Source organism: Mesorhizobium sp. (assembly GCF_004962245.1).
Taxonomy (GTDB): domain Bacteria; phylum Pseudomonadota; class Alphaproteobacteria; order Rhizobiales; family Rhizobiaceae; genus Mesorhizobium.
In genome coordinates, this window is record NZ_SUHQ01000025.1 from 1 (window position 1) to 115,343 (window position 115,343).

The following is a 115,343-nucleotide window of genomic DNA, read 5'->3' on the forward strand; positions in this document are numbered from 1 at the left end:
AGGTGCTGGAAGATCTTGCCCGCAGCGAAGGGATCTCGTTCGCGGACCTGAGAATATTCCTGGTGCTGCCGAGCAACGAGGCGGTCCGTCAGGCGGTCGAGGCCGGCGCTGGGGCCACCATCATTTCGGAGCTCGTTGTCGCGCGCGCGGTCGCCGAAGGCAGCTTGCGGTCCGTGCCGATCGATCTGCCGAAGCGCGATTTCGCCATGATCACGCATCGTGACCGGCAGGCAAATCTGGCCCAGATGGCGCTCAAGGCGCATCTCGGCGCGAAGGCCGGCGAGACCGTCCGGGGGTAAGCTGGATCAGCCGAATTTCCGCTGCGCGTCGAGCGCCAGTCCAAGCCCGACCGAGCCGAACATGTCGCCTTCGATGACGGACGCTTGCGGCACCAGTGCCAGGATCTGCTGCCTTGCCAGCGGGATGGCGGTCGATCCGCCGGTCAGGAACACCGCGGTGATGTCGGACGGTTTCACCTGCGCGTCGCGGATGGTCTCACCAACCGTGGCAGTAACCCGTTCGATGTCCCTGTCGATTGTGGCGTTGAGCCCGGCGCGCGTAATTTCGGCCGCGAATTGCGCCCCCGGCAGCGCGACCACGACATCGGCGGACAATTGCTCCGTCAGCGCGATTTTCGCCTTTTCGACCAAGGCAGCCAGAGCATGCCCGTAGCGATGCTCGACGATGTGGATGAAACGGTCGACCAGGTCGGCGCGTTCCGCCTCGTAGCGGATCTGGCGCAGATGCGTCATCGCCCGGGCGGTGTAGACCAGATTGATGCGCTGCCATGTCGCCAGATCGATGAAGTAGCTGGCCGGCAAGTTGCGCTTGCCGTCCTTGGTCGAACTGAGGTAGCCGAGTTCAGGCATCACATGGGCGATGCTCAGCAGTCGGTCGAAATCGGTGCCGCCGATATGGATGCCTCGGCTCGCCAGAATGTCGTCCTTGCGATCGAGGGAGCGGGCGCGTTGCGGTGACACCCGCACGATCGAGAAATCGGACGTGCCGCCGCCCATATCGACGATCAGCGCCAGTTCTTCCCGGGTTACCTTCTGTTCGTAATCGAGCGCTGCCGCGATCGGCTCGAACTGGAAGGCAATATGCTTGAAGCCCTGGATGCGGGCCGCGTTTTCGAGCTCACCTTCGGCCTTGGCATCGGCTCCGGTATCGTCGTCGACGAACTGCACCGGCCGGCCGAGCACCACGCTCTCGACCACATCGCCGGCATCCTCTTCCAGCCTTTTCCTGAGATGACCGACGAACAGGCCGATGATCTCTGTAAAGGCGATCGACCGTGCCTTGATGCGCGTCTTTTCATGGACAAGCGAACTGCCGAGCACGCTCTTCAGCGAGCGCATCAGGCGGCCCTCGATGCTGTCGGTATAGTTGGCGATGGCGCGGCGCCCGAAATAGGTGCGGTTGTCCTCGAAGTTGAAGAACACGGCGCTGGGCAGTGTGAACTGGCCATCTTCCAGCGCCACCAGCCGCGGCTGCCCGTTCCTGATCACGCCCACAGTGGAGTTCGAAGTGCCGAAGTCGATACCGCCGAATGCTGGTCGCATCGCAAATGTCCTGGTGATTTTGGGGGAGCAACAGCTCGTGTGCGGCCAAGCCGGGGGTCGCGATCTATCGCATACCCCTGAAAAGGGAAACCACTTTTATGAGAGCTTCAGTCTTTCCGGAAGACGAGCCTTCCGAGCCAACCTGTCAGCATGGCCAGCAACACGGCGAAGATACCGTAGAGGAAGGAATAGTCGTGGGCGACGCGGAAGATCGACTGTTCGAAACCGGACTTTCGGATTTCGAGCTGGGCGGAGCTTTCCTTGATGAACAGGCCGCTTTTGAACAGGAACGCGCGTGCCTTGTGGGTGCCGACCGGAACATTGGGGGCAAGCCTGACAGTGGCGCGAAACAGGTTCTGTGACAGGAACCGCACGCCGCCGACATTCTCACTGTAGAGGCCGGTCGCAGACTTGCGGTCACGCAGCGCTGCAGTGAATTCCTGGATCGTCGCCGGACTGTCGGTGTCATCGGCCGGCTGCATGTAGAGGTTGGCGGCGCCGAGCGACAATTGCTTGTAACTGTTGGGATCGGTGACGTCCTGCAGTGGGCGCGTCGTCGCCACCGAATAGGACACCGGCACATTCTCGAACGTCTCTGACTCCAGATTGATCCAGACGCCGAGCACCCGGCCCTTGCGGCGCACGACGACGGGCCGGGCTGGGCCTTCCAGCACGACGATGACGTCGTAGCGCCCCTGGCGCGCGACGAGCGGGTCGGCATTTTCCAGTGAGCCGAAGATGGTGAGGTCGGCACCGGAAAAGCCGGCGGTGATCGAGACATGGTCGGTGGACAGGCCGATCTGGATGTTTTCGGTCGGCGACGTCTGCGCTTTTCCTGGTGACGACGCAGCAAACAGCGACAGCGAGGCAACGGCCAAGAACGCCCTCAAGCCCGCCATCAGGTCAGATCCACGCCGGACAGGGAATAGAGGTTGGGCGGCGTTACGAACAGGTCGATGGCCAGCCGGATGGCGACCGCCAGCACCAGCAGTGCCAGCAGCGCCCTGAGTTGCTCGCCGCGCAGCCTTTGGCCGGCTTTGGCGCCGTATTGCGCGCCGGCGACACCGCCCGCCATCAACAGGAAGGCGAGCATGACGTCGACCGTCTGGTTGGTGGTGGCGTGGACCAGCGTGGTGTAGGCCGAGGTGAAGATGATCTGGAACAGCGAGGTGCCGATGACGACGTTGGTCGGCACCTTCAAGAGATAGATCAGCGCCGGCACCATGATGAAGCCGCCGCCGACGCCCATGATCGACGACAGGAAGCCGATGCCGGCGCCGAGGCCGAGCACCGGGATGACGCTGACGAAAAGCTTCGAGGCCCTGAACCGCATTTTCAGCGGCAAGCGGTGGATCCAGTTGTGCTGGCCGGACTTCTTCAGCACCGGTGCCGCTCCGCTGCGGGTGGCCCGCAGCGCATTGACGCTCTCGACCAGCATCAGCCCGCCGACGGTGCCAAGCAGCACGACATAGAGCAGCGAGATGAACAGGTCGAGCTGGCCGAGCCGGCGCAAAAAGCCAAAGACAAAGATGCCGCCGGTGGAGCCGACGATACCGCCCGCCAAAAGCACCCCACCGAGCTTGAAGTCGAGCGTGCCGCGCTTCACATGCGACAACGCGCCGGAGAAGGAGGAGGCGATGACTTGATTGGCGCCGGTGGCCACAGCGATCGCCGGCGGTATGTTGTAGAAAATCAGCAGCGGCGTGATGAGGAAGCCGCCGCCCACTCCGAACATGCCCGACAAGAAGCCCACCGCCGCGCCCATGGCCAGCAGCACGAAGATGTTGACGGAAATTTCCGCGATCGGGAGATAGATGCCCACCCGTCAGTCTCGATCAGTTTGCCTCTCGGCGAATGCAACCGTTGCGGGCATTTCGCGCCAAAAAGCCTATCTCGTTCTTGCGCCGGCCGGGTAGCGAAGTCAAACCACGCCACGCCGCCGAAACAAAAAACAACTCAATCAGTTAACAGGCAAATGTGTGGCAAGGGCGTCGCGGAAGCGACGCATCTGCCGTTATTTGCGCGCAAGCAGCGCCTTGACCAGTTTTTCGTCGACCGCCCCCGTCGCCTTCATGTCGTTGTCGGTCTGGAAAGCCACGATGGCGTTCTTGGTTTTCTGGCCCATCACACCGTCGGCATTGCCGGCCTCATAGCCGTTCTTGTTGAGAATGCGCTGGATGTTCTGAACCGCCTTCTTCATGTCGATGCCGGCGGTTGTCTGCGGCGTGCCGTCCTGCCACGATTCGGGAATGTCGGCCGAATTGGCCGCGGGATCGAGCGGCTTTGCCTTCCACAGTTCGGCGGCGGCGCGCGCGCGTTCGAGCTGCTCGGGCCTGAGCGCATTGGCGATCTCGTCACGCTTTGCCGCTGCGTCCTTGTCGCCGGTCTTGGCGACGAGGGCGAACCACTTGTAGGATTCCTCGAGATTCTGCTTCATGCCGACGCCCTTCGCCGCCAGGATGCCGAGATTGAACTGGCTGTCCTTGACGCCGAGATCGGCGGCCGCCTGGAACCAGTGCGCGGCCGATTCATTGTCGGTCACGCCGTCCGCCGCCATGGCAAAGAGCACGGCGAGATTGTGCATGGCGCTGGCGTTGCCCTGCTCCGCGGCGAGTTGGTACCAGGTCTTCGCCTTCTTGACGTCGCGCGCGACGCCGATGCCCTTCTCATAGAAATTGCCGATGCGGTATTCCGCCGGTGCGAAGCCGAGCTCGGCGGCCTTCTCATACCATTTGGCGGCCGCTGCCATGTCTTGCTTGACGCCGCGCGATTCGGCGTAGCGCGAGCCGATCTCGAACAACGCCTTGGCATCGCCGTCGGCCGCTGCGTCACGCAAGGCAGCCGGGCCGGCGTCAGCTGGAATGTCCATCTTGGCAGTTGCCGCCGTCGAAGCATCTGTGGGCATAACCGTGCCGGTCATGTCCGGGGCCGTATCTCGGGCCGCCGCAGTGTGGGCCGGCGCTGCGGCCACTGGGTCGGTGTCCGGTTCCCAAGGTGCCGAGGCTGTTGCGTCCGCCGCCGGATCGGGCGACGCTGTTGAAGCCATGGGCGCAGGAACAGGTTCGGCCTCAGGGCCCGTGTCCATCGGCGGTTCGGCGTCCATCGCAGTTTCGGGGGCCGACGGGGCGGCGAGGGCGGTCTGCGCCGGCATGTCGTCCTCGGCTACCGGTTCGGAGGGCTCGGCCTCCCGGACGACGCGGGCCGGTGCGCTGTCCCGGCCTGCAGTTTGCGCGTCCGTCTTCGGCCCGGTATTGGTATCGGCCGACGCGGTATCCGCCGGCTGCGCGGCCACGATCGGCGCCGCGTCGTTGCTGGCTATTTCGACGGGATCGGAGAAAAAGGCCTTGCCCAGCTGCAGGCCGGCGAGCGCCAGCATGATTGCGGCGGCCGCCATCAGGATCGGCTTGCGCCGCGCCTTGAGCAGGTCGCCAATCCTGAGCGCCTTCACCGGGCCGCTCATCGTCGATTGCCGCTTGAGAGCGTCGGCCTCGGCGGCCGCTGCTTGCGCCGCGCGTCTGGCTGCGGCGATGAAGTCGGATTTCGATGCATCGGCATCGCCGGTCCTGACGGGCGGTCCGCGTTCGTCGCGCACGCGTTTCATGATGGCGTTGAGGTCGGGTGGGCCGGAGCCGGGCTCCAGCGGCCGGTTGGCAAGCTTCGGATCCAGCGGCTCGTCGAGATCGGTACTCGGTATCTCGACATCAGGCGCCGAGCCGGCAGACGGCGGAACGTCCGCTTCCTTCTTGCCCTTGAAGGCGCGCGCCAGTTCGCCGAGCATCGACTTTCGGCCGCCGCTCTGCTCGCTTCTCTCTGGTGACGTGTCGGAGCCAAGCGCCGCCATCGCCGCGGCCGCAGCGGCTTCGGCCGGCGTGCGCGGGCTTGGCTCGTTGCGCATGATGGCTGCGGCATGGCTGTCGAGGTCGGCCATGTCCCCCGTCAGCGGCAGTGGCTGGTCGATATCCATGGACGGCGCGTTCCGAACGGCCATCTTTGACGGTCGCACGCCGCGCCAGCTGTCCGGCGCGGCAGGTTGCGCATTCAGAAGTTCGCTCACCACATCGGTCGGCTCGCTGGTTTCCAGCGACCCCAGTCGGTCGACGATCTTGAGCAACGTGTCGTGGATGGCCTCGAAAGTCCTCGAATTGCGCTCGTCGGAACGGCGCGTCAGTGCTTCCAGCGTCTTCAGATCCTGGGCGAGGCCGGAAACGGCCGCCGTATTGGCGCTGGAGTCGGCCAGCGAACGGACGGCGCTCTCGGCTGCCTCGCGCGCCGCGCTGAGGATGGAATCGCGGGTTCCAGCCAGGGATTTCTCGATCTCGTTGAGACGCGGGCTGATGTCCTCGAACTCCGGCAGTGGCGTGCCGGGTTTCGAAAGATGCGCCGACAGACCCGCGACCTGCGCTTCCAGGCTGCGGATCAGGGCCGGGTCGATTCCGGCGACTTGTGCCGCGGACGAATCCAGCCGGCTTGAAATGTCTTCGAGCCGGCTTTCCAGACCACGGATCGCCGCTTCGCCCGCGGGATCGGGAACGCGCGCTTCCATACGCTTGGCCAGCGCGCTGAAACGGGCGTCGATGGCGTCCATGATGCCGGCGCCGTCGACCTGCGGCATGCGCTGGTCCAGTCTGTCGGCGACTTCGTCCAGCCGGCGCTCGAGATCGCGAAACAGCATGTTGCCTTGTTCGATCGCGTCGCCCTGGCGTCGCTCCAGCATGCTGGACAGCACGTCGAAACGCTGTTCCAGCCCCTGGAAAATATAGTCGGCATCCGGCATGGCAGGTGCCCGGTCGATCTTGTCGGCAATAAGCGCGATCTGCTTGTCGAGCCGCTCCATTGCCTGCTCAGGCAGATTGGCCCGGCCGGCAAGATCGTCGACCCGGCTCGACAGCATGTTGAGGCGATCGATGACCTCGCCGCTCGGGGGAACCTGCGTGACTTCCTCGATCTGTTGGGCAAGCGAGGCGATCCGCTTCTCGATGCGCTCGAAGGGTTCCGGGTCGAACGAATTGGCCTGCGCGACAACCGTCGAGGCGACGATGGCGCGGGAAATCTCATCCAGCCGCTCGTCGATCATGCCGAATGTGCCGCTGCCGCGATTGTCCTGCTGACTGGCGAAATGATCGACGGCGCTGGCAAGCGTGCGGACCTTGTCTTCGAGTGAACGCAGCGACAGCGATTCCGGCAAATTGTTGACGGCATTGCTGATCTGTTCGAGCCGGTCGGTCAGCATCGAAAAGCCGGGCGCGTCCGACCGCTTGCGCTGATCGGCATCGACGCGGTCCTCGAAAGCGGTCCAGCGGCGGTCGAAATCGTCCCAGCGGCGGCCGACCGCCTGCACGCTCTCCTCGCGCGCCAGCGTATCGAGCGCTGTCTTGACCTGCTCCAGCTCGAGCCGAAGCATGTTGACGCTTCTGTCGTCGCTCTTTTCGGCCAGCGTCTGGATGGCGCCGGAAAGCCGCTCGAACTCGACGCTGAGTTCGGCGCTGCCTTTGCTGCCACCCGACTGGCCGCCCGGCTGAGCGCCTGCCTGGAAAGCCCGCTCGATGTCTTTGCGCAGCGCTTCGAATTCGCGCTGCAAGCCAGCGGTCATCTGGTGGCGCAATTCCTCGCGCAGGCCGCGCAATTCGCCGGCGATCTTGCCAACTACGGCGACGCTGTCTTCCTGGCCGCGCACACGGTCGATGTCGCGGGCGATCGCCTGGTAGTTCTGGTCGAAGGCAGCCGGCGCCGGGCTTTTCGGCGGCCGCGCGGGGCGTGGATCCTCATAGGGCCGGGCGCTTGCATAGCGTGGATCGGGACGCTCGCTCAGGTCCTCGCGCGTCCGCTCCAGCCGCTGCTCCAGTGTTTCCAGGGAACGGTTGAGCTGTTCAAGCGTGGTGTGCGACCTGCGCTGCCTGCCGGCGTTGAGTGTATCGAGATAGGACCGCTTGCTGTTCATCGATGCGCCCGTTTCAGAATTACTGGGTCCGTCTGTTGCTGGCTTGTGACCAGTTTCCCAAAGTCCTGCCGGAAACGAAGGCGGCCGCGCGGCTTTGCTGCGGTGGAAGACGAACTTCCCGGGTTTCACCCCGCGCTCCGAAAAACCGTGAAAAAATTCGCTACAGGATAAACACGGGTAACCGACATGCGCACATTTCGCCCAACGTGGTAAACAACGCGTTAACCAAACTTAAGAAGTTGCAACTTGTTGGCGGACCACCTAAACGCCGCCGGGTCATGTGCTGGCGGATGCGGCAAAAAGCTCCTCCCGCACAACGCCCTTGCTTCGTGAGGCGGCTATCGGTATAGAATTGACGTAAACGTAAAGGGTGCACAGACCGTGCCGTTTGCGATTTTGTTTGTTGAAACCACGACTGGAAGCACGCCCCTGCTTCCACTCAGGCGACGCAAAGGTCCGGGACCGCGACGCCACCAGACGGGGAAAGCCAGTGACCATGAAACTTGTTTCGCCCGGCGAAGCCGCGGCCAATACCAATATGTCTGATAAAGCCGGCGAGGATCTTGTCCGCATCGGCGAGATGGCCAAGAAATACGGAGTAACGCTGCGCACGCTGCGTTTCTACGAGGACAAGGGCCTTCTCAATCCGCAACGCGACGGCTCGACCCGTCTCTATACGCGCCGCGACAAGGCGAGGCTGAAGCTGATCCTGCTCGGCCGCAAGGTCGGCTTCTCGCTGCGCGACGTCAAGCAGATGATGGATCTATACGACCCGACCGGCTCCAACACCAAGCAGTTGCGGCTGGCGCTCGACAAGTCGGAGAAGCAGCTTGCCCGCCTGCAGAAGCAGCGGGCGCTGATCGAAGAAGCCATCAACGAGTTGAGCAACTCGATGGCGGCGGTGCGCCAGATGCTGGCCGAGCGTTCGGCGCCGCAGGCCAGCGCCGCCGGATAATTTGACCTCGCCGGCTTCCGGTCAACCGCCTTCTGACGAATAAGAGCCGCGTAGCCTTGGCCGCGCGGCTCTATTGCGTTGTCTTCCGACTGCGTCGGGAAGAAGCCATTTCAATCTGTTCCGCACTGGCTTCAAGGGCGTAGCGCCGCTACGCTCCGAGGCGAGGCATCAGGAAATTTGTCGCATCAAAAAATTGACGTTTACGCAAACGTCAATTTTTGTTATCCGACCTGAACATTGGTCCGCATGCTGCCCCGACGTCATTTTGGGGCTTGATTCCGGGCCAAGTCCGCATGGTGGAGGAAAAGCATGCCGATCTACAGGGCGCCGGTCCAGGACACGCTGTTCGTGCTGAACGAGGTGCTGGGCTACCAGCGCTATTCCAATCTTCCGGGCTTTTCCGATGCGACGCCGGACGTGGTCGAGGCCATCCTGGCCGAAGGCGCCAAGCTCGCTGAAAATGTCATGCAGCCGCTGAACCGCGCCGGCGACATGGAAGGCTGCGTGCGCCATGACGACGGTTCGGTGACGACGCCGAAAGGCTTCAAGGAGGCCTTCAACCAGTATCGCGAGGGCGGCTGGATGGGGTTGGCCGCACCCGTCGAATTTGGCGGCCAGGGTCTGCCTTACGCGGTGCACACCGCTGTTTCCGAATATATGGTTTCGGCCAACATGTCGCTGATGATGTATCCCGGCCTGACGCAGGGCGCGATCGCGGCAATAATTACCCACGGCACCGACGAGCAGAAGGCGAAATGGCTGCCGAAGCTGGTCGAAGGCGCCTGGACCGGCACCATGAACCTGACCGAGCCGCATTGCGGCACCGATCTCGGCCTGCTGCGTACCAAGGCGGTTGCCAACGGCGACGGCACCTACAGGATTTCAGGCCAGAAGATATTCATCTCGGCCGGCGAGCACGACATGTCGGACAATATCGTCCACCTCGTTCTGGCCCGCATCGAAGGCGCGCCGGAAGGCGTGAAGGGCATTTCGCTGTTCATCGTGCCGAAGCTCAAGCTCGATGCATCGGGCAATCCGGGCGAGAGAAACACCGTCTCTTGCGGCTCGATCGAGGAGAAGATGGGCATCCATGGCAATTCGACCTGCGTCATGAACTATGACGAGGCGCAAGGCGTGCTGCTCGGCGAGGCCAATGGCGGGCTGAAGGCCATGTTCACGATGATGAACGAGGCACGGCTTGGCGTTGGACTGCAAGGGCTTTCGCTGTCGGAGGTCGCCTACCAGAACGCTGTGTCCTATGCCAAGGATCGCTTGCAGGGCCGCTCGCTGTCCGGGCCCAAGGCGCCGGACAAGAAGGCCGACCCGATCATCGTCCATCCCGACATCCGCCGCAGCCTGATGACCATGAAAGCCTTCAACGAGGCCGGTCGCGCGCTGGCGTTGTGGACCGCGATCAAGTCTGATATCGCCCACCGCTCGGACGACGACAAGGACCGCCAGGTTGCCGACGACTACACCGGCCTGATGACGCCGGTCGTGAAGGGCGTGCTCACTGACAAGGGTTTCGACCATGCGGTGATGGCTCAGCAAGTGTTCGGCGGCCACGGCTATATCGAAGAGCACGGCATGAGCCAGTTCGTGCGCGATGCCCGCATCGCCATGATCTACGAGGGCGCCAACGGCATCCAGGCGCTCGACCTCGTCGGCCGCAAGCTGGCCTTGAATGGCGGCCGCGCCGTGCAGGCCTTCTTCAAGGAGGTCGGCGAGTTCTGCGAGGAGAACCGCACCGATGAGAAGATGGCGCCCTTCACCAAGGCGCTGAAGAAGGGCCTCAACGATCTGCAGGCGGCGACGATGTGGCTGATGCAGAACGGCATGGCCAAGCCGGACAACGCCGGTGCCGCCTCGACCGACTACATGCATCTCTTCGGCCTGGTGGCGCTGGGCTATATGTGGGCGCTAATGGCCAAGGCAGCCGGAGCGAAATTGACGAATGGCGCCAATGGTTCATCGGCCTTCTACGACAGCAAGCTGGTGACGGCGCGCTTCTTCATGGAGCGGATCATGCCGGAGACGTCGGCGCATCTTGCCCGCATTTCCAGCGGCGCCGATACATTGATGGCACTGCCGGCGGAAGCATTCTAAGCTCGACGGGGTCGGTACGGCCGGCCTTTAACATGTCGATACGCGGAGGAAATCGTGGCGACAAATCCTGCCGAAGTGCTTGCTTTGCCCAAACCCGCCTGGGCGGCGGACGAGGTCGGCATGCTCTACGACATGGCGCACCGCTTCATGTCGGAAGAGATCGCGCCACGCTATGACGAGTTCGAGAAGAACGAGATGGTCGACCGCGAAAGCTGGCTGAAGGCCGGTGCCGCCGGTCTGCTCTGTGCCTCGATGCCGGAGGAATATGGCGGTTCGGGCGGGACATTCGCGCATGAGAGCGCGATCATCGAGGCGATCGGCCATGTCGGCGTCGACGGTTTCGGCATAGGCCTGCACAATTCGATCGTCGCCCCATACATCCTCCACTACGGCTCCGAAGAGCAGAAGAAGAGATGGCTGCCGAAACTGGCGACCGGTGAGCTGATCGGCGCCATCGCCATGACCGAGCCAGGCGCCGGCTCCGACCTGCAGGGGGTTAAGACGCGAGCCGAGAAGGATGGCAACCAGTACAAGGTCAACGGCTCGAAGACCTTCATCACCAACGGCCAGCTCGCCAACTTCATCATCGTCGTCACCAAGACCGATCCGGAGAAGGGCGCCAAGGGCACTTCGCTGATCGTCGTCGAAACAGACGAGGTGGAAGGGTTCGAGCGCGGCCGCAACCTCGACAAGATCGGTTTGAAGGCCAACGACACGTCGGAACTGTTCTTCAACGATATGCGCGTGCCGACCTCCAATCTGCTCGGTCACGAGGAAGGCCAGGGCTTCGTCCAGTTGATGCAGCAATTGCCGCAGGAGCGGCTGCAGATCGGCACCGGCGCCATCGCCATGGTCGAGCGGGCGCTGGCGCTGACCATCGACTACGTCAAGGAGCGCAAGGCCTTCGGCAAGGCGATCATCGATTTCCAGAACACCCAGTTCAAGCTGGCCGAACTGAAGACCGAGGCGACCATCGGCCGCGTCTTCTACAATGACTGCGTCGCCCGCCATATCAATGGTGGCCTCGACCCGGTGACGGCCTCGATGGCCAAGTACTGGTTGTCCGACCTACAGGGAAAGGTCGTCGACGAATGCCTTCAATTGCATGGCGGCTATGGTTACATGAATGAGTATCCGATCGCCCGTATGTTCCGCGACGCCCGCGTCCAGCGCATCTACGGCGGCACCAACGAGATCATGAAATTGCTCATTGGACGGAGCCTTTAGGAGGTCGCATGTCGAAGCATTTGGCCGAGCTGCGCTGGAAATCAGGGTCAGGGGACGATTTCCTGTCGAGTCGCTACTCCCGGGTCCATGAACTTCATTTTGATGGCGGCGCGGTCATCTCCGCTTCTGCATCGCCGACGATCGTGCCGTCACCTTTCAGCGACGCAAAGAGCGTTGATCCGGAAGAGCTGTTCGTCGCTTCGCTTTCGTCCTGCCACATGCTGTGGTTCTTGGAATTTGCAAGACGCGCCAAGCTCAATGTTCAATCTTATCACGACGAAGCCGAAGGCCTGATGGCCAAGAATACTGAAGGGCGCACAGCCATCACATATGTCACTCTTCGTCCGCTCGTGGAATGTGACGCGGACGTAGCTACGATCGAGAGCATTCACCACAAGGCGCACGACGCCTGTTTCATCGCCAATTCGGTGCGGACCGAAGTGGTGGTCGAACCCCGATTCTAGATCACAGGAGATCACCAATGGCCGAAGCTTATGTCTACGACGCCGTGCGCACGCCGCGCGGCAGGGGCAAGAAGGATGGCTCGTTGCACGAGGTGCCGGCGGTGCGGCTTGGCGCCAAGGTGCTCGAGGCGATCCGCGACCGCAATGGGCTGGACACCGGCACCGTCGACGACATTATCTTCGGCTGCGTCGATCCGGTCGGCGAGGCGGGGTCTGTCATTCCGCGCGCCGCCGCCTTCGAAGCCGGCTATGCGACTTCGGCGCCCGGCATGCAGATCTCGCGTTTCTGCGCCTCGGGTCTGGACGCCATCAATTTCGGCGCTGCCAAGATCGCGCAAGGCGCCGACGAGATCGTCATCGCCGGCGGTGTCGAATCGATGTCGCGCGTCGGCATGGGCGCATCCGGCGGCGCCTGGTTCATGGACCCCTCGGTCGGCCTGCCGGGCTGGTTCGTGCCGCAAGGCATCTCGGCTGACCTGATCGCCACGAAATACGGCTTTTCGCGCGACGACGTCGACGCCTATGCGGTCGAAAGCCAGAAGCGCGCCGCCAAAGCCTGGGGCGAAGGCCGCTTCAAGAATTCGGTGGTCTCGATCAAGGACCAGAACGGTCTGACCATCCTCGATCATGACGAGCACATGCGGCCTTCGACCGACATGCAGTCGCTGGCGGCACTCAACCCGTCTTTCGTCATGCCCGGCGAAATGGGCGGCTTCGATGCCGTCGCGGTGCAGAAGCATCCCGAGGTGGAAGAGGTCAACCACGTCCACCACGCCGGCAATTCGTCCGGCATCGTCGACGGCGCGGCCGCCGTTCTGCTCGGCTCGAAGAAGGCTGGAAAGACTCTCGGCTTGAAGCCCCGGGCACGCATCCGTGCATTCGCCAATATCGGCTCCGAGCCGGTTCTGATGTTGACCGGTCCGGTCGACGTGACCGAGAAGCTGCTGAAGCGCGCCAGGATGAAATTGTCGGACATCGACTTGTTCGAGCTCAACGAGGCTTTCGCCTCGGTGGTGCTGCGCTACATGCAGGCCTTCGACATTCCGCACGACAGGATCAACGTCAATGGCGGCGCCATCGCCATGGGCCATCCGCTCGGCGCCACCGGCGCGATGATCTTCGGAACGGTGCTGGACGAACTGGAGCGCCGCGACCTGAACACCGCGCTGGTGACGCTCTGCATCGGTGCCGGCATGGGCACCGCAACGATCATCGAACGCGTCTGACGGGAGAGAGACCGATGAGCTACACCAATTTCACCCTCGACGTCGACGCCGACGGCATCGCGCTGGTCACCTGGGATATGCCCGACCGGTCGATGAACGTCTTCACCGAAGAGGCGATGCTTGAGCTGAATTCCATCGTCGACAAGGTGGCGAGCGATGCAGCGATCAAGGGCGCGGTGATCACCTCCGGCAAGGACACGTTTTCCGGCGGCGCAGACATCACCATGCTGCAGAAGATGCTGTCGAGGTTCGCAGCCGATAAAGTCAAGGACCTGGACAAGGCGACCAAGGCGCTGTTCGACAACGCCGGCTATATGACGGGCCTGTTCCGCAAGCTGGAAACCTCAGGCAAGCCGTGGGTATCGGCGATCAACGGCACCTGCATGGGCGGCGCGTTCGAGCTTTCGCTCGCTTGTCATGGCCGTGTCGCGGCCGATTCCGACAAGGTCAGGATGGCGCTTCCCGAAGTGAAGATCGGCATTTTCCCGGGCGCCGGCGGCACCCAGCGCGTACCGCGGCTGACCGACCAGCAGCAGGCGCTGCAGATGCTGACCTCCGGCCAGACATTGTCGCCGCAGAAGGCCAAGTCGATGGGTCTGATCCACGAGATCGCGGAGCCGCAGAAGCTGATCGAGACCGCCAAGGCCATGATCAAAAATGGCTTGAAGCCGGTGGCGCCATGGGACGAGAAGGGCTTCAAGCTGCCCGGCGGCCCGATCTATTCGGTGGCCGGCGCCAATCTGTGGCCGCCGGCAATCGCCATCCTGCGTCGCGAGACCTATGGCAACTATCCTGCTGCCGCCGCCATCCTGAAATGCGTCTATGAAGGCTTGCTGGTTCCGTTTGACACCGCCTTGCGCATCGAGCAGCGCTATTTCACCGAGATCATGCAGACCAGGGAGGCGGCGGCGATGATCCGCTCGCTGTTCGTGTCGCTGCAGGAACTGAACAAGGGCGCGCGCCGTCCGGCTGGCGTGCCGGAGACCAAATTCAAGAAGATCGGCGTGCTCGGCGCCGGTTTCATGGGCGCCGGTATCGCCTATGTCACGGCCAAGGCCGGCATTCCGGTGGTGCTGCTCGATCGCGACATGGAAGCTGCCGCCAAGGGCAAGGCGCATTCGGACAGCCTGATCTCGGATCAGGTCAGGAAAGGCCGCGCCAAGCCAGAGGACAAGGACAGGCTGCTGTCGTTGATCACGCCGACAGCGGACTATGCCGACCTCGCAGGCTGCGACCTGGTGGTCGAGGCGGTTTTCGAGGATTCAGGCGTCAAGAAGGACGCCACCGAAAAGGCGGAGGCAGTGCTGAAGCCGGCGGCGATCTTCGCGTCGAACACGTCCACCATCCCGATCACATCGTTGGCGAAGAACTCGGCGCGGCCGAAGAATTTCATCGGAATCCACTTCTTCTCGCCGGTTGACAAGATGATGCTGGTTGAGATCATCCTGGGCAAGAAGACCGGCGACAAGGCGCTGGCCACCGCGATCGACTTCGTCCGAGCCATCAAGAAGACGCCGATCGTCGTCAACGACACGCGCGGCTTCTACGTCAACCGCTGCGTGCTGCGTTACATGTCGGAAGCCTACAAGATGCTGATCGAGGGCGTTCCGGCGCCGATGATCGAGAACGCGGCGAAGGCCGCCGGCATGCCGGTCGGTCCTTTGGCGCTTACGGACGAAACGGCGATCGACCTCGCGCAGAAGATCATGAAGCAGACCATGCGCGATCTCGGCGAAAAGGCGGTCGACCCGAAGCAGATGGCGCTGATCAACACGCTGGTCGATACGCATGGCCGCTTCGGTCGCAAGAACGGCAAGGGCTTTTACGACTATCCGGCGAAGCCGGCCAAGAAGAAGCTGTGGCCGGGCCTGAGGGATATTTATCCGCAGCTTGCGCCGGAAAAGGTCGACTATGAGGAACTGAAGCAGCGGCTGCTGGTCACCATCGCGCTGGAAGCGGCGCGGGTGATGGAGGAAGGCATCGTCACCGATCCGCGCGAGGCCGATGTCGGCTCGATCCTCGCCTTCGGCTTCGCGCCTTTCACCGGTGGCGCGCTGTCCTACATCGACGGCATCGGTGCGAAGAAATTCGTCAAGATCGCCAAGGGTCTGCAGAAAAAATACGGCGCCGAGTTCAAGGCGCCCAAGCTGCTGCTGGACATGGCGGATAAGGGCGAGACCTTCTACCAGCGCTTCGATCCTTACGCGAAGGGCGAGGTGAAGAAGGCAGCCTGACGCAACTCGATCTATGTCTGGCGCGACCAATGGACAAATCAGTGATCGAAGACTAGAAAGAAGAAGGTATTTTTTCCTGTTTTGAAGGAGAGCAAAAAGTGCTCTCACATGACCGCGTATGGGCCGCCATCGATGCTCTCGCCGAGCGCTATTCGCTCTCGGCCTCCGGGCTGGCAAGGCGCGCGGGGCTCGATTCGACCGCCTTCAACAAGTCAAAGCGGCTGTCCTCGGACGGGCGGCCGCGTTGGCCGTCGACCGAATCGCTGGCCAAGATCATCGAGGCGACAGGCGCCTCGCTCGACGAATTCACGGGACTGGTCGAAGGCCGGGGCAACCCCGGTCCCGGATACCTGCCCACGCAGAGATCTTCGGTGCCGCTGCTCGGCTTCGCCCAGGCCGGCGCCGGCGGCTTCTTCGACGATGCCGGCTTTCCGGCAGGGCAAGGCTGGGACCTGGTCGAACTTCCGGCGCGGGCGACCGAGACCTCCTACGCGCTGCAGGTCCAGGGCGATTCCATGCTGCCGCTCTATCGCAATGGCGATGTGCTGATCGTTGAGCCGGGCGCTGCCACCCGCAAGGGCGACCGGGTCGTCGTCAAGACCAATGCCGGCGAGGTGATGGCCAAGGTTCTCGATCGTCAGACAGCGAACTCGATCGTGCTGGTCTCGCTCAATCCCGATCATCCGGACCGCGACATCCCCATGCGCGATGTCGAATGGGTGGCGCGGATTGTCTGGGCAAGCCAGTAGGGCCGCCAGTGCGTCCGCTTCATGCAGCCGCCGCGGTATTGACGATACTGGCGATTGCGGGGGCGATCGTCGCCGGTGGCCGCGCCGTGCTCCATGGCGAAAATGATGACGCCGCAGCGTGGGCGCAGGCCAGTGTGGCGGCGCAATCCGAAGCGCCAGCCACATCAGCGATCCCGCGCCCCGAGGCGGCAAGACCGGAGGCGCATTCCAGGGCCGTCGATCCCGAGATCGTCGCGCCGCCGCAGCTTCGGGCCGAAGAGCTTGAACGGGTCGAGCCGCGCGCGCCGCTGAGTGACCTGGCGCTGGCTGGACCGCCCAAGCCGCCCAAAACGAAAATGCCCGACGACTGGAACGGGACAAAACTGTTCCAGCCTGTTGCGCTGGCCGCAGGGGTGATCGAGGCCAACGGCTACTCGGTCGCGGTTTCGGGTATCGACATCGTCAGGCAGGACGAGACTTGCACCGATGGCGGCAAGTCCTGGACGTGCGGCACCCGGGCACGAACGGCGTTCCGTGCCTTCCTGCGCGGCCGGGCGGTGGTCTGCACGGTGCCGCCCGAGGGCGGCCGCGACCTGATCGCCGCCGAATGCCGCGTCGGCAACCAGGATGTCGGCCAGTGGTTGATCGAAAACGGCTGGGCGCGCGCCGCCGAAAGCGGCCCTTACGTCGAGGCCGGTGAGAAGGCGCGTGCGGCGAGAAAGGGCATTTTCGGGCCGGCGCCAAACCTCTCGGGCCTGCCTCCGGCACCGGCGCCCGTCGCGGCCTCATCGGAGCCGACGCAGCCGATTCTCGATCCGTCGGCGACGACGGCTACGCCACCAGCTGACCAGCCAGCGCCTTCTGAATGAGCGCGCGGGTTTCTGCGATGCCGTAGAGCGCGGCGAAGGAACCGAAGCGCGGGCCGCGCTCCTGTCCGATCAGAACCTGGTAGATCATCTGGAAGAAGGCGACCGAGACGCCCGGCCCGCCTTCCGGGCTCTGCTTCGAATGGTCCTGATAGCGCTCGATCTTGCGCGCGACGTTGAGAGCGGCATTCTGGATCGCCTCGCCATCGGCGTCTGGCGGCAATGCGGCCAGCGCTTCGGAGAGTTTTGTCAGCGCCTCGTGCTCGATCGCGTCGGCGGCCCGGTAGACCTTGGCCGGCTTCACGAAATCGTCGAAATAGCGGATCGCATATTCGGCCAGCCGGTCGAGCTCGGGGTGGGTCTTCGGCGTCACGCCCGATGTATGGCGCGAAATGAACCCCCACAGCACGTCCCTGTTCTGGGCGTTCGAGGCACTGACCAGATTGAGCAGCAGCCCGAACGACACCGGCAGGTCGACGACAGGCGGATTGCCGTCATGCATATGCCAGACGGGATTTCCCAGCCGTTCCCTCCACTCCTGCCGGCGATAGGCTGACAGAAAGGCGTAATACTCGTCCACCGCCTTCGGAATGACGTCGAAATAGAGCTTCTTGGCCTGTCGCGGCCGCTGGTACATGTAGAGCCCGAGGCTTTCGGTCGGCGCATAGGTGAGCCACTCGTCTATGGTCAGTCCGTTGCCCTTCGACTTCGAAATCTTCTGGCCGTTCTCGTCCAGGAACAGCTCATAGACGAAATGCTCCGGCGCCCGCCCACCCAGGATGTTGCAGATACGGTCGTAGATCACTGCATTCGTCTGGTGGTCCTTGCCGAACATTTCGAAATCGACGCCGAGCGCTGCCCAGCGCATGCCGAAATCCGGCTTCCATTGCAGCTTCACCTTGCCGCCAGTTACGGAAAGCGTTGTCTCGGTACCGTCATCATCGAAGGTGATGGTGCCGGCCTTGGCGTCGACATGCTTCATGGGGACGTAAAGCACGCGGCCGCTTTTGGGGGAAATCGGCAGGAACGGACTGTAGGTTGCCTGGCGCTCTTCGCCGAGCGTCGGCAGCATCACGTCCATAATCTTGTCGAAACGTTCGGCGGCGCGCAGCAGCACTTCGTCGAAACGGCCTGCCTTGTAGTATTCCGTCGCGCTGGCGAACTCGTAGTCGAAGCCGAACGTGTCCAGGAAGCGGCAAAGCATTGCGTTGTTATGGTCTGCAAAGCTCGCATAGTTGCCGCCGAAAGGATTGGGGACGGATGAGAGCGGCTTGTGCAGGTGCGGCTCGAGTGCGGCGCGATCGGGGACGTTGTCCGGAATCTTGCGCATGCCGTCCATGTCGTCGGAAAAGCACAAGATCTTGGTCTTGACCGTGTCCCCGGTGAGGACGCGGAAGGCGTGGCGCACCATCGAGGTGCGTGCGACCTCGCCGAAAGTGCCGATGTGCGGCAGCCCCGACGGACCGTAGCCGGTCTCAAACAGCACGGTCTCGGGAAAGTCGGTGCCTTTGTAGCGCTCGACGATCTTCCTGGCTTCCTCGAACGGCCAGGCTTTGCTTTCGGCCGCTGCCGCAAGCACCTCGGGATTGAGATCGATGATGTTTGATCCCGCCATGTCACTGTTTTCCAAATCATTCGCCGGCACCGCAAGAAAGGGGGCCGGAAGAGGTTTTTCAACCGGTCTCTAGGCGTGCCTGACCGGAGCGTCAACGATCGCGGCACTTTTTCCTTGCGGCACAGATACCGCGTTCCTACGTTCGGGAGCCGTTCGAGGAGTTATAAATGCCATTGTCACCGCACGAAGCCCTTATCTATCTGATGGTCATCACCTCGGCGTCCGACCGCGACATGACCGATGTCGAACTGGCGCGGATTGGCGACGTCGTCCGCACGTGGCCGGTGTTCGAGGATTTTAACGACGACCGAGTGGTCGGCGTCGCCCAGGACTGCCAGAAGATGCTGCATGAAAAGGACGGGCTGGAAGGTGTCCTGGCGCGCGTCGCCGGGGCGCTGCCTGAGCGGCTCCACGACACTGCCTATGCCGTCGCTTTCGAGGTTGCGGCCATCGACCTGGAAATGCGGATGGAGGAGGTGCGGGTGTTGCAGCTCATCCGCCGCCAGCTCGATCTCGATACGCTGACCGTCGCCGCCATCGCCCGTGCCGCCAAGGCTCGCCTTCGCACGCTGACTTGATCCAGGCCCTGGAGGGTCAGAAAAAACTGAGCGGAAAATAGCGCAGATAGAATTCGGCGAAGATGCCCTTCACCGAAATCTCTTGCAACGCGTAGTCGAATGCCGCAGCCAGCGCCGGATCGTCGGCCCTGGTGGCGATGGCCATACCCGAGCCCAGATATTCGGGCGCCAGATAGGGACCGCCGGCAAAGCGGCAGCACGCCGCGGCATCGGAACCGCCCAGCCAGAAGGCGAAACGCATGCCGTCGCCGAAGGCGGCGTAGACCTTGCCGGCCTTGAGGTCATCGTAGAGCGCTTCCGGTCGGTCGAAGGGGACCACCTGGACGGTGCCGAAATAATCTCGCAGCATCCGTTCATGCGCGGAGCTGGCGATCACACCGACGCGCTTGCCGCGCAGTCTGTCGAAGATCGGTTCCGTGAGCGCCTTTGTCTTCAGCATGATGAAGCGCGCCGGGAACTGCAGGTAGGAGCGTGAGAAGGCATATTTCGACCGCGACTCCGCAGTGGCGGCGATGCCGGCAATAATTGCTTCGCCTTCGCCCTTCTGCAGCGCCCCTTCAAGCTCGGCCCAGGGCAGCGCCTGGATCTGGCATTTTGCCGCGATGCCGAGTTCGGCGCAGATGGCGCGCGCCAGATCGACATGGAAGCCGGACAACCGGCCTGCCTCGTCGAGGAAATTGAAGGGTGGGAAATCGGTGGTGGTCAGGAATCTCAGACGCGGCAGCGCGGAAAGGTCCGGTTTCGGCAGCCGCTCCTTGGCGTCCCACAGCACCGGCACTTGCGGCTCCGCGGCACGCGCAACACCGGTGAGCGACTGTGCTCCCGTCATTGCCAGCATCAAGACGATGGATATCCAGCGAATTGCCACGACTAGGCTCCGCCCTGTTCTGTCCAGATTGGCTTTTGGTACGAAAATGACGCAGGCACAATGGTTTTTGATTTCATCACGCCGATTTAGGGATATGGTTAGGCGGAGCTTGCAAATGACTGAGCGGGGCCGGCTGGAGGGGCAGCCGCAGGGCCCTGCAAACAGGGAGGCAGATTTGCAATCCGGGTCGATGGTAAGTGCAGGTTAGCACTGGACCGTTGAGCTCAATGCGGAAGGCAACATGGGGTTGATGTTGCGATGAGTCAGTTCGATCGCACGCTGGAATTCATAGATCAGCTGCAGCATGCCAACACGGCAGCCGCGGTCTGCGAGAAACTGCTTGGCGTCACGTCGGGTTTCGGCCTGACGGCACTGATGGCGGGAACTGTTCCGGAGCCAGGCACACCGCGAGGCCAGCAAAAGGACCATGTGCTGCTCTGTGACTGGCCGGGAGAATGGCTGGAGCGCTATGTGGCGCGCAACTATGTCGACCATGATCCCGTCGTCAGCCACATGAAGCAGCTGCAGGCGCCGTTCCAGTGGCGGGAAGCGTCGCAGGGCATTCGCGTCGACAAGAGCAGCGGCGAGGTGATGGGCGACGCCAGCGAATTCAAACTGCGCGACGGCATGGCCTTCCCGCTGGTTACGCTCGATGGTCAGATCGTCATGGTGTCGCTGGGCGGCGAGGCCGTGGCCCTGTCGGAAGCCGAGTTCGGGCAGGTGTCGCTGGTATCGACCTATGCGATCGGCCGCGCCATGCAGCTCCATACGATGGCGGACAAGACCATCGATCACATCGAATTGACGCCACGCGAGCGCGAATGCCTGCAATGGGCCGCCGTCGGCAAGTCCGAATGGGAGATTTCGCAAATCCTCGGCATCTCGGAACACACGTCCGAGAAACACCTTCTTAACGCCAAAGGCAAACTCGGTGCCGTCAACAGGGTTCAAGCAGTCGCGGAAGCGATAAGGCGCGGCTATATTAGTTAGCTCGGCCGCGCCGGCCTAGAAATTCTTGCCTACGTGATCACGTAATTTTCTCGGGAAAGCCCGGCCGTATCTTCCTCTTGAACCCAGGAGTCGGCTAATGCTTTTTTCCCTTACCACACAGGAATTGATGGAACGCCCTGACCTTTGGGAGGCCGTTCATCGTTTACGCTACAAGATCTTCGTTGAGGAGATGGGGTGGAGCGATCTGCAGCGCCCCGATGGTCTCGAGATCGATCAGTTCGATCACGACGAGGCGGTACATCAGATCGTCGTCCGCAACGGCGAGCTCGCCGGTTATCAGAGGATGTTGCCGACAACGCGGCCACATCTTCTGACCGAGGTGCTGGCAGATCTCTATGAAGGGACGCCGCCGTCCGGGCCAAACGTCTGGGAACTGACCCGCTATGCGGTGGCGCCGGGCTTTCGTGACGGCAAGCGCGGCGTATCGACGGTCGGCACCGAGCTGATTGCCGGCTTCGTCGAGTGGGGGCTGAGCCGGAACGTCAATCAGGTGATCATCGAGTTCGAGCCGATGTGGGTCCTGCGGGCATTGCAGTTGCACTTCCTGGCGAAGCCGCTTGGCTACCAGCGCACTTATGGCAACCAGCAGGTCGTCGCCACGCTGCTCACCTTCAACGAGCACACGTTGCAGGTGGTGCGCTCGCGTCGCAACTATTTCGCGTCGGTTCTGGCCAGGGGATATCCCGACAGGCTCGGACTGAGGCGGGCCTCGTGAGATTGGAGGCAGTCATGAACGCCCACACGCAAACAGAGTTCCGCAACCATACGCTCATCGTCACCGTGTCGTCGGATGACGGCCGGCCGGTGCTGGACAGGCGGGCCTATGAAAGCCTGGCCAAGACCTTCCACGAAGCCGCCGTAGACGACGACATACGCGTCGTGGTGCTGCGCGGCCTCGCCGGCTGCTTCTGCCTCGGCGGCGACTTTTCCGAGTTCCTCGATGCCACCAAGCATCAGCGACTGATCGCCGCCGTCACCGACATGTTCCGCACGCTGGCGACGTTTCCAAAACCGGTCCTTGCCTGTGTCGATGGCGACGCGGTCGGTGTCGGCTGCACCATCCTGTTCCATTGCGACATGGTGATCGCATCGGGCGAAAGCACGTTCCGGGTGCCGTTCGTCGATTTCGGCCTGGTGCCGGACGCGGCGACCAGCATCCTGGCGCCGCAGAAACTCGGTTATGCCGGCGCTTTCCGCTTCTTCTGCCTGGGCGACACGCTCAGCGCCGAGGACGCCAGGATGCTTGGTCTGGTCACGGAGATCATTGTGGGGGGCAATGTCGAGGAAGCGGCACTTGGCAGAGCTAGGCAACTCGCCAAGAAGCCGGCCGCCGCGCTGCTGCAGACGCGCGACCTGCTCAAGGGCGACACAGGCGCGCTCTGCGATCGCATTGATCAGGAGATTTCGCTGTTTCAGCAGGCTTTGCAGGACGACACCACGCTGCGGCGGCTGCAGCGGATTGCTCGGCTGGCGGCATAAGACGTCATTCGGGAGAATGACAACACCCGCAATCATGCCGCGCGCCCTTCGGGCGCGCGGCGATGCTTCAGGCCCGTGTTCCCAGGAACGAAGGTCCTTCCCCGATGATCTTCTTGTCTTCCTTGCCGATGACGTCGAGATCGCGGCCCTCATAGGGAAGCGACAACAGGATGCGCTGTATGACGGCCAGTCGCGCGCGCCGCTTGTCGTTGGCCCGCACGATAATCCAGGGCGCGCACTCCTTGTGCGTGCGCTCGATCATGAGATCGCGCGCCTTGGTGTAGTCGTCCCATTTCGTGATGCCGGCAATGTCGATCGGCGAGAATTTCCAGCTCTTCAATGGGCTGTGGCGACGATCGTGAAATCGTTCGAGCTGCGTCTCCTGACCAATGTTCAGCCAGAACTTGAAGAAATGGATGCCCTCGTTGCAGATCATCCGTTCGAAATACGGCGTCTCGTCCAGGAATTTCTCATGCTGCTCGGGCGTGCAGAAACCCATGACCGGCTCGACACCGGCGCGATTGTACCAGGAGCGGTCGAAAGTGACGAACTCGCCGGACGTCGGAAAGTGCGAGACATAGCGCTGGAAATACCATTGTCCTGTCTCAGTCGGTGTCGGCTTGGTCAGCGCCACGTTGCGCGCTGTCCGGGGGTTCATGTACTGGCGCAGCACGAAGATCGTGCCGCCCTTGCCGGCGGCATCGCGTCCTTCGAACAGCGACATCACCCGCTTGCCCGTCGATTGCAGCCATGCCTGTGCCTTGACCAGTTCGATCTGCAGCCGCTCGAGCGTCTCGTCATACTCATCGCTTTTCATTTTCTTGTCGTAGGGGTAGCCGCCGGCGGTCAGCTTGTTGTTCTCGACCCAGTCCGGAAGCTTGGGATCCTCGATGTCGAAGGTGAACTCCTTGCCGTCGATCCGGACCTTCAGCGGACCTGCAACGGGCGCGGCGGCATTTTCCCTAGGATTTTTCATCGAGACGAACCTTTCCAGCTCCAGGACTCATGCTATTGGGAGCCTCGATACCGGTCCAGCGGGAAGTTTCCAACCGACCGGCCGACTGAGGGCGGAGGCACGGCGCGCGCGAATGGCTGACAATGGCTGACATGGGCGCAGAGCAGCGAAGCACGGTGCAAGCCGTCGCCATCCGGCTGCGGAACAGCCGCTGGCTGCTGGCGGCCGGCATCGTCGCGGTCCTGATGGTCTATGTTTTCGCAGATATGTCCGGCTATGTGGTGCTCCTGGCATGTGCCGTGTTGCTGCTTGCCGCCGCGATGCCGCCAGTCGGCGTTGCGCGCCAATCGGCCGAGGATGCCGCGGCGATCGAGGCGGGCGGGCTGCAACACCTGTCGGGAGAATATCTGGCGGCGGCCGTTGCCGATCCGCTGATCATCTTCGATCGTACCGCCACGCTCGTCCATGCCAACGCCGCCGCCTTCGCCGCTTTCGGCGGCATCGCGCCGGGGATGTCGCTGTCGTTGAAATTCCGTGCGCCCGAGATGCAGGCCTTGCTGGACAGTATTCTGTCGGGGGCCGCCGCTTCGGATGTCGTCGACTATACCGAAAAGCTGCCGGTCGAGCGGGCCTATCGGGTGAGTGCGTCTTCGGTCGGCCACGGCACCGACCTCTATGTCCTGGTCTTCAAGGACCAGAGCGAGGCGCGCCGGATCGACCGGATGCGCGCCGACTTCATCGCCAATGCCAGCCACGAACTGCGCACCCCGCTCGCCTCGATCTCCGGCTTCATCGAGACGCTGCGCGGCCCGGCCCGCAACGATCCGGCGGCGCGCGATCAGTTCCTGCAGATCATGCAGAACCAGACCGGCCGCATGGCGCGGCTGATCGACGACCTGCTGTCGCTGTCGCGGCTGGAGATGAAGCCCTACCTGAAGCCGGGAACCAAGGTCGATCTCCGCCAGATCCTCGACAGCGTCATCGATTCGCTCGGGCCGCTTGCCAGGGAAAACGGCGTCGCGATCGAGCGGGATTTCGCCGAAGGGTCGCTCGACGTGCCTGGGGATCGCGACGAGCTTTTCCAGGTTTTCGAGAATCTGCTGGAAAACGCCTGCAAATATGGACAGTCGGGTGGACGTGTCATGGTGACGATTGCCCACAGCGACGACGGTCCCGAACCGGGCACCGACGTCACCATCCGGGACTTCGGCCCCGGCATCCCCGAGGAGCACATCCCGCGCATCACCGAACGCTTTTACCGCATCGATGTCGAAAACAGCCGGACCCAGAAAGGCACTGGCCTTGGCTTGTCGATCGTCAAGCATATCCTGACGCGCCACAACGCCAGGCTCTCGATCAAGTCGGAGGTCGGCAAGGGGGCAGCTTTCACGGTTCATTTGCCGGCGCACTGACGCCGCACTATGTATTAACCGGCTTTTTCTTTTTTCTGTCATCCGGCTAGCGTATCAGCGGGGATTCGAGGAAACGACTCAGGATCAGAAGACCCGGGAAGGCATTTTCATGCAGTCCGTGCACATCGTCAGCGCCTATGACGAGGAGCTGAAATATCTGTCGAAGCGCATCGCCGCGATGGGCGGGCATGCCGAACGCATGGTCGAACAAGCGATCGCGGCCCTGGTCAACGCCGACCCTGGCCTTGCTCAGAAGGTCATCAGTGACGATCTCGTTCTGGACGAGGGGCAGCGCGAGATCGACGACAAGGCAATCGTCATCATCGCCAAGCGCCAGCCGATGGCGACGGATTTGCGCGAGATTGTCGGCGCGATCCGCATCTCGGCGGATCTCGAACGGGTCGGCGACCTCGGCAAGAATGTCGCCAAGCGCGTGGTTGCCGTCATAGAAGGGCGCCAGCCGACCAGCCTGTTCCGCGGCATCGAGGCCCTGGCCGACCTGGCGTTGACGCAGCTCAAGGAAGTGCTCGACGTCTACGCGTCGCGTTCGGTGGAAAAGATCGGCTTCGTGCGTGATCGTGACGACCAGATCGACGCCGTGTACACCTCGCTGTTTCGCGAGTTGCTGACCTACATGATGGAAGATCCGCGCAACATCACGCCTTGCACGCACCTGCTGTTTTGCGCCAAGAACATCGAGCGGATCGGGGACCACGCCACCAACATCGCCGAGACAATCTACTACATCGTCACCGGCGACCAGATGCCGGCCGAACGGCCGAAGGGCGACAAGACAGACAAGATTGTCGTCCCGGGAGCGCTACCCGCGAAGTGAACAGCCAGAGCTAGATGATGCCGTCCGAGTTCATCTCGCTCTGTCTCTCGAACGCTTCATGAAATTGCGCTAAACTATCCAGATGAAATTGCGCTAAACTATCCAGACGTTAAGCTTCTCAGTTCCGCGATGAAGGCCATGCTTTCAGGAGGCTGCGATGGAATATGTTCGGGAGTTCACGCCCGCGCCGCCGACGTCCAGCATCATCGCTTCCAGCGTCTATACGGCCGGCCGGCGTGTCGCCGACATTCCGATCGAGGAGGCTGGCGAATGGGCCAAGAAGCCAGGCCATGTCGTCTGGATCGGCCTGCTGGAGCCCGACCGCAACCTGCTGCTTCGCGTCCAGGCGCAATTCAATCTGCACGATCTGGCGATCGAGGACGCCGAGCATCCGCATCAGCGGCCTAAGATCGAGCAATATGGCGACGCCTTGTTCATCGTTGCCCGCACGGCTCAACTGATCGATGGTCGTGTCACCTTCGGCGAGACGCATCTGTTCGTCGGCGCGGGCTACATCGTCAGCGTCAGGCACGGTCCATCGACCTCTTACGCCGCCGTTCGCCAGCACTGGGAAAGCTGCCCGCATTCGCTGGCCAAGGGCGAGGATTTCGTCCTCTATGCCATTCTCGATTTCATCGTCGACAACTATATGCCGGTGCTCGAGCAGATCGAGGACGAGGTCGAGGCGATCGAGGACAAGATTCTGCTGAAGCCGATGACCGGCTCCGACATAGAACGGCTTTACATGCTGCGCCGCGATCTCTTACGCCTGCGCAATGCAGCGTTGCCGCTGGTGGAAGTCTGCCGCCGGCTGACCAGCGCCGACCTGCCGCAGATCCATGCAGCCATGCATCCGCTGTTCCGCGACGTCACCGACCACATCCGCACTGTCCAGGAAAAGATCGACAGCTTGCGTGAGGTTCTCGCCTTTGCCTTCGAGGCAAGCCTTCTGGTTGGCCAGAGCCAGGAAACGGCGATCACCAAGAAGCTCGCCTCATGGGCTGCCATCCTGGCGGTGCCGACGGCGCTCGCCGGCATCTACGGCATGAATTTCAACGACATGCCGGAACTGAGGATGGAATATGGCTATCCGATCGTGCTGACGGCGATTATTTTGGTCTGCACGTTTCTTTACTGGCGCTTCCGCAAGAGCGGCTGGCTGTGAAAGTGAGTAAATAGCAAATAGGGAGTAGCGAATAGGGTAAAAATAACTTGCCCCTTCGCGGCAGATCAAGCCATTGCTATTTGCTATTTGCTATTCGCTCACCTACTGCGCCGCCGCTCCGAAGCGGGCTGGAACGCGATGCGGGAGTGGTATTTGCAATAGGGTCCGGTTTCGGCCGCGTCGTTGCCGCAGAAATGGAAGTCTTCCGAAAGCGGGTCACCATTCGGCCATTTGCATGTCCGCTCGGTCAACTCGACGAGTTGCAGATGCCGCGAGATCGGCACGACGACGTTCTCGACCGGACGGATGTAATGACGTGCCACCGGTTCGGCGTTGAATTGCGCCTGCAGCGCAGTCGCACCGATCGACGTGGTGATATGCCGCGCAGTGCTTGCCGCCCGCGACACCGATTTCTGAACGCTCGATCCCTGCACGCTCTTCTTCTGGCGTGCCGGCGCGGCGGTCGAGCGTCCGCGGCCCGACAGTTTCAGCCGATGCACCTTGCCGATGACCGCATTGCGGCTGACACCCCCGAGCTGTGCGGCGATCTGGCTGGCGCTCAGCCCCTCCGACCACAATTTTCTAAGAAGTTCGACCCGCTCGTCAGTCCAATTCATGAGACCGCGCTCCTGCTGAAACATGCGGCGATCGGAATCCTTCCACGATCCGGCTTCCGCCGGGCAGACACCACATATATCGGGTGATTAGGTCCGCCGCACGAAATCTAGTTATTTCTCGACTACAAATACCTTATGCGCTGACTCGGTGACAAGAGTCCGAGGGCCAACACGAATCGGTTTTTTCGGTTTTCCCCAACTTGCCCGGTCGCTTATGAGCCGGCGCCTCGCTGGAGGGCTTGCGGCGCGTCCTTGCGCGACCTTTTCGTTGACTTCATGGCCGAAAAACACGATAAGCCGCAAAGGCCGCCGCTTTGGCGGCTTTTTGATTTTCCGGTTCCGGAGACGCATATAATGAGCGGTTCGGCGCTTTACGAGACCTTTGCCCGCGCACCTCTGGTCTTCGACCATGGGGAAGGCACTTGGCTCTTCACCGATAAGGGTGAGCGATATCTCGATTTCGCTGGCGGCATCGCCGTGAATTCGCTGGGCCACAGCCATCCGCACTTGGTCGCGGCGCTCACTGAGCAGGCGGCTAAGCTCTGGCATGTTTCCAACCTCTACGAGATTCCAGAGCAGAGCCGGCTGGGCGAGCGGCTGGCCGACGCCACCTTCGCCGACAAGGTGTTCTTCACCAATTCCGGCGCCGAAGCGCTGGAATGCGCCATCAAGACGGCGCGGCGCTACCACTTCGTCAAGGGCCATCCCGAGCGCTTTCGCATCATCACCTTCGAAGGCGCCTTCCATGGCCGCACGCTGGCGACCATCGCCGCTGGCGGCCAGCCTAAATACCTGGAGGGCTTCGGACCCAAGGTCGACGGCTTCGACCAGGTCGGGTTCGACGACATCGACGCCGCCGAAAAGGCGATAACGCCCGAAACCGCCGCGATCCTGATCGAGCCGGTGCAGGGTGAGGGCGGTATCCGCCCGGTGCCGACGCAGTCGCTGAAGCGGTTGAGGCAGCTCTGCGAGCAGCATGGCCTGCTCCTGATCTACGACGAGGTCCAGTGCGGCATCGGCCGCACCGGAAAGTTGTTCGCGCATGAATGGGCTGGCATCACGCCCGACATCATGGCGATCGCCAAGGGTATCGGCGGCGGCTTCCCGATGGGTGCCTGCCTCGCCACCGCTGAGGCGGCCGCCGGCATGACCGCTGGCGTGCACGGCACCACTTTCGGCGGCAATCCGCTCGCGATGGCGGTCGGCAACGCCGTGCTCGACGTGGTGCTGGAAGACGGTTTCCTGGAGGAAGTCCAGCGTAAGGCGTTGCTACTGAAGCAGGGGCTGGCGGGTATCGCCGACGAATTCCCTGATGTCATCGAAGACATCAGGGGCACCGGCCTGATGCTCGGCCTGAAATGCGTCATGCCCAACACCAAGGTGAACGCGGCGTTGCGCGACCAGCATCTGCTGGCGGTTCCGGCCGGCGACAACGTCATTCGCCTGCTGCCTCCGCTCACCGTCACCGACGCCGAGATCCATGAGGCGCTCGACCGCATCCGCGCCGGCGCCCGGGGCTTGGCCGATGCCATCGCCGCGGCTGCCGCGAAGTAATCCTGGAACCAGCCCTGATGAGCCTTCGCCATTTTACCGATCTTTCCGCCGTTTCCGAAGGCGATCTGCGCTTCATGCTGGACGATGCGGTCGTGCGAAAGGCGAGGCTCAAGGCTGGCGAGCGGACAAAACCGCTCGAAGGCAAGGTGCTGGCGATGATCTTCGACAAGCCGTCGACGCGCACGCGTGTGTCCTTCGACGTCGGCATGCGCCAACTCGGTGGCGAGACCATCATGCTGACCGGTACCGAGATGCAGCTCGGCCGCTCCGAAACCATCGCCGATACGGCCAAGGTGCTGTCGCGCTATGTCGATGCGATCATGATCCGCACCACATCGCATGACCGGTTGCTGGAGCTGACCGAAAACGCCACCGTTCCCGTCATCAATGGGCTGACAGACGACACCCATCCCTGCCAGCTGATGGCCGACATCATGACCTTCGAGGAGCATCGCGGTCCGGTTGCCGGCAAGACCATCGCCTGGACCGGTGACGGCAACAATGTGCTGCATTCCCTGCTGGAAGCCTCGGCACGATTTCGGTTCAATCTGAATGTCGCGGTGCCGGAAGGCAGCGAGCCGGCACAGAAGCATATCGACTGGTCGAAGACGCACGGCGGCAAGTTGAACTTCACCCGCTCGCCCGAGGAGGCCGTTTACGAGGCCGATTGCGTCGTCACCGACTGCTGGGTGTCGATGGGCCAGGAACACCGTGCCCGCGGCCACAACGTCTTCTTGCCCTACCAGGTCAATGCGGCGCTGATGGCGAAGGCAAAGCCGGACGCATTGTTCATGCACTGCCTGCCGGCGCATCGCGGCGAGGAGGTCACCGACGAGGTCATCGATGGACCGCATTCGGTTGTGTTCGACGAAGCCGAGAACCGGCTCCACGCCCAGAAGGCGGTTCTGGCCTGGTGTCTGGGAGCTTGATCCGGCCAACCTTGATCCGGCAATGCGTGATGCCTATCTCAGGCGCATCACGCAAATCGAGCGCGTTTCGACGCATGCGCCCCGGAGGGCGGCATGGCCGCGCCCCGGAGCTTTGTCATGTTGGAAACTCATCAGTTGGCTGAACATCAACCCAAACTCGGCGAATTCGGCTACGCAGGCGACGATCACGTCGTGCCCTTCGAGGTCGGCCCGCTCGATGTGCGCGGCCGTACTGTTCAGCTCGGGCCGATGCTCGATGCGATCCTCAGCCGCCACGACTATCCCGAACCGGTCGCCCGCCTCCTTGCGGGAGCCTGTGTGCTGACGGTGCTGCTTGGCACCTCGCTCAAGTTCCAGGGCAAGTTCATCCTGCAGACCCGCACCGACGGGCCGGTCGACATGCTGGTCGCGGATTTTTCCACGCCGCATGCGCTGCGCGCCTATGCCCGCTTCGATGCCGACCGGCTTGAGGCCTTGACTGCTGCCGGCGAGACGTCGCAGCAGACGCTCCTCGGCAATGGCGTCCTGGCGCTGACCATCGACCAGGGCGCCCACACGCAGCGCTATCAGGGCATCGTCCAGCTCGATGGCGAGACGCTGGAGGAGGCCGCGCGCACCTATTTCCGCCAGTCGGAACAGATCCCGACCGATCTCAGGCTTTCGGTGGCCAAGCTGTTGACGCCCGGCGCCGGCGGTGCCCGCGAGCAGTGGCGCGCCGGTGGCATCCTGGCGCAATTCCTGCCGCAATCGCCGGAACGCATGCGTGTGCCCGATCTTCCGGGCGGCGACGGCGATCCACGAGAGGAGATCCACGATCCGGCCGACAATTCCTGGCAGGAACTGCTGGCGTTGCTTGGCACCATCGAGCCGACCGAACTGATCGACCCGACGATTGGCGCCGAGCGGCTACTTTACCGGCTGTTCCATGAGCATGGTGTTCGCGTCTTCGGCGGCGTTCCGGTCGCCGACCAGTGCTCATGCTCCAGGGAGAAAATCCGCGGCATCCTCGAAGGTTTTTCCGCCGAGGAGATCAGCGACAGCACCGAGGATGGCGGCATTCACGTCGCCTGCGAATTCTGCTCGAAGCAATATGACTTTGATCCGGCGGAGTTTGCAGCGGCTCAATGAAATGCCTTCCTTCTCCCCGTTCACGGGGAGAAGGTGCCCGAAGGGCGGATGAGGGGCAGCGCGACCTCCGGCGATGTCCGCGCGCGCACTCGCTTAGACGCTGTTGTATTCCTGGCAGACTAGTCTCACGAGTCTGACGCCGCCCCTCATTGCCCTGCCAGGCATTTCTCCCCGTATAGTGACGGGGAGAAAGACGCTGTCGCGGAGGATTCCGCCAATCGCCCGACCGTCCTAGTTGACCGTCCGCCTGGTCCCTGGCAGGTCCAGCGAAAAGGCGGGGATGGCGATGTCGAACGTCTCACCCCGCTTGTTGCGCATCGTGTAGTGGCCGACCATGATGCCGGACGGTGTCGAGAGCGGGCAGCCGGACGTATATTGATAGCTGTCGCCGGGGTTGAGTTCGGGCTGGTCGCCGACAACGCCGGCGCCGCGCACTTCCTCGACCCGGCCGGTGCCGTCGGTGATATGCCAGTAGCGCGACATCAGCTGGACGAATTCGTCCGACTGGTTGTCGATCGTCACCTGGTAGCCCCAGACGTAACGGTTCTCCGACGGTTCCGAGCGATCCTCCAGATAGAACGGCCTGACCTGCACTTCGATGTTGCGCGTAACGGCGCTATACATGGGCTACTCCAAAACAATACGAACGGGACTTTCGGCGCTCTCCGTGGCTTGGTCAACGGGGTGCTTCCTGTCGTTGCCCGACCTCAAGGGCAGGTGCCGAAGAACAATGTCATTTAAGTGACACATGACAATGATGGTGTGCAGAGCCGGGCGACTCAGCATTCTGCCGAACTGCTGAAGACGGCCATCATGCGGCCGGTCTTTCCGGAGTGACCAGATATCGATGGAACTGACAGTCACCGCCGCCCTGCTTTCGACAGCCCTGCTTCTTTCAAATCTCGCCAGCATCCTGCTCGCCTCGCTGAAGCTGAAACGGCCAAGCAAGGTTGCGCCGCCTACCGGCAAGGCGCCACCCGTGTCGATCGTCGTACCGTCGCGCGGCATCGAGCCGTTTACCGAAGAAACGCTTGCGCGCGCCTTTTCGCTCGACTGGCCGCGCTATGAACTCATCTTCTGCGTCGCCCATGCCGACGATCCGGTGGTCGAACTGATCACCAAGGCCATCGCCCGCTTTCCGGCCGTGCCGGCCCGGTTGCTCGTCGGCGATGACCGCATCAGCGGCAATCCGAAACTCAACAATTGCGTCAAGGGCTGGCAAGCGGCGCGTCACAAATGGGTCGTTCTTGCCGATTCCAACGTCCTGATGCCGAAGGACTACGTTCAGCATCTGATGGCCGCATGGCGACCGGACACCGGCCTTGTCTGCTCGGCGCCGATCGGGTCGCGGCCGGACGGGTTCTGGGCGGAGGTCGAATGCGCTTTCCTCAACGCGCTGCAGGCGCGCTGGCAATATACCGGGGAGGCCCTCGGCCTCGGTTTCGCCCAGGGCAAGAGCATGTTGTGGAACAAGCCCATGCTCGACGCCAAGGGCGGTATCCGCGCGCTCGCCGCCGAGATTGCCGAGGATGCCGCCGCGACCAAGCTGGTCAACGGGCTCGGGCTGCGCGTCAATCTCGTCGCCTCGCCCTTCGAGCAGCCGCTCGGTTTGCGCACATTTGGCGAAATCTGGTCGCGTCAGGCCCGCTGGGCACGCTTGCGCCGCGTCACCTTCCCGCTGTTCTTCGCGCCCGAAATCCTGGTCGGCGCGACGCCGCCGCTGGTGCTTGCGCTGGTTGCGGCGGCCGGCGCCGGCTTCAGTCTGCCGGCAACCGCCCTTGCCGTGCTGGTGGCTGCCTATCTCCCGGAATGCGCCCTGGCCTCGGCCATGGGCTGGCACCTGTCGCTGCGCATGATCCCGGCGATGATCGCGCGAGATGTGATGCTTCCCGCCATTTGGGCGCGAGGTTGGCTCGGCGGTGCCGTCGACTGGCGCGGCAACGCAATGACCATCCGGACCAAAACCGTCGCGGAGCTGGAAGAGACGCCGTCTGGCGCCTGAACAACGCCTGCTCTTGACGATCGAGTGAAGCCGCCCCTCGGTGCGTATCCCTATCTGGCGGCTTTCAATGCCCGCTCGATGTCTTCGAGCAGGTCGTCGGTATCCTCCAGACCGACAGACAGCCTGAGCGTGCCCGGCCCGATGCCGAGTTCGGCACGCGCCTCATCGCTCAGATTCTTGTGCGTCGTCGTCGCCGGATGGGTGATCAGGCTCTTGGCGTCGCCGAGATTGTTGGAGATCAGCACGATATCCAGCGCGTTCTGGAAGGCGAAAGCCGCCTGCTTGCCGCCCTTGACGTCGAGGCAGATCAGCGTCGAGCCGCCCGACATCTGCTTCTTGACGACGGCCGCCTGCGGGTGATCGGCGCGGCCGGGATAGATGACACGGGCGATCTCCGGCCGCTCGGCGAGGACATCCGCGATCCGGCCGGCACTTTCCGTCTGCTGGCGCACGCGTAGCGGCAGAGTTTCCAGGCCCTTCAGCAGCGTCCAGGCGTTGAACGGCGAAAGGCTGGGGCCGGTATGCCGAAAATAGTCGTGCAGGTTCTCGTCGATCCACGTCTTGTCCGACAGGATGATGCCGCCGAGGCAGCGCCCCTGGCCGTCGATGTGCTTGGTCGCCGAATACACGACGATATGGGCGCCGAGCTGCAACGGCTTCTGCTGCAGGGGCGTGGCGAAGACATTGTCGACGATCAGCCGCGCACCGATCGAATTGGCAAGCGAGGCGACGGCGGCGATGTCGACGACTTCCAGCGTCGGGTTGGTTGGGCTTTCCAGGAAGAACAGCTTGGTGTTTGGCCTGACCGCCTTTTCCCAATTGGCGATGTCGGTGCCGTCGACCAGCGTCGCCTCGATGCCGTATCTAGGCGCCAGCGTCTCGACCACCCAGCGGCAGGAGCCGAACAGCGCGCGCGCCGCCACGATATGGTCGCCGGCCTTGGCACTGCACAGCAACGCTGCCGTCACCGCCGCCATGCCGGATGCGGTGGCGCGGGCATCTTCGGCGCCTTCCAGCGCGCACATCCGCTTTTCGAACATGTCGACCGTCGGATTGGCATATCGCGAATAGATGAAGCCCGGCTCCTCGCCCTTGAAGCGCGCTTCCGCCGCCTGCGCCGTGTCGTAGACATAGCCTTGCGTGAGATACATCGCCTCGGAGGTTTCGCCGAAGCCGGAACGCAGCGTTCCCGCATGCACGAGTGCGGTCTGAGGCTTCCAGTTGCGCTTCATGGTCGTCATCGCCTTGTTCCAAACACCAAAAGTGGTCCAAACACAAAAAAACCGGTCGCGAAAGTCGCAACCGGTCCACACGGCCTTGCGGCCCGACGGTCCTTTAGCGACTTGTTTAACGTGGCTGCAAGCCGACCGGCCAAATCACCACGGGATAACGACCCTTTAGACCTGCGCCGCGCTTGCGTCAATTGCCGGCATGATTAAGAGGTTTATACCAGCAAGGTTCCGCAAAAGCTGTTCCACGGTTTTGCGGTAAGAACCTGCGACAGAACGAGACCTCGCCCGGCCTTCGAGCGGAGCCAGACTTTGCGGCAGACAGGCATTCTTCCCGATCAGGATATTTCGGCGCTGTTCCAGTCGGGCGCGCTGAAGTCGCCGCGCGCGCTCGATGCCGACCAGATCCAGCCGGCCAGCCTCGACCTCAGGCTTGGCGACAAGGCCTGGCGGGTGCGTGCCTCCTTTCTGCCCGGCCCGAACCACAGGGTCGCTGAAAAACTCGACCGTCTGAAGCTGCACGAAATCAATCTCGCCGAAGGTGCGGTGCTGGAGACGGGCTGCGTCTATATCGTGCCGTTGCTCGAGAGCCTGGCGCTTCCGGCAAACATTTCGGCCTCGGCCAATCCGAAGAGCTCGACCGGACGGCTCGACATCTTCACCCGCGTGATGACCGATCGCGGCCACGAGTTCGACAAGATCGCCCCCGGCTACAGCGGCCCGCTCTATCTGGAAGTCAGCCCGCGTACCTTTCCGATCGTCGTCCGCGCCGGCTCGAGACTGTCGCAGATCAGGTTCCGCACCGGCAATGCGCTTTTGTCCGAAAGCGAGCTGCATGAATTGCACCGCGCCGAGACGCTCGTCGCCACCGAGCCACCGAATATTTCCGGCGGCGGCATCGCGCTGTCGATCGATCTCGATGGCGACAAGGACGGCCTGGTCGGTTACCGCGGCAAGCACCACACCGGTCTGGTCGATGTCGACAAGCGCGCCGCACAGGACGTCGTCGATTTCTGGGAGCCGCTCTACAAGAGCGGCGCCGGCGAATTGGTGCTCGATCCGGACGAATTCTATATCCTTGTCAGCCAGGAGGCGGTGCACGTGCCGCCGCTCTATGCCGCCGAGATGACGCCCTTCGATCCGCTGGTGGGCGAATTCCGTGTCCATTACGCCGGTTTCTTCGATCCGGGCTTTGGCCATTCGGCGGCCGGCGGCACCGGCAGCAGGGCGGTGCTCGAAGTGCGCAGCCACGAAGTGCCGTTCATCCTCGACCATGGCCAGATCGTCGGACGGCTGGTTTACGAGCATATGCTGAAGCGGCCGCAGGCACTCTACGGCACCGATCTCGGCTCGAACTATCAGGCACAGGGCCTGAAACTGTCCAAGCATTTCCGCGCCGCGCGCTGATCGCCCTATCACGATCAGACCGTGCTTGCCTGACCTTGCGGGTCGTGCTTGGCTGTGCTCAGCCGTCAAGGTGGCTTGAAAAGGGAACAAAAATGCAGATTTCAAGATGGATCGCATCAGCAGCAACAGCTGCCATGCTGGTGATATCGGCCGGGTCCTTATCGGCGCAAGCACAGGAAAAATTGAAGATCGGCACCGAAGGTGCCTATCCGCCGTTCAACACCATCACCGCGGATGGCAAGCTTGTCGGCTTCGATATCGATATCGCCGAGGCGCTTTGCGCTCAGATGAAGGTCGAATGCGAACTTGTCACGCAGGATTGGGACGGCATGATTCCGGCGCTCCAGGCCAGAAAGTTCGACGCCATCGTCGCGTCCATGAGCATCACCGAGGAGCGCAAGAAGCAGGTCTCCTTCACCAACAAATACTATACGACGCCGCTTTCGCTGGTGGCCCTGAAGGACACCGATATTGCCTCGACCGAACCTGCGGCACTCGCCGGCAAGATAGTTGGCGCCCAGGCTTCGACCACCCAGGCCGACTTTGCCCAGGACGTCTATGGTAAGGCCGGCGCCGAGGCGAAACTCTATCCGACTCAGGAAGAGGCGGTCGCCGACTTGGTGAACGGCCGCCTCGATGCCGTCCTTTCGGACAAGTTCGTGCTGATGGATTGGATGAAGAAGTCGAGCGACGGCTGCTGCAAGATGGTCGGCGACGTCAAGGGCACCGAGACGGAAGCGGGCATCGCCGTGCGCCAGGAAGACAATGCGTTGCGCGAAAAACTAAACGCCGCCATCGACGCGATCGTCGCCGACGGCACCTACAAGAAGATCCAGGCCAAATATTTCGACTTCGATATCTATTGAGGGTGAGCTTCGCCGGTCAGCCGCGAAAGAGATACTCTTTCGCGGCGCCCAAGCAGCCATGAAGTTGGCCGATAAAGAGCAATTCGCGTACGGCCAAACGCTTCCTGCCCCAAAACCCTTCGGTCTGTTTCTCCTCGTCGAGCGCCGCCTTTGAGCCGCGCTTCAAGGGGAACAACTGCTTGTCGAGGCAACCGAGGATATGGGCTCTGGCGGAGTCGATACCGCAAGCCCGGCCATTGTCGTTCAGCCTGTCGCTGCGAAGCGCTGATGTCATGCGATCCGTGTTGCGCATCAGAAAGCCCACCTGCGCTTTCGAATAGCCGGTTGCCAGAAGACGGCTTGTCACCGCCGAGCGGGCTTCACGGTAGGATTTCGCGCTGCACTGGCCGGCGCTAAAGACCACCGATGGCTGGGTCAGGAACAGGGCCAGGCCCGCGAACACAATGACAAACTGCATTCTGTTCATTTCCAGCTCCCAAATTGTGACGCTGCCTCAAAGCGCCTTCACGGCCACCTTCACCGGCTTTTCTATCTCCAGCGGGTTGCGCAGCGGCAGGCCGAAATCCTTGGCCTCGATCTCGAAAACGTCGCCGGCCTCCGTCCTGATGCCGTCGGCGAACGACAGCGTCGCCGTGCCGAACATATGCACATGCACGTCACCCGGCTGGCGGAAGGCCGAGTATTTGAAGTGGTGATGTTCGAGATTGGCGATGGTGTGCGACATGTTCGCTTCGCCAGACAGGAACGGCTTTTCCCACAGCAGCTTGCCGTCACGGATGATGCGCGAGGAACCCCTGACGTCGGACGGCAGGTCGCCGATCAGGATCTCCGGTCCGAATGAGGCATTGCGCAGCTTGGAATGCGCGAGAAAAAGATAGTTCACGCGCTCGGTGACGTGGTCGGAAAACTCGTTTGACAGCGTGAAGCCGACGCGGAACGGGACACCGTCGTCGCCGATGACATAGATGCCGGCGATTTCCGGCTCCTCGCCGGCGTCCTGGGCGAAGGCGGGCGACAGCAGTGCCGCACCGGGTGCCACCGCCATGGTGCCGTTGCCCTTGTAAAACCATTCCGGCTGCACGCCCGTCTGGCCCTTGGCCGGCTTGCCGCCCTCCAGCCCCATGCGGAACATCTTCATGGAATCGGTGAGCTGCTCTTCGCCGTCGGTGTCGAGCTTTTTGTGCATGGAATCGCGGGTCGCCGCGGAGCCGAGATGCGTCAGCCCGGTGCCGGTGAGGTGGAGATGCGCCGGGTCCGGATGGTTGATCGGCGACAGGACCCGCCCCTTCTTGTAGGCGGCATCGAGGTCAACCGCTTCACCGAATCCCTTGTGCTCGATGAGGGCGGCGAGCCCGGTACCGGTGCGCGCAGCCTCCATCGCCAGCGAATAAACGCTCCGGGCGCCGTTGATGATCCGGGTCTTGCCGCCGTTGCGGGCGACAACGCGGATGGTCTCCGCATCGTCGAGGATCTGGGAAATCAGCATGATGTGCCCTCTCTCAATTGCCTTGGTCTGGCTACCGGTATGGCAAGCCCTGCCTCGCGCAGCTCGGACGGTATCCGCGCCACGGGTGAAATTCTTCGTTCGGATTGCGCTCGCGAACCTGGTCCTTCAGGGACTTCTTTGCGCCGTTCTGCCGCGCCGCGATGTGACCCGTTTGTCTTCCTAAAGCGCGCCGCGTTTGATGGGAGGCGCGCTTTGATCCTTGCTTTTATGCATGTTGGGCGACATGCACTCGTTTCCTCGCCCGGCTCAACCCTTGTTCTTGTTGTAGACGTCGAAGACCACGGCGCCGAGCAGCACCAGGCCTTTGACCACCTGCTGCCAGTCGACATTGACGCCCATGATCGACATGCCGTTGTTCATGACGCCCATGATGAAACCGCCGACCACCGACCCGATGACCCCGCCGACCCCGCCCATCGCCGAGGCGCCGCCGATGAACACCGCGGCAATGACGTCGAGCTCGCTGCCGAGGCCCGCCGCCGGCACCGCCTGCCCCAGGCGCGCCGCGATGATCAGGCCGCCAAGCGCCGACAGCACGCCCATATTGATGAACACCAGTTGGGTCAGCCGTTCGGTCTTGATGCCCGACAGTTGCGCCGCCTTGGCGTTGCCGCCCATCGCGTAGATGCGGCGGCCGATCGTCATCCTCTTGGTGACGAACACGAACAGTGCGATCAGCACTCCCATCACCAGGAGAACGATCGGCAGGCCCTTGTAGGTCGCGAACTGGTAAATGAGGAGCAAGGCAAGGGCGCTTAGCACCGCCGTCTTGACGGCGAACAGGGCAAAAGGCTCGGCCTGGTAGCCGTGCCGCTCGCGCGTACGGCGTGACTTGAGCCCGAAATAGGCATAGGCCAGCACGCCGGCGATCCCGATCACGAGCGTCGTCATGTGCAGTGTAAGACCGCTGCCGACGATGGTCTTGCCCGCGGCGTTCACCGTCGGAGCAATCAGCGTCACCGTGCCGATCACATCGGGAATGAAGCCGGAACTCAACTTGTTGAACGCGCTCGGCAGCGGGCCGACCGAAGAGCCGCCTCCCAGCAGGGCCTGACACATGCCGCGGAATATCAGCATGCCTGCCAGCGTGACGATGAAGCTCGGTATTCGGTGATAGGCGATCCAATAGCCTTGTGCCGCGCCGATGCAGCCGCCGATAATCAGGCAGATGATCGACACGACCAGCGGATTGCTGAGTGCGCCGAGGTGCCACGTCACCATCATATTGGCCGCGAGCGCCCCGATGAAGCCGGCAACCGAGCCGACGCTGAGGTCGATATGGCCGGAAACGATCACCAGCAGCATGCCCAGCGCCATCACGATGATAAAGCTGTTCTGCTGCACCAGATTGCTCAGATTCAGCGGCTTGAACAGCGTTCCGGACGTGGTGAACTGGAAGAAGAGCATGATCGCGATCAGTGCCAGTACCAGGCCATACTCGCGCAGGTTGGTGACGAACGCCGAAACGGCAACGCGCGGTCTCTGCTGTACGTCTTCGGCGACGCCGGTCTGCGGCGCGGGAGCGCTCTCTGTGCTCATGATGCTTTTCCTTCTCCCCGAACGATGGCGCGCATGATCTTCTCCTGGCTGGCGTCGCTCGCCGCCATTTCGCCGACGATGCGCCCGTCGTTCATGACGTAGATGCGGTCGGTGATGCCGAGCAGTTCAGGCATCTCCGACGAGATGACGATGATCGCCTTACCCTCGGAAGCGAGACGCGCAATGATCGTATAGATTTCGTACTTGGCGCCGACGTCGATGCCGCGCGTCGGCTCGTCGAGGATAAGCACTTCCGGATTGGCGAACAGCCACTTCGACAGCACCACCTTCTGCTGGTTGCCGCCCGAAAGATTGCCGGTCATCTGGTAGACGCTCGAGGCGCGGATATTGGTCCTGGCGCGATAGTCGTTGGCGACGGCGAGCTCGCGCATGTCGTCGATCACGCTATGGCGCGACACGCCGGGAAGGTTGGCCAGCGTGATATTGTGCTTGATGTGATCGATCAGATTGAGCCCGTAGGTCTTGCGGTCCTCGGTGACGTAGGCAATGCCGTGTTCCACCGCCTTGCTCACCGAAGAGATATCGATCGGCTTGCCGTTGAGGCGCACCTCGCCGGTGATGTGGCGGCCATACGACCGACCGAACAGGCTCATCGCGAATTCGGTGCGGCCGGCGCCCATCAGTCCCGCAATGCCGACAACCTCGCCTTTGCGGACGTCGATATCGATATTCTTGATCACCTGCCGCTCGGCATGGATCGGGTGATAGACCGACCAGTTCTTCACCTCGAGCACGGTCTCGCCGATCTCTGGCTCACGCGGCGGGAAGCGGTTATCGAGCGAGCGGCCGACCATCGAGGTGATGATGCGGTCTTCGCGGATGTCTTTCTTGACCAGCGTCTCGATGGTCCGCCCGTCGCGGATGATCGTGACCTTGTCGGCGACCCGGTTGACCTCGTTGAGCTTATGCGAGATCAGGATCGAGGTGATGCCCTGCCGCTTGAATTCGAGCAGCAGGTCAAGCAGCGCCTGGCTGTCCTTTTCGGACAGGCTCGCCGTCGGTTCGTCGAGGATCAGCAGCTGCACTTCCTTGCTGAGCGCCTTGGCGATCTCGACCAGTTGCTGCTTGCCGACGCCGATATTGGTGATCAGCGTCTTCGGATCCTCCTTGAGGCCCACCTTCTTGAGCAGGGCGCTGGTGCGCGTCTCGTTGGCATTCCAGTCGATGATGCCGTATCTGGCGTGCTCGTTGCCGAGAAAGATATTTTCGGCGATCGACAGCATCGGCACCAGCGCGAGTTCCTGGTGGATGATCACGATGCCGTGGCGCTCGCTGTCGTGGATGCCTTTGAAATGGCACTCTTCCCCGCGATAGATGATTTCGCCGTCGTAGGTGCCGGACGGATACACCCCTGACAGCACCTTCATCAGCGTCGATTTTCCGGCGCCGTTCTCGCCGACCACGGCGTGGATCTCGCCTTCCTCGACGCTGAGGTTGACATTCGACAGCGCCTTGACGCCGGGAAACGTCTTGGTGATGTCACGCATCTCCAAAATCGTCGAGGCCATCGGGAACACCACTCCTCCGAGGTCCGGAAACAATACCGGGCTCGCTCGCTAACGAAAAGGGGTCCTGCGTTACGCAGGACCCCGGACTTTGCAACTGCGGTTACTTCAGCTCGTCGGCCTTGATGTAGCCGGAGTCGACCACCAGGGCCTGGTAGTTCGACTTGTCGACATCATGCGGCGTCAGCAGGATCGAGGGAACGACCTTGACGTCGTTGTTGTAGGTCGTGGTGTCGAGGCCTTCCGGCTTGCCACCCGAGAGCACCTTATCGACGAGCTCGACCGTCGCCTTGGCGAGTTCGCGGGTGTCCTTGAACACGGTCGAATACTGCTCGCCGGCGATGATCGCCTTGACCGAAGCGGTCTCGGCGTCCTGGCCGGTGACGATTGGCCATGGCTGATCGGCCGTCCCGTAACCGACGGCGCGCAACGAGGCGATGATGCCGCGTGAGAGGCCGTCATACGGCGAGAGCACGCCATCCACGCGACTGCCATCCGAGTAGTTGGCGGAGAGCAGATTGTCCATGCGGGCTTGCGCGGTCGCTGCCAGCCAACGGAGCGTGCCGACCTTGTCCATGCCCATCTGGCCGGATTTCACGACGAGGGTCTTGTCGTCGATCAGCGGCTGGAGAACCGACATGGCGCCGTTGTAGAAGAAGAAGGCGTTGTTGTCGTCCGGCGAACCGCCGAACAGCTCGACGTTGAACGGACCCTTGTTCTCCGGATAACCGAGGCCCTTGAGCAGCGATTTGGCCTGGATGACGCCGACGCCGAAATTGTCGAAGGTGGTGTAGTAGTCGACATTCGCGGTCTTCTTGATCAGGCGGTCGTAGGCGACGACGACGACGCCGGCGTCAGCCGCCTTCTGCAAGGCGTCCGCCATCGTGGTGCCGTCGATCGAGGCGATGATCAGCGCCTTCGGGCCCTTGGTGATTTCGTTTTCCAGCTGGCTGAGCTGATTGGGGATATCGTCCTGCGCATATTGCAGGTCGACAGTGTAGCCCAGAGCCTCGAGCTGGGACTTGACGGCGTCGCCGTCATTGATCCAGCGCTGCGAGGTCTTGGTGGGCATCAGCACGCCGACCAGGCCTTCGCCTGCCTGCGCAGGCAGCGTCATGGCCGCGATGCCAAGGGCCGCGACGGCGGCCAGTGTCTTGATGATCTTCACATTAACTCTCCCTGGTTGATGGACGCGCACCCTGGGTTTCACGGGCCGCGCAATCGTGCATGAGCGCCAAACGCGCCACTGCCGTCATATCGATCTCCGGTATCCTCCCAATCGGCCCCAAGACTTTGATTTCAATCGATACGATTTTTCTCGCTAGCGACCGTCAAGCCTCAGGACGCGCGAAGGGTGTGGTCCTTTGCCATAACTGTCAAATGCGATCTTTGATGGTTGCTATATCGAAACTGATATGTATTGAAGGCGGATGGAACTTTAGCCGGAATGGCGGCCGGCCACGAGCGTGGAGCAAACGAGGACCCATGGCGGCGCTACGGAATCCTGGCGGACTTTCAGTCGGTTACGAAGAAACTCCCGGTAGCGGCGAGACCCTGCTGCGCAGTGGCCTCAGCCTGCGTCACATGCGCATGATCGCCGCCCTCGACGACCATGGCCGGGTGAGTGCGGCGGCCCAGGTCATGAACATTTCGCAGCCCGCCGCCTCGCGCATGATCGCCGAGATGGAGGCGGTGCTCGACGTGAAGCTGTGCGAAAGGCTGCCGCGCGGTATCACTCTGACGCCTTACGGCAAGGCGCTGGCGAGGCGCGCGCGTTCGATCCTGCTCGAGATGCGTGAGGTCGACCGCGAGATATCCGAGCTCAAGGCGGGCAAGGGCGGCGCGGTGTTCCTGGGCGCGGTGACGGCGCCGGCGATCGAGCTTGCCGTGCCGGCGATCCGCGAAATCCGGCGCATCTATCCGCGCATCGAGATCACCATGCAGGTCGAGACGTCCAATGTGCTGGCGCGCGAGCTGATCGCCACGCGTCACGATTTCATCATCGCGCGCATCCCCGACGACCTCAATCCTCGGCTGTTCGAGGCCCGCGTCATCGGTGTCGAAAAAGCCTGCCTGATCGTGCGCCGCGGCCACCCGCTTACCAAAGGCAAGGTGGTGCGGCTGGAGGAAACCGCCGCCTACGACTGGGTCTTCCAGTCGGGCGGCTCGCCGCTGCGCCAGGCGATGGAAAGCAATTTCCTGAACCGCAACATCGCGCTGCCGGACCGCATCCTCAACACCAGCTCCCTGCTCCTGACCCTGGTCATGGTCGCGCAGTCGGACGCCATCGCGCCGGTGTCGGTCCAGGTGGCGAAATTCATCCAGAACCCCGAAGGGCTGGCCGGCGCCATCGACGTCGTCCAGACCGAGTTCGACATCGAGGTCAGGCCCTACAGCCTGATCACCGTGAAAAACCGCGTGCTGTCGCCGGCGGCCAAGATGCTGCACGACTTCATTTTGAGAGAGGTGGGCTGAGAGGAAGCATGATGATGGCTGGAGCGGGTAGCGGGAATCGAACCCGCGCGTTCAGCTTGGGAAGCTGACAAGCTACCATTACATCATACCCGCGCAGCAGCTTCGTTACCACGCAAGCCAGCGTTCGGGCAATCGTTAAGCGCGCACTCGTGCCAGCCGGCCGCCGTTATTTCGCCGTGGCAAGAGCATTGTCTGCGGCAAAAGCCGGCCAGTATTTCGAAATCGCCAGCGTGGCCCCGATCGAAGAGAAATGGCCATAGTCGAAATAGAGAAAGTGGCCTGCGTCGGTGTAGGAGCAGCGTCCTGCGCTGCAGAGGAATTTCAGCGGATCGATGAAGGTGGCGCCTTTGGTGAATGAGCGCACACGGTCGTTGATGTCGGGATCCATGGCCATTGGCCAGGATGTATCGTCGAGATTTTCGCGCTTTGCGAAGAATGCGATTTTCCGAACGTCGGTTATGAACTGCGGAGACTGGCCGATGACGAACACGCGCACGCCTATGCCGCGAAGCGTATCGATCGTTTGCTGGAGGCCGTCGAAACTTCTGGCCTCGTAATCGGTCCACCGACCGCTGAGTACAACCGTCTTGATGCCGGCGTCCTGGATGACCTTAAGAGCCTGCTGATTGAACCGCTTACAATCCGGGCGTGCATAGGAGAAGTAAGAGAGGATCGGCGGACAGCCTGCGTAGGTATATTCCACGATGTTGGCTTGAAGGTGATTTATGTTGGCGTCCAGACCTGAAACATAGTGGGCGGCGAACGAGTCGCCCCACAACAAGACGGTCGTAGGGAAGCCGCTGGTGAGTGTGCAGTCCTCGATATTCCAGTTTTCGATCCGGCTGGAGCCTTCGTTGAAACAGGTGCCGTTACGCCAGTCCCCGACAGGAATCCGCTGCTGGGCGTAGTCGGGGAACCGTTGCGGAAAGCCGTTGCCGAGCGCTCCTGCCGCCCCGCCAACGCAAAGAAGAGCGATCGCGCCCGCTGAAAAGGCGAAGATAGGTGCCGGGGCGGTGAAGGTCCTTTTCTGCCGAAACGGCTGCTCGATGTACTTCCAGGAGAATGCAGCCAGTGCGAAGCTTGCAACCGTCATCGCAACGGTCACCGACGGGTCGAGTTTTTGCAATGAAAGATAGTGCGCGAACGCATTGATCGGCCAGTGAACGAGATACAGCGAATACGAGATCAGACCGATCCAGACCAGCGGTCGGACTTCGAGTATGCGGGTAACCATCACCGAGGGGGTGTTTTGGCCAACATAGATAAGGAGGGCCGTCCCGAGGCACGGATACAGAGCGTTATAACCCGGGAATGGATCGCTCTCCGAAATCGTGAAGAATCCGATGGCGAGAAGGCCAAATCCGGCCAACCCGATCAGTTCCATAAGAAACCGGTTGCTCAAGGGAGGGGGCCGTTTCAGCATGAGCATGGCGCCCAGCATAAGTTCCCAGATCCGTGTCGGCAGCAGGTAGAAACCCGCGTTTGGCGCCAGCCATGTCGCCATGATCGCCAGCACGAAGCTGCCGAGAATGATCGGCAGCAGTATCGTCAGCCAGCGCTTCCCAAAATAGCGATAGATCAGGAACATCAGGATTGGGGCAAAGATGTAGTACTGTTCCTCGACCGAAAGCGACCACGTGTGCAAAAGTGGTCGGAGCTCGGCATCGATGGAGAAGTAGTTTGACGTTTTCCAAAAGTAGATGTTCGACCAGAACGTCGAGGCCGCTATGACGCTGAGACTGAATTCGTGCAGATCTGACGGCAGAAGAATGAACAGTGCCGCAATGGATGCGAGAAGCGTGACAAAGATCAAAGCCGGCAGAATGCGTCGGGCACGCCGCCAGTAGAAGCTGATGATCGAAAACTGGCCGCGTTCAAGGTCGTCCAGAAGGCTTCCGGTGATCAGGTAGCCGGATATGACGAAGAAGATATCGACGCCGGTAAAGCCACCGGGAATTGCCGAGATTCCGAAATGGAAGAGTACAACCGGCAGTACCGCAACGGCCCGAAGGCCATCGATATCGCGCCTGTACCTCATTCAATAAGCCCTGTGTTCGCAGATTTCGGCAAGCCGGCGCAGTCCATCCATAACCGGGCGATACGAGTATGTCTGGCAGATCGATATCAACTGGTTACCTCTGTCGTCCAATTTTGCTGCACTGCAACATAAGTGTCAAGGCTGGCGAGCAGACAATCCGGCAAACCGCCGTCCGGGGCAACTGGATTCGGCGGTCGCCTTGATGCCGGCGTGGCAAGTGCGTATTGCTGGACCAGTACCCCCGAAGAATCGGGCAACCGAATCTGGAGACAGGCCTTGTCCTCACTGACGCGCTTTCTTGGCGATACGCCGCTCCGGGTGTTCCTGAAGCTCCTGGTGGTGTCGTTCCTCGTCGGTCTCGTCATGAACGCCTTCGGCTGGTCGCCGATGGATGTGCTCTACGGCATCCGGGAATTCTTCGTCGACCTCTGGAATCTGGGCTTCCGCGCCATTGACCGTTTCCTCGGCTATATCCTGCTGGGCGCGGCGATTGTCGTTCCGGTTTTCATCTTGCTCAGGATCGCCAACTACCGGAAATAAAGCATGACGTCGAACCGAAGGTCCGCGCCAGCGAAAAGTGGGGGCGGTTTTCGGCAAGGGTTATGCCCAAACGACAAGGCCGTCACGCGAAGCCTGAAGCCACTTCGAACAGGATGGCATGGCGCGCGGCGAGGGCCGCCACGTCAGTCGAATAGCCGCCGCCGATAACGCCGCAGACCGGCATGCCGAGCGCGCGGAAATGACGGATCACCATGTCGTCGCGGGCCCGCAGCCCCTCGTTCGACAGCGACAGCCTGCCAAGCCGGTCCTCGGCGTGGACGTCGACCCCGGCATTGTAGAAAACGATGTCCCAGCGCGTCCTGGCGGTGAGTTCCGGCAGGATGCCGCCCAGCCGTTCGAGATAGGCAGCATCGCCGGTGCCGTCGGGCAGGGCGATGTCGAGGTCGGAAGCGATCTTGCGCGCCGGATAGTTGCGGTCGCCATGCATGGAAAAGGTGAAGACGCGCGGCTCGTCGCCGAGAATGTCCGCCGTGCCGTCGCCCTGATGCACGTCGAGATCGACGATCAGGATGTTGCGGGCGGCAGCTTCGGCAAGCAGCACCAGGGAAGCCACGGCAACATCGTTGAAGGTGCAGAAGCCGGCGCCTTGCTCGCGCCGCGCATGATGGCTGCCGCCGGCGGTGTTGCAGGCGATGCCGTTCAGCAACGCCAGCCGCGCCGCCAGCACGGTGCCGCTCGTCGCGAGCTGCGCCCTGAGCGAGACGCGCGGGCTCACCGGAAAGCCGATCTCTCGCTCGATTTTTGCAGGCACTTCGCAGGCCAGCACCTGGTCGACATAACCGGCGGCATGGGCAAGCTTCAGCCATTGTGCCGGCGCCGGTTCGGGTACGTTGAGCGCGGCAGGTCCGGCCAGTCCGCGCGCGCCCAAGGCTTCCATCAGCAGCTTGTATTTGCTCATCGGGAAGCGATGATTGACGGCGAAGCCGGCGTCGTAGTCGGGATGATGAACGATCTTCAGCGGCATCAGGTGGTTTACGGCGGGTGCGCCAGAGGCGGGTTTCAATTGGCCGTGGCGGTATGAGTGGTTGCGCGGCATCCGAAAACTGGGGCACATCGGCTGTTCGATCAAGCCACAATGGGGAAGCGGATCCTGGATCAGGCGTCAGCAACGGCTAACGGCCGGCCCTTCGTCGTCACCAACCGCTCGGTGCTCGCCATCGCGGTGCCGATGACGCTTGCCTATCTGACGACGCCGCTGCTCGGCATCGTCGACACCGCGGTTGTCGGGCAGTTCGGCGACGCTGCCCTTCTCGGCGGTCTGGCCGCGGGCGCCCTGGTCTTCGACGTCGTCTTCACCTCCTTCAATTTCCTGCGCTCCGGCACCACCGGCCTTGTCGCCCAGGCGGTAGGACGCGGCGACGAACTGGAGGAACAGGCGGTGTTCTGGCGTGCCATGCTGATCGCCATCGTCGCCGGTATCGTGCTTGCCGCCCTTGCGCCACTGGTCGCCATCGCCGGGCAATGGTTCATAAGCGCCGAGCCGCGCGTCAGCGAGGCAATGGCGGTCTATATCCGCATCAGGCTGCTCGCCGCACCGTTCTCGCTGATCAACTACGCCATCCTCGGCTACGTGCTGGGGCGTGGCGAGGGCGGGCTGGGGCTGATGCTGCAACTGGTGCTGAACGGCATCAACATCGCGCTCTGCATCCTGCTCGGGCTGAAGCTCGGTTGGGGTGTTGCCGGCGTCGCCTGGGCGACCGTCGCCGGCGAATTCGTCGCCATGCTGCTTGGCCTGGCGATCGTCATCAGGCGTTTCCGGGCAGCACCTCGCCTGCCGCGCCATCGCGTCCTTGACCTGGCGGCATTCCTGCGCATGCTGTCGCTCAACCGCGACATCATGATCCGGTCGTTTTCGCTGCTCGCCGCCTTCGCGCTGTTCACCCGCCAAAGCGCACAATTCGGCACGGTAACGCTGGCCGCCAACGCGGTGCTGATGAATTTCTTTCTCATCGCCGGCTATTTCCTCGACGGTTTCGCCACGGCAGCCGAACAGCTTGCCGGACGGGCCGTCGGCGCGCGTGCCGCCCTGCAATTCCGGCAGGCGGTGCGGCTGACCCTGTTCTGGGGGTTCGGGCTGGCGGCCACGGCGACGCTTGTCCTTTTGCTGGGCGGTACTGATCTGGTCGCCCTGATCACGACCTCAAAAGACGTTCGCGCCGTTGCCGATATCTATCTGCCCTGGGCGGCGTTCACCGCGCTCAGCGGCGTGCTGGCGTTTCAGATGGATGGCGTCTTCATCGGAGCGACTTGGTCGCGCGACATGCGTAACATGATGCTCGTGTCATTCCTCGTCTTCAGCGCGGCGCTGCTGATCCTGGCGCCGGCCTTCGGCAATCACGGCCTGTGGGCGGCGCTGCATGTCTTCCTGTTGGTGCGCGGCTTCAGCCTGCTGGCCATATTCCGGCTGCGGGTTCAGACGGCCTTTTAAAGTGGCTTCGAGGCCCATTGGTCGAGGCCGGTATCACGCAACTCGCGCAGCGACTTGATCCGTTGCATGTCTGCGAACCGAACCATCCCGCCAAGAATGCGGCCCGGCAGCGAAGGTCCGGCATAGATCATGCCGGTGTAGAGCTGCACGAGATCGGCGCCGGCGCGGATCTTCTCCAGTGCCGTCTCTGCGGAATCGACGCCGCCAACGCCGATGATGGCGCGGTCCGGGCCAAGCCGCTTCCGCATCTTGGCCAGCACGATGGTCGAGCGCTCGAACAAGGGTTTTCCCGAAAGCCCACCGGCCTCGCCGGCAAGACCGGCGCTGCGCAGGCCCGGCCGCGCAACGGTGGTGTTGGAGACGATGACGCCGTCTATTGCCTTCTCTGTGACCTCGGCGGCGATGTCCTCCAACTCGGCCTCGAGCAGGTCCGGCGCGATCTTGAGGAAGATGGGCGGCTGCGCCGAGGCTTCCGCACGTGCGGTCATGACGCGTGACAGAAGCTCGCCGAGTTGCTGGCGCGCCTGCATGTTGCGCAGGCCGGGCGTGTTCGGCGAGGAGATGTTGACTGTCAGATAGGCGGCATATGGCGCAAACCTGACAACGCCGCGCTCATAGTCACTGACGCGATCGGTGCTGTCCTTGTTGGCGCCAATATTGACGCCGACGATGCCGGCGCGGCCCTTGCGGGCGGCGAGCCGTTTTTCGGCCGCTTCGTGACCCTCATTGTTGAAGCCCAGCCGGTTGATCACCGCTTCGTCCGGTGTCAGCCGGAAAATGCGCGGCTTAGGGTTGCCGGCCTGCGGCAACGGCGTGATCGTGCCGACCTCGGCAAAGCCGAAGCCAAGGCCAAGCAATGCATCGGGAACCTCGGCGTTCTTGTCGTAGCCGGCAGCCATGCCGAGCGGATTGGGGAAATCGATGCCGCAGACGCTGACTTTCAGCCTGTTGTCGCGCACGGGGCGCCGGGCGACCGGCAGCCCGCATTTCAGCGCTGCGATCGACAGGCCGTGGGCCGCTTCAGGGTCAAATGTGAACAAGAACTTTTGGCCGAGCCGGTCGAGCACGCTCATTCGGCCTCCAGCGCCGGGAATTGGTGCAGCCCATCGGTTCCGAGCGGCAATGGATGCACCCAGACGACGGCCTCGAGGTCGAGCGGGCCGTAAAGATGCGGGAACAGCGCGCCGCCGCGCGAGACCTCGTATTTCAGCGCATCACCCAGTTTTGCCCCATCGATGGCGGCCAGCAGCAGCCCGGTCTGGCCAGCAAAGTGTTTTGCCGCCGTTTCCCTCGCCTGGCCGGCGGTGGAAAAATGGATGAAGCCGTCGGCGACATCGACAGGCGCGCCGGTGAAGCGGCCATTTCTTTCGGCCTCGCGCCACAACGCTTCAGGCACTATCTTGTAGATAATCTGAGACATGGTTGCGCTATAGTCCGAACCAACCATACGGGGAAGGGTGCGCCAGGGTTCTTCCCCATTTCCGGCGCAAATATGCGATAGATTGCGCGCTTACTGGCTCATGGAGGACAATATGCGTCCGCAGCACGTCTTGATCCCCGCAGTACTCCTCTCGCTCGTCGCGACATCGGCTATTTCCGCGGAAGCCGACCGCTACCGGCTGGAAAAGTCGGCCAACGGCTATGTCCGCATGGACACGCAGACCGGGGCGATGTCGATCTGCGAGGAGCGCTCCGGCCAGCTCGTCTGCAAGATGGCGGCCGACGAACGCGCCGCCTTCCAGGACGAGATCGACCGGCTGCAGAGTTCGGTGAAGGCGCTAGACGAGCGCGTCGTCAAGCTCGAAAACTCGCTGTCCGCCCGCCTCGAATCGACCTTGCCCAGCGAGGAGGATTTCAACAAGACGATGAGCTACATGGAACGCTTCCTGCGCGGCTTCATGGGCATCGTCAAGGATATGGAAGAGGACAGCGGCGAGGATGGCGCCAGGCCCAATTCGCAAAAGACCTGAGCGCGTTCACCGGGGAAAACCCGGCGCATGACCTTTGTGCTTGAAAACGGCTGATATCGCCGCATAATCGTTCGACTGATCCCGCAAGAAGCAGACAATCATGGGATTCGGGGAGGGACATGTGCCGTCAGGCTACACTTTCGTCATCGCCGACGACCATCCGCTTTTTCGCGGCGCGCTGAGAGAGGCGCTTGCCGGCATCGGCAACGTCGCCGGCATTCACGAGGCCGGCGATTTCGAAAGCGCCAAGGCGTTGGTCGTGGCCAATGAGGATGTCGATCTGGTGCTGCTCGACCTGTCCATGCCGGGCGCGAGCGGCCTTTCCGGTCTGATCTCGCTGCGCGGCATCCATCCGACGGTGCCGCTGGTGGTGGTGTCGGCGCATGACGACCCGGTGACCATCCGTCGCGCGCTCGATCTCGGCGCTTCGGGTTTCATCTCCAAATCGGCCAGCATGGAGGAGATCCGCAGCGCCGTGCAGTCGGTGCTTGCCGGCGACATCGCCGCGCCCATCGGCATCGATCTCGGCGTCGAGCGCGATCCCGAGATCTCCGATCTGATCAAGCGGCTGCAGGCGCTGACGCCGCAGCAGACGCGCGTGCTCGGCATGCTGGCCGAAGGGCTGCTCAACAAGCAGATCGCCTACGAACTCGGCGTCTCCGAAGCGACGATCAAGGCGCATGTCTCGGCCATCCTGCAGAAGCTTGGCGTCGACAGCCGCACCCAGGCGGTGATCCTGCTGTCCAAGATCGGCAGCGACCCGCTGCCGGCAGCGGGCTGACTTCGGCATCCGGGTCAACAGAACGATATGACCGCTATTCCGCCGCCGACGCCAGCGGCTTGACCCTGGCCATCATCGAGCGCAGCACCGCTGGTTTGAGCGGCTTGTTGATCACCGGAACGTCGAGCCTGCCGGCGGTGGCGCGCACCTCGCTCGAGCGGTCGGCGGTGACCAGCACGGCCGGCAGGTCCTGGCCGTGGATCGCGCGCAGTTTAGCGATCATTTCGAGACCGGTTTCACCGTCGAGATGATAGTCAGCAAGCACGATGTCGGGGCGATGCATGCTGGCCCCCTCGAGATCATCCGAGCCGGAAAAAGTGTCGACGATGCAGCCCCAGCCCTCCAGCAGCAGCCGCATGCCGCCGAGGATGCGGGCGTCGTTGTCGATGCAGAGCACGCGGAGGCCGGCAAGCGAAGCCGCGGCGCGGACCGGCGCCTTCGCCTCGACCTCGCGCCGCGGCTCCTGCACCGTCGCGACCGGCAGGATGACGGAGAAGCGCGTGCCTTTGCCGGGGTTTGAAAAGATCCGGAGTTCGAGGCGCAAGACGCGAGCGATGCGGTCGACGATGGAAAGGCCGAGACCGAGGCCCTCAGCCTCGCGCGCGCCCTCGTCGAGCCGGGTGAATTCGTGAAAGACCGTGCTCAGCTTGTCGCCGGCAATGCCGATGCCGGTATCGATCACCTGTATCTCGGCCAATTCGCCGCGCCGCCGCACGCCGACCAGGATGCGGCCATGGCGGGTGTATTTGATGGCATTGGAGACGAGGTTCTGGATCAGGCGGCGCAACAGATTGCGGTCAGTCGTCACGCTGAGCGACGACGGCATGATCGTCAGGCCGAGTTTCTTCTCGGCGGCAAGCGGCTGGAAGTCGTTGCCGATCTGCCGCAGCAGTCCGTCCAGGCTGAAGGCCGTATTGTCCGGTTTCATCGCGCCGGCATCGAGACGGGAAATGTCGAGCACGGCGCCGAGAATGGTTTCGACCGATTCCAGCGAGGATTCGATGTTGATCGCGGCCCTGCCGGCAGCGCCCTTGCCGGCCTTTTCGATCAGCGATGAGCAATAGAGGCGGGCGGCGTTCAGCGGTTGCAGGATGTCATGACCGGCGGCGGCGAGGAAGCGCGTCTTGCCGAGATTGGCCTCCTCCGCCAGCATCTGCGCCTGCGCCAGTTCCTCGTTGACACGGGTCAGTTCGACGGTGCGGTGCTTGACGCGTTGTTCCAGCGATTCATTGGCACGCTTCAGCGCCAGATCCTGCTCGACGCGACCCGAAATGTCGGCATAGGTGGCGACGATGCCGCCGTCCGGCATCGGGTTGGAGCGCAATTCCAGGATGCGGCCGCTGGTCTTCAGTTCCATCTGCCACGGGCTGACGAAACTGGTGAGGCGGTTGAGCATTGTGACCCGCTGATCTGCCGGAATGTCGCCACGCTCGGCAAGGTGGCGCAGAATGCGGTCGAGCGAGACGCCGACCTGACCCATCTCGTCGGGCAGGTCGAACAGCGCCCGATACTGGCGGTTCCAGCAGATCAGCCGGAAATCCTTGTCGAAGACGGTGATGCCTTGTTCCATCTGGTCGAGCGCGATCTGCAGCAGGTCGCGGTTGTGCTGCAGCGCCTCGGTGGCGTCGTCGAGCAGGCGGAAGGCATCCTTGGATTCGCGGTCGTTGCGGCGCAGCAGCAGCGACAGGATCAGCCGCGCCGAGGAGGAGCCGACGGCACTCGCCAGAAGCTGCTCGGAGAAGCGGATGACGTCCATGCTGGCCTGCTCGTTGCCGTGCAGCGAAGTACCACTGCTCTCTTCGAACGACTGGAAGGACCGTTCGGTGCGTTCGACGCCGAGGTAGCGCGCGATGGTGTCCTTGAGATCGTTGACGGTGACGGTGGTGCGGAAGCGGCGCAGACTTGGCATTGGGCTCGCCTCGCGCGGCACGAAAATCGACGCCTGGATGCGCTCGAGCGGCACCGACGCGCGTGACAGCGAGCCGAACACGAAGAACAGCGTGTTGATCGACAGGCTCCACAAGACGCCGTGGTTCAGTGGCTCGGCGACGGTGCCGAACAGCGCTTGTGGGCGCAATGCTTCGAAACCGAACAGGCCGTGGACGACGATGCCGGTATCGGGATCGGCAAGCGAGGGGAGCAGCAGCGTGTAACTCCAGACGACGATGCCGGCAACCATGCCGAGTACGGCGCCCCTGCCGTTGGCGCCGCGCCAGATCAGTCCGCCGATAAAGGCAGGCGCAAACTGCGCAATCGCGGCGAAGGACATCAGGCCGATGGAGGAGAGCCGCGCGCTGTCGGTGCTCTCGCGATAGTAGAGGAAGGCGATGAACAGCATGATGAAGATCGCCGCCCGCCGCACGTTGAGGATGAGCGTCGACCAGTCCTCGTTGTCGGATGTCGTGGTCTTGAGCAGGCGGCGCACGAACAGCGGAATGACGAGGTCGTTGGAGATCATGATCGACAGCGCGACGCTTTCGACGATCACCATCGCGGTCGCCGCCGACAGGCCGCCGATGAAGGCCGCCATGGCCAGCAAATCGTGACCGCTGAGCAGCGGCAGCGACAAGACGTAGAGGTCGCTGCTGGTTCTGGTGCCGACCAGCGCCAGGCCGGCGAGCGCGATCGGCAGCACGAAAAGGTTGATCGCCACCAGATAGAGCGGAAACACCCATGTCGCGGTGCGCAGCTCGGCCTCGCTGCGGTTCTCGACGATGGTGACGTAGAACTGGCGTGGCAGCATGATGATGGCGAAACCGCTCAAACATGTCAGCACCAGCCAGGTTGCGAGCGACGTGCTGTAACCCATCGCCTGCCGCACTTGCGTGTTCTGGGCGAGCTTGTCGACCATATCGCTTGGGCCGCCGAAGATCAGGAAGGTCACCAGCAGGCCGATCGCCAGGAAGGCGGCGAGCTTGACCACGGTTTCGACCGCCACCGCCAGCACCAGCCCGTCCTGATGCTCGGTGGCGTCGGCGTGGCGCGTGCCGAACAGCACCGCAAACAGCGCAAGCAGCATGGCGACGACCAGCGAGATGTCGCTGACGAAGGGATCGAAGGACGGCGGCGAGCCGGTATAATGCTCGACCATCAGGCTGACCGAGCCGGAAATCGCCTTCAGCTGCAGCGCCATGTAGGGCACCGCGCCGATCGTCGCGATCAGCGTGGCGATCGCCGCAACGGTAAAGCTCTTGCCGTAGCGGGCGCCGAGGAAATCGGCGATCGAGGTGATCTTCTCGGTCTTGGCCAGCCTGACGATGCGCCGAAGCAGCGGAAAGCCGAACACGAATACCAGCACCGGTCCGGTATAGATGCCGAGGAATTCGAGGCCGCGCTCGGAGGACAGCCCCACCGAACCGAAGAAGGTCCAGGAGGTGCAGTAGATCGCCAGGCTAAGCGCATAGATGAAGGGTCGGGCCCGGTCGGGCCCGGATGTCGTCGAGCGCCGGTCGCCGAGGCTGGCGATGGCGAACAGCAACGTCACATAGGCGATCGCGATGATGACGATGAACCAGCCCTGCACGCCCTGGAATTCCTCCCTTGCCGATTTTTCACCCGGCCTGATGAGACGCAATCACAGCTTGACGATCAAGTCCATCGCGGCTTTCGGCGCATGATGGCTGCGGCTTCGGGCAACCATGGCCGGTGGAAACCGGTCTTTTGCTCCTGTTGCAACCGCAGGTTTTTGCTATCTTGCCTGTGGGGCGGCGCCGGACGGCTGGAAGCAGCAGCACGTCATGACAAGGAGGGTCGAATGCTGAAAGAATTCCAGGAGTTCATTTCCAGGGGCAATGTGATGGACCTGGCGGTCGGCGTCATTATCGGTGCCGCCTTCGGCAGAATCGTCGATTCCCTAGTCAACGACATCATCATGCCTTTCATCGGCGCACTTGGAGGCGTCGATTTCTCAAACTATTTCATAGGTCTGTCATCCGCGGTAAACGCAACCAACCTCGTTGACGCGCGCAAGCAAGGCGCGGTGTTTGCCTATGGCAATTTCATCACCGTGGCGCTGAATTTCATCATCCTCGCCTTCATTATCTTCCTGATGGTCAAGGCGGTGAACAATCTGCGCAAGCGGCTGGAAGCCGAGAAGCCCCCTGCGCCTGCGGCTCCGCCGCCGGCCGATGTTGCGCTGCTTACCGAAATTCGCGATCTCCTCGCCAGGAAATAGTCCGAAGACAGAGTCCCTGGACCAAAACCCCGGTCGTTTTCGGCTGGGGTTTTTTGTTTTCGCCGGCCGCGAAACACGCTAGAGCGGGATGCATTCAAATCGAACTGGGCATCCCGCTCCATCTATTTGTTTTAGCCGCATTTCTGCGACGCCAAGTGATTCCACTTCGCTGCAAGATGCTCTAGCACTCGGCCGACACCACCAATGGATCTATCCATGACCCTGATCGAGAATTTGCGCGCCGAGGCTCGGGCCGCGCCTGAAAGCGGCATTGTCGCTGTCATGAATCGCGGCCGCGGGCGCGACGGCATGATCCCGCTCTGGGCGGGCGAGGGCGACCTGCCGACGCCTGCCTTCATCACCGATGCCGCTGCCCGGGCGCTGGCCGGCGGCGAAACCTTCTATACCTGGCAGAGGGGCATTCCCGAATTGCGGCAGGCGCTCGCCCGCTATTACGTCAGGCATTTCGGCAAGTCTTTCGTCGAGGAGGAATTCATCGTCACCGGTTCGGGTATGCAGGCCATCAAGCTGGCGCTCGACGCGGTCGCCGGCAAGGGCGACGAGGTCGTCTATCTGTCGCCGGCCTGGCCGAATTTCGCCGCTGCCGCCGGCTTGGCGGGCGCCATTCCGGTCGCTGTCACGCTCGACCAATCAGGCAACGGCTGGTCCTGCGACGTCGGCAAGATCGAGGCGGCGATCACGCCAAGGACAAAGGCGCTGTTCGTCAACACGCCGTCCAACCCGACCGGCTGGACCGCGGACAGGGAGACGCTGCAGGCGATCCTCGACCTTGCCCGCGAAAGGGGTCTGTGGATCATTGCCGACGAGATCTATTCGCTTTTTCACTACGGCGATGGTCGTGCGCCGTCCTTCATCGACGTCATGGCCGACGAGGATCGCATCCTGTTCGTCAACAGTTTTTCCAAGAACTGGGCGATGACCGGCTGGCGCGTTGGCTGGATCAAGACCCATCCTGCCCTGCAGCAGGTGTTCGAAAACCTGGTCCAGTATTCGACCTCGGGCGTCGCCCAGTTCATGCAGCGCGGCGCCGTCGTCGCCCTCGATGAAGGCGACGCCTTCATCGTTGAGCAGGTGGAGCGGGCAAGGGCAGCGCGCGACCTGGTCTGCGCGATCCTCGCCGAGACCGGCAGGGCGCGCTTCGCCGTACCGCAGGGCGCATTCTATCTGTTCTTCGCGATCGACGGCATCACCGATTCACGTGCTGCCGCCTTCGACATTGTCGACCGCGCCAATGTAGGTCTGGCACCCGGAACCGCATTCGGTCCCGGCGGCGAAGCCTTCCTCAGGCTGTGTTTCCACCGCCGCCTTGACCAGCTCGAGGAAGCGGCGCATCGGCTGGCGAAATGGATCAGAACCGCTTGAAGCGAGTTCGCTCCGGCGAGTGGATCGCCGTCGGAGCAGAGTTTCAAACGGCTTCAGCCGCCGGACTTCGGCACCAGCAACGGAATGACGCGGTCGGTCTCGGCTACCGAAGGCCGGCCGGCGGAGCCGTAAGGGATGCCCAACGCGTCCCAGGTCTCGACCAGCGCGTCCTGAAGTTCCGCGATCAGTTGATCCGAATGAAACGGCGTCGGCGTGATACGCAGCCGTTCGGTACCGCGCGGCACGGTCGGGTAGTTGATCGGCTGGATGTAGATGCCATGGACGCCGAGCAGGCGGTCGCTGGCCATCTTGCAGAGCTCGGGATCGCCGACGAGCAGCGGAACGATGTGGGTGGCGGAGTCCATCACCGGCAGGCCGGCGGCGGCAAGAACATGCTTGGTCCGCGCCGCCTGGCGCTGCTGTGCGTCGCGCTCGGCCTGCGAGCGCTTCAGATGGCGGATCGACGTGGTCGCCGCGGCGGCGATGGCCGGCGGCAGCGCCGTGGTGAAGATGAAGCCCGGCGCATAGGAGCGCACGGCGTCGATCACGGCACTTGTGCCGGTGATATAGCCGCCGAGCGTGCCGAATGCCTTGGCCAGCGTGCCTTCGATGATGTCGATACGGTCGGTCAGCCCTTCGCGTTCGGTGATGCCGCCGCCGCGCGGTCCGTACATGCCGACGGCATGGACCTCGTCGATATAGGTCATGGCGTTGTAGCGCTCGGCAAGCTCGACGATCTGCTTGATCGGCGCGATGTCGCCATCCATCGAATAGACGCTCTCGAAGACGATCAGCTTGGCGCGCTCGCGGCCAGCCGCCTGCAGCAGGCTTTCGAGATGCGCAACGTCGTTGTGGCGGAAGATCTTCTTCTCGGCGCCCGAGCGACGCACGCCTTCGATCATCGAGGCGTGATTGAGTTCGTCCGAGATGATCAGGCAGTTGGGCAGGAGCCGCGCAATGGTCGAGATCGACGCTTCGTTGGAGACGAAGCCGGAGGTGAAGACCAGTGCGGCTTCCTTGTCGTGCAGGTCGGCCAGTTCCAGTTCGAGCTCGACCAGCGGGTTGCTGGTGCCGGAAATGTTGCGGGTGCCACCGGCGCCAGATCCCATCTTGCCGGCGGCTTTCTGCATCGCCGTGATGACGTCTGGATGCTGGCCCATGCCGAGATAGTCGTTGGAGCACCAGACGGTGATTTCCTGGGCGCGGCCGTTGGCGCGCCAGATCGCTCGCGGGAATTTCCCTACGATACGCTCGAGGTCGGCGAAGATGCGGTAGCGACGCTCTGCATGGAGCTGGTCGATCGCATCTTCGAAGAACCGCTGGTAATTCATTTCGGCTTCCCAATTTTTGCGTGGGATCATAATCACTGCCCTATTCGACGTCCACCTGGCCTTTTTGGTCAAAATGCCACGCCCCAAGCCTGTTCCTAACGACCACGGATCATGGCCTATTCCCTTGATGTGGATCAATTTTGTTTCAGGACGATGCCACGCGCCGATGAGACTGGTTACCGCAGGCGCCAATAGGCAAGTACCAATGGCCTGGCGGCCGGCTTTCCAGTAAGGCGGGTAGTGAGGCAGTTCCGATAAATCAGGAATAGCGAGGACGCGGATGACGGTTTTGGTGACAGGCGGTGCCGGCTATATCGGCAGCCACATGGTCTGGGAGCTGCTGGACGCGGGCGACAGCGTCGTCGTTCTCGACCGGCTTTCGACCGGCTTCGAGTGGGCGGTGGCGCCCGAGGCGAAGCTGGTCGTCGGCGATGTCGCCGACAAGGAGCTGGTCGGCTCGATCATCCGCGACAACCAGGTCGACGCGATCATCCATTTTGCCGGCTCCATCGTGGTTCCCGAATCGGTCGCCGACCCGCTTGGCTATTACGAGAACAACACCTGCAAGACGCGCACGCTGATCGAGACCGCGGTGCGCGAAGGCGTGCCCAATTTCATCTTTTCCTCGACCGCCGCCGTTTACGGCGGCGCCGGGCTGGAGCCGGTGCGCGAGGATGCCCGGCTTGCACCGGAATCGCCCTACGGCCTGTCCAAGCTGATGAGCGAATGGATGCTGCGCGACGCCGCAATCGCCCACGACCTGCGCTATACGGCGCTTCGCTACTTCAACGTCGCCGGCGCCGACCCGAAAGGCCGCACCGGCCAGTCGACGCCGGGCGCCACGCATCTGATCAAGGTCGCCAGCGAGACAGCGCTTGGCAAGCGTCCCTTCATGCAGGTGTTCGGCACCGACTATCCGACACCCGACGGCACCTGCATGCGCGACTACATCCATGTCAGCGACCTGGCGGCGGCGCATCGGCTGGCGCTGGAGCGGCTGCGCGCCGGCGGAGCAAGCCTCGTCGCCAATTGCGGCTACAGCCACGGCTATTCGGTGCTCGAGGTGATCGACAGCGTGCGTCGTGTTTTCGGCGATGATTTCGAGGTGCGGATGGGCGAGCGCCGTCCGGGCGACGCCGCGGCGGTGGTTGCCAATTCGGATCTGGCGCGCCGTGAACTCGGCTGGACCCCGCAGCGCGACGACCTCGACCTGATCGTCGCCGACGCGTTGGCCTGGGAGCGCATCCTGACCGGCAAGAATTCGTCGCGGAGCTGAGACCCGCCGGTCTCTATCCAGGGGCTCGTAGATCGAGCGCGGAAGCGCTATTGAAAGGCTTCACGGCGGAGCGTGGAGGCGCTTCAGCCGCATTGATCTGGGGGCTGGTATGAAAATAGTGGTGCTTGGGGCCGGGGTGGTCGGCACGGCGGCCGCCTATTATCTGGCAAGCGATGGCCACGAGGTGACGGTGATCGAGCGCCATCCGGCAGCGGCGCGCGGCACCAGCCAGTCGAATGCCGGCCTGGTGTCGCCCGGCGACGCCACCGCCTGGGCCTCGCCCGCTGCGCTGAAGACGTTCCTGCGCGCACTCTACAACCACGATCTCGGCATCAAGGTGCGGCTGCGCTTCGATCCTTATTTCTTCGCCTGGAGCCTGCGCTTCCTCAGCCAATGCACGCATGCGCGCCTGCGCGCCAACACCGACATCAAGCTGCGCCTGGCGCTCTATTCGCGCGAATGCATCAACGCCATTTCCGCCGACACCGGCATTCACTATGACGAGCGCAAGAAGGGCATCCTCTATTTCTTCCGCTCGCAGCAGAGTCTTGATACCGGCACCGACAATTACCGCTATCTTGCCCAACACGGTCTGCCGATCGAGATCGTCGGCCGCGACCGGCTGGTCGAGCTCGAGCCCGGCCTTGCCGGGGCCAAGGACAGAATAGCCGGCGGCGTCTATTCGCCGATCGACCAGACCGGCGACTCCAGCCAATTCACGCAGAACCTCGCTGCCTATGCCGCCGAGAAACTCGGCGTCCAATTCCTCTACGGCACGACGGTCGAAGGCCTCGACATCGAAGGCGACCGGGTGCGCGCGGTGATGACCTCGGCCGGCCCGATAACCGGCGACGCGGTGGTCATCTCGATGGGACCGGAAAGCGGCCTGCTCGGCCGCCGCTACGGCATCGACCTGCCGGTCTATCCCGTCAAGGGCTACACCGCGACCGTGCCGCTGGAGGACGAGACCAAGGGGCCGACCATGGGCGGCGCCGACGAGGATCAACTGATCGCCTATTCGCGGCTCGGCAACCGGCTGCGGCTGGCCTCGACGGCCGAGTTCACCGGCTTCGACCGCACCCACAAGCCGAGCGACTTCACCGCCATGTTCAGGACCGGCAAGGAGCTTTTCCCGGGCGCTTTCGACGAGAAGAAGGCCGAGCTTTGGGCCGGTCTGCGGCCGATGATGCCGAATTCGGTGCCGGTCATCGGCCGGGCGCGCTACAGGAACCTCTATCTCGACACCGGCCACGGCCATGTCGGCTGGACCATGGCCTGCGGCTCGGGAAAATTCCTCGCCGATCTGGTCGCCGGCCGCAAGCCGGACATCGATCCGCAGGGACTGGTCTACAGGAACTAGGCAATGTCGGGACCGCAAGTCGCCATCGACCTTGGCCGCATCGAGCGCAATGCGCGCACGATCGTCGACCGCTGCGCGCTGTCGGGCATCAAGGTCTTCGGCGTCACCAAGGGCACCTGCGGCATGCCGCAGGTGGCGCGCGCCATGCTGCGCGGCGGCGTCGCCGGCATCGCCGAATCGCGCTTCGAAAACATCCGCCGACTGCGCGACAGCGGCATCAACGCTCCGATCATGCTGCTGCGCAGCCCGCCGATGGCGCGCATCGAGGAGGTGGTCCGCACCGTCGACATCAGCCTGCAATCCGAACTCGCCACCATCCGCGAGCTATCGCGCATCGCCGAGCGCATGGGCCGCGTCCACGACATCATGCTGATGATCGATCTCGGCGATCTCCGGGAAGGCATCTGGCCGAACGATCTCGTGCCGACGGTCGAGCAGATCCTGGCCCTCAAGGGCGTGCGCATCGCCGGCATCGGCACCAATCTCGGCTGCTTCGGCGCCATCATGCCGACGGAAGAAAATCTCGGGCAGCTCGTCGCCCAAGCCTACAAGACCGAGCGGCTCTCCGGCAAAAGCCTGGACTGGATTTCGGGCGGCGCCTCCTCGTCGCTGACGCTGCTGCTCGAAGGCAGGCTGCCCGCCGGAATCAACAATTTGCGGATCGGCGAGGCAATCCTGCAAGGGGGAATCGAGACCTTCCGCGAGACGCCGTGGGCCGAACTCGAGCCCGATGCCTGCCGGCTGACCAGCGACATCATCGAGGTCAAGCTGAAGCCATCGCGGCCGATCGGGCAATCCGGCTACGACGCTTTCGGCAACCAGCCGGTCTTTCCCGACGAGGGCGACCGGTTGCGCGCCATCGCCAATATCGGCCGCGAGGACGTGCTGGTCGAAGGGCTCACTCCGATCGCCAAGGGGGTGCGGGTGCTCGGCGCCTCCAGCGACCACCTGCTGCTCGACGTGCACGACGCTGATCCGCCGCCCGCCGTCGGCGACCGTGTCGCCTTCCGCATGAGCTATGGCGCCATGCTGCTGGCGATGACCTCGGAATATGTCGAAAAGGCCCCGATGCACGACGTCGAGGATTTTTCCGGCCGCAAGATGGTGTCGATATCGGCCGAACCGGCGGCCGCCGGCATCCTCGCCAGGGAAGCGACCGGGGCGCGGCTGGAGGCGATGAATTTCGATGTCGTCGAACTGGCCGATATCGAGCGACCGCCGTCCGGCCTGATCCGGCTCACCGCCGGGAGCGACCGGCGCATCGCCCACAAGGCGCTGACAGCGACCGCGCGCGCCACGCATTCCTTCGGCCTGATCTGGATCGATTCCATCGCAGCACTCATGCCGGAAGGGGAAGACAGCATCGATCTGCCGGAAGGCTCGGTGCTGGCGCGGGCGCTGGGTCTCGACCACAAGCCCGGCGCGCTGCAGCCGCAGCTGTCGCCGGAAAACGTCGTCATCGTCGGGCTGCGCCATGCCGATCCGGCCGAGGCCCGGGTGTTGAAGGATTCGCGCGTCTCCGCCTTCACCATGACCGACATCGACGCCATGGGGATGCGCGACCTGATGCACGAGGCGATCCGCATCGCCACCTCCGGCACGCAAGGCTTCCATGTCAGCTATTCCCCTGATGTGACCGAATTCGCCGGCTGGGCGGCGGGGTCGGGCGGCATCACCGTGCGCGAAACGCATCAGGCGATGGAGGCGATCGCGCTGTCCGGCGGGCTGTTGTCGATGAACGTCTCCGGCCTGACGCCGGACTTCGAACCGCGGCTGGCGACGGAAACGGTCAACTTCGTCATGTCGGCTTTCGGTAAGCGGATTTTGTAGTCAGCTCTGCGCCTCGACCACCGCACGCCATGAGCGCGCGTAGTTTGCCCAGGCTGGATCGGCCGGCGGTTCGATCCCTTCGCCTTTGGCTTGGATAGTTCTTTGGTCCGAAGCCAGCAAGGCAGCGCCGATGCTGGTGCCGGTCGCGGCTTCGGACGCAATGACGGCACGCGCCGTGGTCGCTGCGAGCATCTGCGTGAAAAGCCGGTTGCGGGCGAACGGACCTTCGACGGTGGTCGGGCCATTGGCACCGATCAGATCGAGGCAGGTCGCGGTCATCAGCGCCAGGTAGAACGAGATGGCGGCAAAGCGCTGGCCGGCGCTGATATTATCGGCGTCGAGCCATGCGGCGGTCTGATGCGGAAAAGGCCCCGAACCCTGTTGGGTCGAAGGCAGCAGGAATGTCTTCCGCCCGAGCACGGTGGCGACATCCTCTTCGGTCAAGTCTTCCGACTGGCCTTCTGTCAGCAGGGAAAATTCGCGGCCTCCCATGAAGCGCGCCGACGGCACCGGATCGCCGAGCGCGTTGACATTGACCAGTGTGTCGCGGGCCGGGTCGAGTGTGACCGTGTTGCCGCCGACCGCCATCGACACCACCCAGGTGCCGGTCGAGACGACGGAGAAAGGCGGCGCGTCGGACAGGAGATGTGGCAGCAGCGAGGCGTTGGAATCGTGCAGTCCGGACAACACCGGCGTCTGTGGATCGAGCCCGGTTCGCGTGGCAAGAGCGGGCAGGATTGGGCCTAGGTGGTCTTTTGCTGGCCGCACCGGCGCCATCAGCCGGCGCCACTCCATTTTGTCGACCAGTGACGAAAAATCCGCTTTCCACGGACTCCACAGATCCGTGTGGCAGCCGAGCGAGGTCACTTCGTTGGCGGCGACGCCGGTCAGGCGCAAGGCCCAGTACTGCGGGTACATGAGGATCGCGGCGGCCTTGGCGAAATCCGCCGGGAAACTCCTCTGCTGCCAGAAGATCTGCGCGCCAAGATTGAGGCCGACCGGCAGGCGCGGCGTGCCCGTCTCGGCGAAGGCCGGACGGATCGCGTCATAGTCCTTGGCGAGGGTATCGGGCCCGGCGAATTCATAGTCGAGCACCGGCAGCGCCAGTTCGCCGGCAGCGTCCACCAGCACGCCTGTCGCGCCATGGGTGGTGATCGATATCACATCGATGCGCTGCTCCTGGTTGATCCCGGCGAGGCTGTCGAGGATGAAAGTCCATAGTCGCTCGACATCGTGGTGCGGGTAGGGGCCGTCGGCAACGGGCGCGTTCGCCACGCGGCGCAGCGCGACTTCGCGCATATCGGCGAGATCGACCAGCGCCACCTTGGCGTTGGTTTTGCCGATGTCGATGACGGCGACGTGGCGGGTCATTCCATATGAAACATTGTTTCCAGCGGCACCGCCACCGGCTCGTTATCAGGCTTGGTTTCCATGATGTCGGCCATCTCGGCCCACCAGCGCTGCATCACCGGGTGCTTCGGCAATTCGTTCATGCCATGGCCGTCGCGCCGCCACAGCACGCCGAACAGGGTGTCGGTCTCCTCGTCGAGATGGATCGAATAGTCAGAAACGCCGGCCTGCTTGAGCAGCGTCACCAGCGACGGCCAGATGTCGTCGTGGCGCCTTTTGTATTCGGCCTTCATGCCGGGGTTGAGCTTCATCTTGAACGCGTATTTCTCGGCCATCAGGTGAAGCGCTCCCGCCGCACGCGCCGCCAGACGATCGGCAGCGCGATGACGATGATCAGCAGCAGACCGATGAAGATCGACATGACGATGCCGGGCACATTGAGCAGGCCAAGACCGAAGGTCACCAGCCCCATGATGAAGGCGGCCAGCACCACGCCCACGATGCTGCCCGCACCGCCCAGGATGCTGACACCGCCGAGCACCACCATGGTGATGACTTCCAGTTCATAGCCTTGTGCGATCGAAGGCCGGGTCGAGCCGAGCCGCGAGGTGATCAGCACCGAGGCGATGCCCGCCATCAGCCCGGTCAGGCAGAACAGGATGAACTTGATGCGGCCGACACGCACGCCGGAAAACTGCGCCGCGACCGGGTTGTTGCCGATGGCGAAGACGCGGCGGCCGAAGCTTGTCCGGTGCAGAAGGAACCAGTAGATGACCGCCGCGGTGAGGAAGAGCGCCAGTTCGAACGACACCACCCACCAGACATAGCCTTGGCCGAAGAAAGCGAAGCTCGAGGGATAGCCCTTATAAGCCTGGTCGCCGAGGATGATGAAGGCGATGCCGCGAAACAGGCTCATCGTGCCTATGGTGACGACGATCGACGGCAATCCCAGCCTGGTGACGAGCAGCCCGTTGAAGGCGCCGCAGCCGAGCCCGACCAGGATGCCGATTGCCACCAGCACCGGCGTATCGGCGCCGGCCTGCACCGCCATGCCCATCATCGTCGAAGCCAAGGCAATGATCGCGGCGACCGACAGGTCGATCTCGCCGGAAATGATCAGCAGCGCCATGGCCAGCGCGATCAGCGCCTTTTCGGTGAAGTTGAAGGTCAGGTCCGACAGCGACCACGGGTCGAGGAAATAGGGCGAGGCGAAGCTGTTGACGGCAAAGATGGCGACCGCCACCGCGACCAGCAGCGCCTCCCAGGAGAAGATCGCCGAACTGAGCGGCTTGTCGAGCCGGTCGGGAATGTGGCGTGGGGCAGGGGTGTCGGTCATGCCGCTTCCGCCTTTTTGAGGATGATGCGGCCCTGCCGGCGTTCGCCGCGCGCGTTGAGCACCACGGCCAGGATGATGGCGCTGCCCGAAATCGCCATCTGCCAGAAGGGCGAGATGTTGATGACCGGCAGCGCGTTGGAGATGATGCCGAGGAACAGTGCGCCGAGCACCGCGCCGCCGACCGAGCCGATGCCGCCGGCGATCGAGATGCCGCCGATGACGCAAGCCGCGATGATGTTGAGCTCGTAGCCATTGGCGACCTCGACCGAGGCGATGACGTAGCGCGATATCCAGAGATAACCGCAGAGACCAGCAGCCACCCCGGAGATGCAGAAGACGATGAACTTGGTACGGCCGACATCGATGCCGGCATAGACCGATGCGGTCGGGTTGACGCCGATGGCGTAGATCGAGCGGCCGAGCGCGGTGCGCGTCATCAAGAGGAAGAACGAAGCGATGACGAGTATAGCGATCCACGACAGCACCGGGATGCCGAGGAACGCCGCGCGCTGCAGGCCGATGAACTCAGGGCTCATCTGGTCGGCATTGACCCAGGCGCCGCCTGATATGACGAAGGTGGCGCCGCGGTAGATGGTGAGCGTGCCCAGCGTCACCACGATAGACGGGATGTTCAGCCGCCAGACCAAAAATCCGTTGATGGCGCCGAGCACCAGGCCGACCAGAAGCGCGATGACGATCAGCAGCGGGATGGGGATTGCCGGGTGCGCCGCGTTCAGCATCGCCACCACCATGCCGGTGAAGCAGAGGTTCGACGCCATCGACAGATCGATCGAGCGGGTCAGGATCACCACCATCTGACCCAGTGCCAGGATCATCAGGATCGAGGTGTCGTTGAACAGCTGGCGCAGATTGCCGAGGTTGGCAAAGCCTGGAAAGCGCATCGATACCAGCCCGATCAGCACGACGATGGCGGCGAGCAGCCAGACTTCGCGATACCTGAGAAAAGCCTTCATGCCGCGATCCCCGCTGCCGTCTTGACCAGCGTCTCGGCGTCAAGCCCCTTGTTGTCGTAAACCGAGGCGATACGACCCTCGCGCATGACGACCACGCGGTCGGACATGCCGAGGATCTCGGGCAATTCGGACGACACCATGATCACCGACAGGCCTTGCGCGACGAGTTCGGCCATGAAGCCGTGCACGGCGGCTTTCGAACCGATGTCGATGCCTTTGGTCGGCTCGTCGAGGATGATCACCTTTGGCGCAGTCGCCAGCCATTTGGCGATGACGATCTTCTGCTGGTTGCCGCCAGACAGCGTGCCGACGTCCTGGCTGAGCGAGGAGGCGCGCAGGTCCAGCCGCTCGGTATAGGAACGGGCTAGCGCGAACTCCTCGGCCAGCCGCAGCATGCCGGATTTGGACGTGCGCTTGAGCGACGGCAGCGAGATATTCTGGAAGATCGGCAGGCCGATCACCACGCCCTGCTTGCCGCGCTCTTCCGGCACGTAGACGATGCCGGCATCGATCGAATCCGCCGCCGATTTCGGCGTGATCGCCTTGCCTTCCAGCGCAATCGTGCCGCTGCTGGTGCGGGTGATGCCTGATATCGCCTGCATCACTTCGCTGCGCCCGGCGCCGACAAGCCCGTAGAAGCCGAGGATTTCGCCCTTGTGCAACTCGAAGCCGATGTCGTCGAACTCGGTCGGATGCGACAGGCCGGAGACGGCAAGAACCGGCGCGCCGATCTCGGCCTTGCGCTGCGGGAAGATGTGGTCGACGGCGCGGCCGACCATCATGCGCACGATCTGGCTCTGGCCGGCGTCCTTGATCAGACCTTCGCCGACCATTTCGCCATCGCGGAACACCGTGTAACGGTCGGCGATGCGGTAGATCTCGTCGAACTTGTGGCTGATGAACAGGATCGCCTTGCCTTCGCTCTTCAGGAACTCGACCAGCAGGAAGAGCTCCTCGATCTCCTTCAGCGAAAGCGCCGCGGTCGGCTCGTCCATGATGACGATCCGCGCATCGATCGACATGGCGCGGGCGACGGCCACGAGGTGCTTGTTGGCGATGCCGAGATCTTTTAGCCGTGCATCGGCGTCGATGTGGCCGGCACCCATCGTGTTCAACACTTCACGGGCTTGTCTGCGCATGGTGCGCCAGTCGATGGTGCCGAAGCGCGTGCGCGGCGCATGGCCGAGAAAGATGTTCTCTGCCACTGTCAGGTCGTCGAACAGCACGGTTTCCTGATGGATGGCGGTGATGCCGTGCCCGAAGGCGGCATGGGCGCTGGGCAGTGTAACGGGCTGGCCGTCTATGCTGATCGTGCCCGCGTCGGGCTGGTAGATGCCGGTCATGATCTTGACCAGCGTCGACTTGCCGGCGCCGTTTTCGCCGATCAGCGCGGTCACCTGGCCAGGATAGAGCGACAGGCTGACGTCGTGCAGCGCGCGCACGCCGGGAAAACTCTTCGAGATGCCGGACAGAGTCAGCCGCGGGCCTGAAGACAAAGGCGCTTCTTTTGCCAAATCGTGTTGGGCTGTCGTGTCCATAGTCGTATCAAGCCCTGAAGCAAGGTCCGTTTGAAGTCGCGGCGGGACCTGAGCCCCGCCGCGCAAGGTTGCAGGCTCCAGGATCAATAGATCTTGGAGAACTCTTCGATGTTCGACTTGTCGAACTTGAAGGGCGGAGCCATTGCAGCCGAGTTGGTGTCGTCGAGCGTGACCTTGCCGACGCGGCCGATCGACAGCGTCGCACCGGGCTTGGCTTCTTCCTTCTTCACCGCCAGGTCATGGGCGAGGTAGACGGCCGAGTAGCCGAGGTCTATCGGGTTCCACAGCGCGACGGCCTGCGAGGCGCCGTTGTCGATGAACTTCTTGAACTCCGACGGCAGCGCCAGGCCGGTGACGTTGACCTTGCCGATCAGGTTCTCGTCGGTCACCACCTGGGCTGCGGCAACGACGCCGACCGTGGTCGGTGCGATGATCGCCTTGAGGTTCGGATAGGACTTCAGAAGGCCCTTGGCCTCGTCGGTGCTCTTGGCCGAGTCGTCATCGCCATAGACGGTGGCGACGAGTTTGATCTTGGGGAATTTCTCCGGCAGCACCTTCTTGGCCGCGTCGATCCAGGCGTTCTGGTTGGTCGCCGTGGACGAAGCCGACAGGATGGCGACTTCGCCGCCTTCGGGCAGGTAGTCGGCGGCCAGCTTGATGATGGTCTCGCCGATCAGGTTGGTGTCGGACGGGTTGAGGTGAAGCTGGCGGCCTTCCGGGGCGACTCCCGAATCCCAGGAGATGACGGTGATGCCGCGATCCATCGCCTTCTTCAGCGCCGGAACCAGAGCGTCCGCGTCATTGGCCGAAATGGCGATGGCATTGACCTTCTGGGCGATCAGCGAGTTGATCACCTCGATCTGCGCTTCGGCGGTGGCCTTGGTCGGGCCGGTGTAGATGATGTCGACGTCGCCGAGTTCTTTGGCCGCCTCCTCGGCGCCCTTGTTGGCGGCGTCGAAGAAGCCGTTGCCGAGCGACTTGACCACCAGCGCGATCTTGACGTTCTCGGCATGGGCGGCATTCACGAACATGGCGGCCGACAACGCTGCCGTCACCATCAATTTCTTCAAGAAGCTCATTCGAATATCCTCCCTTGAGCGTTGCATTCCATCGCCGCTGCGGGGCGTCTCAGGCCTGCAGCGAAGATTCTTCCTTGTTGTTTGCCGTTGTGCGGGCGACGATCAGCGTCACACCAGCGGTTTCCAGCATCTTGGCCTCGCGATCCTCGATGCCGTCATCGGTGATGACGGTGGCGATGCGCGACAGGCCGCACAGGATCAGGCTGGAGCGTTTGCGGAACTTCGACGAGTCGACCAGCACCACCAGCTCGTCGGCCTGGTCGATCAGTTTCTGCTCGGCCTGGATCAGCAGCGGATCGCCTTCCATCAGGCCAAGCGGTCCGAGCCCTTGCGCGCCCATGAACATGCGGCGCGCATAGAAATTGCGCGTCACGTCATTGTCGAAGGGGGAAAGGATGATGTTCTGCTCGCGGTAGATGGTGCCGCCCGACAGCATCACCGTGTTCTTGGAGTGCTTGAGCAGGTGCTCGGCGATCGGGAAGGAATTGGTAAAGATCGGCATGCGGCGGCCGGTCAGGAAATGCACCATCTGGAAGGTGGTGGTGCCGCCATTGACGATGATCGGCTCGCCGTCCTTGCAGAGTTCCACCGCTTCCCGCGCGATCGCCCGCTTCTGCGAAGCGTTGATCGTCTCGTTGACGGAAAAGGGCCGGCCGGCAAGGCCGATGAACTGCGGTGGCGAGATCGCCTCGGCACCGCCACGCACGCGGCGCAGGCGCTTTTGCACATGCAATGCCGCGATGTCGCGCCGGATCGTCGCCTCTGACGAGTCCGTCAGGTCGACCATTTCCTGCACCGTCACCACAGGCTTTTCCTGGACGGCGGACAAAATGATCCTGTGGCGCTCTCTCTCGTGCATGGTTCCTCCCTGCCTGTACATCTAGGCACCCAAAACGCGCAGTGTCAATCATTTCCGATCATATAATTCCATTGTGCAGTGCAATATGATCAATCTTGATCGTTTATGATTGACAATGCCTGCGCTTCCGTGGACATTCGGCCAAAGCTGACCCGCTAATGCGGTGGCAATTGACCGCATCATTTTGCGCGTCTCACGTCACGGGAGGATTACCTATGCTCGACAAGCGCTCCGGCACGCGCCTCGCCAACCTTTGGGATGAGGCGAAAGCCCTGGGGATGAGCGAGCCGGAACGTCTCGTCTATCGCTCGAATGTTCTCGGCTCCGACAAGCGCGTCACCAACTATGGCGGCGGCAACACCTCCTCCAAGATCTGGCAAAAGGATCCGCTCACCGGGCAGAGCGTGGAGGTTCTGTGGGTGAAGGGTTCGGGCGGCGACAGCGCCTCGATCAAGCTCGACGGCTTCGCCACCCTCTATATGGACAAGCTCAGGGCATTGAAGGGTCTCTATCGCGGCCTCGAGCACGAGGACGAGATGGTCGGCTATCTGCCCCACTGCACCTTCAACCTCAATCCGCGCGCGGCCTCGATCGACACGCCGCTGCACGCTTTCGTGCCGAAGGCTCATGTCGACCACATGCATCCCGACGCCATCATCGCCATTGCCGCCGCCAAGGATTCGAAGGCGCTGACCAAGGAGATATTCGGCGACGCGATCGGCTGGCTGCCATGGAAGCGGCCGGGCTTCGAACTTGGCCTGTGGCTGGAAAAATTCTGCCTCGAAAACCCGGAGGCCAAGGGTGTCGTGCTGGCAAGCCATGGCCTGTTCACCTGGGGCGACACGCCTCGGGAATGCTACGAAACGACGATCTCGGTGATCAACCAGGCGATCGAGTGGTTCGAGCGCCGGTCCGAAGGTTTGCCGATTTTTGGCGGCGAGGCGGTCAAGTCGCTCGACGCACCGGCGCGCCGCACTGTCGCGGCAAAGCTGATGCCGAGGATCCGCGGCCTGATTTCGGAGAAGAGCCACAAGCTTGGTCATTTCGACGATTCGCCCGCCGTGCTCGAATTCGTCAATTCGAAGGATTTGCGACCGCTGGCGGCACTCGGCACCTCTTGCCCGGACCATTTCCTACGCACCAAGATCCGGCCGCTGGTCATCGAGTTCGATCCCGAGAATCCCGATGTCGATGCCGTCATCGCCCGTCTCGCCGAAGACGTGGCGGCGTATCGCGTCGGCTATCAGGCTTATTACGACCGCTGCAAGCATGCGGATTCCCCACCGGTGCGTGATCCGAACGCCGTGGTCTATCTGATGCCCGGCGTCGGCATGTTCACCTTCGCCGGCGACAAGGCGACGGCGCGCATATCGGGCGAGTTCTACGTCAACGCCATCAATGTCATGCGCGGCGCCTCGACGGTGTCGACCTATGTCGGCCTGCCCGAGCAGGAAGCCTTCGACATCGAATACTGGCTGCTCGAGGAGGCGAAGCTGCAGCGCCTGCCGAAGCCGAAGGCTCTTGCCGGCCAGATCGCTCTGGTCACCGGTGGCGCCGGCGGCATCGGCCGGGCGACGGCCAACCGGCTGCTGCGCGAAGGCGCCTGCGTCGTGCTGGCAGATATCGACGAAGCAGCCCTTGCCAGCGCCAATGACGAACTGGCCAAAGCCTACGGCAAGGATTTCGTGCGGCCGCTGGTCGTCAACGTCACCGCCGAGGACCAGGTGATCTCCGGCTTCGCCGAGACGGCGGTCGAGTTCGGCGGCATCGATATCCTGGTGTCGAATGCCGGCCTGGCAACCTCGGCGCCGATCGAGGAAACCACGCTGGCGCTGTGGAACAAGAACATGGACATCTTGTCGACCGGCTATTTCCTCGTTTCGCGGGAAGCCTTCCGGCTATTCCGCGCTCAAAAGATCGGCGGCAACGTCGTCTTCGTCGCCTCTAAGAACGGTCTTGCCGCATCGCCCAATGCTGCCGCCTATTGCACGGCCAAGGCCGCCGAGATCCATCTGGCGCGCTGCCTGGCGCTGGAGGGCGCAGAAGCGCAGATCAGGGTCAATGTCGTCAATCCCGACGCCGTGCTGCGCGGCTCGAAAATCTGGACTGGCGAGTGGAAGGAACAGCGCGCCGCCGCCTACAAGATGTCGACCGACGATCTGGAGGAGCATTACCGCTCGCGCTCGATGCTGAAGCGTTCGGTGTTCCCCGAAGACATCGCCGAGGCGATCTACTTCTTCGCTTCCGACATGTCGGCCAAGTCAACCGGCAACATCGTCAATGTCGACGCGGGCAACGCCCAGAGCTTTACGCGATAATAGTTTGAAGGCGGCGCTGCCCCTCACCCTTACCCTCTCCCCGTAAGGACGTGGAGAGGGAGGTCGCCAACTCTGGAGCGCTTCCCTTCTCCCCGTCTCTATACGGGGAGAAGGTGCCAGCAGGCGGATGAGGGGCAGCGCCAACCGAACGTATTTGGGAGGAAACGCAGTGTCCGAAATCATCATCTCCGCCGACGTTGTCGAGAAAGACAATGCCGCACGCAACGCTGACCTCAAGCGTGATTACGATTCGCTCGGCGAGCGCCTCGACCGTCGCGGCATCGCCATCGACACCATCCGCGACAAGGTCGAAAAATTCGCCGTGGCGATCCCGTCTTGGGGCGTCGGCACTGGCGGCACCCGCTTTGCCCGCTTTCCCGGCGCCGGCGAGCCGCGCGACATCTTCGACAAGATCGAAGACTGCGCCGTCATCCGCCAGCTGACGCAGGCGACGCCGACCGTCTCGCTGCACATACCCTGGGACAAGGCCGATCCGAACCGGCTGAAACAGGCGGCATCGCGCTTCGGCCTCGGCTTCGACGCCATGAACTCCAACACCTTTTCCGACGCCAGGGACCAGACGCTGTCCTACAAGTTCGGCTCGCTGTCGCATGCCGATGCCGCCACCCGCCGGCAGGCGGTCGAGCACAATCTCGAATGCATCGAGATCGGCAAGACGCTGGGCTCGAAGGCGCTGACGGTGTGGATCGGCGACGGCTCGAATTTCCCTGGCCAGGTCAATTTCGCCAAGGCGTTCGAGCGCTATCTCGATGCGATGAAGGAGATCTATGCCGGACTGCCTGACGACTGGAAGCTGTTCACCGAGCACAAGATGTACGAGCCGGCCTTCTATTCGACCGTCGTGCAGGATTGGGGCACCAATTACATGATCGCCACCGAACTCGGCGACAAGGCGTTCTGCCTGGTCGACCTCGGCCATCATGCGCCCAACGTCAACATCGAGATGATCGTGTCGCGGCTGATCCAGTTCAAGAAGCTCGGCGGCTTCCATTTCAACGATTCGAAGTATGGCGACGACGACCTCGATGCCGGCTCGATCGACCCCTACCGGCTGTTCCTCGTCTTCAACGAACTGGTCGATGCCGAGCTTGCCGGAGCCGACGGCTTCGATCCGGCCCACATGCTCGACCAGAGCCACAATGTCACCGATCCGATCGAAAGCCTGATGCTGTCGGCGGTCGAGGTGCAGCGCGCCTATGCGCAGGCGCTGCTGGTCGACCGCAGGGCACTGGAAAGCTACCAGGACGCCAACGACGCCTTGATGGCGACGCAGACGCTGAAAGCCGCCTATCGCACCGATGTCGAGCCGATCCTCGCCATGGCGCGGCTGAACACCGGCGGCGCCATCGATCCGGTCGCCGCCTACCGCGCCGCCGGTTACCGGGCCAAGGTCGCGGCGGAACGGCCGGCGGTTGCGAGCGGCGGCGGCGGGATTGTTTGATGTCGGCCTGAAACAAAAAACCCGCCTCGGGAGCCGGGCGGGTCTCTGGCGCAAGTCAGCACCATGAATAAATTCCTAGCATAACTGCCGTCATCAGTCAAGTTGAAATTGCCCAGCCGATCCACGGCTCAGAATATATCGCGGCTGTCGCTTCGTGGGTCGTCGTCCACCAGGTGCCATTCGTAAATGCCGGTCCGAGCCGTTCGCCTCCAGGGTCGGGCGAGGTCTCCCGGATTGTTGTTGATATCGACAACGGCAATTGAGGGCATTCCATCCGCTGCACATTGCGCGGCCCATCGGCCGTCGGGAGCAACGATCCCCGAAGGGGCATTCATGCCATGTCGCGCGAGCATCGAGAAACTGATCCAGTAGCTATTGCTTGCCGCGTGCCCCTGCGTCTCGGAAGCGAAAGCCAGCTCATTTGGGGAAGCCCCGCCAGTGGTCGAGAACAGAACACAATCCACATCAAGCCGCTCGTATTCGATGAAAATCTCCGGAAAATGCGTTTCCATCCCTAGCGCGCAGCCGAAGCGGACACCGTCAACCTCGAACGTCACCGGGATTGAACCCGGCGTGTACATGAAGGAGATCTTCGTGTTCGACAGCATGCGCTCGTCGTAACGCGTCACCAGTTTCCCAAGGTCGGAGACGATATACAGGCTGTTGTGCGGCCGGTGCGGCTGGGTGAGTTGATGCACCGAACCGAAGACCGTCCAGAGCCCGAGCTCTCGCGCAAGCTCCCTCGCAGCATTCAATTCTTCACGTAGGACAGCCCATTCGAACCGCCCCCAAGCGGAAGGGCCGACTTCTTCGGGGCCGCTAACCGACATGATGCGCTTGTTAGGGGAGCAGGTCGCGCCCTCGGGAAAATGCACGATCCTCGCTCCCGCCTGATGTGCCTGACGCATCAGACGTCGCATCTCCAGCCCGCCGGCGCGAAGCGCAGCTATGTCGCGAGGATCATCGCAGAGGCTGGATTGCGCTACAGCCAAACGCACTGACTTGGCTTCAGCGGGCAGGTCGTGCCGCGAGCTGCCGCGAACGTGCATGAGAGCGGCGGTGTAGGACTCGCCCGTTTTAGCGGCACGGGTACGTACACGATGTTTGAAGGTTCCGTTTTTCGTCATTGTCAGGCCTTTCACGTCTCGGACGGAGTTCCCCAGCAACCACATCCGAAACGATCGGACCAAGACAGCGACCCGAGACGTAAGTCCCTTTGCCTCCGTTTAAGACCGTGCTGAGGAAGGTCTTGGGAGGTTCGGCGGTAGGCCACGCCAGGACCAATGCTGCCGAAGCGGCTATGATTCGTCAACTTCGCGGCGAAGGTCTGCTTTGGGCAGCAGATCTGCCGAGGCGTTCAGTCAACCGAGCTCGGCGAGGTGATCCCGGAACCGGCGTGGCAATGCCCTTTGTCGGAAAGAGACTTATAGGATTGATGAAGCGGTCGGTGAGGGCGTGCACCAATCCCTTTCCGTTCCATTGCCATGGACTCGATCGCTCCGACAGGGTCTTCTAGGCACATCCAACGCCTCTCGGAGAACGGCCATGCACCACACCCGCCGAACGCTGATCGCCGTCAGTCTTTCCCTTACCTTGACCTTTGCGCCGCTGGTGACCGCATTCGCCGCCTCGCCGCAGCCGGCGAAGGGCGAGCACGGCATGGTGGTGACCGCCCAGCATCTTGCCTCTGAAGTCGGCGTCGAGGTGCTGAAGAAGGGCGGCAACGCCGTCGATGCTGCCGTCGCCGTCGGCTATGCGCTGGCTGTCGTCTACCCGAACGCCGGCAACATCGGCGGTGGCGGCTTCATGACCATCCGCTTCAAGGACGGCCGCTCGACCTTTCTCGATTTCCGCGAGCGCGCGCCGCTCGCCTCGACGAAAACCATGTATCTCGACAAGGACGGCAAGCCGGTGAAGGGCGCCAGCCTCGACGGCTATCTCGCGGTCGGCGTGCCGGGTTCGGTGGCCGGCTTCGAGACGGCGCGGGAAAAATATGGCACGCTTACGCGGCAGGACCTGATGGCGCCGGCGATCCGCTATGCCAAGGACGGCTTCGTGCTGGAGCAGGGCGATGTCGCTTCGCTCGAAGGCGGCGCCGAGCGGCTGGCCAAGGATCCGGCGGCCGCCGCCATCTTCCTGAAGCCGGACGGCAAGCCTTATGCCATTGGCGAGCGCCTTGTTCAGGCCGATCTCGCCGCCGCGCTCTCGGCCATTTCGGAACAAGGTCGCGATGCCTTCTACAAAGGATCGATCGCCGACGGCATCGTCAAGGCGAGCGCGGAGAAGGGCGGCATTCTGGCCAAGGCGGATTTCGAGACCTATGCGGTCCGCGAACTCGAGCCGGTGACCTGCAACTATCGCGGCTATGAGATCACCTCCTCGCCGCCGCCGAGTTCGGGTGGCGTCATCATCTGCGAGATCCTCAACGTGCTGGAGGGCTATCCGCTATCCTATCTGGGCGCCGGTTCCGCCGAAACCGTTCGAATCATGGTCGAGGCGATGCGCCACGCCTATGTCGACCGCAACTCGGCGCTCGGCGATCCCGACTTCGTCGACAATCCGGTCGAAAAGCTGCTCGACAAGAACTATGCGAAGGAAATTCGCGAAAAGATCGATCCGTTCCGGGCCGGCGTGTCGCAGGAATTGATGCCGAAGGGTTTTGGCGAGAGCCAGGAGACGACGCATTATTCGATCGTCGACAATGACGGCAACGCCGTCGCGGTGACCTATACGCTGAACGGCTCCTTCGGCGCCGCCGTCGTCGCCGACGGCACCGGCATCCTGCTCAACAACGAGATGGACGATTTCACCCAGAAGCCGGGCGTGCCCAATCTCTACGGCCTCGTCCAGGGCGAGGCGAATGCGATCGAGCCGAGGAAGACGCCGCTGTCGTCGATGAGCCCGACCATCGTCGCCAAGGACGGCAAGCCGTTCATGGTCATCGGCAGCCCCGGCGGCTCGCGCATCATCACCATCACGCTGGAAGCGATCGTCAATGTCGTCGATCACGGCATGAACATCCAGGAGGCGATCGACGCACCGCGCATCCACCACCAGTGGCTGCCCGACACGGTCTATATCGAACCGTTCGGCCTGTCGCCCGATACCGAAAAACTGCTTGCCGGCATGGGCTACCACCTCGATGTCGCCGATGCGACCTGGGGCCAGGCTGCCGGCATCCTGGTCGGCGGCAAGAGCCTGGCGGACATCGAGAAGGGCGGCGGCGCCCGCTACAACGGCGCCATCGACAGCCGCGCCGCATCCGGCAAGGCGATCGGATATTAGATTTCGTGCGCCCGGGGTCTGTTGAGATTCAGGCCAGGCCGGCATCACCTGAATATCGGCAGACCCGTCAGATGACCAGCGTTATGGTGGAGGCAATCAGCATCACGGCCGCGATGCCGACGAACAGGGCATAGATACGCGGCCGGTCGAGCAGGAGCGCATTTCCCGATATCCACGCCGCAGTGGCGCCGCCAAGCGCGTAGAGGAAGCCGTTGCGATGCCCAAAGGTCAGGGATGCGGCCATCAGGCCGCCAATGACGAGGGCGCCGAACACGATGATCACCGCGACCGCGTATTTCTCGAAGTCGTTGCTGCCCACAGCCGGACCCATCACGTTCAACGTCGACAGATCGTCCGGGTCGAACGGGTTGGCCGACCCATATTCGTCTTGACCGACAGGCTCGCGCATCATTCATTCTCCTTGAAGCGGCAACAAATCATCAAGCCTTGCCGAGCGCAACTGGATCGCGCCGCGTTCAATGCGATCGGCACGGTCTTCAACACTTTCTGGCGACGGCTTGCCACCGTTTTTTGGATTTATCCGGATCGTCCTGCCGCTCCAGGCGATCTGTCCGACTGGAATCGCCAGTCGGAGCCGTTTCAGCATGCAATGCGTTCATGGAGGAAACATGATGCTGGAGCATCGAACCCAAAGTGGGTACCGGTTTTGGGGAAATCCGATGCTCAGACAAAAGCCAGAGCGGTGGCACGATTCGCCGCCGCTCTGGAGGCAGCCTCGAACCGCCGCCGGCCTAGAACTTCATGCTGAGGCTGCCCTTGATGACGCGGCCTTCGCCATAGATGCAGCTGAGGTCGCCATTGCTGCCGGCCTCATAGCACGTCGAGTAGTAGGTCTTGTCGAACAGGTTGGAGACATTGAGCGCGGCCTGCCAGCCATTCTTCTTGTAGCGGAGTGCTGCGTCGACCAGCGTGCGGCCGGGCACGCTGACCGCGTTCGCATTGTCGCCGAAGCTTGCGCCAATGTAACGCACGCCGGCACCGACGCTTAAGCCCTCAAGCATGCCGTGGCCGACCTCGTAATTGGCCCACAGCGAGGCCTGGTGTTCAGGCACCAAAGATGGGCGGTTACCAGTGTCGTCGCCCTTTGCTATTTCCGCGTCGAGATAGGTGTAGGCCGCGGTCATGCTCAGGCCGGAAGCGAGATCGGCGTTGGCCTCGATCTCAAGGCCGCGATGGCGAACTTCCCTGGTCTGGACCTGGAAAAGGGGATTCGTGAGATCGGTCGTCAGCACATTGGTCTTGCGCAGGTCGAACAGCGAGGCCGTGATGAAGCCGGGGAAGAAAGTCGGCTCGTATTTCACGCCGACTTCGTATTGTTTGCCCTTGGAAGGCTGGAACGGCACATCGGACTGGGTCTGGCCGATATTGGTGGTGAAGGATTCGGCATAGCTGGCGTAAGGCGTCAGGCCATTGTCGAAGAGATAGCCGATGCCGATGTTGCCGGTGAAGGCATGGTCCTTCTGCTCGTAGCTGCCCGTATCATCAATCCGGTCCAGATTGGTGTTGTCGACCCAGGCCTGCCTGCCGCCGAGGGTCAGGATCCAGTGGTCGGCGATCTTGGACTGGTTCTGCGCATAAAGACCGATCTGGCCGATCGTCTGGACGCGATCCGTAATAATAAGGCTCGGCGGCGTGATCGGGATTGAGTAGTCCGGGTCCAGCGTGTCCAGCGGCGGACCCTCGCCGTAACCGTTCTGCCCGTCGACCGACTGTCTGCTGTAGTCGAGACCGAACAGCAGCTTGTTTTCGACGGAACCGAAGTTCGCCCTGTATTCGGCCTGGTTGTCGACGCTGAACAGCCTTGCCGTCTCATCCACCGTGAACAGCGTGCGCGCCATCGTATGGTCGTTGATCATGTCTGGGCTGACACCAAGCCATTGGCCATAGTAGAGCTGCCGGTAGTCGGTCTCCTGCTGCGAGTAGCGGAGGTTTTGCCGCACTGTCCAATTGTCGTCGAACTCATGGCTGAACTGATAGCCGATCGAACCATGGTTGGCATCGAAGCGGTCGAAGTCCGGCGAGCCGGTGAAGAAATTGCGCGGCAGATTGCCATATTCCGCTGGCAGAAACTGGATCGGCGTCAGCCTGTCCCACTGGTAGTTGGCGAGGATGGTCAGCGAGGTCTGCGCATCCGGCTGCCATGTCAGCGCCGGCGCGACGAAGATGCGGTCGTTGCGCGAATAGTCGGTTTCGATCTCGCCGTTACGAACCAGCCCGGTCAGCCGGTAGGACCACACGCCGGCATCGTCGATTGGGCCGCCGACATCGAGACCGGCCTCGACCGTGTTGAAGCTGCCATAGCTGAGGAAGCCGTCATAGATCGGCGTGTCCGTCGGCCGCTTGGTGATGGCGTTGACCATGCCGCCGGCCTCGTTCTCACCATAGAGAACCGAGGACGGCCCCTTCAGCACTTCGACGCGCTCCAGCCCGTAGGGCTCGATCTTGAAGCCGGAGAAGTCGATCACCTTCTGCGGCAGCCCGTCGCGGTAGATCGCCGACGTGCAGAGGTCGAAGCCGCGGATCAGACACTGGTCGAAGCGCTGGTCGATGCCCCACGGCGACGTGGTGACGCCGGCAAGATAGGACAGCGTGTCCTCGAGTTGCCCGGGCTGACGGCGTCGAGCTGCTTGCGGGTCACCACCGATACCGACTGCGGAATCTCCTTCAGCGGCGTGTCGGTCTTCGAGCCGGTGGTGGTGTTCTTGGCGATGTAACCGTCGTCCGGGCCGACCGGGCTGTCGATCTGTCCCTCGACATTGATGGGGTTGAGCTCGACCGTATTTTCCTGTGCGAGGGCCTGGCTGCAAAGCAGGGTCGAGAGGCATGCCGCAGCGGCCAGGGTGCCTTGGCCGATGGCCCCGTTTCGCGCCGCACGATATGCATTCAACGTCATCCCGATACCCCTCAATGTCTGCAATGCGCGCGTTCCAGTCGGCGCAACAAAATGTTGACTCTTTTAGTCATCTTCAATGTTGACTATTGAAGTCATGTTTCATAGTCAACCGGGCATCGGCGGCGATAACCAGATTCTGGAAACGCGGGTGCAATGAGCTGGAGAGAAATCTAGGACCGTGACCAAGACTCACATTCAGACGGCCATCCGAATGACCCGGCGCCGGGCGCTCGGACTTGTCGCGCTGCCCTTCATCGGCATGGCGCCCTCGAAGGCCGAGGCGAAGCCGCTGCGCATCGTCTGCCTGGATGACGGGCTGGCCGAGACCTTGCTGATGCTCGGCGTCAACCCAGTGGCCATTGCCGGTCGCGACGTCTGGGAGAACTGGGTGGTCGAACCGCCGCTGCCGCCGGAGATCGCCGATGTCGGCACCTTGCTGGAACCCAATCTCGAACTGCTGCAGCAGCTCGCCCCGGACATCATCCTGGCCATGCCGTATCTCGACAGCATCAAGGCGCTGCTCGAACGCGTCGCGCCAGTGACGACGATCGGGCTCTATACCGAAGCGGGACAGCCCTATCAGCGCGCCGTCGAGGCAACCCGCCAGCTGGCCAGGCTTGTCGGCAAGGAAAGGGAAGGCGAAGCGCTGATCGCGGCGACGGATGCGTATTTTTCAGAGGTTCGCCAGAAGCTGGCGCCACTGTCGGCGCGGCCGATCTATGTCGTCAGTTTCATGGATCCGCGCAACGTGCGCGTCTATGGCAAAAAAAGCCTGTTCCAAGAGGTGTTCGATCGCATCGGGCTGCGCAATGCCTGGACAGGCGAGACCAACTATTGGGGGTTTTCGACCGTCGGCATCGACGGCCTGGCGACATCGAGCGACGCGCGCCTTGCCTATCTCGAACCCTTGCCCGAGGGCGCCGGCGGCACGCTGACCGAAAGCCCGGTCTGGAACGCCATGCCCTTCGTACGCAACCGCTCGATCATGCGTCTTCCCGCCGTCCTGATGTTCGGCGCGCTTCCGTCCGCCACCCGTTTCGCCCGCGTCCTGGCCAAGGCGATGACCGGGGAGGCTGCCCGTGGCTGAGGACGGTGCAGCCCTGGCGAGAGACGGCAAGCTTGCCGGGCGGACATGGCCGCGCGGCACGTTCGGCAATCAGCCGGTGGGCGCGATCCTGCTCTGTGCGGTGCTATCAGCGGCAGCGGCGGCGGCAACCGTCTCCAATCTCACTGTGCAGCTGCCGTCGGCACTTTGGCTGCAATCGCTCACCGCCCCCGACATCGAGGACATGCGGCAGGTTCTCGTCCACTATGCCTTCCTGCCCAGGCTTGCGGTCAGCCTCTTGTGTGGTGCCGCGCTTGGGCTTGCCGGAACCGTCCTGCAGCAGGTTCTGCGCAACCCGCTGGCGTCGCCGGAAACCGTCGGCGTCTCGGCCGGTGCCCATCTGGCGCTGGCCTTGGCGACGCTCTTGGCACCCTCCTTGCTCGCCTTCGGTCGTGAATGGGTGGCGCTGGCGGGTGCCTTCGTCGCCATATCAGCCGTCTTCGCCCTGTCCTGGCACAAGGGCCTGTCGCCGCTATCCGTGGTGCTCGCGGGGCTGATCGTCAGCCTCTATGCCGGCGCGATCGGGGCGGCCCTCATCGTGCTGCAGCACGAATGGCTGGCCAGCCTGTTCATCTGGGGTGCCGGTTCGCTCGGCCAGCAGGACTGGACAACGACGCTGTGGCTGTTGCCGCGCATCGGTGCCGCGGCGGTCGCGATCGGCTTGATGGTGCGGCCACTGACCCTGCTTGGCCTCGACGATGAAGGCGCGCGCAGCCTCGGCGTTCCGCTTGGCGTCTATCGCTTCGCCGGGCTGGCTGCATCCGTCGCGCTCACCGCCTTCGTCGTCGCAGCCGTCGGCGTGATCGGCTTCGTCGGCCTGGCGGCCGCGTCCCTTGCCCGCATCGGCGGCGCGCGCCGGCTGAGCCAGCGGCTGGTCATGGCGCCGCTCATCGGTGCATCACTTCTGTGGGCCGCCGACCAGGCGGTGCAATTGGCGACCGGGCCGCAGGGCGACCTGCTGCCGACCGGCGCGATCACAGCCCTTCTCGGCGCGCCGTTGCTGCTGTGGCTGCTGCCCCGCCTTGCCCTTGGCCTGGAGGTCCCGGCGCTCACCGCGGAGCGTCTGCCCAGAATAGGCCGGCCTGGCCTTGTGCTGGCGGCAATCGGTCTGTCCCTGCTTCTGCTGCTCGAGCTGGCCTTGCTCTATGGGCCGGGGCCGCATGGCTGGACAATCGCCTTCGGCGATCAACTGCAGCCCTTGCTGGCATGGCGGTGGCCCCGCGTGTCCGCCGCGTTTGCCGCCGGCGCGATGCTGGCGCTTGCCGGGCTGATGATGCAGCGGCTGACCGGCAATCCGATGGCAAGCCCCGAGGTGCTCGGCATCAGCGCCGGGGCGGCGCTCGGCATGATGGTGGCGCTGTTCGCGCTCTCCGATGCGGGCCGCCCGGCCCAGACCGCGGCGGCGACCGTCGGCGCCTTCGCCGCTCTGCTGGTGACGCTGGCGATCGGGAGGCGCGCCGCCTATGCGCCAGAGCGCCTGCTGCTGGCCGGCGTGGCTTTGACGGCGCTGTTCGACGCGCTGATCCTGGTGCTGACCGCCACCGGCGACCCGCGCGCCGTGAAGCTCCTCAACTGGCTCACCGGCTCGACCTATGGCATCGATGCCGATGCTGCGCTTCTGACCGGCGCCATCGCAATTGTCCTATCGCTTCTCGCCCCGCTTTTCCTGCGCTGGCTGGAGATGCTGCCGCTCGGGTCCTCCGCCGTTCAGGCCCTTGGCATCGATGTGCCCAAAACCCGGCTTCTCGTGCTGCTGATGGTCGCTGCGCTCACGGCCGCGTCGACGCTGATCGTCGGGCCGCTGACCTTCATCGGCCTGATGGCGCCGCATCTTGCCCGCCGCCTTGGGCTGGCCCGCGCGCTGCCGCAAGCCGCCGGCGCGGTACTGGCCGGGGCGCTGATCATGGTCGCCGCCGACTGGATCGGCCGCACCGTCATCTTCCCGCTTCAGATTCCGGCGGGGCTCGTCGCCACGCTGATCGGCGGCCCCGTGCTGATGTGGTTGCTGCGCCGCCGCTGACGCCCCTCATTCCAGCACAAGAGATGTTCATGTCCGAACTGATTTCGACGCCCGCTCTGATCGCCGACACCATGGTCCACGATCTTGCTCCGGCGCATGGCGGTGAACCCTACCGGATATTTCTGCACGTGCCGGCAAAGCCAGCGCCGCAGGCCGGCTGGCCGGTTCTCTACATGACCGATGGCAACGCCGTGATCGGCACCGCCGTCGATGCCATGCGCGCGCAAGCGGGTTACCCGCTCGGCACCAATGTCGAGGACGGCGTCATCGTCGCCATCGGCTATCCCCTGGCGGGCGCCTACGACCCGCTCAGGCGCTCATGGGACCTCGGCCCGCCGCCGGGCAAGACCTACCCGCCATTCCATGATGGCGGCCCGGAGGTTCGGACCGGCGGGGCGGAAGAATTCCTCGCCTTCATCGAGGACGAGTTGAAGCCGTGGGTGGCGGGCCGCGCCAGGATCGATACCGGCCGGCAGGCGCTTTACGGCCATTCCTTCGGCGGCCTGTTCGCGCTCTATGCCCTGTTCACCCGCCCTCTCGCCTTCCGCACCTGGGTGGCGGCCAGCCCGGCCATCTACTGGGAGGATCGCGCCATCGACCGCTTTCTCCAGGCGTTCGAAGCCGCCGTACCGGATGGCTTGAGGACGCAGGTGATCCTGTCGGCCGGCGAATACGAGACGGAAAAGCTGGCGCCCTTTCAGGTCGGCGCCGCGGACGAGGCGCAACGCCTGGAGCACAAGATGCTGACGCGCACCGACGAATTCGCGCGCCAGATGGCCGAGCGCCTTGGCGCCATTCCCGGCCTGAGCGCCGGTTTCGAACTGCATGCCGGCGAAAACCACATGTCCATCCTGCCGGTCACGGTCAACCGAGCGGTGCAGGCGGCGTTCGCGGTGCATCATCATCATTAAACGCAGGGCTTTGAGCGCGCCAAGTGCCGGCGACAAGGGTTGCGCGATCACGGAATCGCCTGTGCTCGGTAGAGGACGCACAGCTTCCTATCGGACCTGACTACGATCGTGCAAGCGTCGCCCAAGGCGGGCTTGAAGACTTTGGCGGAGAAGGTGGCCGGCGCCACTTTTGGGGGGGCGTTGGGGAGGTTGCCTGATCGGCGCCGGCCTAGCGGAAATCAGGTCCGCCGCAAGGAAACATAACATGCACGACAAAGTATGACAGTGGTGTGATCACGTAAGACCGATCGCGCTTCCCGATGCGGTGCGCCGCAGTGGTTTCATTCAGTGTTCAGCCAATGCGGGACTATCCATCGCTGGCCCCTGGTAGAGCTTGCGCTCCATGGCGGCTTTCGCCGTTGGCCAGTCGTCGGCCGTTATCGCATATCGTGCGAGGTCGCAGTCTCTTCCGTCGACCTGTCTCGCGCTCCTGGCGATGCCCTCCAGAGTGAGTCCGGATTTTTCCATCGACCGCCTCGCGGCGATGTTTTCCGCGGACGTTTCGGATTCCCAGCGGCGAAAGCCGCATTCGTCGAAGGCGCGGACCATGGCGAGGTAGGTTGACTCCAGCGAAGCGAGTGTCCCGGCAAGTGATCGAGACTTGATGACACGGCCGGATTCTACTGTTCGGTGGGTCAGATCGATCGAGCGGTACGCGCGGATGCCGAGCGCTCTGCCATCCCGCACGATCGCATAGATATCCGATGTGGCCGGGCGGGAGAGCAATCTGTCGATCAGAGACCGTTTTCCACCGGACTTCGTCATCTGGTTCAGGTGCCCGACAAACTGGCTCTCTGACGAGATGATCGGCCAGTTCATGAATTCCACATAGTCATTCAATTCTGTGCCGCCTAACGCCTCCCAAAGCTGCGGGCCGTGCTTCTTCGGGATCAACATCTCGTTGATGACATAACGACCTATCATCGGGGTTCGCGGTAACGGCAATGCAGCTGTCATCGTCGAAGCTAATCCGAGTTCCGCGTCTGAGGGAAGCCGGGTACAAAACACGACAACATCCGCGTCGGCGGCTATCCGCAATTTGGGATCGGGAAACGCGCCTGAGCAGCGCAACGATTTCTTCTGCAATAGGGTCTGGCTCGGATGAAAACATGTCTTTCATCCGTAGGGCAGGCTCCTTCGGTAATGGTGCTTGTCCGCGAGCAACTCCTGCGCCGGGTCGGTTGGGCTGTTCGCGTCCGCAACGTCAAGTTCTTGAAGCCGGGTTTTCCGAGTCGGAGAGGGCCTGTTCGACGATGGTGCCGATTGAGCAGGGCTGACACGCTGAAGATCGCCGCCACCAAAGCCCTCAGTGCGTGGTGACGGCCGACCCCGGGGCAGGTGACGCTGACAGGAACCTTGTGGCGCTGGCGGGACAGCGCCCCTCTTCCCTCGCGCTGGCCAAGAAAAGCCGCCGAGGCGAAACCCGGCGGCTTGATCGTTCGACTGGGTCGTTTCAGCCGCGATCGGCTTTACGGCGCCGGAGCCAGCTTGGCGGCCACCTGGTCGATCTTGTCGGCAAGCACACCCTTGGCCCAGTCCGTGACCTCGGCGTCGACGGGCTTGTTGGCCATGTCGGCCAGTGCCGCGTCGAGCGATGCATCGTCGGTGCCGACAGCGGCCTGGTCGGCAGCCGTCTGGGCCGCGGCAGCCGCTGCTTCGGCATCCGAGACCGTGGTTTCCTGAGCCGCGACCTGCGCTTCCAGATCCGCGATCTGTCCCGGCAGGGCCGCCTGTTCCTCGGGCGTCATGGCAGCAATCTGGTCAGGCGTAAGCGCGTTCAACGTGTCGAGCTGCGCGTTCAGGGCATCCAATTGGGCCTGAGCGTCGGCCGCCGCCGCGGCCGCCTTGTCAGCTGCGGCCTGTGCGATCTGGGCGTTCGCGGACGCCACCACAAAAGCCTGTACGGCAGCGAACTTCTTGCTCTTGGAGTTCATATAGGCGTTGACGTTGCGTTGCAGCGAGTTCAACCGGCCGAGCTTGGCATGGATATTCTTTTCCTTGGACACGGAGGCGGTCTGCTCAGAGTCGTCAGCAGCAGTCTCCGTTTTGGCCTTGGCCACCTGCCCCTTGGCTGACGCCGACTTGCCATGCGAACCGCTATTGCCGGAATTGCCGCCAGCATTGCCGTTGCCGCCGTTACCGTTGCCGCCGCCGTTACCGCCACCATGGCCGTTACCGCCTGCCCCGGCCAGCGCCGGAGATGCCAGAAGCGCGAACACGGCAAACGCGGCGAAAAGAGTCTTTCGGGATGTCATGATTCCTCCTTTTTGAATCGCACCTTCGAAAATCAATATAACCACCAAATATGACGAAGAGCTAATTTATGTCTGAGAAACTTTAGGCAAAATGCGGAAATCCGGCTGGTTGCGACACCGACCTGCACCGAGGCCCTCGCATCATCCGGCGACACAAAATCCCTGTCAGCACCTCGGCTCTTCGACCGCCCTGACCATCGACACGAGTCGCCCGGCGGCGCAGCCGATACCGCCATGCTCGAGGAGGGGCCGCACCTCTGTATACCCCCGTGTGGCAACGACTCCGATACAGATCGCTGATGCAGCAAATTCGGAGGAGCCCTCGCGGCAGGTTCATCTTCCCCCTCCCATGTCGCGTTCATGTCGCGTGGAACTGCCGATAGTCGCAGGAAACCCTTGGAAATCAACGGTAGCCGTTTGCAACATGGTGCGACATGAACGAGCTGGGGTGGCCAAGTTTGCCGCCCCGCAAGGCATTGATTTTATTGGAGATTTTATGGTGCCCAGAGGCGGATTCGAAGCGAAGGAAATCTGGCTTTGTTTCCAAATAGTTGACACCCACACAAGAGCAGGGATAGCCAACAAAAATACCAACAAAATATTTCTGTGGATTGGTTCGGTTCCCGGATATCGCTCTATTCGCTCAATGCCATCGGATCCCAACCTCATCTCAGAAGCGGAGCGTTGAGCAAGTCGCAGGTCCGCTGCTGCCTCCAATTTCCCCGAGATCTGATCGCCCTTACCACTTGAAGATGGCGGCGAGAGCGTCTTTCGACTTGACGCTTACGTCCTTGAAAATATTGAGCTTTTCGCGGCATTTGTTAGACAGTCTGTTACACGGCTACAGCGTTAATTTAAGCTCTCGGCATCTGAGCTCGCGCGCCCGAGCATCGACCTAATCCGATACTGGCTCGGGGCATCGTTGCTCCCGGAGCTTCAGCATAGTCTCGCAAAAATTCCCAAGCCGCTTCGGGGCTGACGAGTCTGCGAAGCCGACGAGCGATAGGCAATACCGAGACGCAGACATTACGTGACGGCACTTGATATTGCAGTGCAGCAAGCGTAGAGCACCGCCCGCTTATCGGAGTGTCGTCCATGGCCCTTACCAATGCTGGTAACGAGGCAGAACCTGTCGAACAATCGAGCCATTCTGAGGTCGAGCAGCACAGCACCAAGGTGCTGATGCTGGGCGCGTTGGGCGTGGTTTACGGCGATATCGGCACCAGCCCGATCTATGCATTCCGAGAGGCGTTGCACGCATCGGCCGGTGGCAACGTCGCCAACCGTGGCGACATCCTCGGCGTACTCTCGCTGATCATCTGGTCGCTGACGATCACCGTCACCATCAAATACATCATGTTCGTGCTCCGTGCCGACAATCGCGGCGAGGGCGGGGTGCTGTCGCTGATGGCGCTGGCGCGCAACAGTTTCCCGACGCGCTCGGCGGTGATCCTCGGCATCGGCATTGTCGGCGCGGCGCTTTTTTTCGGCGACGCAGTCATTACGCCGGCGATCTCGGTGCTGTCGGCGGTCGAAGGTATGAATGTCGTCACGCCGACATTCCAGCCCTATGTGGTGCCGCTGACACTGGCCATTCTGGCGGTCGTGTTTGCGGTACAGCGGTTTGGCACCGGCGGCGTAGGATTGGTGTTCGGGCCCGTTACCGCGCTGTGGTTCCTGGCCATCGGCCTTTCCGGCCTCAACCACATCATGGACGACCCGGAAATCCTGCTGGCAATCAGCCCGCATTATATCGTGTCATTCCTGATCAACTCGCCCGAAGTCGCCTTCGTCACGGTTGGTGCGGTTTTTCTCGCCGTCACCGGCGCTGAGGCGCTCTATGCCGACCTCGGCCATTTCGGGCGCAAGCCGATCGTGCTTGCCTGGCTGGCCATCGTGTTTCCTTGCCTGTTGCTCAACTATGTCGGGCAAGGCGCCTTCGTGCTGGCGAATGGCGGTGTCGTCGGTCATCCCTTCTTCGAGATGAACGAAGGCCGGATGCTTATCCCGATGGTGGTGCTGGCGACGGCGGCGACCGTGATCGCCAGCCAGGCGGTGATCTCCGGCGCATTCTCGCTGACCAGGCAAGCAGTGCAGCTCAACATGCTGCCGCGCCTGGAAATCCTGCATACGTCGGAAAGACAATCCGGCCAGATCTATATGCCGCGCGTCAACATGCTACTGGCGCTCGTGGTGATGCTGCTGGTGGTCGGCTTTGGCGAATCCAGCAAGCTTGCCTCGGCCTACGGCATTTCGGTGACAGGCAACATGCTGGTGACGAACATACTGCTTTATGTCGTCATGACGCGCATCTGGAAATGGCCGCTCGGCGTCGCGATAGCCTTAATGGCGGTGTTCGTCTTCATCGATACCGGCTTCTTTGCAGCCAACATCGTCAAGGTATTCGAAGGCGGCTGGGCCTCGCTTGCCATTGCCGCAGTGATCGTGATGACCATGTGGACTTGGATAAGAGGCACCAGGTATCTATTCGACAAGACGCGCAGGAACGAGATTCCGCTCGATTCCCTTGCAGGCAATCTGTTGAAGAGGAAACCGCAGCTGATGTCCGGTACGGCCGTGTTCCTGACCAGCGATCCCGCCAGCGCGCCGACCGCGTTGATGCACAGCCTGAAGCACTACAAGGTGCTGCACGAACAGAATGTCATCCTCTCGGTGGTGACGGCGCAACAACCCGTCGTGCCCGACAGTGACCGGGTCAAGATGGAAACGATCAACGAGCTGTTCATGCGGGTGACGCTGACCTTCGGCTATATGGAGCAGCCCAATATCCCGCGCGCGCTGGCGATTTGCCGCAAGCAGGGCTGGAAGTTCGACATCATGACGACCTCTTTCTTCCTGTCGCGGCGCTCGCTCAAGGCCTCGCCCAATTCCGGCATGCCGGTCTGGCAGGACAAGCTGTTCATCGGGCTGGCGCGCACGGCGGCCGACGCAACGGAATATTTCCAGATCCCGACCGGACGCGTCGTCGAGATCGGGACACAGGTGGCGATTTAGTGCATGCCGCAGTTCAGCAGCTGAGAAGCCACTTGAGCGTGTCCATAGAAAGCGCCTCACTGAATACCAAACATCCCATCCTCTGTTTGGTACGTTTCCAACTCTTGATATCTTTAGGAATTGACCCAAGGATCGCTGCTTGGGTTCTGTCTCGGAGGCGCGACTTCGGTGAGCAGAACTCTAGCAGCCCTTTCCCAGACTCTCCGCATGAATCGGAGTAGCCTGCTTCCATCGGCGATTTACATCATGGGCATCGCCGTTGAGCGACGGCCACGCTTCCGCCCTAATGGGAGGAACAGCTATGGTCAGTAACACCAGCTCAATGAGTGGCATTGCCTATCCCAGCGACCTGGCTTTGTTGAAGCAGGTCTTTGATCGTGTCTGCGCCGAGGCAGGTATCTCCGTTAGCCGCATGCAGGCGGAGCGCCTGAGCGTGAGCGTAATGGCACTGTTCTCGGACGGCGAGTTCGATGAGGCCGTTCTTTATGAACGCTTAAGCTTGATGCCCGCTCCTTGCCCAGAACGGGCAGCGTATGACCTCCGATCATCAGGAAGTCCTCACGAGCCTTGTAGCTCGTTATGAAACCGTAGTGTCGATACAGGACCGGATCGTTGAGCACGACCGGGCGTTTCGGGCCTAGCATCCGAATTGGATGAAGGCCTACTGGAGCGGCTGCTCGTCTCGTTACGGAAGGCCCGCGTCGCCCTGGAGCGCGAGATTGGGCCTACTTTTTAGTCCCGCTGTAACTATCGTTGGAGGTTCGCCACCGAGAGGAATTGGCCACGGACCTCGACAGTGGCTGCACCGAGACGGATCGACCGCTGCAAGTCTTTAACCGACGTGGACCTGCATTTGTTCCCCTAATGCAACCATCCCTGATCTGCGGGTTACGCAAAAGGCGGGGAACCTCGGCCGACATGATAAAGCGCGACATAGCTGGGCATAAGTCCCTTGCAGACGCCGTTCGGGAGTTGATCGGAACCGAAGACAATCGTCGTCATGTACAGAAGCTGTTTGGGCCAGTCGACACAGAGCTAAGCCCAACCCTAGCTTCATTACTTGAGGCGGAGAAACTGCTGACCGAGGCGAGCATCGGCGCGGTGCTGGATGGCCTCGGTCTCGCGCGTTATGACGAGGGCGTAAGCGACCTGACGGACGAACTTCGGCAGCTAGCCGCCACTGACGGGACGGTGGGAATGATAACCGGCGCCGTCGCGATCGCCGAACGCCACGGCTTTGCGCGCGCCCTTGGAGCCTGGCTCGCCGACGCCCTGCTGGCGCAACGGCTGGGTTGGGCACACGCGGTGCCGTTGCTCGGCGCCGAAGCGGCCCTGGGCACAAGCGTCCGCCCGCGTAGATCAGCAGCCAACTCGGTGGCGACAGGCATTGAGACCGATCCTGAGCGTGCCAAAAGTCTGCTTGCCGCGCAGGCGCGGGCTGCGCTACGCGCCATCGATCTTTCCGCCGAGCTCGAGCGCCGCTCGGACCAGCTGCTTGCTGTTGCGCCGAAACTCAGGGCCAAGGCGGCGGATCTTGTTGTCGACAAGCTGCTGTCCGACGATGCGATCGTTGCCTCGGAAAAGATCGCCGGTAGGAGTGGCCGTGGGCTGCGCCGCCTGTTCGACCGTCTGGTCGAGCTAGGCGCCGTCCGAGAGCTATCCGGCCGCCCGACCTTCCGCATCTACGGGCTCTGACGATAATGGTGCAAGCGGCGCGCAGGCGAGGGGGGAGCCGGTCAGATGACCGTCGATCAGCTGACCAGCTGTTTGACCGGGAGCTGGATCACCTGCCGCCGGAGGCGCGTTGGCGCGAATGGATGAACCGTGTCGAGGCCACGATCTTTGCTGCCGGTGAACCAGTCGGCCGCGAGACGCTGGCTCGCGTCGTCGGCAAAAGCTGCAGCATTGATCTTCTCATCGACGACATCCGCGAAGAACTGCGCGGTCGACCCTATGACCTCGTTGCCGTCGCTGGTGGCTGGAAGCACCTGACCCGGCCTGCCTATGCCGATGCGATCCGCAGTGCATTTGACACAGCCGTTGGCGGCGGTGGGGGTGCGGGCGATCTCACGCAGTCGGAGGTGCTGGTGCTGATGTGCATCGCCTATTTCCAGCCGATCACCCGCGCCGAGCTTTCTTCCTTCTTCGGCAAGAGATCAGTCGCGATTTTATTGGTCATCTGCGCGGTGCCGGTCTGATCGCTTCCGGCCCGCGTAGCCCGACGCCGGGCGCGCCCACACTTATGTCACGACCAAAGAATTCCTGCTGGAGTTCGGGCTTGATACGCTGCGCGATTTGCCGGATTTCGAGGCGCTCGAGGATGCCGGGTTGCTGTCGAAGGAGAAATTACTGGCTGGTGACATCATCCCTGACTTTGTTGTCGACCAAGATTACGTCGGAGTCGAACTCGACAAATAGCCGTGCCGCTTTGCGAGTGAGTTTTGTCCGAAATTCGTAGCATATTTCTGACCTCTCAACCGTGATCTCGTACGAAATAGGACTACATCTTTCGGACAAAGTCCCCGGCATTAACCCGCCAATCGCTTCGGTTGCCGCCCGAAGCGCCAAGCTAGTCGCGGAGCCTCAACAGGTTGTCCTAGGTTAGGTCGAGGCGACTGATAGGAGGTTTGGAGCGTCGGCGCCTGCCCAATTTCAAAGGCGTCGGGCACGCTGGAAAGGCTGACTTGGCTGCGCTCGAGCTGCCCATTCCAACGACGGGGAGGGGACACGACATTTGACCGACCTGCGATCAGTGATGCGCATGATCGCGTTTACAGGGACGGCAGGCTCAGCCGTGTTGGCCGGGGCGGAAGTGCTATCACAAGAGTTGCTCGCTACGCCGGGATAAGCTTCTTGACCTCGATCTCAGCCGAATTCGGCATGTCATCGGCTTCGTACTTGCGGACCCTGGCGATGATGTCCTTGGCGCGCGTGATCTTGTCGTTGCGCCATTGGGCCACTTCGTTCGCCGACAGGTTGTCGAACACTTTGAAGAAGTAGTCCTTCTGGGTGTAGCAGCCATAAAAGCCCAGGCCGACGATCCATTTTTCGAGGCCGTACGAATCGTAGACATAGCCGGCTTCTGCGTTCCAGAATTTGACGAGGCGCACGGTTGGCTTGATCAAATAGGAATTGTTGCCGTTGACAGTCTCGAGCGTGCTGTTGAAATCGTTCGGGTTCGTGCTTTGCCACTCATCGGGACCCTTGGGGATCTGATACGTCGTGCCCCACGAGAGCAAGGCGGGCACTAGGTCGAACTTGATATGGTTGAGCTCCAGCACCACCGTGGGGCTCGATTGGTAGAGTTCGGAGTTGGCGTATTTCTGCTCGGCGAACTTACGCAGTCGGGTGAGGTAGGTCTGTGGGTTCAGTCCGCCTTTTTCAAAAACGATCATGTAGTCAACGTCCGAGTGCGCATCCATCTTGCGGGGAAGGATCGTGCCACGGGTGTGCGAGCCGAACCGGAAATGCGACGTTAGGCCATCACCGGCGACCGTGAAATAACTGGCCAGCCGGGAGCTCAAGGTCGTGACCGAGGTCGCGATCGAGGCCTTCTCGTCGGCCGAGAGCACCGCGTCGCTTGCACGGGATACGAGGTAGCTATTGACTGTCATTGGTGGGAACCTTTGTCGACCGCGTGCTTGGGTTCGCCGGCGTTAATGCCGTCGCGGGCCCTCTTAAAATCGCGGTCTGAAAAGCAGGGCTTGCCTGGTTCAGTTCATCGCGCCGCGTGGTGAAGCCTTTCAGGGCGGTCAGCACGGTTTCGGCATCGGGCGTGTTGTCGAGTTCGACCTCGCGGAAAACGCGGGAATTGTTGCGTAGCGCCAGGTACTGGTCGCCCGAACTCTTGTGGTCAGCCGACTTCTCACCGGGTTTCAGGAACGTCATCAGCGACGTGAGGACGGCAACGCAAAGCGCCATAGAACCCGCGGCGACAGGATAGTCCTTGAAAAAAGCAGCGCCCGCTGCGGTGCTGAGGATCACCGAGGGAATGCCGAAGACATAGTTCCACACCGCCCAGCGCGCTGAAGCGTTGAAGTGCGCTTTGCCGGAATGAATACAATCTTCTTCCATGCGGAGAAGTTCATCTCTCACGCGTTCCCGCGTCACGTCGGGCATGATGTCTCCTTTGGAGGAGAGAACTAGCACGCCTCACCTGGCCAAGCTGCGGAATTTCAATTTATCCCCTTCTTTCAGCGGGTTAGTCTGGGACGGAACGTCGAAGCAACAGCTGCGGCTTGGTTGGGGGAATACTGCTGCCGGAGGTGCTTGGCGCGCCGTAGTGCCGACGTCGCTGCTAGCAGCCGTCGGACACGGGGCTCGATGCGGCCAAGGCCATTTTTGCTTCAAGGCGGGAGGCCTTTTCCGGGGTGTCAATATACTGAGAAAGATCCGGTTTCGGCCCGAAGATATCCCGCCAGACGATCTGGATTTCATTGTTGTGTCGGCGGACCTCGGTGCTGATCGTCGGTACGAGACGCGCATGGGCACAAATCAGCGCATCGCTCGACCGGTCCTGGCCGACCGTCATCCGGTACGCGAATTGAGCGATTGTTCGATTGAACCGGCGAACTTTGTGCTTATCCGTGACGTCGCGGTGCCGTGTCAGGACGCCAAACGGCTGACGCTTGCTTGAACCGCGCACCAGCATGCGGGCGGTCAGGGGAAAGATCAGCTCGATGTCACCGGAGTGATCATAGGGGGTGCGTGCGAGCAGCGGTTCGCGCGGGTCATATGTACACACCGGATTGTCGGAAGTCAGGAATGGGATGTCGGTCTTGTTGTGGAGAACCTCGAAGCCAAGCCGAAAGCAGAGATCGCCGAACGTCTTGAATTCGTCCTCCATCGCGAGCAGTGTTTCATGCGGATTGACGCCGACCGGCACGGTGTCGAACTGACCGGCGTAGCGTTCCAATTCTGGCGGCAGTTTGCCGATTTCCTCGAGCACCTTGCATTCGCTTCGCAGCTTAGCCTCCAGCATAAGCGCGATGCGATCTCGGGTCGCCGGAACGCGCGTCCGCATGATCGTTTGCATGCCTTGGACATTGAAGGATAAAGCCGGTGAAAGACGACGAGCCTGAAGCGCACGGACGGTCTCCGGCCAAACGGTCTCGATCGGATTCCAGAGGTCTTCGAATCTGTGGTTTTCTTGACCGCCACCGGGGAGTTTCTGAGAGTAATAGTAGTTCTCGTACCCAGTTGCCCTCGGCTGCTTCGGCAGCGGTGCCTCTGGCGCCTCGGCCCGATAGACTTGGACACGGCCGCGGTCATCGGCGAAGCCTTCCATATAGGTGACCGAGATGAAGTGGTGTTTTCGGTTCTTCCGTCCCGCCCCGCTGCGGACCGGATTGAAGATGCTAAATGGCCTCACATCGCCATCGATGGGGACGTCTCCCCATTTGCCAAAAAACAAGGGTGACTGCTCCATGGTCCTGTGGTCGGGCTCCCCGGTCACTGCACCTTGTCGGGCATGACCCTGCGGATTGGGATCCTCAGCTTCGGCTCTTCACGAAGCGCCGCGTGGCGTCCGTTTTCACCACCCTGATCGAATTGTACTGGCTGGCGAGTACCTTGTAGTCGACGATCAGCTTGCGGGCCATCAGATAGGCCAGAGCGGGGTTTATGCGCCTCGGCTCCCAGCCGTACCGCTCGGCGACCTGGCCTGTATCGTGGGGCATCGACGGGTCGTTGATCAGGTCGGCAGCGATACGCAGCGCGTCATCTTCGGGCGACCAATCCATGAAATATTTGTCGAATGTGGCAAACAGGTCCTCCTTGGGCAAGACGCGGCCGAAGCTGACGGAAACCAGATCGCGCAGCTCGTGCAGAGCGTCCTCGATGTCCTCCTCTGACGCTTCAATGGTGGCCGCCAGCTCATCTACCCCTTTCTGAGGGTGCGAGAACATTGCATCCGACGTCTCCTCAACAAAGATCTTGGCAATTGCCGTTGCGACCTTGGAGTAACCCGTCGCCGGCTGCACAGCCGCAATGGGCGCTGCGCCGAGCTGCGGCTTACGCGTCACGCCATGGATGTCGTTCACCAGATTGCGCACGCCTTCGTCTAGGCGCGCGGCATCAAGTTCTGGCGAGAGCATGCCCGACAGAAGCGGCGGCAATTCCCGTGCCGCGACACCGTAGCGAAGGGCTATGAAGCGCGCCTGCCCAGAGATGCGGCGGACCAGGCCGGCATCCATCTCCTGCTGGACCCACGGCTTCTGCATGGCGCTCGGAGTCAGCAGCACGATGAAATGCGTGCAGTTGCCCAGTCCCTCGTCGATTTTGCGGCGCAAGGAATCTCCGGAACGGATCTCCCATTCCGCCCACCAGGTATCGATTCCATCCGCCATCAGGGCGCGCGCGACCGTCTCTGCTAGCTCGCGATCGTCGAACGAGTAGCTGAGAAAGGCTTTCGGGGAGCCCTGTTGCAGGGGCAGGAACACAGTCGACGCCTGCTCATTGTCGCTCATCTTGTCCTTCACCAGCGCGAGAAGCTGCGGCGAGCCCTCAATACTGAGCCGCAAATCGTCAAGGGCTTCTCCAAGGACCAGGACAGTGGGAAATTCGCCTGTATCAGGATGGCGAATGGCACTGAACCTCTCCCACAGCTGTTCCTTGATGCTCTCGACAGCCGCAGCTTCAAAATCCTTTGCAAAATCCCCCGAATCAAACGGCCGGCCATTGTATCGCATGCCCATATTGAGTCCTCGTGTTGGTCCCTTGATATGAACATACGCAGAACAAATATCAAAGGGAGGCCAATTGAAAAACCACGGTAGATTATGGGTCCGGTGCCGGAAATCTTTCGAGTTTCCGGAGCCGAGGGATCCATATCGAGGACAATGGCGTGACGGCAGGACTTGAACCTGCGACCTCCTCGCCCCTAGATAGCGGTGTCACGCACCACCCCGGTCGAAAGCGAGGCGCTCTATCCTCTGAGCTACGCCACGATCTGCCTATGCATCGTTGTCCACGACCAGCTGCGGCTTCTTACGCTTCAACCGGTTCGATCTCTCCTCGGCCGCCTTCTTGATCTCGGCGGCCTTTTCCAAGGCAAACGGCCTGGCGGCCTCGATCAGGCCATCGAAATGATAGCGGTTCGTCATGCTGCCATTGGGCGTGTTGCGCCGTTCCTCCCGGCCAAGAAGTTTAAGGGCCTCGAGCGCGGCAATGCGTTTCTGAATGGTGCGGGGCGTCACCCCGATTGCCTTGGCGATCGTCTCGACCGAGGGGTGGGGCAGGTTGTCGGGCAGCCACCAGTACTGGACCAAGTGGATGATGATGTTCATGTCGAGCGCATCGAGGCCGAGAGCCTGCTGCTTCTCGATGATGATGTTGGGGAAAGCGCTCCAGCCGGTGGCCATGAGTGCCTTGGTCCACTTCTTCTCGTTGGTGCGTAGCTTGTCGACGTCTGCTTTGGCGGTTTCTGGCTGGGCCATATGAGGCTCCCTGTGGTGAACTGCATCCAGATATGGTGGTTTCCCGTGATGACGCAAGGGCATTGGGGACGGTTCTGCATTCAGGGGGAGGGTGTTTCACGGTTCGTCCGGCCTACGTCTCTTGATTCAGGGGCCGGGGACCCGCGCTACACCCGAAGAAGATGACTTGATAATATGAAGTGTCGATCAGATGAACCGTGCTATATGCAAGCGATAAGATAGGTCCCCCTGACCCAAGGTTCACCCGGGGTATTGACAATCGGGTTGTCGACACCCATAGTTCCGTCGTGAGCATCGCTCCGGGGTTGGCGCCAGGCGCCAGCCGAACTTTTCAAAACGAAGGCCCGGCTAGTCCGGGTCTTTGTTTTTTATCCTGTCAAAGCAGCTGTATTTGATGCCACGGGACGCCAGCTCCTCGGGCGGCAGGTGCGCGTCGATGAGACGCTTGTGACCCATCAGGGCCCTATAGGGCCGGTAGGACGGGTCATATCCGCCCTTGGCCATCGGATAGAGGTAGAGATCGGCGATCTGCAGCATCGGTGTGGCTTTGGTCCTGCCGCGGGGCTCACCGCGCACGATGTCCTTGAACTCTTCTGCGGTCAACGACCCGTAGCCGGCCGAGTTGGCGCCGTCGAACGGCATGCCCTGCGTCTTCAGGATGCGCATATAGGCCACCAGATCACGGTCCTCGGCCTTGCCGGCACGTTCGAAGAACACGCGCAGCTTGCAGTCCTGGCTGCGGGCGTATTTAGCGGCGCGCTCGATCAGGATGCAGTAGGCGGTCTTGCACATGAACCAAAGTTGATCCTGATACCGGTCGCGGTAGCGGGCCACATAGCCCGGGCGGTCGATGACTGCGGCAATCCCAATGAGGGGCAGGGAGAGCAGCATCCGTTCCAGGTCACCCAGGAACTCGTAGGCAGCCTCAGGCTTCTTCAGCCAGCCGAAGTCGCCGCGCCCGCCCCTGATCGCCCAGGAGTGTAGGGGGTACGTTATGCCGTGTTGCTGGCAAAAGGCCTTGTGGCGACTGTAGAGCTCATCGACATCTTCCTCGTTGATGAGGATCCCGCCGAGGGCGAAATAATCCATCTCGTCGCGGCGCTTCTCTTTTGGCTCTCGGTCCGGCTCTCGGCTGCCGCTGTCATCGAGGTAGAGGTGGATTTCGCGGTCTGTCACGGGCAGGCTTTCATTGCCCGCACAGCTTGGCTCAAAAACCGGAGGCTGCATAGCAATCTGATGACCCGGCCGGGCGAGGGGGTTCAGCGCGGCGGCTTCTTGGCGTTGCGTTCCGCCTTTGACGGATCATCCGTAACAAAGGGCAGCTTGCCCTCGTTCCCAAACCCGATATCCAGTTTAGATTCGCCTTTCTCAATCGGGGATGGACGCGGATGCTTCTATGGCCAACACATCCAAGCCCGCGATCTCCTGCATCGCCTTGCCGGCGATGCCCTGCAGATCGCCGTACATTCCGACGGTCGACTCGATGACACCCTGGATCTGAGCCTCCCGCTTGGCCCACAGGCGGATTGTGGCTTTCCGTTCCCTGGCAAGGTCGTCCTGCATATCGGAGAATTTCTCGACGATCGCTTCGACCCGGTGGCGAAACCTAGGGCCAGTCAGATAGCCGTAGACCTGCTCCATCTTGGTGGCCTGGCCGTCCTGGGCGAGGCGGGAGTTGGCGAGCTCGATGAGGGACTGCCGGAGCATGATCGCGATCGGAATCGCGCATTTGGGATGGGCGATGTAGACGCCATCCACCAGATCGAACGTTTCGACCCCCGCAGGCAGCGCCTCGGAGATCATCAACGCAATGTCAGCCTTGGCCGCACGCTGGTCCGCCCGGAGCTTTCCGAGCCAGCCCGGGCTCCAGTTCCTAGTGCGTTTTGATTCCCACAGGATCGCTCCGCAGGGCTGGCCGGCCGGTCCCACCACGCGCTGCAGCACGTCACCACCGAACTCACCTTTGGCGACGGGTTCGATGATGTCCATCGGGAAGCGGCTAGCGATCAGCGACTCCAACTCGAGCTCAAGGACCTCGCCCTGAAGCTGCTGAGATCCTTGCTCGGCGCGGCGCTTCAGCTCCTCGATCTGGCGCTGCATGCCGGCGATCTGTTCCTCTTTCTCGGCCACCTTCATCTTGAGGCCGTCTTCGGCTTCGGTCCTGGCCTTGACGCGGACGGCGTCCAACCCTTCCTGGATTCTCTTTTCGATGGTCAGCGCCATTTCCCGTTTTTCATCGTCGAGGGCCCGCTGCTGCTTCATAAATTCGGCCTGTTGCAGCTGCGCCGCGGCGAGCTTCTCGTCCCGCGCCATCAGCGTCGCCTCCAACTCGCCCAGCTTCCTGTCCTTGTCTTCAAGGTCGGTCGAGACCAGCAGCTTCGCCTTACGGGCCTCTTCGGCTGCTATCCCGGCACGCTCAAGCTTGAGTTTTTCAGAGACCTGGCCGTCGATGTCCTCCCGGGCGGCGTCGATCGCGTCCTGTTTGCGCTGAAGCTCCTCTTCCCGCGCCGCCATGACGGCATTGCTCTGCGCAAGGCGCCGTTCGTATTCCTCGCGCGTGGCCGCAATCAGCGGTGCCGCGAGCGACTCGTTGAGCTTAATGTCCGTCTTGCAGCTCGGGCAGCTGATTGTCGGCTCATTGAGAGTCCTGGGCTGCACAGTCATCGGACACTCCGTCGGGAACAAAAGATGTTGCAATGTATACAGGAACGCGGCCACCTCGAAAAGAACAAAAAAGGAACATACCAGTTATCCCCCGCATAGGTGTTCGTGCTGGCGGCCCAAGCGGATGAAGCCGGGCAAAGCTATCTTCAAAATAGGGTGTTCGTCGTCTTCCGTTGCGCTTGGAGTGCTAAGGGCCCTAAGGACATGTTCAAAATGCGTGCGTATGGCGAGGGCCATGACGGCTCAAGCTGGGAGGTGGTGATGAAGCAAGCTCGACGCGATCGGAAAGACATGCGATACCGCGAGTCGTTTGAGCTTTCACCTGCTCGCGCATGTGACGAGTGTCCCCTCTGAGGAGCGCCTGCGCGCCAGCGCGAAGGTAGGGATGAGAAAACAAGGTTAAATCGCCGACCTCATCTACGACACGCCGACGCTGCAAGGCATTGAGTGCTGCCATCTGATCTTCTGTAAATGAAGGCTCCACGCCATATTGGGGAAGCGGAGGCGTATCTCCAGAAAAACTCCAGACTCCCAATTCTGGCACCAGCCCGGGCTCCTCATCGCCGCCATTGATGATGAACGAAAGTTCCGTATCAGAGGCACCGGTGGAGTTTGTCGTTGCCAAGGCGACGGCCCGCAACAAACTCTCATATGCCGGGCCCTTCTCAGCGAGTTGGACAACGAAGTCGAATGCGTCACTGCGTGCCTGGCGAATAATCTCGGCGTCAGAAGCATTGGGAGGCAACTGCGCATGAGTCTGGGCAAGATATGTAATGGCGCCAACGTCTCGCAATTCCTCTCCATCCATGATCAGAGCTTCGAGGCGTCGCCAGAGGTCATTCGGTACGCTGTGCACCTCCGAAGCTCTTGACCAGACGGCAAGAGCGAGGTCGTGTGTGAGACCCCCAACAACCACCCACCCGTGAGTGCCTAGGGAACAGTTTTCGATGCTGGGTTGGTGAGTGGCCTGCAGCAAGACGGGTTCGGACTGTGCGACGATGAGGCGTCGATTCCGTGGAATGCGCCGTATTAAGCCACGGAGTGTTGCCAGCGACGCACTCGCACCGGGGAGCGGTTCGCGTGACCCCAAAGGGTCATCGAGGAGGTAGAGCCGTTCACCCCCGGCGGCCTCGGTCAAAAAGCGCTCTGCCTGCCTCATCGACGTGCTGGCCGACTCGCACCTCGAAGCCGGCCATCTGAAGCGCGCTTGCAATTTCTCGAGCGATCCAAGTTTTGCCTGTTCGAGGTTGGCCGCTGAGAAGAAGGACCAACTGCGAATTCAACACATCGATGAGATTGCCTTCGCTGCCCCGAAGAAGATAGCCCGGTGCCGCGACTGTATCAGGGGCTAGTCGCCGAATGCGCTCCATGATCGGTGCAATGATATCAGACTGGGTTCGCTTTGCATGCGAGACGATATCGGTAAGGTGGGCAATAGCCCCGCGGAGGGATTGTGAATCAATCCTCTGCGCACGCAAAGCGGCCTGCAGCCTGACTTCCACCGAAGCGTCGGTTTCCTGCTCGATGACAAAGATCCTGGAGAGAACGAGAGAACTGAAGCGATCTTCGAATCCGGAAGATTTTTGAGCGAGGCGATCGTCGCCGTCTTCCTTTGGCTAGCTTTGAGACCTTGGCTCCGGAGGAGATCAGGTGGGTCGCAAGGAATTTTTTGAAGAAGAGCTGAGCAATCTGTCCCGACACCGCTCGGATTGGATATGTGTCGTCGTTACCTCCATTCAGAAAGGGCAGAAGCTGATCGTCGCATCGCGCCGAAAGGACGAAAACCGCTCTCCGGTCTGGATCATTCAACAGCCGTTCGAAGAGGCAGCTTTTGCCACTTCGTTCGGGAAAGTGGGAGAGATACGTTGCAAGATCCTCGAGGGTAGCGACGCCTCCCGCACCCTTGATCTGTATCTCCGCTGTGAGCCGAACGTTACGTGGATTGAACCAGGTTAGAGTGCCGTCTTCGCCGGATTTTGGTTCAACTACGAGCGTTGCGTCCTTCACTGCGCGAAACCGATACGCAATTTCTACACACACGAGATCCTGGAAGGCGAACTTCTCGGGTGCAATAATTGCAATTGTCATTGGCCCCGGCGACTCCTCTACACAACCCTAAACACGTAACTAATCTGGCACAACGCCGACGTAAACGCGCTTCCGGGACGCCTAACGCTTATTGATGGGCTTCGCGAGTCGATCCGGCTGCTGGAGCACGAACGACACCCCAGTCGAGGAGCAGCCGAGCCGCGCGCAAAAGCGTTTCCTGTCGAGGAGATCGGAAAGCCTGATCCAGAACTGGAGGCGGCAATCCTCAATCAGCTCAAGCGCTCGGCGACGTTGCCGTGCCACAGATAGTGCCTCACGCTTTCGAGGGTCGCGACAGCCGCAGGCGCTGCGGCGCTGAGCGGTGGTGGCAGGCCGCGGGCCATCTGTTGGAGCACTGTAATGCGCATGGTGATGTGGAAATAGTCGAGAACATGCTCCGCATTGGGGCGCATGTAATATTGAAGGTCTCGCAGATTGCAGGCGCCATCCGACATGAAGGTCACTTCCTTCGGGAAGAGCTGCCACGACAGGCGCGACAAAGCCAGACACCGTTTGGCATCGGCAGTGTCTATATCGATCGTGGGCTCGGCAGCGCGAGCTTGCCGAAGCACGTGCGTACGGTGATTGTACGCTTGTCCTTCAGTTGCGTGGGCTGATGGCAACACGGACAGGGCCGCTCGCGACGGGCGAGGTCGAGGGCCTGCCTTTCCGTGATGGCTACCTGGAGCGCGGCCAAAGCCTTCTTTGCTTCTTCCAGCGTTAGGCCGAGCTCATCGATCGACAGCGTACCATCTGTTCGCTCGAAGCTGACAATCTCTTGCGTTTCGACCGCCGCGTCACCGCTGTCGATCATGAGTTGAATCGCAAACCCCATCCACATCCCTCCTGAACTGGGGAGAGGAAAGCATGTTGACCGGTTGCAGTCAGCCCTTGGTGAGCCGCGAAAGTTCGCGTTTCAGAGCCGCATTCACCTCACGCCGGCTGAAACGCTCGGGTTCGAAGGTGCGCAGCGGATCATCGTCCTCGAACTACATCTTCCCCACGAAGTAGCCGCTCGATGTCGCCGAAGCGGAGCCGATCGAGGAGCGCCGCATAGCCTGGTGGGCCACCAATATCTTGGGGCGGGCCGGCACGCGCGCCGGCGATGCAGACCGGATAGACCTTGCCGCCCTCCCGCTCATGCTTGGCCTCAACCCGGATCTCGTGTTCCCACAGATCGCCGAAATCATACTCGTAGAGGATCCTCTGGCGCACGCGCAGTTGGAGATCGACGAATGTCACCTCGCGACCCGCCGCGTCGCGGTGGCGTTCGCCGGTCCAAGTCCTACCATAGTGCCGGCCGTGCAGCTTGAAAGCATGCAGATGACAGTCCTCCCAGCCGAAGGCGATCTGGATTGTTCGGTGCAGCGCGTAGAGTGTCATTTCTTCCGGAACGAGCAGCCGGCGCGATATCATCGGCGAGATTCGTCGCAAGCTCACTTTGAGTTGATACACTTGGGAATTTGCAACACCGGACATGGCGCTCAGGCTAACGCAGAGCCGACGAGACCCCCAACTTTTTCATGCTCCCTATTGCCACCTTCTCCCCGTTTGTCGATATGCGAGCGCCCTGTGTGAGTTCAGCTGGCGGCACCACTGCGCGTAGGCCAACATATCGATGTGATCGGCCTTCCGCTGGAGCCTGACCAAGAATGAAGTCAAAGACGGGTTGAGGCTGACCGAGCGCGGTCGCCTGCAGGGTTACGGGAATTCTGGCTGCGGCCGATCAACATGCAGCTTCAAGAAGCCATGGGCTAGGGACGATTCAAAATGCTAGACTTATTTGAGCCGAGACTGCCAGACAGCAAACTCCACAAGAGCTTTCGCGAAATTCGATCCACCCCAAGCTATTCCAAGGTGATGCCCGTAATTCAAAGCTGGGCAGCGGGCCTGCTCAACAAGGCTTTGACTGACTTCGGCTGTAGCGTGGACTATTCCAAATCCTCGCCAGATTTCTTCGTGACGGCGCCTGGGAATTATCAATTCAACATCGAAGCGGTGATATCGGACCAGCCTGCGGGCGACAATGAATGGCTGCCTTCCAGCTATCAAGATTTCAAGGATCGCGGTGCGCTAAAGCTGGTTGGGAAAATCAGGGACAAGTTGGAAATAGTTCGAGGCAGCAATGGCAAAAAACATCCCTATTCTTCGCTGAGCCATGTGCAGGGCCGACCGTTCGTCATTGCGATTGCCCCCTTCGATAGTAGCCAATCCGTCATGCAGAACAATGAACTGATCAACCTGGTCCTCTTCGGCATCGGTGCCCCGGTGCTTGAAGGAACCGAGCTTAGACAAGATAAGATAAGGTCGCTTGCGACAGCTTCCGGCGCGCCTGTAGAAATGGGGATTTTCACGAACGATTAGGAGATCAGCGCTGTCATTTTCTCCACAGTCGGGACTTTCGGCAAGGCGGTCGCTGAAAGCAGGATTGAGAGGTTTGTCAGGGCAACCCGCTATAGATTGATAGAGAAGGAAAGGGTTCAGTGCACATCCAGCATTCCTCATTTCATCGCGAGAGCCATCTAAGATGGGCTGCACGTTTATTTTAATCCTCATGCGCAAGTGCCATTTGAACCAAGCTTCAGGTGGCCAGAAGAGGTTTCCCGAAATTACTATGACGTGACGGCCGGCCAACCGATCCAAATACATCCCGATCGCGCGTTGGTTTCCCGGCAGGTTTTTGAATTGAGCCCTTTCTGGATGCACCATCTCCTTGAAAGCAATGGTTTTGTCGGATGTCTCCGTCGCTCGAACTATTGCTGATGGATCCAGGCATGACCGCTTTGCGCCTGATCTCGGCCGTAGAGGGAAACTTAGCCTGTGTCCGGGAGCAGACATCGGGATTAAACATGCTGGAGGTTTTGGTCGCACCTCATCTCACGTCGTGAAGCGAAGGTAGCTTCCGGTAGCAGCCGACACTCGCGCTTTCCGCACGCTAGTGAGCTGCAGGGCTGAGTTGATCGCCGAGACGCTTCAGCTCAGCTCCGTTAGTCGCTTATTCTCCAGATAAGCGCGCCATCTGCGGGTGAGTTTGCCGCGACGGAGTTGATATATACCCGGCAAAGCGACTGGTGCGCCTTCGACGACCGCATTGTAGTCCGACAGGAGTAGCAGCAGGTCCGGCTCTGTGTAGCCACGTGCGGCCGCACTTTCGACGCGTTGGAGGACATCATCGATAGCGTCGGCGGCGTTCTTGTGTGCGATCATCGTGCCGACTGTATCGGACGAAAGCAGAAAAACTAGTGCCGCCACCAGCACGCGCGCAAGTGAGACCTGTGCGTCGGTGGACATCGAAGACATAGCATGCCAGAGCGTGAAGCCCATCAGAAGCGCAACCGCAACCAGCACGAGGCGCATCGCTTGGGCACTCGCGCGCTGCAAGTCGCGCGTCCAATATGCTGATTCTTCAATCAACTCGGCCAGGCGGAAATAACTCGGCTCTGCGCGGCTCGCAAAGTAGCTTTCCTCGCGCACCATTGGCTTGTTTTCGATGGGTGCGGTGAAGCCGTCAAAGATTCTAAGCCGCTGCTCTGCCGAGAATCGTGCATTGAGACCGCTCGCCAAGAGCACCGCCCGGCGCGCTTGGTCGCCAGCCGAGCGGTGCTTCCGCTGCCTGCGGCCCAGCAAGAGCCAAAAGCCGGCAAGCCCGAAGCCGATGAGCGCGAAGTTGAGAAGGGTGGCGTTGTCACTGGAATAGACTGAGATTGCGGCGATGGCCGCAACACCAAATTGGGCGGCAAGTGCCAGGTTCTGATGCCTGCGCACGGTTCAGCTCCGCACGCTGATGGGGTCAGCAGGCGGTCATTGCTAAACGCCGCCGCTGCATGACGCAGAACCTCGGCGACAAAGCTAGACTTACCTCGAGTGTAGGCCTTGGCGTCGGTCGGATACGCCTGCGCAAGGCGTTGCTTGAGAGCGGCATAGCGGCTCGCTAGGTCTGGATCGCCGGACAACTCGTCGCGAAATACAATCATGTCCTGTCCCCAAGAGTTGCCGTTGGGAACTAGGTGAAGGTGAAAGGGCGTGACGGGATCGGGTTTCACAAGAAAAATGCGCGGTGGGTTATCGCAACTCTCCTCCTCGACATAGCCCGCTGTTTTCAGCGTTGCGGCGACTTGTTGTGCTTCTGACCAGTCGAGAAGGGAGACCAGGAGGTCGATACACGGCTTGCCCATAAGACCGCGGATCGCCGTAGATCCTACATGATCAATAAATGCCCGCGCCGGTGCAATGACAGCGCGGATCGCCTCCGCCTCGCCGGCACAACGCGCGGCCCATTCTTCGTCGTGCGCGACAATGCGTACCGTATCATGCGCAGCCATTTTCTCTCCACGCATGGCAGAACCAAACACCCTGGATCTTGTACTGCTCGACCACATTACCATGGACGCCATAATACGTGTTCGGCTTGGTCACCGCACGCGTGCTACGCATCGGTTTCTCGCAATCTATCCAAAAGCATTCGTCCCCGTGTGAGAAATTCTTATTTTCACTCTCGGTCGTGTAAAGCAGATTATCTCGTTCGTGTTCGCAAACCCGAGCGGCTGTTTCCTTGGCTTTCCGTACCTCTCCTTCCGCCAATGAGAGTCCGTCGGGAACGTGAGCGTTTCGACAGCCATTGGGGACTAGCACATATCAAGAGGGGGCAGTGTGAAACTTGTAAATGACTTCAAAAACTTTCTATCCGATACCGTCAATCTCAATCAAACCCGTATTACACTGCTTGAGGACCGAGCGGAGACGATTAATAGCTTTCTTCGAGCATCCGACTGGGAACCGACAATCTCCACCTTCATCGAGCAGGGCTCTTGGGCGCACGACACTATCATCCGCCCGGTGGATGGCGGAGAATTCGACGCCGATCTGCTCGTCAGGGTTCGGCCGGTCGATGGCTGGAGTGCCGCTCAATACGTGAAGGACCTCGGGCGCGTTTTCCTTGAGAGCGGACGATATGCCGACAAGACAGTCGTTTATGATTACTGCGTCACGATCACCTATGCGGACGATTGTAAGATTGATATCGCTCCGCTGGTGATGGACCGCGAGTACCGAGGAACGCTCGAAGTCTGCGACAAGCGCAATGATAAGTTCGACGAATCCCAGCCCATCGAATACACTCGATGGATGCGCGAGAAGAACGGGTACTCAGGTAATAACTCGTTTCGCAAGGCGACCCGGCTCATCAAATACATCAGGGACATCAAGAAGCGTTTCAGTTGCCAGTCGGTTCTTCTAACGACACTCGTCGGTCACCGGATCGAGTGGTTCGACAAGGATTCGGACGGGTTCGCGGACACGCCAACCGCGTTGCAGACAATCATGGGTAGGCTCGACGACTGGCTGCAGGCACGGCCGGACAAGCCGGGGGTCAACAACCCTTCGCTCCCCACCGAGGATTTTGCCGACCTGTGGAACGACACCCAGTACGCGAACTTCCGAAACTTCGTGAACAAGTACCGGAAGTGGATCGATGAAGCGATCGATGCCGAGACCCGCTCCGACAGCATCGAGAAATGGCGCAAGGTCTTCGGCGACGATTTTGCGAAGGGAGAGAACGTAAAGAAGGCGGAGGCTTCTGCGATGCAGCAGGCCAGTGCGCTTCTCATGGAAGGGGCAGCCCACCTTGATAGCCTAGTCGACAACGTAATTGACTTTGGTATCAGCATCCTCCCATTGTGGTTCCGGACGCCATCCCACCTCCAGGCCCCGCGTTGGCAGCCCGCCGAGCAGGTTTCCCGGAATGTCCAAGTCTTCGCCGAATATCGCGCGTCCCAGTATTCCGGCAAGGGACATCCGATCAATTCAGGCGAGGCGTTACCCCCGCGGGGTGGTCTCTGGTTCGACGTCCGTGTCAACAAGTTCCAGACGGTGCCGGCTGACTGCTACGTACGGTGGCGCATCACCAATACCGGGGCAGTGGCGATGGCCCTCAAGAAAGGGCGGGGCGGCTTCGAGAAGCCTACCGACGGTGATCGTCGCTGGGAAGCGCTCGAATATCGCGGCGTCCACATGGCGGAAGCATTCATCATCCGTAGAAGCGATGATCGGCTCGTTGGTTTTAGCGAGCCATTCTACGCTGTGATCAAGTAGGTTGAGGAAAGGGAGCTATCGATGCCCAGGGTAGATACGGTAGGTGGCAACTACTACAAGCCCCTCGAGCGGGCCGAAGCTGTCGGATCTGGACTGTTCTGGGTGGTTTCGATCCTCTCGATTGCGGCGCTTTTCGCCGACAAGGTGGCCTATCCGATTGTCTACGATATCGTGCAGATCGTCTTCATCGTTTGCGTGCTGCTGTTCTTTTTCCAGGGACAGGTCCAGAAGCTCTATCTCTTTCCTCGTGCCGAAGACAAACGCCGGCAGGAATTGCTGTCGAACAGTTACGGCGTGACGCTGACGCATGAAGAGACAGTCGGCTACTACAATAATGACCAGACAAACCCGTTGAAGCGCCTCGCGGCGTCGGTCATGGAAAGCACGTTCTTCACGCGCGAGATTGTTCGAAAGATGCTCGTCGGACAGCGAACGAAGACCGCAGGTTACCTCGTCATCTACTTCGTCGCCGTCTTGAATCGCTCCACGAATCTCGAAGTGCTTGCTGTCGCGGCTCAGGCGGTCTTCAGTGAGGATATCATCGCCCGGTGGCTCCGGATGGAATGGCTCCGTATCCGCAGCGAGCAGGTTTTCGATAATCTAACTCGACTGTTCACAGGAAAGCAGGCCTTCTCGCGACCCGCAGCTCAATCGCAGGCGATCGACTTTTTCTCGTTCTATGAGACGACCAAATCTACGGCCGCGATCCTTCTCTCATCTAGGCTGTTTCATAAGCACAACGCGCGCCTGACGAAGGAATGGGATCAGATTCGCGGTCGTCTCGGAATCTGAGGCAAACATGGTCACAACTATATCGGAGGGCTTTCGCCAATTCAGAACAAACCTTGAAATCACAAGTCTTCAGGAAAGCACTACGTCCAGCCGTCAGCAGAACGTGCGGGACACGGTCGCCGAAGATTTCGAAGTTCTCGAATCCTTTCTGACCGGATCCTATCGCCGAAACACGATGATCGCACCCCTCACTACGGCAGACATCGACGTCTTCATCGTGCTCGATCCGAAATACTACACGGACCAAAGCCAGCATGCACTGCTGTCATCCGTGATGACGACACTCAAGAAGAGGTATCCGAAGACACCGAAAATAAAGCCCGACGGCCAAGCGGTGACCATCACCTTCACGGATTTCAAGGTCGATGTCGTTCCGGGCTTTTATCGAACTGGCGGTGGGTTTCTTATTCCCGACTCGCACCTGAAGAGATGGATTCCCACGGATCCGAAGAAGCACGTCGACTTGTGGTCCGCGTCCAACAAAGCTCACCACGGCTCACTCGTGCCACTGATCAAGATGCTGAAGTGCTGGAACCGCGAGAAGGGAAATCTCTTCCGCTCCTTTCATCTGGAGGTCCTAGTGCGCCATGTTCTGAAGGACGTCACTATCACCGACTATCCGAGCGGCGCTCGATGGGTATTCGACAAAATGAGGGACAAGGTCTGGACCAAGATTGCCGATCCCGCCGGCTACAGCGACGACGTCGCTTCCTATCTCGCTAAGTCCGAGGCCGACAGGATGATCGCCGCTCTCGACCAGGCGTATCGGCGGGCCCGTACTGCGGAAAACTACTCGAACCAGGGATATGCGAAGCTGGCGATCGACGAATGGCGGTCGATTTTTGCTGACTATTTCCCCGCATACGGATGAGGCGACCACACTCGAAGAACGAAAAACGGGCAGCAGTCTTAAGCCTCGGGCTGGTTGCATGTTAGTTTCCAACAAACCAACTCGGAATGTCACTGCTCGACTAGGGGAAACTTGATGGATGAGGAAGCCGCCCAGGAGAGCGCGCTACAGAGGCGCCTAGGCAAGCTGCTGGCCGAAGCGTATGATGAAGTCGTATCTGCCATTCTTTCCAAGCTTGAGGGTGGCGGCAAACCATCCAAGGTGAGCAGATATCCGACCTTCTCGCTGCATAACAACGGCATGGCATCGTTGGGCGATGGCGCTTGGACGGGGGTGGGTCCGCTAGAATATGCTTCACTGCTCGAACCTCCCTACAACGACCCTGAGGCGCGTCAGTTAGGCAAGTTCCCACCCATTCGTTTCCCTGCAGTGGCGAGGCTGGCAGCGTTCGCCCTTGAATACCCCGAAATCGCCCGCATTCCCCCGACGGGATCCGACGCGGAAAATCCGTTAGCAAGGGTCGCTATCGACCTTCTAGTCGCGCGGGCTGCGGATGTTCATTTTCTTCGCTTCGGCGCGGCCCCCGCGACGGACGCGACCCGCGCTGTTGTTCTGAAGCCGCTTTTCAAAGGATTGTTTGACTCGCGCCTGAAGCTTGCGGTGCTCGCGCCGATCGCACTCGTCCGGTTCGACTTCGACCGGGTGCGCCTCGGACCCTCTGCCTATATCATGCGAATGTCGCCAGATTTTCAACGAGCGCGATGGGAGATGAAGGCCTACGGCGCTAACGGTCATGACCAAGTGCTCGCGGCCGCGACCCATGCTTTCGTGCTTACCGGATGGGACGTTCCGAACGGCAATTGGATCGAGCTTAGCCAGACACTATCGAACTTCAGCTCGGAAGCACGCGAGCGCATCGATGCGCTATTCGCTGCGCTCCGGCTCGAGACCGGGATCGAGACTGGATATGCGCAGGAAATCCGGCTTGCGAGGGGCTGGCGTCACCGGCACAATTATGGGCTGCCCAATGTTTATGCCGTTGGCGCACGCCGCTATCCCGAGGTGTTCGACGATTTTGGTTGGAACCGTGCGGACCTACCCCTCGTCAGCAAGGCGCAGATGCGCAAGGTCGCATGCCTTCTTGAAGCATTAGAAAGTTCAACAGGCGAAAGGCTTGCCTTGGCCACCCGTCGCCTGAACACGGCAATGACGCGCAGTGACCTCGCCGACGCAATTCTCGACGCCACAATCGCTCTTGAGGTTTTACTTGGCGACGGAGACGGGCAGGCGATCTCGTGGAAGCTCCGGATGCGCGCAGCCGCGTTGGCAGGTATCGAGGGAGGTCAAGCTGGTGCGAAAGCCATGAGTGACGCGATCGCGGTGGTCTATTCGACCCGATCAGCCATTGTCCATGGCACTCGGCGACGAATTGGCGCTGCCGACGCACATGCAGAACGGGATTTGGCGGCGAAGGACCTGGCGCTCGATGCATTGCGTAGCCTGCTTAAGATCCTCATCCGCCGACCTGAGTTTCTCGATCCACGTCGTATCGACGGCGATCTGTTGATGGCACCGCCGTGCATCACAACTAGCACCTAGACGATCGGACCGATGTCAGTTCCCAAGCGCCATCACTACGTGCCGCAGATGATCCTGAACGGCTTCACAGACTCGGATGGCTGGCTGCACTGGTGCCGCCTCCGCGAACGACCCGTCACGGTCCGCCGCGCAAGGCCTCTTGAACTGTTCCATCAGAATCATCTGTACAGCACGCTTTCTGAAATCGGGGCCAAGGATCCGGCAATGGAGCACGCTCTTTCAGTTCTTGAGAGCGAGGCTGTTGGAGTCGTGCAATCCATTCTGGTGCCGGCACGGGAGGGCCGGCTTCCCGTCCTTACATCCGAGCAAAAGCGCCTCTGGTACATATTCTTTCTAACCCAGTGGCGACGCAGTCCTGAGACCCAACGAGCCAACGTTTCCGATGCTGAAGCACTGCGAATGGTTGAGGATACACTCGACGAGCTCCGCCAAGCCGCACCCCATCGACTTGACGAAATCGAAGCGCTGGCGACGGCCGATGCCAAGGCTCGAACAGTACGCAACGTTCGAGTTCAGACAATCGGACAACCGAGTGCAGAGGTGATGCGCGTGCTTGAGCGACGTGGCATCGCCATACTGCGCATCGTCCAGCCGAAGAAAAGCTTCATCGTCGGCAGCCGGCCAGTCGTGAAACTAACCGCGCCCAATCGCACCGATCTTAACGATCCGACGGTCGAGATGTGGCTCCCGATCGCGTCAGACGTTGCCGTGGGAGCAGGACAAGGCGACGGAAAGATAAGTCTTCACGATACGGTCGATGAACGCCCAGTGCGGCAGCTCAACATTGCGATCGCGGGCCAGAGTGGCACCATCGCTGCCGGTTCAGCAGCGCTGGTCAAATCCATAGCCAATGCTCGGTGATCAAATCCGAATATCCGAGGGGCTCGCGGGTAAGGCCGACCTCGCGCTTCTATATGGACGGCGGCCACGAGTACCACCCGGATTTCGTGCACGCAGCAGATCAGCAGTTGGAGGCTGACTTTCGATGAAGGTAACCCGCAGGCCTTCTTCAATCAGCTGAGCACGATCAGCGTGCCGGTGACGATGCAACGCAACCCAACCTACCCGAAATTCGTGTTGGTGTTCGGCCGCCGCGCCGAATACGCGGAGAGCGAACTGCGGCGCAGCCGTATTGACGCCGAAGAGCGCGACGATTTCAAGATTATCACGTTCGACAGCCTCGCGGACGGTCTATATGGCAAGCGCACATTGTGGTTCGGCGTCCGGCGCGCCGAGTTCATGGATCTTCAGAATGAGGAAGATCGTTGACGATAATCTCTTTATCTGGGCCGATCCACGTATGCTAACCGTCAGCGAAGGGTTATACGAAAAGCTCGAGGCGGTCGGGGGCAAGAACAAGCCTTCGCCCTTCCGTACAACAGGATGCGGCCATCTTATGGGCAATTTCCATCCGGATGCGCTGAAGGTGAGGATGCGCCGCCGAACGGCCGCACCCGCGACGGCAAGCTGACGGACCATGGCCGATCAAGAGCCGACTGCTGTCGAAGATATGAAACCTGAGCACGTGGCGCCCAAGCGCCGGGAAGCCGCTGAGACCGAGAGCAACGGCCACGCGGAGAGCGCTGTATCAGAAGGGTTCATCACGGTCGCCGACCTGCCGCGCGGCCTCTACGACCATGAGGGGCACGTATCTGTGCGAGACCGTGGGCGGCGGCGATATCACCCGTTTGCCTATGATTTCGACTCCACCCCGATGAGTCTCGACGATCCGAGCGAGCACTGGGAGGAGAAAGTGAAGGTGCTCCATATCGAGAACCGCAACAATGCGATTGAGAGGCTTAAAGCCGAGTACGGCGAACGCCGCCATGCGCAAGTGATCCAGGACACTAAGGACCTTGGCGCAAAGGCGTTCTCCATCGTCAGTTATCATAACCTGATGCATGAACAGGCGCGCCGCGCCTTTGTATCAGGGCTCTACTTCCCAGCCTTGGTCGCTGCGTGCGCCCTCGGCGAGCGCATCCTGAACCACCTCATCCTGGACCTTCGGGATCACTACAAAGCGTCGCCGTACTACCGCCGTGTTTATCGCAGCGAGTCTTTCGATGACTGGCGGTTCGCCGTGCGCGTGCTGGAAGACTGGGGCGTGCTCTTGCCTGATGTTGGGATAGCTTTCATGGAGCTTGCGACGCTGCGCAACCGCTCGGTCCACTTTAACCCCGCGACCTACTCCACAATGCGGGAGGACGCTCTATCGGCATTGAAAACGCTGGGCCACATCATCCAACTGCAGTTTGGCGGATTCGGCCGGCAACCATGGTTTATCGAAAACACGCCCGGCGCCCAGTTCATCAAGCGGACATACGAGGACGTTCCCTTCGTAAAGACTTATATCGTGCCCTTGAGCGGATTTGTCGGCGTAGAATACGGCATGGACCTCACGGAACGGGGTTGGCGTCATCTCGACTACCATGACTATGGCCCGGGCGATGTCGACGACTCCGCGTATGCGCGTCTCTACCGTGAGCGGGATCATAGCAAAGTCGTTACGCGCGAGATGGTGGAGCGCGCTGCACGGGCGCAGGCAACGGCCGCGGCCGAGGAAGGGGCGGAAAGCGCCCGTCCCGAAGGTGTCGCGCCCCAGGCATAATCTCCACAGCGATCGGTTCCGCCGCGATTTGGCGCTTCGGAGTTGAGCCCGAAATCGCTGCGCATGCGTAGCGAAGCGAATTGACATTATTACGGGCAATGACCGCTATCGTGGTTTCGGTATTTGAGTACGAGCGGCCGAAAGGGCGTCGGTTGGTTATGGGCAGCTTTCCATCAACCGGGGCCGAAACCGGACGGACCGCAGTCGGCCCCGGAGCGGCCATTTCTGAACTCCCGCACATTGGCTTTTCCAGCGCTAAACTGGCCTTGGGCGCCAGATGTTCCCGGTCTGTGCTCGAAAAGTCGCATAAAGGGCAGACTGGCACATGGAACTTGGGTCGCGAGGTGGAGCAAATGCGTTACGCAGGGTCGCAGAACGCGCAAGAGACATTGCAGGTCATCTATAATCGAGCTGTCGGCCCAGCCGACTTCCTATTCGTGCCAGTGAGCAATGGCAATCGTACCAGCGACAGCACCCATTGCTCGCTGCTGCTCGTTGATGGCCGCAACCCGGAGCGGGTCGCCTATCACCACGACTCCTCCCGGACAGGGCCACAACGACGAGCCTGCAAACCAGCTCGCAAGGGTGCTGAACGGCACCTTCGAGGCAGCCCCCATGACCCGACAGCCGAATGCTTATGACTGCGGCGTGTTTGTGTTGGCACGTGGGCGCCGATTGGACAATTGATGGCCGGGCAGCGGCGCCGGGTCGCTGCGACGACCTCGTCGCCGACCGGCAGGCGCTGCAAGACCGGCTGAGGCGGCGCTTCCGCACGGGATTTGTCTAAAATTCCAAGGGGGATTTGTGGAGGTATGACGCCGACAGGCCGCCTACCGCCAGACTACCCCGCTCATGAACGCGACGCCGGCAGCACTCCCATCTCCTTGAGCAACCAGGCAGCGCCGTCAATCTTGTCCATGGTCCAAAGCATGAAGCGACTGTCGACATGGATGCTTCGACTGCGGTCTGCGGCATATGCCCAATCGGAGATCACTCCATCGAGCGTGCCATCAAAGGCGAGACCGACGAACTCGCCGCGCCCATTCAGCGTGGCCGAGCCGCTATTGCCATTGGTAATGTCGACCGTGGACATGAAGTCGACCGGCAAAGTGCCCAGCTCCGGCGCGACATAGGGGCCATAATTCTTGGCCCGGATCGCAGCGACGGCGGCGGCCGGCGCATCAAACTCGCCCTTGCCAGTGTGCTTGGCCAGAAGTCCCTCAGCCGTGGTGAATGGCGTCCAGATCTGCCCGTCGCGTGTTCGCCCCGACACCTTGCCCCAGGTGATGCGCAGCGATCCATTCGCGTCGGGATACACCGGCCGGCCAATCGCCTGCCAGTAGGCGCGCAGGCCCTGCATATAAGTCGCGCGCGCCGCCTGCGCTCGGCCAGCGCGGTCCTTCGCCGCGCGCTCCGCAGCTATGTCGCCGGGATAGAGCGCGACCGCCAGCTTGATGAAAGGATCGTCCGACGCCTCGAAGGCAGCAGCCGGCTTGTCGAGCCAGCCGAGCCGCGTGGCCGTGTCGGCGAGTTTGGTTTCTGCATAAAGTCGGTCAAGGCCGATTTGGTCCAGAGCCGTTTCGAACGCAGTATCGCGGTCCTTTGCGTCTAGCCGGCGATA

Annotated in this window: 100 protein-coding genes, 2 tRNA genes, 2 pseudogenes and 1 riboswitch (1 of these 105 running past the window's edge); of the genes and pseudogenes, 52 read left to right on the forward strand and 52 right to left on the reverse strand. The window is 61.8% G+C overall.

The window, feature by feature from the left end; all coding sequences use genetic code 11:
• A partial coding sequence (locus tag E5X88_RS23875) for a LysR substrate-binding domain-containing protein (protein ID WP_292165697.1) occupies window positions 1-299 on the forward strand: 299 nt, incomplete at its 5' end.
• A gap of 6 nt (window positions 300-305) precedes the next feature.
• Here the strand turns inward: E5X88_RS23875 and E5X88_RS23880 are convergent.
• The 4 genes from E5X88_RS23880 to E5X88_RS23895 form a co-directional block, all read right to left on the reverse strand.
• Window positions 306-1,562, reverse strand: a complete 1,257-nt coding sequence (locus E5X88_RS23880; protein ID WP_292165699.1) for an Hsp70 family protein — start codon at window positions 1,560-1,562, stop codon at window positions 306-308.
• Window positions 1,563-1,669: 107 nt separating this feature from the next.
• Complete coding sequence (locus E5X88_RS23885; RefSeq protein WP_292165701.1) at window positions 1,670-2,461, reverse strand: TIGR02186 family protein; 792 nt, start codon at window positions 2,459-2,461, stop codon at window positions 1,670-1,672.
• A complete protein-coding gene (locus E5X88_RS23890) occupies window positions 2,461-3,384 on the reverse strand; it encodes a sulfite exporter TauE/SafE family protein (protein ID WP_145715392.1) in 924 nt (307 codons plus the stop codon). Before E5X88_RS23890 ends, E5X88_RS23885 begins: the two co-directional genes overlap by 1 nt.
• Before the next feature lie 192 nt (window positions 3,385-3,576).
• Complete coding sequence (locus tag E5X88_RS23895) at window positions 3,577-7,500, reverse strand: peptidoglycan-binding protein (protein ID WP_292165705.1); 3,924 nt, start codon at window positions 7,498-7,500, stop codon at window positions 3,577-3,579.
• 496 nt (window positions 7,501-7,996) lie between these two features.
• Between E5X88_RS23895 and E5X88_RS23900 the strand changes: the two genes are divergently transcribed.
• The 8 genes from E5X88_RS23900 to E5X88_RS23935 all read left to right on the forward strand — a co-directional run bounded on the left by E5X88_RS23900 (window position 7,997) and on the right by E5X88_RS23935 (window position 17,309).
• Complete coding sequence (locus E5X88_RS23900) at window positions 7,997-8,455, forward strand: MerR family DNA-binding transcriptional regulator (protein WP_292165814.1); 459 nt, start codon at window positions 7,997-7,999, stop codon at window positions 8,453-8,455.
• A gap of 309 nt (window positions 8,456-8,764) precedes the next feature.
• Window positions 8,765-10,561: an acyl-CoA dehydrogenase gene (locus tag E5X88_RS23905; RefSeq protein ID WP_292165707.1), complete on the forward strand. Its 1,797-nt coding sequence runs from the start codon at window positions 8,765-8,767 to the stop codon at window positions 10,559-10,561.
• A gap of 54 nt (window positions 10,562-10,615) precedes the next feature.
• Window positions 10,616-11,788, forward strand: coding sequence for an acyl-CoA dehydrogenase family protein (locus tag E5X88_RS23910; RefSeq protein WP_292165709.1), 1,173 nt, complete (start codon window positions 10,616-10,618; stop codon window positions 11,786-11,788).
• Window positions 11,789-11,796: 8 nt separating this feature from the next.
• Window positions 11,797-12,252, forward strand: a complete 456-nt coding sequence (locus E5X88_RS23915) for an OsmC family protein (RefSeq protein ID WP_292165710.1) — start codon at window positions 11,797-11,799, stop codon at window positions 12,250-12,252.
• 17 nt (window positions 12,253-12,269) lie between these two features.
• Window positions 12,270-13,478 (forward strand): acetyl-CoA C-acetyltransferase, encoded by a 1,209-nt coding sequence (locus E5X88_RS23920; RefSeq protein WP_292165712.1) that lies wholly within the window; start codon window positions 12,270-12,272, stop codon window positions 13,476-13,478.
• A 14-nt stretch (window positions 13,479-13,492) separates the two neighbouring features.
• Window positions 13,493-15,712 carry a 3-hydroxyacyl-CoA dehydrogenase NAD-binding domain-containing protein gene (locus E5X88_RS23925; RefSeq protein WP_292165713.1) on the forward strand — a complete coding sequence of 740 codons (2,220 nt, stop codon included), beginning with the start codon at window positions 13,493-13,495 and terminating at the stop codon, window positions 15,710-15,712.
• A gap of 98 nt (window positions 15,713-15,810) precedes the next feature.
• A complete protein-coding gene (locus E5X88_RS23930) occupies window positions 15,811-16,461 on the forward strand; it encodes a helix-turn-helix transcriptional regulator (protein ID WP_292165714.1) in 651 nt (216 codons plus the stop codon).
• A gap of 8 nt (window positions 16,462-16,469) precedes the next feature.
• Entirely contained in the window at window positions 16,470-17,309 is an 840-nt protein-coding gene (locus E5X88_RS23935; RefSeq protein ID WP_292165715.1) for a thermonuclease family protein, read from the forward strand.
• Here E5X88_RS23935 and E5X88_RS23940 read toward each other — a convergent pair.
• Window positions 17,272-18,921, reverse strand: coding sequence for a lysine--tRNA ligase (locus E5X88_RS23940; RefSeq protein WP_292165716.1), 1,650 nt, complete (start codon window positions 18,919-18,921; stop codon window positions 17,272-17,274). The genes E5X88_RS23935 and E5X88_RS23940 overlap by 38 nt on opposite strands.
• 167 nt (window positions 18,922-19,088) lie before the next feature.
• Between E5X88_RS23940 and E5X88_RS23945 the strand changes: the two genes are divergently transcribed.
• Window positions 19,089-19,499, forward strand: a complete 411-nt coding sequence (locus E5X88_RS23945; protein ID WP_292165717.1) for a tellurite resistance TerB family protein — start codon at window positions 19,089-19,091, stop codon at window positions 19,497-19,499.
• 16 nt (window positions 19,500-19,515) lie between these two features.
• Here the strand turns inward: E5X88_RS23945 and E5X88_RS23950 are convergent, their stop codons facing one another.
• Entirely contained in the window at window positions 19,516-20,337 is an 822-nt protein-coding gene (locus tag E5X88_RS23950) for a transporter substrate-binding domain-containing protein (protein ID WP_292165815.1), read from the reverse strand.
• A gap of 288 nt (window positions 20,338-20,625) precedes the next feature.
• Here E5X88_RS23950 and E5X88_RS23955 point away from each other — a divergent pair, with 288 nt between their 5' ends.
• The 3 genes from E5X88_RS23955 (at window position 20,626) to E5X88_RS23965 (ending at window position 22,857) form a co-directional block, all read left to right on the forward strand.
• A complete protein-coding gene (locus E5X88_RS23955; RefSeq protein WP_292165718.1) occupies window positions 20,626-21,357 on the forward strand; it encodes a LuxR family transcriptional regulator in 732 nt (243 codons plus the stop codon).
• Between the two features lie 97 nt (window positions 21,358-21,454).
• Window positions 21,455-22,093: an acyl-homoserine-lactone synthase gene (locus E5X88_RS23960; protein ID WP_292165719.1), complete on the forward strand. Its 639-nt coding sequence runs from the start codon at window positions 21,455-21,457 to the stop codon at window positions 22,091-22,093.
• A 14-nt stretch (window positions 22,094-22,107) separates the two neighbouring features.
• Window positions 22,108-22,857 (forward strand): enoyl-CoA hydratase-related protein, encoded by a 750-nt coding sequence (locus tag E5X88_RS23965; RefSeq protein WP_292165720.1) that lies wholly within the window; start codon window positions 22,108-22,110, stop codon window positions 22,855-22,857.
• Between the two features lie 67 nt (window positions 22,858-22,924).
• Here the strand turns inward: E5X88_RS23965 and ppk2 are convergent, their stop codons facing one another.
• Window positions 22,925-23,833, reverse strand: coding sequence for a polyphosphate kinase 2 (gene ppk2, locus E5X88_RS23970; RefSeq protein WP_292165721.1), 909 nt, complete (start codon window positions 23,831-23,833; stop codon window positions 22,925-22,927).
• Window positions 23,834-23,955: 122 nt separating this feature from the next.
• Here ppk2 and E5X88_RS23975 point away from each other — a divergent pair, with 122 nt between their 5' ends.
• From E5X88_RS23975 to E5X88_RS23985, 3 genes are all read left to right on the forward strand, one after another.
• Entirely contained in the window at window positions 23,956-25,224 is a 1,269-nt protein-coding gene (locus E5X88_RS23975) for an ATP-binding protein (RefSeq protein WP_292165722.1), read from the forward strand.
• 109 nt (window positions 25,225-25,333) lie between these two features.
• A complete protein-coding gene (phoU, locus tag E5X88_RS23980) occupies window positions 25,334-26,059 on the forward strand; it encodes a phosphate signaling complex protein PhoU (RefSeq protein WP_292165723.1) in 726 nt (241 codons plus the stop codon).
• Between the two features lie 157 nt (window positions 26,060-26,216).
• Window positions 26,217-27,224 (forward strand): magnesium and cobalt transport protein CorA, encoded by a 1,008-nt coding sequence (locus E5X88_RS23985; RefSeq protein WP_292165724.1) that lies wholly within the window; start codon window positions 26,217-26,219, stop codon window positions 27,222-27,224.
• Window positions 27,225-27,322: 98 nt separating this feature from the next.
• Here E5X88_RS23985 and E5X88_RS23990 read toward each other — a convergent pair whose 3' ends face one another.
• Window positions 27,323-27,841, reverse strand: a complete 519-nt coding sequence (locus E5X88_RS23990; protein WP_292165725.1) for a GcrA family cell cycle regulator — start codon at window positions 27,839-27,841, stop codon at window positions 27,323-27,325.
• 354 nt (window positions 27,842-28,195) lie between these two features.
• On the opposite strand from E5X88_RS23990, the gene E5X88_RS23995 reads away from it, so the two are divergent.
• The 3 genes from E5X88_RS23995 (at window position 28,196) to E5X88_RS24005 (ending at window position 31,452) form a co-directional block, all read left to right on the forward strand.
• Window positions 28,196-29,395: an aspartate aminotransferase family protein gene (locus E5X88_RS23995; RefSeq protein WP_292165726.1), complete on the forward strand. Its 1,200-nt coding sequence runs from the start codon at window positions 28,196-28,198 to the stop codon at window positions 29,393-29,395.
• Between the two features lie 17 nt (window positions 29,396-29,412).
• Window positions 29,413-30,324, forward strand: a complete 912-nt coding sequence (gene argF, locus E5X88_RS24000) for an ornithine carbamoyltransferase (RefSeq protein WP_292165727.1) — start codon at window positions 29,413-29,415, stop codon at window positions 30,322-30,324.
• 93 nt (window positions 30,325-30,417) lie between these two features.
• A complete protein-coding gene (locus E5X88_RS24005) occupies window positions 30,418-31,452 on the forward strand; it encodes an Hsp33 family molecular chaperone (RefSeq protein WP_292165728.1) in 1,035 nt (344 codons plus the stop codon).
• A 231-nt stretch (window positions 31,453-31,683) separates the two neighbouring features.
• Here E5X88_RS24005 and apaG read toward each other — a convergent pair whose 3' ends face one another.
• Window positions 31,684-32,076 (reverse strand): Co2+/Mg2+ efflux protein ApaG, encoded by a 393-nt coding sequence (gene apaG / locus E5X88_RS24010; protein ID WP_292165729.1) that lies wholly within the window; start codon window positions 32,074-32,076, stop codon window positions 31,684-31,686.
• 223 nt (window positions 32,077-32,299) lie between these two features.
• Here apaG and E5X88_RS24015 point away from each other — a divergent pair, with 223 nt between their 5' ends.
• A complete protein-coding gene (locus E5X88_RS24015; RefSeq protein WP_292165730.1) occupies window positions 32,300-33,454 on the forward strand; it encodes a ceramide glucosyltransferase in 1,155 nt (384 codons plus the stop codon).
• Between the two features lie 50 nt (window positions 33,455-33,504).
• Here the strand turns inward: E5X88_RS24015 and E5X88_RS24020 are convergent, their stop codons facing one another.
• A complete protein-coding gene (locus E5X88_RS24020; protein ID WP_292165732.1) occupies window positions 33,505-34,695 on the reverse strand; it encodes an O-succinylhomoserine sulfhydrylase in 1,191 nt (396 codons plus the stop codon).
• Window positions 34,696-34,769: 74 nt separating this feature from the next.
• Window positions 34,770-34,847: riboswitch (SAM riboswitch) on the reverse strand.
• 148 nt (window positions 34,848-34,995) lie between these two features.
• Here E5X88_RS24020 and E5X88_RS24025 point away from each other — a divergent pair.
• Window positions 34,996-36,090, forward strand: a complete 1,095-nt coding sequence (locus E5X88_RS24025; protein WP_292165734.1) for a 2'-deoxycytidine 5'-triphosphate deaminase — start codon at window positions 34,996-34,998, stop codon at window positions 36,088-36,090.
• 92 nt (window positions 36,091-36,182) lie between these two features.
• Window positions 36,183-36,956 (forward strand): ABC transporter substrate-binding protein, encoded by a 774-nt coding sequence (locus tag E5X88_RS24030; protein ID WP_292165736.1) that lies wholly within the window; start codon window positions 36,183-36,185, stop codon window positions 36,954-36,956.
• A gap of 16 nt (window positions 36,957-36,972) precedes the next feature.
• Here the strand turns inward: E5X88_RS24030 and E5X88_RS24035 are convergent, their stop codons facing one another.
• From E5X88_RS24035 to chvE, 5 genes are all read right to left on the reverse strand, one after another.
• Window positions 36,973-37,413: a hypothetical protein gene (locus tag E5X88_RS24035; RefSeq protein WP_292165738.1), complete on the reverse strand. Its 441-nt coding sequence runs from the start codon at window positions 37,411-37,413 to the stop codon at window positions 36,973-36,975.
• Between the two features lie 36 nt (window positions 37,414-37,449).
• On the reverse strand, window positions 37,450-38,442 hold the full coding sequence (gene araD1, locus E5X88_RS24040) for an AraD1 family protein (protein ID WP_292165740.1): 993 nt from the start codon (window positions 38,440-38,442) through the stop codon (window positions 37,450-37,452).
• A gap of 267 nt (window positions 38,443-38,709) precedes the next feature.
• Complete coding sequence (mmsB, locus tag E5X88_RS24045; protein ID WP_292165742.1) at window positions 38,710-40,002, reverse strand: multiple monosaccharide ABC transporter permease; 1,293 nt, start codon at window positions 40,000-40,002, stop codon at window positions 38,710-38,712.
• Window positions 39,999-41,531 (reverse strand): multiple monosaccharide ABC transporter ATP-binding protein, encoded by a 1,533-nt coding sequence (gene mmsA / locus E5X88_RS24050; protein WP_292165744.1) that lies wholly within the window; start codon window positions 41,529-41,531, stop codon window positions 39,999-40,001. Before mmsA ends, mmsB begins: the two co-directional genes overlap by 4 nt.
• Before the next feature lie 100 nt (window positions 41,532-41,631).
• The gene (gene chvE, locus E5X88_RS24055; protein WP_292165747.1) at window positions 41,632-42,696 is read right to left on the reverse strand and encodes a multiple monosaccharide ABC transporter substrate-binding protein; all 1,065 of its coding nucleotides are present in this window, start codon (window positions 42,694-42,696) and stop codon (window positions 41,632-41,634) included.
• A gap of 317 nt (window positions 42,697-43,013) precedes the next feature.
• Between chvE and E5X88_RS24060 the strand changes: the two genes are divergently transcribed.
• Window positions 43,014-44,003, forward strand: coding sequence for a LysR family transcriptional regulator (locus E5X88_RS24060; protein ID WP_292165748.1), 990 nt, complete (start codon window positions 43,014-43,016; stop codon window positions 44,001-44,003).
• A 19-nt stretch (window positions 44,004-44,022) separates the two neighbouring features.
• On the opposite strand, the gene E5X88_RS24065 is transcribed toward E5X88_RS24060, so the two are convergent.
• Together E5X88_RS24065 and E5X88_RS24070 are read right to left on the reverse strand one after the other, a co-directional pair.
• Window positions 44,023-44,096, reverse strand: a tRNA-Gly gene (locus tag E5X88_RS24065).
• 73 nt (window positions 44,097-44,169) lie between these two features.
• Window positions 44,170-46,041 carry an acyltransferase family protein gene (locus tag E5X88_RS24070; protein WP_292165750.1) on the reverse strand — a complete coding sequence of 624 codons (1,872 nt, stop codon included), beginning with the start codon at window positions 46,039-46,041 and terminating at the stop codon, window positions 44,170-44,172.
• Between the two features lie 276 nt (window positions 46,042-46,317).
• Between E5X88_RS24070 and E5X88_RS24075 the strand changes: the two genes are divergently transcribed.
• On the forward strand, window positions 46,318-46,581 hold the full coding sequence (locus E5X88_RS24075; protein ID WP_292165752.1) for a DUF6460 domain-containing protein: 264 nt from the start codon (window positions 46,318-46,320) through the stop codon (window positions 46,579-46,581).
• A gap of 82 nt (window positions 46,582-46,663) precedes the next feature.
• On the opposite strand, the gene E5X88_RS24080 is transcribed toward E5X88_RS24075, so the two are convergent.
• On the reverse strand, window positions 46,664-47,566 hold the full coding sequence (locus tag E5X88_RS24080; RefSeq protein ID WP_292165753.1) for a histone deacetylase: 903 nt from the start codon (window positions 47,564-47,566) through the stop codon (window positions 46,664-46,666).
• Window positions 47,567-47,677: 111 nt separating this feature from the next.
• On the opposite strand from E5X88_RS24080, the gene E5X88_RS24085 reads away from it, so the two are divergent.
• The gene (locus E5X88_RS24085) at window positions 47,678-49,030 is read left to right on the forward strand and encodes an MATE family efflux transporter (protein ID WP_292165756.1); all 1,353 of its coding nucleotides are present in this window, start codon (window positions 47,678-47,680) and stop codon (window positions 49,028-49,030) included.
• Here E5X88_RS24085 and E5X88_RS24090 read toward each other — a convergent pair.
• Both E5X88_RS24090 and E5X88_RS24095 read right to left on the reverse strand, forming a co-directional pair.
• Window positions 49,027-50,103 carry a quinone-dependent dihydroorotate dehydrogenase gene (locus tag E5X88_RS24090; RefSeq protein WP_292165758.1) on the reverse strand — a complete coding sequence of 359 codons (1,077 nt, stop codon included), beginning with the start codon at window positions 50,101-50,103 and terminating at the stop codon, window positions 49,027-49,029. The genes E5X88_RS24085 and E5X88_RS24090 overlap by 4 nt on opposite strands.
• A complete protein-coding gene (locus tag E5X88_RS24095) occupies window positions 50,100-50,450 on the reverse strand; it encodes a DUF952 domain-containing protein (RefSeq protein ID WP_292165760.1) in 351 nt (116 codons plus the stop codon). Before E5X88_RS24095 ends, E5X88_RS24090 begins: the two co-directional genes overlap by 4 nt.
• Before the next feature lie 112 nt (window positions 50,451-50,562).
• Here E5X88_RS24095 and E5X88_RS24100 point away from each other — a divergent pair, with 112 nt between their 5' ends.
• Both E5X88_RS24100 and E5X88_RS24105 read left to right on the forward strand, forming a co-directional pair.
• On the forward strand, window positions 50,563-51,000 hold the full coding sequence (locus tag E5X88_RS24100) for a hypothetical protein (RefSeq protein ID WP_292165762.1): 438 nt from the start codon (window positions 50,563-50,565) through the stop codon (window positions 50,998-51,000).
• Between the two features lie 121 nt (window positions 51,001-51,121).
• Window positions 51,122-51,781 carry a response regulator transcription factor gene (locus E5X88_RS24105; RefSeq protein WP_292165817.1) on the forward strand — a complete coding sequence of 220 codons (660 nt, stop codon included), beginning with the start codon at window positions 51,122-51,124 and terminating at the stop codon, window positions 51,779-51,781.
• Window positions 51,782-51,815: 34 nt separating this feature from the next.
• On the opposite strand, the gene E5X88_RS24110 is transcribed toward E5X88_RS24105, so the two are convergent.
• The gene (locus E5X88_RS24110; protein WP_292165764.1) at window positions 51,816-55,304 is read right to left on the reverse strand and encodes a PAS domain-containing hybrid sensor histidine kinase/response regulator; all 3,489 of its coding nucleotides are present in this window, start codon (window positions 55,302-55,304) and stop codon (window positions 51,816-51,818) included.
• A 231-nt stretch (window positions 55,305-55,535) separates the two neighbouring features.
• On the opposite strand from E5X88_RS24110, the gene mscL reads away from it, so the two are divergent.
• Both mscL and E5X88_RS24120 read left to right on the forward strand, forming a co-directional pair.
• Window positions 55,536-55,955 (forward strand): large conductance mechanosensitive channel protein MscL, encoded by a 420-nt coding sequence (gene mscL, locus E5X88_RS24115; protein ID WP_126037894.1) that lies wholly within the window; start codon window positions 55,536-55,538, stop codon window positions 55,953-55,955.
• 216 nt (window positions 55,956-56,171) lie between these two features.
• On the forward strand, window positions 56,172-57,338 hold the full coding sequence (locus tag E5X88_RS24120) for a pyridoxal phosphate-dependent aminotransferase (protein WP_292165768.1): 1,167 nt from the start codon (window positions 56,172-56,174) through the stop codon (window positions 57,336-57,338).
• Window positions 57,339-57,391: 53 nt separating this feature from the next.
• Here E5X88_RS24120 and hemA read toward each other — a convergent pair whose 3' ends face one another.
• The gene (gene hemA / locus E5X88_RS24125; protein WP_292165770.1) at window positions 57,392-58,669 is read right to left on the reverse strand and encodes a 5-aminolevulinate synthase; all 1,278 of its coding nucleotides are present in this window, start codon (window positions 58,667-58,669) and stop codon (window positions 57,392-57,394) included.
• A gap of 280 nt (window positions 58,670-58,949) precedes the next feature.
• Here hemA and galE point away from each other — a divergent pair, with 280 nt between their 5' ends.
• The 3 genes from galE (at window position 58,950) to E5X88_RS24140 (ending at window position 63,135) form a co-directional block, all read left to right on the forward strand.
• Window positions 58,950-59,945, forward strand: a complete 996-nt coding sequence (gene galE, locus E5X88_RS24130; RefSeq protein WP_292165771.1) for a UDP-glucose 4-epimerase GalE — start codon at window positions 58,950-58,952, stop codon at window positions 59,943-59,945.
• 109 nt (window positions 59,946-60,054) lie between these two features.
• Window positions 60,055-61,305, forward strand: a complete 1,251-nt coding sequence (locus E5X88_RS24135) for a D-amino acid dehydrogenase (RefSeq protein WP_292165773.1) — start codon at window positions 60,055-60,057, stop codon at window positions 61,303-61,305.
• A gap of 3 nt (window positions 61,306-61,308) precedes the next feature.
• A complete protein-coding gene (locus E5X88_RS24140) occupies window positions 61,309-63,135 on the forward strand; it encodes an alanine racemase (RefSeq protein WP_292165777.1) in 1,827 nt (608 codons plus the stop codon).
• Here E5X88_RS24140 and E5X88_RS24145 read toward each other — a convergent pair whose 3' ends face one another.
• From E5X88_RS24145 to E5X88_RS24175, 7 genes are all read right to left on the reverse strand, one after another.
• Window positions 63,136-64,506: an FGGY-family carbohydrate kinase gene (locus tag E5X88_RS24145; RefSeq protein ID WP_292165779.1), complete on the reverse strand. Its 1,371-nt coding sequence runs from the start codon at window positions 64,504-64,506 to the stop codon at window positions 63,136-63,138.
• Window positions 64,503-64,820 (reverse strand): L-rhamnose mutarotase, encoded by a 318-nt coding sequence (gene rhaM / locus E5X88_RS24150; RefSeq protein WP_292165781.1) that lies wholly within the window; start codon window positions 64,818-64,820, stop codon window positions 64,503-64,505. Before rhaM ends, E5X88_RS24145 begins: the two co-directional genes overlap by 4 nt.
• Entirely contained in the window at window positions 64,820-65,821 is a 1,002-nt protein-coding gene (locus E5X88_RS24155; protein ID WP_292165782.1) for an ABC transporter permease, read from the reverse strand. The genes rhaM and E5X88_RS24155 overlap by 1 nt, the downstream gene beginning before the upstream one ends.
• Window positions 65,818-66,795 (reverse strand): ABC transporter permease, encoded by a 978-nt coding sequence (locus E5X88_RS24160; RefSeq protein WP_292165784.1) that lies wholly within the window; start codon window positions 66,793-66,795, stop codon window positions 65,818-65,820. The genes E5X88_RS24155 and E5X88_RS24160 overlap by 4 nt, the downstream gene beginning before the upstream one ends.
• Window positions 66,792-68,333, reverse strand: coding sequence for a sugar ABC transporter ATP-binding protein (locus E5X88_RS24165; protein WP_292165785.1), 1,542 nt, complete (start codon window positions 68,331-68,333; stop codon window positions 66,792-66,794). Before E5X88_RS24165 ends, E5X88_RS24160 begins: the two co-directional genes overlap by 4 nt.
• A gap of 83 nt (window positions 68,334-68,416) precedes the next feature.
• Complete coding sequence (rhaS, locus tag E5X88_RS24170) at window positions 68,417-69,412, reverse strand: rhamnose ABC transporter substrate-binding protein (RefSeq protein ID WP_292165787.1); 996 nt, start codon at window positions 69,410-69,412, stop codon at window positions 68,417-68,419.
• Window positions 69,413-69,461: 49 nt separating this feature from the next.
• Window positions 69,462-70,271 (reverse strand): DeoR/GlpR family DNA-binding transcription regulator, encoded by an 810-nt coding sequence (locus tag E5X88_RS24175; RefSeq protein ID WP_292165789.1) that lies wholly within the window; start codon window positions 70,269-70,271, stop codon window positions 69,462-69,464.
• A 215-nt stretch (window positions 70,272-70,486) separates the two neighbouring features.
• Here E5X88_RS24175 and E5X88_RS24180 point away from each other — a divergent pair, with 215 nt between their 5' ends.
• Both E5X88_RS24180 and rhaI read left to right on the forward strand, forming a co-directional pair.
• Window positions 70,487-72,589 carry a bifunctional rhamnulose-1-phosphate aldolase/short-chain dehydrogenase gene (locus E5X88_RS24180; protein ID WP_292165790.1) on the forward strand — a complete coding sequence of 701 codons (2,103 nt, stop codon included), beginning with the start codon at window positions 70,487-70,489 and terminating at the stop codon, window positions 72,587-72,589.
• Window positions 72,590-72,716: 127 nt separating this feature from the next.
• Entirely contained in the window at window positions 72,717-74,051 is a 1,335-nt protein-coding gene (rhaI, locus tag E5X88_RS24185; protein WP_292165792.1) for an L-rhamnose catabolism isomerase, read from the forward strand.
• A gap of 128 nt (window positions 74,052-74,179) precedes the next feature.
• Here rhaI and E5X88_RS24190 read toward each other — a convergent pair whose 3' ends face one another.
• The gene (locus E5X88_RS24190) at window positions 74,180-75,178 is read right to left on the reverse strand and encodes a carbon-nitrogen hydrolase family protein (RefSeq protein ID WP_292165793.1); all 999 of its coding nucleotides are present in this window, start codon (window positions 75,176-75,178) and stop codon (window positions 74,180-74,182) included.
• A 418-nt stretch (window positions 75,179-75,596) separates the two neighbouring features.
• Here E5X88_RS24190 and ggt point away from each other — a divergent pair, with 418 nt between their 5' ends.
• Window positions 75,597-77,336: a gamma-glutamyltransferase gene (gene ggt / locus E5X88_RS24195; protein ID WP_292165795.1), complete on the forward strand. Its 1,740-nt coding sequence runs from the start codon at window positions 75,597-75,599 to the stop codon at window positions 77,334-77,336.
• 67 nt (window positions 77,337-77,403) lie between these two features.
• Here the strand turns inward: ggt and E5X88_RS24200 are convergent, their stop codons facing one another.
• From E5X88_RS24200 to E5X88_RS24215, 4 genes are all read right to left on the reverse strand, one after another.
• Window positions 77,404-77,748: a hypothetical protein gene (locus tag E5X88_RS24200; RefSeq protein ID WP_162457886.1), complete on the reverse strand. Its 345-nt coding sequence runs from the start codon at window positions 77,746-77,748 to the stop codon at window positions 77,404-77,406.
• Window positions 77,749-77,943 (reverse strand): hypothetical protein, encoded by a 195-nt coding sequence (locus E5X88_RS24205; protein WP_292165798.1) that lies wholly within the window; start codon window positions 77,941-77,943, stop codon window positions 77,749-77,751.
• Between the two features lie 145 nt (window positions 77,944-78,088).
• Window positions 78,089-79,945, reverse strand: coding sequence for a TonB-dependent siderophore receptor (locus E5X88_RS24210; protein WP_292165818.1), 1,857 nt, complete (start codon window positions 79,943-79,945; stop codon window positions 78,089-78,091).
• Window positions 79,879-80,250, reverse strand: coding sequence for a hypothetical protein (locus E5X88_RS24215; RefSeq protein WP_292165821.1), 372 nt, complete (start codon window positions 80,248-80,250; stop codon window positions 79,879-79,881). The genes E5X88_RS24210 and E5X88_RS24215 overlap by 67 nt, the downstream gene beginning before the upstream one ends.
• A 211-nt stretch (window positions 80,251-80,461) precedes the next feature.
• Between E5X88_RS24215 and E5X88_RS24220 the strand changes: the two genes are divergently transcribed.
• Genes E5X88_RS24220 through E5X88_RS24230 form a run of 3 tightly spaced genes read left to right on the forward strand, consistent with a single transcriptional unit; the run spans window position 80,462 to window position 84,286 of the window.
• Window positions 80,462-81,337, forward strand: coding sequence for an ABC transporter substrate-binding protein (locus E5X88_RS24220; protein WP_292165800.1), 876 nt, complete (start codon window positions 80,462-80,464; stop codon window positions 81,335-81,337).
• Window positions 81,330-83,375, forward strand: coding sequence for a Fe(3+)-hydroxamate ABC transporter permease FhuB (gene fhuB / locus E5X88_RS24225; RefSeq protein WP_292165801.1), 2,046 nt, complete (start codon window positions 81,330-81,332; stop codon window positions 83,373-83,375). The genes E5X88_RS24220 and fhuB overlap by 8 nt, the downstream gene beginning before the upstream one ends.
• A gap of 29 nt (window positions 83,376-83,404) precedes the next feature.
• On the forward strand, window positions 83,405-84,286 hold the full coding sequence (locus tag E5X88_RS24230) for an alpha/beta hydrolase-fold protein (RefSeq protein WP_292165802.1): 882 nt from the start codon (window positions 83,405-83,407) through the stop codon (window positions 84,284-84,286).
• A 324-nt stretch (window positions 84,287-84,610) separates the two neighbouring features.
• On the opposite strand, the gene E5X88_RS24235 is transcribed toward E5X88_RS24230, so the two are convergent.
• Both E5X88_RS24235 and E5X88_RS24240 read right to left on the reverse strand, forming a co-directional pair.
• Complete coding sequence (locus tag E5X88_RS24235) at window positions 84,611-85,411, reverse strand: GNAT family protein (protein WP_292165803.1); 801 nt, start codon at window positions 85,409-85,411, stop codon at window positions 84,611-84,613.
• A gap of 383 nt (window positions 85,412-85,794) precedes the next feature.
• A complete protein-coding gene (locus E5X88_RS24240; RefSeq protein WP_366929973.1) occupies window positions 85,795-86,616 on the reverse strand; it encodes a hypothetical protein in 822 nt (273 codons plus the stop codon).
• Window positions 86,617-87,028: 412 nt separating this feature from the next.
• On the opposite strand from E5X88_RS24240, the gene E5X88_RS24245 reads away from it, so the two are divergent.
• The 4 genes and pseudogenes from E5X88_RS24245 to E5X88_RS24260 all read left to right on the forward strand — a co-directional run bounded on the left by E5X88_RS24245 (window position 87,029) and on the right by E5X88_RS24260 (window position 92,013).
• Window positions 87,029-87,268 carry a hypothetical protein gene (locus tag E5X88_RS24245; RefSeq protein ID WP_292165804.1) on the forward strand — a complete coding sequence of 80 codons (240 nt, stop codon included), beginning with the start codon at window positions 87,029-87,031 and terminating at the stop codon, window positions 87,266-87,268.
• Window positions 87,269-87,675: 407 nt separating this feature from the next.
• Complete coding sequence (locus E5X88_RS24250; protein ID WP_091600265.1) at window positions 87,676-89,595, forward strand: potassium transporter Kup; 1,920 nt, start codon at window positions 87,676-87,678, stop codon at window positions 89,593-89,595.
• A gap of 918 nt (window positions 89,596-90,513) precedes the next feature.
• Window positions 90,514-91,290 (forward strand): DUF1403 family protein, encoded by a 777-nt coding sequence (locus E5X88_RS24255; protein ID WP_287186066.1) that lies wholly within the window; start codon window positions 90,514-90,516, stop codon window positions 91,288-91,290.
• A gap of 5 nt (window positions 91,291-91,295) precedes the next feature.
• Window positions 91,296-92,013, forward strand: a pseudogene (locus E5X88_RS24260) (SMC-Scp complex subunit ScpB).
• Between the two features lie 416 nt (window positions 92,014-92,429).
• On the opposite strand, the gene E5X88_RS24265 reads toward E5X88_RS24260, so the two are convergent.
• From E5X88_RS24265 to E5X88_RS24310, 10 genes are all read right to left on the reverse strand, one after another.
• Window positions 92,430-93,167, reverse strand: coding sequence for a nucleotidyltransferase (locus E5X88_RS24265; RefSeq protein ID WP_236378329.1), 738 nt, complete (start codon window positions 93,165-93,167; stop codon window positions 92,430-92,432).
• A 28-nt stretch (window positions 93,168-93,195) separates the two neighbouring features.
• Complete coding sequence (locus E5X88_RS24270) at window positions 93,196-93,714, reverse strand: SLATT domain-containing protein (protein ID WP_287087207.1); 519 nt, start codon at window positions 93,712-93,714, stop codon at window positions 93,196-93,198.
• Window positions 93,715-93,892: 178 nt separating this feature from the next.
• A complete protein-coding gene (locus tag E5X88_RS24275) occupies window positions 93,893-95,008 on the reverse strand; it encodes a DUF4238 domain-containing protein (protein ID WP_287087208.1) in 1,116 nt (371 codons plus the stop codon).
• 79 nt (window positions 95,009-95,087) lie between these two features.
• Window positions 95,088-96,290 carry a toll/interleukin-1 receptor domain-containing protein gene (locus E5X88_RS24280; protein ID WP_095517089.1) on the reverse strand — a complete coding sequence of 401 codons (1,203 nt, stop codon included), beginning with the start codon at window positions 96,288-96,290 and terminating at the stop codon, window positions 95,088-95,090.
• Window positions 96,291-96,437: 147 nt separating this feature from the next.
• Window positions 96,438-96,542: transfer RNA gene (locus E5X88_RS24285), tRNA-OTHER, on the reverse strand.
• A 6-nt stretch (window positions 96,543-96,548) separates the two neighbouring features.
• A complete protein-coding gene (locus tag E5X88_RS24290; RefSeq protein WP_023679072.1) occupies window positions 96,549-97,031 on the reverse strand; it encodes a helix-turn-helix domain-containing protein in 483 nt (160 codons plus the stop codon).
• A 348-nt stretch (window positions 97,032-97,379) separates the two neighbouring features.
• Window positions 97,380-98,207: a DUF3800 domain-containing protein gene (locus tag E5X88_RS24295; protein WP_287121733.1), complete on the reverse strand. Its 828-nt coding sequence runs from the start codon at window positions 98,205-98,207 to the stop codon at window positions 97,380-97,382.
• A 192-nt stretch (window positions 98,208-98,399) separates the two neighbouring features.
• Window positions 98,400-99,695: a DUF2130 domain-containing protein gene (locus E5X88_RS24300; protein WP_287121735.1), complete on the reverse strand. Its 1,296-nt coding sequence runs from the start codon at window positions 99,693-99,695 to the stop codon at window positions 98,400-98,402.
• Between the two features lie 208 nt (window positions 99,696-99,903).
• Window positions 99,904-100,503 carry a hypothetical protein gene (locus E5X88_RS24305; protein WP_127241139.1) on the reverse strand — a complete coding sequence of 200 codons (600 nt, stop codon included), beginning with the start codon at window positions 100,501-100,503 and terminating at the stop codon, window positions 99,904-99,906.
• 307 nt (window positions 100,504-100,810) lie between these two features.
• Complete coding sequence (locus E5X88_RS24310) at window positions 100,811-101,197, reverse strand: hypothetical protein (protein ID WP_287331245.1); 387 nt, start codon at window positions 101,195-101,197, stop codon at window positions 100,811-100,813.
• Between the two features lie 148 nt (window positions 101,198-101,345).
• On the opposite strand from E5X88_RS24310, the gene E5X88_RS24315 reads away from it, so the two are divergent.
• A complete protein-coding gene (locus E5X88_RS24315) occupies window positions 101,346-101,651 on the forward strand; it encodes a hypothetical protein (protein WP_095517091.1) in 306 nt (101 codons plus the stop codon).
• Window positions 101,652-102,013: 362 nt separating this feature from the next.
• On the opposite strand, the gene E5X88_RS24320 is transcribed toward E5X88_RS24315, so the two are convergent.
• The 3 genes from E5X88_RS24320 to E5X88_RS24330 all read right to left on the reverse strand — a co-directional run bounded on the left by E5X88_RS24320 (window position 102,014) and on the right by E5X88_RS24330 (window position 103,262).
• Window positions 102,014-102,238: a hypothetical protein gene (locus tag E5X88_RS24320; protein ID WP_133116099.1), complete on the reverse strand. Its 225-nt coding sequence runs from the start codon at window positions 102,236-102,238 to the stop codon at window positions 102,014-102,016.
• 74 nt (window positions 102,239-102,312) lie between these two features.
• Window positions 102,313-102,618 carry a hypothetical protein gene (locus tag E5X88_RS24325; protein ID WP_127243397.1) on the reverse strand — a complete coding sequence of 102 codons (306 nt, stop codon included), beginning with the start codon at window positions 102,616-102,618 and terminating at the stop codon, window positions 102,313-102,315.
• Between the two features lie 140 nt (window positions 102,619-102,758).
• Window positions 102,759-103,262: a plasmid pRiA4b ORF-3 family protein gene (locus E5X88_RS24330; protein WP_287121740.1), complete on the reverse strand. Its 504-nt coding sequence runs from the start codon at window positions 103,260-103,262 to the stop codon at window positions 102,759-102,761.
• 291 nt (window positions 103,263-103,553) lie between these two features.
• Here E5X88_RS24330 and E5X88_RS24335 point away from each other — a divergent pair, with 291 nt between their 5' ends.
• Entirely contained in the window at window positions 103,554-104,147 is a 594-nt protein-coding gene (locus tag E5X88_RS24335; RefSeq protein WP_287331244.1) for a hypothetical protein, read from the forward strand.
• A gap of 609 nt (window positions 104,148-104,756) precedes the next feature.
• Here E5X88_RS24335 and E5X88_RS24340 read toward each other — a convergent pair.
• Both E5X88_RS24340 and E5X88_RS33690 read right to left on the reverse strand, forming a co-directional pair.
• Window positions 104,757-105,548, reverse strand: coding sequence for a hypothetical protein (locus E5X88_RS24340; protein ID WP_029356716.1), 792 nt, complete (start codon window positions 105,546-105,548; stop codon window positions 104,757-104,759).
• A gap of 74 nt (window positions 105,549-105,622) precedes the next feature.
• Window positions 105,623-106,177: pseudogene (locus E5X88_RS33690) on the reverse strand (GrpB family protein); the annotation flags it as partial.
• 256 nt (window positions 106,178-106,433) lie between these two features.
• On the opposite strand from E5X88_RS33690, the gene E5X88_RS24345 reads away from it, so the two are divergent.
• The 8 genes from E5X88_RS24345 to E5X88_RS24380 all read left to right on the forward strand — a co-directional run bounded on the left by E5X88_RS24345 (window position 106,434) and on the right by E5X88_RS24380 (window position 113,722).
• Window positions 106,434-107,873 carry a cyclic GMP-AMP synthase DncV-like nucleotidyltransferase gene (locus E5X88_RS24345; RefSeq protein ID WP_095517093.1) on the forward strand — a complete coding sequence of 480 codons (1,440 nt, stop codon included), beginning with the start codon at window positions 106,434-106,436 and terminating at the stop codon, window positions 107,871-107,873.
• Window positions 107,874-107,894: 21 nt separating this feature from the next.
• Entirely contained in the window at window positions 107,895-108,665 is a 771-nt protein-coding gene (locus E5X88_RS24350; protein ID WP_029356721.1) for a hypothetical protein, read from the forward strand.
• Between the two features lie 7 nt (window positions 108,666-108,672).
• Entirely contained in the window at window positions 108,673-109,536 is an 864-nt protein-coding gene (locus E5X88_RS24355) for a CBASS oligonucleotide cyclase (protein ID WP_029356723.1), read from the forward strand.
• 114 nt (window positions 109,537-109,650) lie between these two features.
• Window positions 109,651-111,114, forward strand: a complete 1,464-nt coding sequence (locus E5X88_RS24360) for a HEPN domain-containing protein (protein WP_127240887.1) — start codon at window positions 109,651-109,653, stop codon at window positions 111,112-111,114.
• Between the two features lie 12 nt (window positions 111,115-111,126).
• Window positions 111,127-111,975: a DUF4238 domain-containing protein gene (locus E5X88_RS24365; protein ID WP_287121747.1), complete on the forward strand. Its 849-nt coding sequence runs from the start codon at window positions 111,127-111,129 to the stop codon at window positions 111,973-111,975.
• A 171-nt stretch (window positions 111,976-112,146) separates the two neighbouring features.
• On the forward strand, window positions 112,147-112,383 hold the full coding sequence (locus E5X88_RS24370; RefSeq protein WP_287331243.1) for a hypothetical protein: 237 nt from the start codon (window positions 112,147-112,149) through the stop codon (window positions 112,381-112,383).
• The gene (locus tag E5X88_RS24375; RefSeq protein WP_095517096.1) at window positions 112,367-112,585 is read left to right on the forward strand and encodes a hypothetical protein; all 219 of its coding nucleotides are present in this window, start codon (window positions 112,367-112,369) and stop codon (window positions 112,583-112,585) included. The genes E5X88_RS24370 and E5X88_RS24375 overlap by 17 nt, the downstream gene beginning before the upstream one ends.
• A gap of 6 nt (window positions 112,586-112,591) precedes the next feature.
• A complete protein-coding gene (locus E5X88_RS24380; RefSeq protein WP_051695625.1) occupies window positions 112,592-113,722 on the forward strand; it encodes a hypothetical protein in 1,131 nt (376 codons plus the stop codon).
• Window positions 113,723-114,572: 850 nt separating this feature from the next.
• On the opposite strand, the gene E5X88_RS24385 is transcribed toward E5X88_RS24380, so the two are convergent.
• On the reverse strand, window positions 114,573-115,343 hold the final stretch of the coding sequence (locus tag E5X88_RS24385; protein ID WP_095517097.1) for a S46 family peptidase. The gene runs 1,377 nt beyond the window's last position; the window shows 771 of its 2,148 coding nt (coding positions 1,378-2,148); its start codon lies beyond the right edge, outside the window — the gene reads right to left on this strand; the stop codon is at window positions 114,573-114,575.

Coding starts and splice junctions, on each gene's coding strand:
- E5X88_RS23880 (WP_292165699.1), bottom strand. CDS start 1,562: ATGCGACCAGCATTCGGCGGTATCGACTTCGGCACTTCGAACTCCACT.
- E5X88_RS23885 (WP_292165701.1), bottom strand. CDS start 2,461: ATGGCGGGCTTGAGGGCGTTCTTGGCCGTTGCCTCGCTGTCGCTGTTT.
- E5X88_RS23895 (WP_292165705.1), bottom strand. CDS start 7,500: ATGAACAGCAAGCGGTCCTATCTCGATACACTCAACGCCGGCAGGCAG.
- E5X88_RS23900 (WP_292165814.1), top strand. CDS start 7,997: ATGAAACTTGTTTCGCCCGGCGAAGCCGCGGCCAATACCAATATGTCT.
- E5X88_RS23905 (WP_292165707.1), top strand. CDS start 8,765: ATGCCGATCTACAGGGCGCCGGTCCAGGACACGCTGTTCGTGCTGAAC.
- E5X88_RS23915 (WP_292165710.1), top strand. CDS start 11,797: ATGTCGAAGCATTTGGCCGAGCTGCGCTGGAAATCAGGGTCAGGGGAC.
- E5X88_RS23920 (WP_292165712.1), top strand. CDS start 12,270: ATGGCCGAAGCTTATGTCTACGACGCCGTGCGCACGCCGCGCGGCAGG.
- E5X88_RS23925 (WP_292165713.1), top strand. CDS start 13,493: ATGAGCTACACCAATTTCACCCTCGACGTCGACGCCGACGGCATCGCG.
- E5X88_RS23940 (WP_292165716.1), bottom strand. CDS start 18,921: ATGGCGGGATCAAACATCATCGATCTCAATCCCGAGGTGCTTGCGGCA.
- E5X88_RS23945 (WP_292165717.1), top strand. CDS start 19,089: ATGCCATTGTCACCGCACGAAGCCCTTATCTATCTGATGGTCATCACC.
- E5X88_RS23950 (WP_292165815.1), bottom strand. CDS start 20,337: ATGCTGGCAATGACGGGAGCACAGTCGCTCACCGGTGTTGCGCGTGCC.
- E5X88_RS23955 (WP_292165718.1), top strand. CDS start 20,626: ATGAGTCAGTTCGATCGCACGCTGGAATTCATAGATCAGCTGCAGCAT.
- E5X88_RS23960 (WP_292165719.1), top strand. CDS start 21,455: ATGCTTTTTTCCCTTACCACACAGGAATTGATGGAACGCCCTGACCTT.
- E5X88_RS23965 (WP_292165720.1), top strand. CDS start 22,108: ATGAACGCCCACACGCAAACAGAGTTCCGCAACCATACGCTCATCGTC.
- ppk2 (WP_292165721.1), bottom strand. CDS start 23,833: ATGAAAAATCCTAGGGAAAATGCCGCCGCGCCCGTTGCAGGTCCGCTG.
- E5X88_RS23975 (WP_292165722.1), top strand. CDS start 23,956: ATGGCTGACATGGGCGCAGAGCAGCGAAGCACGGTGCAAGCCGTCGCC.
- phoU (WP_292165723.1), top strand. CDS start 25,334: ATGCAGTCCGTGCACATCGTCAGCGCCTATGACGAGGAGCTGAAATAT.
- E5X88_RS23985 (WP_292165724.1), top strand. CDS start 26,217: ATGGAATATGTTCGGGAGTTCACGCCCGCGCCGCCGACGTCCAGCATC.
- E5X88_RS23990 (WP_292165725.1), bottom strand. CDS start 27,841: ATGAATTGGACTGACGAGCGGGTCGAACTTCTTAGAAAATTGTGGTCG.
- E5X88_RS23995 (WP_292165726.1), top strand. CDS start 28,196: ATGAGCGGTTCGGCGCTTTACGAGACCTTTGCCCGCGCACCTCTGGTC.
- argF (WP_292165727.1), top strand. CDS start 29,413: ATGAGCCTTCGCCATTTTACCGATCTTTCCGCCGTTTCCGAAGGCGAT.
- E5X88_RS24005 (WP_292165728.1), top strand. CDS start 30,418: ATGGCCGCGCCCCGGAGCTTTGTCATGTTGGAAACTCATCAGTTGGCT.
- apaG (WP_292165729.1), bottom strand. CDS start 32,076: ATGTATAGCGCCGTTACGCGCAACATCGAAGTGCAGGTCAGGCCGTTC.
- E5X88_RS24015 (WP_292165730.1), top strand. CDS start 32,300: ATGGAACTGACAGTCACCGCCGCCCTGCTTTCGACAGCCCTGCTTCTT.
- E5X88_RS24020 (WP_292165732.1), bottom strand. CDS start 34,695: ATGACGACCATGAAGCGCAACTGGAAGCCTCAGACCGCACTCGTGCAT.
- E5X88_RS24030 (WP_292165736.1), top strand. CDS start 36,183: ATGCAGATTTCAAGATGGATCGCATCAGCAGCAACAGCTGCCATGCTG.
- E5X88_RS24035 (WP_292165738.1), bottom strand. CDS start 37,413: ATGCAGTTTGTCATTGTGTTCGCGGGCCTGGCCCTGTTCCTGACCCAG.
- araD1 (WP_292165740.1), bottom strand. CDS start 38,442: ATGCTGATTTCCCAGATCCTCGACGATGCGGAGACCATCCGCGTTGTC.
- mmsB (WP_292165742.1), bottom strand. CDS start 40,002: ATGAGCACAGAGAGCGCTCCCGCGCCGCAGACCGGCGTCGCCGAAGAC.
- mmsA (WP_292165744.1), bottom strand. CDS start 41,531: ATGGCCTCGACGATTTTGGAGATGCGTGACATCACCAAGACGTTTCCC.
- E5X88_RS24060 (WP_292165748.1), top strand. CDS start 43,014: ATGGCGGCGCTACGGAATCCTGGCGGACTTTCAGTCGGTTACGAAGAA.
- E5X88_RS24070 (WP_292165750.1), bottom strand. CDS start 46,041: ATGAGGTACAGGCGCGATATCGATGGCCTTCGGGCCGTTGCGGTACTG.
- E5X88_RS24080 (WP_292165753.1), bottom strand. CDS start 47,566: ATGCCGCTGAAGATCGTTCATCATCCCGACTACGACGCCGGCTTCGCC.
- E5X88_RS24085 (WP_292165756.1), top strand. CDS start 47,678: ATGGGGAAGCGGATCCTGGATCAGGCGTCAGCAACGGCTAACGGCCGG.
- E5X88_RS24090 (WP_292165758.1), bottom strand. CDS start 50,103: ATGAGCGTGCTCGACCGGCTCGGCCAAAAGTTCTTGTTCACATTTGAC.
- E5X88_RS24095 (WP_292165760.1), bottom strand. CDS start 50,450: ATGTCTCAGATTATCTACAAGATAGTGCCTGAAGCGTTGTGGCGCGAG.
- E5X88_RS24100 (WP_292165762.1), top strand. CDS start 50,563: ATGCGTCCGCAGCACGTCTTGATCCCCGCAGTACTCCTCTCGCTCGTC.
- mscL (WP_126037894.1), top strand. CDS start 55,536: ATGCTGAAAGAATTCCAGGAGTTCATTTCCAGGGGCAATGTGATGGAC.
- E5X88_RS24120 (WP_292165768.1), top strand. CDS start 56,172: ATGACCCTGATCGAGAATTTGCGCGCCGAGGCTCGGGCCGCGCCTGAA.
- hemA (WP_292165770.1), bottom strand. CDS start 58,669: ATGAATTACCAGCGGTTCTTCGAAGATGCGATCGACCAGCTCCATGCA.
- galE (WP_292165771.1), top strand. CDS start 58,950: ATGACGGTTTTGGTGACAGGCGGTGCCGGCTATATCGGCAGCCACATG.
- E5X88_RS24135 (WP_292165773.1), top strand. CDS start 60,055: ATGAAAATAGTGGTGCTTGGGGCCGGGGTGGTCGGCACGGCGGCCGCC.
- E5X88_RS24140 (WP_292165777.1), top strand. CDS start 61,309: ATGTCGGGACCGCAAGTCGCCATCGACCTTGGCCGCATCGAGCGCAAT.
- E5X88_RS24145 (WP_292165779.1), bottom strand. CDS start 64,506: ATGACCCGCCACGTCGCCGTCATCGACATCGGCAAAACCAACGCCAAG.
- rhaM (WP_292165781.1), bottom strand. CDS start 64,820: ATGGCCGAGAAATACGCGTTCAAGATGAAGCTCAACCCCGGCATGAAG.
- E5X88_RS24155 (WP_292165782.1), bottom strand. CDS start 65,821: ATGACCGACACCCCTGCCCCACGCCACATTCCCGACCGGCTCGACAAG.
- E5X88_RS24160 (WP_292165784.1), bottom strand. CDS start 66,795: ATGAAGGCTTTTCTCAGGTATCGCGAAGTCTGGCTGCTCGCCGCCATC.
- E5X88_RS24165 (WP_292165785.1), bottom strand. CDS start 68,333: ATGGACACGACAGCCCAACACGATTTGGCAAAAGAAGCGCCTTTGTCT.
- rhaS (WP_292165787.1), bottom strand. CDS start 69,412: ATGAGCTTCTTGAAGAAATTGATGGTGACGGCAGCGTTGTCGGCCGCC.
- E5X88_RS24175 (WP_292165789.1), bottom strand. CDS start 70,271: ATGCACGAGAGAGAGCGCCACAGGATCATTTTGTCCGCCGTCCAGGAA.
- E5X88_RS24180 (WP_292165790.1), top strand. CDS start 70,487: ATGCTCGACAAGCGCTCCGGCACGCGCCTCGCCAACCTTTGGGATGAG.
- rhaI (WP_292165792.1), top strand. CDS start 72,717: ATGAGGGGCAGCGCCAACCGAACGTATTTGGGAGGAAACGCAGTGTCC.
- E5X88_RS24190 (WP_292165793.1), bottom strand. CDS start 75,178: ATGACGAAAAACGGAACCTTCAAACATCGTGTACGTACCCGTGCCGCT.
- ggt (WP_292165795.1), top strand. CDS start 75,597: ATGCACCACACCCGCCGAACGCTGATCGCCGTCAGTCTTTCCCTTACC.
- E5X88_RS24200 (WP_162457886.1), bottom strand. CDS start 77,748: ATGATGCGCGAGCCTGTCGGTCAAGACGAATATGGGTCGGCCAACCCG.
- E5X88_RS24205 (WP_292165798.1), bottom strand. CDS start 77,943: ATGCTGAAACGGCTCCGACTGGCGATTCCAGTCGGACAGATCGCCTGG.
- E5X88_RS24215 (WP_292165821.1), bottom strand. CDS start 80,250: ATGACGTTGAATGCATATCGTGCGGCGCGAAACGGGGCCATCGGCCAA.
- E5X88_RS24220 (WP_292165800.1), top strand. CDS start 80,462: ATGACCCGGCGCCGGGCGCTCGGACTTGTCGCGCTGCCCTTCATCGGC.
- E5X88_RS24230 (WP_292165802.1), top strand. CDS start 83,405: ATGTCCGAACTGATTTCGACGCCCGCTCTGATCGCCGACACCATGGTC.
- E5X88_RS24250 (WP_091600265.1), top strand. CDS start 87,676: ATGGCCCTTACCAATGCTGGTAACGAGGCAGAACCTGTCGAACAATCG.
- E5X88_RS24255 (WP_287186066.1), top strand. CDS start 90,514: ATGATAAAGCGCGACATAGCTGGGCATAAGTCCCTTGCAGACGCCGTT.
- E5X88_RS24270 (WP_287087207.1), bottom strand. CDS start 93,714: ATGCCCGACGTGACGCGGGAACGCGTGAGAGATGAACTTCTCCGCATG.
- E5X88_RS24280 (WP_095517089.1), bottom strand. CDS start 96,290: ATGGGCATGCGATACAATGGCCGGCCGTTTGATTCGGGGGATTTTGCA.
- E5X88_RS24290 (WP_023679072.1), bottom strand. CDS start 97,031: ATGGCCCAGCCAGAAACCGCCAAAGCAGACGTCGACAAGCTACGCACC.
- E5X88_RS24300 (WP_287121735.1), bottom strand. CDS start 99,695: ATGACTGTGCAGCCCAGGACTCTCAATGAGCCGACAATCAGCTGCCCG.
- E5X88_RS24305 (WP_127241139.1), bottom strand. CDS start 100,503: ATGGATGGAGAGGAATTGCGAGACGTTGGCGCCATTACATATCTTGCC.
- E5X88_RS24320 (WP_133116099.1), bottom strand. CDS start 102,238: ATGTCGGATGGCGCCTGCAATCTGCGAGACCTTCAATATTACATGCGC.
- E5X88_RS24325 (WP_127243397.1), bottom strand. CDS start 102,618: ATGGGGTTTGCGATTCAACTCATGATCGACAGCGGTGACGCGGCGGTC.
- E5X88_RS24330 (WP_287121740.1), bottom strand. CDS start 103,262: ATGTCCGGTGTTGCAAATTCCCAAGTGTATCAACTCAAAGTGAGCTTG.
- E5X88_RS24335 (WP_287331244.1), top strand. CDS start 103,554: ATGCTAGACTTATTTGAGCCGAGACTGCCAGACAGCAAACTCCACAAG.
- E5X88_RS24350 (WP_029356721.1), top strand. CDS start 107,895: ATGCCCAGGGTAGATACGGTAGGTGGCAACTACTACAAGCCCCTCGAG.
- E5X88_RS24355 (WP_029356723.1), top strand. CDS start 108,673: ATGGTCACAACTATATCGGAGGGCTTTCGCCAATTCAGAACAAACCTT.
- E5X88_RS24360 (WP_127240887.1), top strand. CDS start 109,651: ATGGATGAGGAAGCCGCCCAGGAGAGCGCGCTACAGAGGCGCCTAGGC.
- E5X88_RS24365 (WP_287121747.1), top strand. CDS start 111,127: ATGTCAGTTCCCAAGCGCCATCACTACGTGCCGCAGATGATCCTGAAC.
- E5X88_RS24375 (WP_095517096.1), top strand. CDS start 112,367: ATGAGGAAGATCGTTGACGATAATCTCTTTATCTGGGCCGATCCACGT.
- E5X88_RS24380 (WP_051695625.1), top strand. CDS start 112,592: ATGGCCGATCAAGAGCCGACTGCTGTCGAAGATATGAAACCTGAGCAC.